The organism is Arthrobacter sp. P2b (assembly GCF_900168295.1).
Classification (GTDB): Bacteria; Actinomycetota; Actinomycetes; order Actinomycetales; family Micrococcaceae; genus Arthrobacter.
Genome location: NZ_FVZL01000017.1, coordinates 1 through 93,132 on the forward strand (window position 1 = coordinate 1; position 93,132 = coordinate 93,132).

Genomic DNA, 93,132 nt, shown 5'->3' on the forward strand with positions numbered 1-93,132 from the left:
CGGCCGCCGCCCGGCACCTGGCTGCTGCGGGATGGGCGGTCCGCCGCCGGCGACCACCAGCGCAAGCCGGCCACGACGGCGGACCGCCCGCGGGTGACCGGCCCCGAAAGACCGGCCACCATCGGCCCTATTCGCGGCGGTCGTGGAGCGGGACGGCGCCATAGTGTCCGGCCGCGCGGCGGAACCTGGCGTCACTGCTGAAGATAAACGTGCCGCCGAACATGTACCACGGGCCGGGTTCACCTTCCGGGGCGACCGGCTCGGCGTGGATCACGGTTCCCCGGTGGAAGTGCTCGTTTTTGACGAGCCGGACGGCGGGACGTTCCTCGGTGGCCTCGAACACCGGGTCGATGTCTTCGCCAATGACGGTTACTTCCATGACGCGGGCGGAGATGCCCCGGTTCGAGAAGTCCGTGCCCAGGGAGTCGCGGTAGATCAGGGCGGTGATGCCCTTGGGGGCGGTGGTGTCGTTGCTCATGTGCTGGCTCCTTTGAAGTCGTGGGTGCTGTACTGCCCGGCTCCGGCCGGGCAGTACAGCGGTTGTCAGTGCTGGTTAGGCCGCGTCCGTGAGGGTGCAGGGCATCCGGTAGCGGCTGGGTAGTTCGGCGGCGGATTCGGGCAGGTCTTCCGGTCCGTGGGCCTGTCCGTTCTTCCAGTGAAAGAACGCCTGCTCACTTATCGCGGTCCAGAACCTCGCCTTGGTCCGATAGAAGGTGACCGGGCATTATTCGCTTGATGCATCATCGAAGCGCCCAGCCTCACGGTCGTCACGCGTGCCTAGCTGGGGCGACGGGTCGTTTAGTCCGTCCAGCCTGTGTAGGGACGGCGGTCTCGGTCGGGTAGTCCGGTGGCGGTTTCGGGTAGGTTGGTCGGGCCGTGCGCAGTCCCGTTCTTCCACCAGTAGTGGGCGTGTTTGGTGATGGCTTCGTGCTGCTGAGACTTGCTGCGGTAGAAGGTGCAGGTCACGTCGCCTTCGCAGTACGTGGCGACACCGAATAAGTTGCCGATGCCATCGGCGGTCCGGATACCGGCGACCATGACGAGGGGCCACTGGCCCAGGTCCCAGCCCTCGCTCCCCCAGCTGGGAATCACTGCCCAGCCGTGTTCTTCGATGAGTTCCATCCAGTCGTAGCCTCCGTTCATGTGATAGTCCCGCAGGACGGTGACGCCTTCGATTTCCTCGCCGGTGTCGGCGGTGGTCACGGTGTCGGTAGCGATCGCGTTCATGTGGTTTGTCCTTTGCCGAGAGTTGGGTTGGAGGAGCGCTCGTGATGAGTGGCCAGCTTCCCCTCTCCCCCGTTGTTTTGGCTGCTGGCGAAGCTTGCGGAGCTGTGACCGATGGAAGCCTGTCTACCCTTGGGCAAGGGCCGGAAAATCCTGGGAGGATCCGAGCGTGCGAGGATCCTGAGTTCAGGAATTTCCGGCACGCAGGCCCCGACTTTGGAGGGGCTAGACAGGCTGGAACGGGCACGTACAATCCCTTGGGACAGCAGCCAAAACGTCGTAGACACACCAGGTTCAGGGGGTCCGGAGCTCTGCGACGGCACGCCCTGGACCCAACAGCCGGCCGCGCCAGCGGACGCCCATCACCTGGTTGAAGCGCAGCGGAAACCAGATTCGTTCCAGCGGAAAGCCTGTCCCTCCCGTTGGCAATGACGTCGGCGGCACAACTCAGCAAGCTTGCCAATGTGGCATGCTCGTAAACGTAAGCAGCAGGATGTTTGCAACGCAGAAGGTCCGCACTCTTCGGAATGCGGACCTTCTGTTCTCCCCTGCGGGATCCGGGATGTTGGTACCGTAGGAGCGTCCCGTCGGTTGCAGCGGAACTTGGGGAAGTTCTCTCCTGGCGGGACTCTAGTCAGAGGGGCAGGATGTATGGGACTGCGAAGCTTTTTCCAACGGAAGCCGGCAAGCACGGTCGAGACCGCGGCCGACTCCCCGCCACTAACCTCCCCGGCAGCGTCAGAGCCATCATTAACGCCCGCGCAACTCGCCGAGTTGCAGCAGGCATGGGCCGAACTCAATGAAGCGGCAAAGGCTTCAGGTGTAAAACGCTTGCACGCCTGTTCCCGGGGTGGAAAGCCCTGGCAGGAAGACGTGGCGACCGTGCGAGCCTTGGCCACCACCCTCCATGACCTACACATAGAGGACTCCGCCTCCGGCGCCCAGCCGGAGAGGTAGACCGGACCGTGCCCGCCGCGGGCGCAGGGCCATCGCCGGCTGAACATATCCGGCGCGACCGCCACCGGGCGCACCCTGCCTCCAGGGCGCAGCCAAGCAGTAGCAGCCCCGGCCCGGGCGATCGGCACCAGGACCCAGCAAAGCGCCCGCACAGCCTGCCGGTACGGCAGATCGTGCGGGCGCTTTTCCATGCTCAGGAATCATCTTGTCCCCCGCAAGCTGCCGGGCCTGGGGGTCAAGCCCGGCAGGTGCGGAGCGTTAGCGCCAGTGCCAGGGGTCGATCCAGGTGATAACCACCGTGTAGATCAGGCGCGCGACATTGACGATGAAGCTGAACATTGCCCATGGGGGCTGTTGTTTGGGCCGGGTCATTGCGGCATCCCTTCCTTCCGAGAAAAGGAGCCGTCAACTGTCAGGACTGGCTGCCAAGGGGCAGCAGGACATAACCTAGGTGTGTATCTCCCAATACAACGCCTAGTGTCAACGGCTCAAACCGGCTGACTCTGGACTTGCTGAAGCCCGTTGGCGCGGGCTTCACGCATTTAAAGTCAGCTGCCAAATCAGCTACACAACAAGCGTATCTGGGCGGCATGACGGCCTCCGGCATGTGGTGGCGTTAGTCACCAACACGCGACGTTGGTTAACCTCCGGTCCCGGCTGTTGTATATCCCTCGTTGGCTACCCTCCAATTCTGCCGTATGCGTTATCCACACCAATATTTTCCCGTTGTTGCTGTTGCCTCGTGGGGCTAATGTTGCCTCCCAGTCAGGCGCCTGTTCCCCTCGATCTGGGGGAGTTCGGGGCTGATATGGCCCAACATCTGGTGTTCGTAGGTGGGCTGTCGAAGATTGGTTCCAGCGGGTTCCGGGGAAGGTGGCCGCTGGCTAGCTAGGACCGTAAGACCGGATGGCACGGGGACACGTCCATGCCTGCCCACGCTCGGCGAGCGGGTCGACATGGCCGCCGTCCGGGGTGGGCCAGCTGCGCCACGGAACGCCGTAGAGCGGCCCCCGATTCGGTCCCCATTCGTCCCATATGGTCACTCGCTGGACGTTCTCGAGTACGAACCGGCGGGATGCTCACCCCAAAATTGTCTTATCCCCCTCGGCGGCTGCCCTGGGGGTCGAAGTACCACCCCCCCAGTGCCGGCCTAGTTGGCGTGTGCTTTTTCGCAGGCGTCCACGACGCTGGCGTCAGCCGACCCCGGGCGTTGACGGTCATTCCCTTGGGGCTGCATTTCTCGCCCCAATCTGGGCCGGACTCCCGAACCCTCCAGGTTGCAGGGCGTTGGTGATGGAAGGCGATGGGCAGCTCGCTGTCCACGGACACGGCCGCCGAGCTGGTCCTGTCCAGGCTGGGGGCAATTCGGGTTATCCACGGCTGGATCTTGGGAGCCATGGGGAAGCTCCCTTCAGCAGTCGTAGCGGTGGATAACCCTGATGAAATTGTCCCTGGCTGTGGGCAGCCACCACCTCCCCCGCTGCGCCCGACCGTCTTTTGTTGCCCTGTCGTAGGCGAGGGGTAGCATGGAGACTCAATCGAACGAATATTCGAATAAAGGCGAGTCGTGAGCGTGATTGTCGGTCCCCGTGTGATAGATGCGGGCGTTTCGTTGTTGTCGGTGCTGGTTTCTCCGGTGCCGGTAGCAGCGGGGTTTCCGTCGCCGGCACAGGACTACTTTGATGGCCGGATCGACCTGAACGCGCACCTGATAAAGGACGTCACCAGCACCTATGTGGTGCGGGTGTCCGGGGAGTCGATGGAAGGTGCCGGGATCAGCGACGGCGACGAGCTGATCGTGGACCGGTCCCTGGAGCCGCGCGACGGTTCCGTGGTCGTCGCGGTCCTGGACGGGGAGCTTACGATCAAGCGGCTGAGGATCACCCCGACAGGGGTGATCCTCCAGGCCGAGAACCCGGCCTACCCCGACATCGAAGTCCCGGCGCTGGCCAATCTGAGCATTTGGGGGACGGCCGTCCGGTGTTTACACCATGTCTAAGCCAGCATTGATGCGGCATATGCCGCAGATCGCTCACGTAGATGTGAACTGCTTCTACGCCTCCGCCGAGCGGGCGTTCAACCCTTCCCTGGAAGGCAAGCCCGTCATCGTGCTGTCCAATAACGACGGCTGCGCCGTCACCCGCTCCCCCGAAGCCAAAGCCCTGGGCATCGGCATGGGAGATCCCTGGTTCAAGCTCGCCCCGCGGGCGAAGGAATGGGGCCTGATCGCACTTTCCAGCAACTACGAGCTGTATGGCGATATCAGCTCCCGGGTTATGGAGCTGCTGGGCCGGTACTCGGCCTGGCTGGAGGTCTACAGCATCGATGAAGCCTTCCTCGGCGTCAAAGGCTCCCCGGCCGAGCTTTTGGCGGCGGGCCGGTCGATGAAAGCGGCCGTCCGCCGGAACGTCGGCGTGCCGGTCTGCGTCGGGATCGCCCCGACGAAGACGCTGGCAAAGCTGGCCAACAAGTGGGCGAAGAACAACAAGGCCTTTGCGGGGGTGTGCCACTGGGACTCCGTCCCCGCATCGGAGCGGGAGGCACTGCTGGGCCGGCTGTCGGTAGAGGAGGTGTGGGGCATCGCCGGGCGGCTGACCAGGCGGCTGAACGTGATGGGCATCTTCACCATTGCTGACCTGGTCCGGGCCGACCCGGTCGCGATCCGGGACAAGTTCAATGTCGTGATGATGCGCACCGTCCTAGAACTGCAGGGAACCCCCTGCATCCCCATGGAAGAGGAACGGATCGGACGGGACCAGCTGATCTTCTCCCGCTCGTTCGCCAAACCCATCACCACCGCCGCGGGAATCCGGCAGGTGATGAGTGTGTACGGGCAGCAGGCATCGGCGCGGCTGGCCAAACACGGGCTGCAGGCCAAGGTCCTGACCGCGTTCGCCGGAACCTCGCACTTTAACCCCAAAGACACCTCATACCCGTCCGTGTGCGTGCCGTTGCCGATGCCCACCGCCGACCCGGTGATCCTGACCAAAGCCGGCCACGCCCTACTGCCCCGGATCGTCGAGGGCGTCCGGTATGCCAGGGCCGGGATCATGGTCACTGACCTGCGCCCCAGCGGCAACCAGGCACCCCTGTCACTGTTCGAAAACCCGCACGAGGAACGGCACATTGGAACCCTGCTGGAGGACGTCACCCGCCGGTACGGCCGCGGATCCATCGGCCTTGGCCACGGCGGGATCCGCGGCGGGCCGGACTGGACCATGAAACGGGACATGCTCTCCCCCAGATACACCACCCACTGGGACGAACTCCCCCTCGTCAAAGCCGCCTAGACGGCTGCTCTCTGCACCACCCAGGAAGAAAACCAAGCACATGACCATCACTCCCGAAGCTCCCACCCTCAGCACTCCGGTCGACGTCCGGTTCACCGCAGCCGGCACTCCCCTGGCCGTCCGCTACGGCGGGCGAATTTGGGCCGTCGATCCAACCCTCGACACTGCCCACTGGTTCACCAGGGACTCCTGGTGGGAAACCCGCCGGAGCGTGCCCGTAGGAATCGGGAACGTCCTCGACATCGAATACTGGCGCGTCCAGGTCAGTCACACGTCGGACTCGCCGCTGCGGACCTTTGAACTTCGCCGCGAGCCCCTCTCCGAGCAGTGGCTGCTGACGTCCATCACTGACGACGGGGCGGCCGCCGCGTAGCGTAGGGCCATGGACCACGTAGCGGGATTACCGGCGGAACTTACCCCGCCGGTGAAAGTCGCACTTGCCCGCGCCGTCAAGACGATGCCCCGCAGTGGCGCAGTACACGGGGCCCTGCTGTTTGAACCTAAATGGGACGGGTACAGATGTGTTGCGGTCAGGGATGACCAGGGCGCCACGCTGTGGTCCCGGCAAGGGAAGGAACTGACTGGGTACTTCCCTGAACTCTATTCAGCGGTCGCTGCTGCTGTCCCTCCGGGATGTGTGATCGACGGCGAAGCCGTGATCTGGAGCCAGGGCCGGCTGAACTTCGACGCCCTGCAGCAGCGCCTGGGCGCAGGACCAAGAACCCTGCCGGGGCTGGTGGAAGCGGCGCCGGCCAATTACGTGGCCTTCGATGTGCTGGCCGTTGCCGGACATGACGCAAGGGACCTGCCGCTGAGCAACCGGCGGGCACTCTTGGAAGAACTCGCCACAGGCTGGGAACCACCGCTGTCCCTCTCCCCCGTCACTACTGACCGGGATGTGGCACAGCAATGGCTGGAAGACATGCCGCACATAGGGGTTGAAGGGCTGGTCATCAAAGCCACGAATCAGCCCTACACCCCGGGCGTCCGGTCCTGGTTGAAGCTCAAGCACAGGGAAACTCTGGAAATTATCTGTGGCGCAGTGATCGGGCCGATCACCCAGCCCTCAGAAGTCGTCGCCGGCCTGGTTCTGGACGGCAAGCTACGGATCGTCGGCCGGTCCACACCGTTAAAGACAAGTGACAGCACGGAACTGGCCCGGTGGCTTCACCCGCCGGCCGGCGAGCATCCGTGGCCGACGACCGTGAAGGGTACGGCCCTGGACAGGTTTAACCGGGACAGGGAACCCGTGGCCCTGACCCTCGTTGAACCCGTGGTTGTTGAGGTTTCCGCCGACACTGCCTGGTCAGGCAGGTCCTTCCGGCACCCCTTGCGGATCCTCAGGGCGCGGCCGGAGCTGACCCCTGCCGATGTCGTCCTGCCCGACCGGCTGCAGGGGGGTTAGCGATCCGTGCGGATCACGATGAGGTTTTGGCCCTCTTCCAGAAGCGCGTAGAGGTTTTCCCGTGCTTCTTCGTAGGTGTCGCCTTCGGCCTCGATGTGGTTGTAGCTGCCGTCCGGGTTAGTGATGGTGCCGGTGAGTATCACCGCATGAGCCTATGTGGCTGCAGGCTCGGCGGGCTCGATGAGCTCCGGCCCGTTGTTGCGGACACTGTTGACCCGGGGGCTGACAATCCGAGGTGTCAGGGTCGGTTCTGGCAGGGAGTCCAGCAGGTGCTGGATGTCGTTCTTGTCGGTCAGGTCCGGGTCGAGCCACTCCGCGAAACGGTCGCGCGGGATGATGACCGGGGAACGGTCATGGACGTGCCCCAAGGCGTCCTGCGTGGTGGTGGTCAGCACCGTGCAGCTGAGTAGCCACCGATTCGGATCGTCCTCGGGCAGCGACGGGTCAGCCCACCACTCGTACAGACCCGCGAAGCCCAGCAAGGGCTCTTTCTCGGAATAGAGGTAGTTGGGGATCTTCTTGCCGTCTTCGGTTTTCTGCCATTCGTAGTACCCGTCCGCGGGTAGCAATCCTCTGCGTTTGACGGCCGCCTTGCGGAACGACGGCTTCTCCAAAATGCTCTCGCTCCTAGCGTTGATCAGCTTGGAGCCGATTTTGACGTCCTTCGCCCATGACGGCACCAGACCCCAGTGCGCCACGAGCAGGTGACGCTCGATGCTGCCCTCGTCCAGCCGCTCCGCGATGATCGGCACAGCCTGAGTAGGCGCGACGTTCCAGCTTGGCGCCGGCGGGGTGCCCTCCACTTCTTTGGCTTCAAAGTGGCTGAGCAGGTCACCGGTGGCCTTGGACATCACGTATCTGCCGCACATGAGGCCATTCTGCCTGACATGGCCGCAATTTTTCCGCAGGGTTCCCGGGAACGGGCTGAATATCAGCAGCTGCGAATTTACGCTGGTTCCATGGCCGACTCTGGAATTGAATCACCCGAGCCCTACTGGCTGATGAGGATGCGTCAAGCCGCTAAACAGCGGCCCAGAACCCGGTTCGTTAAGATCCGGTGGATCGAGTTGCAATACCTGCTCCGCGAGCGGGATGCCCTCTGGCTCGCCGCCGGTCCAGCCATGCGCGAACGGCTTCTAAAGCTGCGCGAGACCGATGACTATACGTACCTCTCGCTTCCGGAGATAGCCGCCCCGCAGGCATCCCAAGGCGAGGAAAACGCCTCTAGCATTCCTCCGAATCCGCGTATAGATGCCGCGGTCCCAGCTGATTAGGCCCCACAGATGACCGCTCAGCCCTGCAGTTCCTCGTAGACCAGTTCGCTCAGCATCTTGAGCAAGGCATGCATCTTTGTCTTGTCCCCCAATGCCTGAAGGCTCAGGTTGTAGTGGCTGTCCATGGAGTTGGTGACGGCGTCGCTGACAGCCTTTTCGAGGTGCGGGCTGCTGCCGAAGTGGCTCCGAGAGTTGTTCTTGGCCTGTTTCTGCAGCGTCTCGTTTTTCACCAGCTCCCGCCGCACGCCTTCCACGAAGTGAGCCACGGCGTCCAGTTCCTCCCCTTCGAAGGGCAGGTTGGCCTGCTGGATGACTTCCTCCCAGGTGACCAGGACGGGATCCTTGGCCTGGCCAGTTCCCGGATCAGTTAGGGGCTTTAGTAGCTCACCTTCGCCGGAAAGCTGCAGTTGTGCCTCTCCTTTGTCCTTGAGCGCGTACTTCGCGAGCACGACGCCGGAGAGATCCAGCGCCACCTTGGCGTCGTTCACTCGCAGCACGGGCAGGAGGTGCTTGTAGTAGATTGCGCGCTTCTCCAGGTCGGTGTCGGCGTAGTCGTAGATCTGGGAGAGGAAGTCGTAGGCGCGGACGAAGGAGCCCAGATCCTTGCGGAACAGGTCCAGCTCGTCCTGGGCGGCCTTGTTAGCATCGGCCACCGCTTCGTTGTAGCGGGTGTTGAATCGGGATTTAGCCGGCGCTACCCAGCTGGACAAGGCGTTGTTGCCTTCTTCAAGCACATAGGACTTCACCAGGCCGTCCACCTCGGACTCGAGGTAGATCTGGGAGGCGTCAAGCTTGGCCTGCAGGTCGTGCACCACGTTCGGGTTGGCCACATCCTCCAGCGCGGCCTCCCGGAAGTACGGCTGGAACGAGGCAAGAATCTCGGCGGGTTCGTTGACGAAGTCCAGCACGAAAGTCTGGTCCTTGCCGACGGCGGTTCGATTCAGCCTGGAGAGTGTCTGAACTGCGGAGACGCCCGAGAGTTTCTTGTCCACATACATGGCAACGAGCAGCGGCTGGTCGAAGCCGGTCTGGAACTTGTTGGCCACGAGCATGATCTTGTACTCGTCAGTGGAGAACGCCTCGGGCAGCGTACGGCCTTTCAGGCCTGGGTTCATGTTCAGTTCGGTGAATGCCTCGGGGCCAGAATCGGCATCGGTTACTTCTCCGGAGAAGGCGACCATTGTGCCCAGTTCGGTGTACCCGGCGTCGCTGATGTACTTGTCGATCGCGAGCTTGTAACGCACGGCTTCCTTGCGGGAACCAGTGACGACCATAGCTTTGGCCTTACCGCCGAGGCGCCAGGCGACATTCTCGCGGAAGTGCTCCACAATCACCTGAACCTTCTGGCTGATGTTGTATGGATGCAGCTTCACCCACTTCATCAGAGACTTCAGGGCCTCGGATTTCTCCACCTGGGAGTCATCCGAGTCGTAGTCCCGGCCCTCGTGGGTCAGCCGGTACGCCACCTTGTAGCTGGTGTAGTTCTGCAGGACGTCCAGGATGAAGCGCTCCTCGATGGCTTGCTGCATGGAATACAGGTGGAACGGCTGCGGCAGCCCATCCGGGCCCTTGCGGCCGAACAGCTCAAGGGTTTTGGCCTTTGGCGTCGCGGTGAAAGCGAAGTAACTGATGTTCTTCGCATCTGCCCGCTCCGCCATTTCGGCAGCCAGGAAGGACTCGATGTCGAACTCGCCGCCGTCGCTGACGTCCGCCAGCTCCTCCGCGGAAAGCACCTTCTTGAGTTTGTTGGCTGTGGATCCGGTCTGTGACGAGTGCGCCTCGTCCGCGATTATGGCAAAGTTCCGGCCTTTCAGGGCCTGGGATTCAGCGATAGCCTTCAGCGCAAACGGGAAGGTTTGGATGGTGACGATGATGATCGGCGTCCGGGCAACCAGCGCTGCAGTGAGTTCGCCGGACTTGGAGCCGGCGTTGCCACGGATAGGGACCACGACGCCGGACTTGTGCTCGATCTGGTAGATCGCGTCCTGCAGCTGTGCGTCGAGCACTGTTCGGTCTGTCACTACGATTACAGAGTCGAATATTTTCTGGTCCTGGGCGTCGTGCAGCGCGCTGAGCTGGTGCGCAGTCCACGCGATGGAGTTGGTCTTACCGGACCCCGCCGAATGCTGCACAAGGTATCGGTTCCCTGGGCCCTCCGTGCGGGACGTCTCGATCAACTGATTAACTACGTCCCACTGGTGGTAGCGCGGAAAAAGCAAGGATTTGCGGACTTCGCGTTCCCCGGTGACCGGGTTGGTCTTGTCACTGATCTGCAGGTGCAGGAATTTGCCAATGATGTTCAGCCAAGAGTCGCGCTGCAGGACCCGTTCCCAGAGGTAGCTGGTGGCCGATCCTTTCGGGTTTGGCGGGTTGCCGGCACGTCCGCTGTCACCAACGTTGAAGGGCAGGAAATAGGTGTCCTTGCCCTTCAGCTCGGTTGTCATTTGGATCTCGTCGTTACTGACAGCGAAATGCACCAAAGCGCGGCGGCCGAAGGACAGCAATGGCTCGTCCTTGTTTTTGCCGTTGCGAGGCAGTCGGTCCTTGCGGTACTGCTCGACGGCGTCACTGATGTTCTGCGTGAAGTCCGTCTTCAGCTCGATAGTCGCGACCGGAAGTCCGTTGACGAACAGGACCAGGTCGATGCTCTTCTTAGTGTCGACGGTCGAATAGTGGACCTGCCGAATTACCCTGAGTCGAACCTTTCCGTAGCGTTCCAACGTCTCAGGGTTAAGACCCATGGCCGGCTTAAACTGGCACATCTCGAACTTCGCGGCAACGTCCTTAAACCCGGTGCGCAGAACTGAGAGCATGCCTGCTTCCTTGGCCGCGGGTTTATCCAAGACCTTGCACAGCCGGTCCAGCAGCAGCCGCCTGGCGGTTTCCTGATCGCCAGGTGAATCGGTCGGCTTTAGAACCTTGGCCAGCTGCTCCGGCTGGGTGTGGGCAAGCCAGGCGAAGACGTCTTCTGGCACGAGCGCGCGTGTGGCGTCGTACAAATCACCGCTCTTACGGTCCGGCTCGTAGATCCAACCTTCGGCCGCAAGGGCCTGGCAAATCTCATCTTCGAAGGATATTTCGTTGTGCTGAGCCATGCTGGTTCCCCCAGAAACTGTCGAAAAAATACGGACCGAGCTTCACGTTTACGGTCCGGAGATGCACGTAGGAAACGTCACGCTTCGAAGCCCCCTTCTTGAATGTCGATCTTGCCTGTCACCGCAGCGGAGATAAGGGCGGCGCGGCGTTGTCGCAACAGATCGAGGCTTAGCAGTACAGGCTTTTGCAATTTGTCCATCACTGCGAGTTTTTCCCTGATCCAAGCGTCGATGGCCTCCTGCTCCTGAATCGGCGGAACGGGAAGACGAAGTTGCGCGAAATTTGCAAAGCGTAGCGCTTGCCCATCTCGAACGAGATTGCTAGTCGACTGCAGGCCCGAAATGTATCGATCAGACTTGAACAACCATCGGAAGTACTCCACATCTATTCCTGGAGTGGGAACAAGCATTACGTAAGCGGAACTGATCTTGCCCTGGATGCGAGAAAGCTCGAGGCCCCCTTGGAAACTTCGCATGCTAATGACGAAATCGTTAGGCTCCACGTGCTTCAGAATTTCTTCACCCTTGATAACCGATGTAACGCGATTACCTGTCGTTGCCACGAATTCAGCCTGCGAAATGATTCCGTGGACCTGCGAGGCAGTCAGCTGTTCATCATCGGGACGTGCTCTTTCCCCTCGTTCGCGGAAGATGCGGCGGGACCCCACTACATCCCAGTGGGCCGGCACTTCGCCAAGCCATGGGGCGCCGGAGCGTTTGGTCGGAGCGTCAGGGTTGAGGCCTTTGGTGACGGCGTGGGTAATGATGGCTTGTCGCTTCTCGCCGAGCAGCTTGATAAGCAGCTCCTGCTTACCGATCAGCTCGTCAATCTGGGCCGTCTCACGGTCTAGGAATTTGGCTATCTGGGTCTGAACCTTTGTGGAGGACAAGGGGATTTTGACGGATGCCAACGCAGACGCAGAGAGCTCCAAGAATGTGGATCCTTGGCCCATGGATTGGAGCTGCGGTCCAACATGGGCAAGCGAGTATCTGAGGAAAGGGGCTGAGATGCCGTCACGGGGAATCAAAGCTTTACAGCCTTGGTTGAAGGCCATCGGTACATCATTGATTGCGGCGTAACCAATAGGAGCGCGTGTTGAGAGTAAGACGCTCCCCTTCGGCGCGATAGTTGATCCTGAGAGAGCACCCTTAGTTGTGAGGTTGCGCTCCGTTTCATTCAACGAGAAGCCGTTGGCCCGACCTAGGTCGACTGGCGTGGCCCATGGAACCTCACCGTTCCAATTGTCTGATTCAGGCGTTGGTGTCCCGCCGTTGGCTATCCGAACGAGGCGGCGAAGAGCAACCCACTGTGTCTTCACTTCTCTACCTCAGCCAGCAGTGTCGTGATCTCGGCGAACAGCTTATTAAGGTCTGCATCGATCTCGTCCAGCGACCGCGGCACTTCGTACTTGTGAAAGTGCCGTGTAAAGGGGATCTCGTAGCCAGTCTTTGTCTTGGCGTCGTCAATCCAAGCGTCCGGAACGTGCGGAAGCACCTCACGCTCGAAGTATTTCTGGATCACTTCGCCGAGTGGGACGCTTTCAGTGTCGCGGAGGTCCGGGTCTGCTTCGGGCAAGCCCTTTGGTCCTGTGCAGACATCGGCGGTCTCATCGCGTTCGGACAATCCGGTGAGGACGGCTTTCAGGGCAGGTGCGCCGAGCTTAAGGCCGGCGGCTGCAAGAGCGGGCTTGAGGTTCTTAACGAAGGCCTCCCGGTTCTTCCAGAGTTTCGTCTCGTCTTCGCCGAGCCGGATGATGGCCTTCTCGAGAAGCTGCCGTTCGTCATCGGTGAGCTTCTCCAGAGATTTTTGTGCCAGAACGGTCTCGATGCGCTCCCCCGTGCACGCGAAGTTGAGCTTCAGAGGACGTTCGACGGTGATGGTGGAGTAGCCGAAATCCTGGTTGTTGAAGACTTTGGAGGTTTCGCCGTTGTCTTGGAACGTACCGTAGAGCTGGACGATGTGCGCGACATCTTTGGGGCCGAGCTCCTTGCGTTTCGAGCCAAGGCTTTTGCGCATTTTTTGGAAGCATTCGACAGCGTTGATGAGCTGGATCTTTCCGACGCGCTCCGGGTGTTTCTGCTTCTTGCTGTTGGAGAGGATCCAGATGTAGGTGGCGATGCCGGTGTTGTAGAACATGTCTGTCGGCAGGGCGATAATGGCTTCGACGAGATCGTTCTCAATAAGGTACCTACGGATCTCGGACTCGCCGGAGCCGGCGCCGCCACTGAACAGCGGTGAGCCATTCAGGACGATGCCGATACGCGAACCCCCTTGGTGCGCGGGACGCATCTTCCGAATCAGGTGAAGCAGGAACAGCAGCGAGCCGTCGCTGACGCGAGGCAGACCAGGGCCGAAACGACCCTCGAAGCCGTGGAGTTCGTGCTCCTTTTGGATCTGCGGCTGGATTTTCTTCCACTCGACGCCAAAGGGCGGGTTGGAGAGCATGAAGTCGAACTGCTGGCCGATGTTTTGGTCGTTGGCGAGGGTATCGCCGACAGAGATCTTGGAAATGTCCTGGCCCTTGATCAGCAGGTCCGACTTGCAGATGGCGTAAGACTCGCCGTTGATCTCCTGCCCGTAGGCGACGAGGGAGGCGCTGGGGTTGAGTGCGTGCAGGTGTTCCTGGGCGACGGTGAGCATGCCGCCCGTTCCGGCGGTGGGATCGTAGATGGACCGGACGATGCCTTCTTTGGTGAGGACGTCATCGTCATAGTTCAGCAGTAGCTGGACCATGAGTTGGATGACTTCGCGCGGGGTGAAGTGCTCGCCGGCGGTCTCGTTGGATGCTTCGGCGAAGCGGCGGATGAGTTCCTCGAACATGAGGCCCATCTCGATGTTGCTGATGGTCTCCGGGTGGAGATCGATAGCGGCGAAGTCCTTGGTGACGTGGTACAGCAGGTCCGAGCTGTCCAGCTTCTCGAGTGTCTTATAGAACTCGAAACGCTCGAAGATGTCGCGGGTGTTTTCCGAGAAACCCTGGACGTAGTTGAGGATATTCGCCTTGATGTTGGTGGGGTCATCGAGGAGCCTGGCAAAGTTGAACTTCGAGGTATTGAAGAAGCTGTGGCCGGAAGCCTTCTGCAAGAAGGTGTCCAGCGGGATGTTCAGGTCCTTCTTCGCTGCTGCTTCGGCGAGGACAGCGTTCTTGGTCTTCTCAAGGACGCAGTCTAGGCGGCGGAGGATGGTGAAAGGGAGAATCACCGAGCCGTACTGGGCGGGTTTATAGGTGCCTCGCAAAATGTTCGCGATGCTCCACACCAGGTTGGCGTTGTTGTTGCCGGCCATTATTCCCACTTCCGAGCCGCGGCAGCGGAGGCGCGGAGCAGGCCCACGGTCCCCAATGCCGTGCAGCGTTCATTGTTTCTCGCACGTACTTGCATTGAATTGTATTGGGCGACCAAAAGTTCCTTGGCATGCTGGTCGACCTCGACTTGGTGCGCAACAGAGGCCGGGGGTCAAGCAAATGACCAGCCTGGACGGACCAGAGAACAGGACCCCTGCCAATCCCGGTCCATGCCAACGGGTGAAGGCCGTCTTAGGCTGCACAACAATCGGCGACACGGCGTGCCCGTAAGCCGGTCGCTTTCCTTCCTCTTGCCCGTCTGGTCTCCTCGTCGGCTAGGCGATCAACTCCGCGAGGTCGAATTTCTTACGCAGCTTCGCGATCGGCCCACCCCACGTCTTGGTCCGGAACGCCCACTGACCCGCGACCAGGCTGGGGGAAACACCAAGCACGTTAGCGAGGGAGACGATTCCATTTACCGTCGTAATTGCGGCAAGTTGCGCCCTGTGGGCTCGCGGAATGAGATGGTCCTCCGCGAAAGCATTGGCAGCTGTTTCTTGTGCATCCGCATCGTCGTCAGCCTTGAATTCATCAATGAACGTACTTCTTTTCGGGTGAAGAAGCACGTGAGCGATCTCGTGCAGAAGCGTGAACCACAAGCTATCGAGAGCCTTATATCTGCTTGTCACCGCAATCATTGGCGTGCCGTTAATCCAACGCGATACGCCGCTAATTCGAGTGTTAGGAATCTCTGGGACAAATACGAGAACGACACCCGCGTCGAGCAAAAGTTCCTGCGCTTTCGTGAATGCCTTTCCTACGTCGTCCTTGACAGTGAGCTTAGGAAGTAGGGTGGCCGCAGCCCGCAACTTCGCGGAATCGTACGTCGGCGCGTTGGCGATGAGGCCGGCAGCGTGAAGTTCCGATAGCCGCAGCCAGAGAGCCGTCAGGTTCGGATCAATGGAATGGATCTGACTTCTCTTATAGGACGCCTGTGGCTCAAGCCAGGTCTTACCGTAGGCGTTAGGAGAGGCCACCTCGAAGAAACCTAAGAGTTTTGCCGCAACGTCCGGACCAGAATCATTCTTGTCGATTACTTTGCGGTCGATAAGCAACTGTCGAGGGAAGGAATTCGCCCATTCGACGAATCCGGCGAGAGCATTGTGCCTCTCCTTCCGCGCCTCGTGTGCCTGATGTGCTGCCTCCAAGTGGAGCCAAGTCTCGGCGGAAACTCCGAGAATTTCTTCCAGCGTGACGGCGACGTCGGGGGAAAGCGCAGCTGTTCCCTTGATGACGAGGTTGATGTGCTTCGGGCTAAGCCCGGTACGGGCGGCGAGCTGCGCTTGGCTGATAGCACGAGCGTCGAGCTCGCGTTGCAGTATGCGGCCGGGCCGGGGTGCGAAGTCGAATTGCGTGTCTGTGGCGATGTAAGTGGTCATGAGTCTCGATTCAGATCGCAGGCCGGAGGATCGACCGGCCCCGAATGTGGAAGTCCTGGACGAGTAGCGCTTGCGATGTAGCGTGATCGGGCAATGCTGCCCGATTTGCGACAGCGCTGGGAACCCCGTCGGAACTTAGCGGACGTACATGCATCTCAACCTCCTCGATCGAGAGAGTCAGATTTCCCGCGTTGACGTCTATTCGGACGCTCTGAAACGTCACGAGATTTTCGAACCGTGGAGCGTAGGCGACGACGTGCAGGAGATCTTCAGCCGCCGCGAGCTGACCATTGGCGACAGCGCGAAGGTGCGCTCCCGAGACACAAGAGTCCTCAAGCTGAGGACTTATCCACGCGAGCTGCAAGCTTTACCTCTTTGGTAAACGGAACTTATGGTAGAGTCGGGTTTACCCGACAGGTATAGGCTACCTGCTTCCGGCCGGAAGTAGGAGCAACGCTACATAAGGAAGGAGGGCCAAATGGCCCCCAACATAACCACCTCTTTGCAGATCTCTATCGACGGCAAAGCTTTCACCACTCAGGATGGCGATCAGGAGGCGGCGGCGCTGCTGCGCCTCGCTGGACGCGACCCAAAGATCTCCGATCTTTTCCTTGTCAACAAGAACGGCGTCGAAGAGAAAATCCGCGACGGCCAAATCATCAACCTAAAGGACGGTAATCGGTTCGTCTCCCGCCAAAGGGTTCGCTTCACCATCGACGGCGAGCCGCAAAGCAGCTACGACGACGACCAGACTGCCGCCGCGCTGCTCCGCCTCGCCGGAGTCGACCCGGCCGGCTACGACCTCGCCCGCATCATGGCCGCAGGCGGCACGGAGACGTTCCGCGACGAGCAGATCGTAAAGATTACGAACGGCGACGAGTTCGTCACCGCCAAGCATGTCGGAGGGGTTGCGTGAGCGATGCGATCGGCCTGACGGGGCCGGCCCAACAGTTCATCAATGACATGACTGCCGTGGGTGCCCCTGCCCGGGCCGACGGACCGCGCATCCTGTACGACGTCGTCGCGGTAGGCGGCGCTCTGAGTGGCCAGACCGTGACGACCGGCGTCAGCGCATCCGAGGTGCAGAGCTGGCCTATGGTCCCTCCCCACTGGATCCACCTCCCGGACTCTGTCACGTTCCCTGCGACGAATATGGATGACACCGACTGCCAGCCTGGATGGAAACGGCATTCCCGCGATTTCAGCTACTCCGACATGTCGATGCCACCGGCTCTCGCTTGGCTCCGGCACGTACGGGGCTTCATCTCGATCGCAATCCCGAAGGCGGCATGACATGCGGTATTCCGTAGCGATGACCGGTGAAGTCGAAGCGGCCATGCGGGACCACCTCATCCGCGAGGACGGCCAGGAGGACGTGCTCGCCGCGACATATGTCCTTTCCACCGGCGTCGAGCGCACGACCGCTCTGATGAAGTCCGTTATTTTTCCTGGTGAAGGTGAGCGACATGTGCACGGGAACGCGTCGTTCACCAGCGGATACGTGCTTCGCGCCTCGAATGAGGCACGTGCCGCCGGCCATGGACTCGTACTGTTGCACTCTCATCCGGCCTCTCGCGGCTGGCAGCTTCTTAGCGACATGGACTGGGAGACGGAATCCGAGTATGAGCGCGTTGCCCGCGGGATTACGAAGATGCCACTCCTGGGGATGACACTCGGTGGTCGCGACACCTCATGGTCGGCCCGGTTCTGGTTCGACCGGAGCGCTCCGACCTGGGCGGAGTCGGTGCGTTCGGTGTTTCCGAAGCTGGCCGTCAGCTGGAACGACGAGATCCGTCGAATCCCCGGTATCACCCGTTCTCAGCAACGGACGGTCTCGTCGTGGGGCGAGCGAACACAAGGCTCGATCGCGCGCCTGCGTGTTCTCGTGGTCGGTGGCGGCAGCGTCGGCCTCGACGTCGCGCAGCGTCTCGCCGCTACGGGCCTCGCGACGGTCGGCGTGATGGACTATGACGCCGTTGAGACGGTGAACCTGGACCGCATGATCGGCGCGACCCGCCTCGACGCCGCACTCGGGCGGTCCAAGGTCGACGTCGCAGCGCGCTTGATGAAATCTGCCGCGACCGCAGAATCGTTCGAGGTCCATCACCACGAGGTCAGCATCACCGACCCAGTCGGCGTGAGCGCCGCGCTCGATTACGACGTCATCTTCTCCTGCGTCGACCGGCCCTGGCCGCGAGCGGTATTGAATGCACTCGCCTACACGGACCTCATCCCGGTCATAGATGGCGGAATAGCGCTCGACACCTTCCCGGATGGGCGCATGCGCAACGGCATCTGGCGCGCCCACACGCTCGTCCCCGGACGCCCGTGTATGGCCTGCCTCGGCCAGCTCGTCATCGGCGACATTCCATTGGACAAGCAGGGGCTACTGGATGACCCGGAGTACATCGCAGGAGCACATCGAGAAGCTCCCTCCCGCCAGAACGTTGCTGCGCTTTCCGCGAGCGTCAGCGCGGCACTTCTGGCACAGTTCGTCAGCCTAGCCGCCCACCCGGGCGGCCGCGGCGTCCCGGCACCGCTACGTCACGTCCTCTCCACGCACACCCTCGAGCACTCCCCCGCGACCTCCGGCCCCTACTGCCCTTACGAGAACGCTACGGCTGTAGGCGATACCCGCACCCCGATTGCTGAGTATCGCGAAGATTGGCGCGCCATCGTTCGCGAACGTGCGCTGAAGAAGAACTCCCTCCGCCTTCGCGCCCTCGCGGCAGCCGAGGATATCCTGCAGCGTGCGATCTCCCGACTCAGGTAGGGAGCACTGCCGCGGGGTCGATCAGTCATGGTCGGCCCCGCGGGGTCGTTCGCGGCAGGCCTATGGTGGTCGCTGCCAATGTCCCAATTCCTTCGCCTGGAGCCTCCCACTTCCTTAAAACCGGAACACCCCTCGGCGGGACACTGCCTCGGTGAGCGGATCTGTCATTTTCAGAAGTCGACTGCACTGGCGCCCACGGAATTCCGGGGTAGTGCAGACGAGTATGGACATTGAAATGTCAGAAGTGCTCTGCACGGAAAAGCACTCTGCTCAATAGTCCCCTGCACCAACAGCCATCTTTTTCAGAAGTCGCCTGCACCAACCAGCAGGCACTACTTCTTTGGAACCTCAGTCGCGCCTGCTGCCGGGACCCATCGGTAAAGGGTGGGCACGGAGACTCCTAGGGTGTCGGCGACCTCCCGGCGCGGTGTCCCCTGGTTGAGGAGCTTTCGGGCTGAGCGGACTTTTGCATCCGTCATGATGCGTTTGCGGCCGCCGACCCGTCCTTGTTCGCGTGCCGCCTGCAGTCCGGCCTGCGTACGTTCGACCATGAGCTCCCGTTCCATCTGGGCCAGGGAAGCCATGACGTTGAAAAAGAAGCGCCCGGAGACCGTCGTGGTATCGATCGCATCGGTGAGGCTGACGAACCCTACGCCGCGGTCGTTCAGTCCGCCGGCGAAATCCAGGAGGTCCTTCACGCTCCGGCCCAAGCGGTCCAGCTTCCACACCACCAAGGTGTCACCTTCGCGCAGGTTGTCCAGCGCCTGGTCGAGGCCCGGGCGCTGGGACTTGGTGCCGCTGATCGTGTCCTTGTAGATCTTGTCGCATCCCGCCTTCTGCAGGGCGTCGCGCTGCAGGTCCAGGTTCTGGTCCCGGGTGGAAACCCTGGCGTAGCCGATGCGGTGCGTGACCATGGGGTGCTCTCTTCTCAAAACTCGGTTCGGGGTCTTAGCTCGACTGTACCGATTCGAGAACTATTTGTGAGAACCGGGGTGGGCGTTGCCGCTTTTTCTTCGTCGCGCCAATTTTCCGCGGCAGGGACGTCGCGCCACTTCGATGAGTCATCGCTCCGCGATTCTCAATTCGATGCTTTCTCGTAATCCTTCGTTACCGAGAAGCGTCGGGGGTGCAAGGATTCCTCGGGCCAGGCATTCCTCCGCTCGACGACAAGCTGCCAAGTATTGAATCAGCGGTTGCCTTAGATGTCCTGTGGATCAGTCTGTGACTTTCAGCGATAAATGGCGGCTTTTTCGCAACCCTATTTGGCGCACAGTACAGCCCGCAAGGGGATCCCTCAGGAGACATAACGAAACGGAAAGGGGCCCTAAACGCTACACCTGCTCGTCCCACTTCCTTGGCTTCGGGACAAGGTTAATGATCTAGCGGTCGCCAGTCATCAATCGGCTAACCATGGCCCGCGCGTTCTCCGCACTGCCCCAAACCCACTCATTCGCGAAGCTGTAGACGCGAGCATCTTGCTGCGCCGCGACCCCCACGCCAAGCGCCGGCCGAGACTTGGCCATGCGGGCAACACTGGACTTACTCACTCCTGTTACCTGCGCGACCGCGCGTTGGGACATGCCCGAGTCGAGCAGAAGCGTGACGGCCTGGGCAATAGCCACCTCCGCAGCCAGGTTGGCTTGATGCGCAAGAAGCCGGGCTTGGGCAATAGCCGTAGTCGCGGTCTGTTCAATGTTCAGATCATCTGTCATGTTTCAAAGCGTACCGGATTCGCCCCAGCCTTGGGGCAGTCTGGGGGCGTAGCTGCTGTTCCATTTCCTTGGAACTGGGGCACACCCTGGTTGGACGTTCCGGATGTTGTCCTAAAACTTGCGCGCCACAATCAACCGTCACAGCTGCGACTTTCGTACGGCTACGAGTAGATGGGGAATCAGGGGAGCGGCTGCATCTGCCCCTATCGAGGGGGTATTCGAGAAGGACAAGGCATTACTGCGCGTAGTCGGCGTCGGGCTCGGAGTCATCCACAATCTCGCCAGAAGCGATGCGCTCCTCGGTGCGTCGGTATGCTCCGGCGATGTAGTCCTCGAGATCGTTGACCCCAATGCGCCACATGCCACGGCCTCCGATCTGAATCGCACGCAATTCCCCGGTCTTCAGCAGTGCCCGGATTTGATTCGAGCTCACGCTCAGCTCTTCGGCTGCCTGCTCGGTGGTCAAGAAGCGGCGTTTCTTCGGTTCCTCGGTCACCAGCTCATCCTATGTGCGGGATAGCCTGGCGCTGCCTGTGTAGCGGAGAGGCATTCCGGCGTCTCCTATCCCTAGGGTTTCGAGGCGCAGAGGTTTCGAGTAGACACTGAGCAGGCTGGAGAGGAGCCGGCCGTTTCAGAAGGAATGCCGAAAGGTTCGCGAGACAGCCGGGCCCGACAGAACCTGGTTAAGCCATTCATCCCAAGAGTGGTGCGCCCCGTTCGAACAGGCCACTAGATCCTGTCAGTTGTAGTTCATGAAAAGGCTGCGCGACCCTGTACGCGGGATGGAAGTCTGCGCCTTTGTCTCGAAACCCATCCTGCACCAAAGGTACCGGGTGCCCAATAAGTCAGCTTGCTGTGTTGCGCTTCGGGTTGGGCGCCCGCCGTTGCGGATGCTGACGGCTCCCAGCTACTTCGATGCTCTCAGTCTCATGTAAAGACTTGAGCATTTCCATATATTCCCTCGCGACCGGCGTTGTGTATGGTTCTTGCAGCGACTCTAAGGCTGTGAGACCCGTGATACGAAGCCGAGGGTAATGAGCGGCAAGAGAATAAATGGCGGCAACAGAAGCGTTTTGAGCTGCCGACCCAACCGGCAGGTCGAGAATTCCTAACTCACGCAAGGCTCGGTTCACTTCGTACAGTGCATCGAATTGGATAGTTACAAACCCATCTTTTATTTCGAGGAATTCTAACTTTTCAAACTTCTTGAGGAGGAAGTCCACAGCATTTTCGGAGAGCACATATCCACTCCTCCCATTGGCTGTCGTCATAAGATCACTAAAAAGTGAATGCAACCTCACTTCTGCCTCCAGCTCTGCGCTCTCCTGAGCCCTGGCTTCTGCCCTAAGTTTTATCCGGTAGTCCCGCAGGGAGAGCCATACACCAGTAGCGATGCTGATCATGGTTGCGGCACCACTTATAACCAGGATCCATTGCTGAACCATAGAAGTATCCAAGTCCGTACCCCTTCCCCTGGAGGTTACCGCGGGTTGTACTCGTGGCCCAGTCTAGAGGTGATGACACGATTGAACGTCTAGGCTGGAGGCCGCCGCACTGGGTTTCCGGTCCTACTCGCGCCAACCAACAAAATGTGAGGAGCCTGGCCCAATCTGTCTCTACAGCCGCGGGGCCGACAGCGGCTTCGCGTGGTTGGTGGACAGGTATAGCCGTTAGAGGCACAGCCGCTGTACAGGTTTGCACGGTTGCCCTTGGTAAGAACCAGAGGTGACCTTCCTCTAGCACCGCCAGCATTCGCAGAGCGTACGTATACTTCCCCCTGCCGCCTCTCAACCCTTGGGATACGAGGCGTCTCACCGATGTGGCTACACTCCCCTGCGCGGAGTCCGAGCCTGGGCTGTGACTTTCGGGGGTAAATGGCGGTCTTTTTGCGGCGCTATTTGGCGCGTTCCTAGCAGTCGGCACCGCGTCGGTCTTCAGATGGTGGGCCTTTGGAGCTCGCGGTACACCGTCGTCCGTGACACCCGGAACAGCTCGGCCAATTCAGCCTGCGTATGCTCGCCGGCGTCGTGCAGGGTCAGAAGATGCTTCCGCTGCGTCTTGGACAATTTGGGCTGCTTGCCTTTCAGCCGCCCCTTCGCTTTTGCGACCGCCATGCCCTCGCGGGTGCGCATCCGAATCAGGAACCGTAATGCCGCTTGGTAACCAGCAGCGGTAGTGGGCACCTCCACATCTGCCAGCCGTTGTCCTGCAGCGTCGATAACGGCGATGTGATGCGTGTCGGCATGCGTGTCGATTCCGCCGTAGACCTTAATTTGCTTCTCGTTCACCATGGAAACTGCGGCCTTCCTCGTTGTCGGCTGCGCAGCTCGGTGGGCGTCAGTCAGTTCACTATCGGGGACTCGCCAGACTCCTATCAGGACATGACGGCCTGCCGGGCTGCACTTCGAAAATGAGCCAGGTCGGCCGACAGGTCACGGGAAGGACAATCACCAGGGGGTGATGTCAGAAGAGCCGAGAGTCAGACCCGCCTCACCAGACCATCCTGCATCCAGCAAGCCGAGGCCGCCACGTCCATCAAGGAGCCAGACCAACCGGTCCACAACTCCATAGTGAAGGGCCGAACGAATCTTTCCTTTGCGTCCATCCCCGGCGCAGTAGGGCACTAATCCTTGGCGCTGTGGCCTTGGCGGCTGCTGTCCTAGGTGTTGTGAACTTAAGGGACCCCATTTTTCCCCGAGAATCTTGCGGACGTGGCCAAGAGAGAGTCGGTACATCTGGTCTCGCAGATGACTAAGCCGACTTCGCCTCGGGTGGGTTGAAGCAGGAGCTTTCTCTCACGCCAGCGGCTATGGCGGCAGGTGGCTTCGCTTATGAAACCCACGTGTTGCCTTGGGGCGGATCGAGAACTTGCGCCCAACTTCCCAAACGGTCGTTTTTGAACTACGCCTGAGCAGACCTATACGTAGGTCGGGGGCCGGACATGCGCGCCAGCCACCCCTCCGCCTGGAATATACAACAGAAACGGCCACGATAAGGGGGTCGCCAGAGAAGAAGTGTCTGACAGAGGAAGTAGATTGAGACGATGACTTGGCCTACACTCCGTCTACTCGCTAGCCTCAAGAACGGCTGGACCGACAAGTATCATGAAGCGCTCGTCGCCCGTAGCGCATGGAGCGAAATGCCAGCCTTCACGAAACTGGGGCATCCCGCAATTCAGGCATGCCAGGACTTCTCCGATAATCCCGCTAGCGACAAATATGAGGAGCACAAGGGATCAACCAGGACGGCAGGCTACAAGGTCATCGAGGCGAGAGACACAAGCAAAGGACCGGCGTGGCGGACTGCCATGATCAAGATGCATGGCACGACATGGGGTGTTTTCGCTGACACCCACGATAAGTTTCACGCCAGCGCTCCGAACGCCTTCAAGCGCAAGGAGTACCTAGAGCCTTCAGAAGATGACCTAGCCATCCGCGAAATCAAACTTACGGAAGACGAGACCTACGCTGCCATTGAAAATTGGCAACGTGACCTGGTTCGGACGATGCTAGATGTATTCCGTGAGGCTTACCTTTTGGAAGGCTCGGAAGGTGATGAAGTCACCAAACCCCTCCCCGAGCCGCCCGCTGATCTGCTTCCCGACGGCGTAGATGGATTGAACGCGAGTATCACTCTGACTGTCATGCGAGAGAGCGAGGAGGACAGCAGCTTTGATGAGGCCCATAAAGAGCAAGACGACGCAATCGAGCTGGGGGTTTCATTTGAGCCTTGGAAGGTTGACGAGGTCCTTAAGGATCTAATCCTGTCTGCAGTTCTGCCTGTTATAGACCCAGACGAGGAGAGATGGACCAAAGACGCCGGGTACTACAGCAAGAACGGTGACCTGTGTTTTTCATATTTCATATCCGTCGCGCGGGCGTCTCAGCTGATCTACTCAGCGGAGTCCGATGAGCAAACGGACGAAGCACCCAAGGAACCACAGGCAACCCAGTCTGCCCATTACGTCGTTCGCAACGAGGTAGTGGCCTCCGTGGTCGAGAAGCGCGCCATCCGGTCCGTATGCGGGTTTTGGTTTGTTAGTTCCAGAGTGCCCGAAGGTTTTCCCATCTGCGAGGAGTGTATAGATGCGCTCCCGGAAGCCTCCGCAGTTCACAGGTTCCTGAGACAAAGGACGTCCGGGAGCGCAGGGTAATTCAGTAGCCCAACGACTTTGCGCGATCCGGGTCAACGCCTGCACTTCGCGCAACCAAAGCGCGCTTCGACGAATCTCGACGGGCAAAGGATGCAGCAACGTCATGGGACGCGCGCTCCTTGCGCTTCAGAAACTCCGTGATCTCCGAAAGGGGAATACGGCGGTCACGTTGACCGACAATTTCTGCTGTAAGTTCACCACGCTTGATCAGCGCCATGACGTGAGGGCGACTGACCTGAAGTATCTCAGCTGCCTCTTTTGGCGTCAGCTTTCCGTCTTGGGAGATAACGTTGAGGTCAAAACCTCGACGTACTGAACGCAGGATATGTTGGAGCTGATGAGCCAACTCCGAGTTAGGCAGCGTCGCCAGCACTCGTTCGACTTCATTAATTTCTTCATGTTCAACGTCTTGCGCTCTGATGGTCTGCACCGTCTCTTGCGCTCTAATCGTCTGCATTATCTCTCCTCCCTGGGAGTCGCGAGGCCCTCCTCGCTTCTGTATGGCAGATAAGACAAATGTAATAGATGAAACGCTCAGCACGAAAGTATGTGACGAAGGACACACAGCGCCTGGTGCCGAGAGTCGACTCCGCTTCTGCTCTCCCGATTCAGAGACGCGCAGATAGAGGGCAGTCGGGCATGAGTCCATTTTAAACCCTGGCATGAATAATCGAGATATGAGAACTGGCCGAAGCCGGGATACGCTGGGCCTCAACGAGTTGCAGAAGAGGGCTCGTCAGCCCGCATCGGCCCAAGGCGGAGCTGTCAGGACAATCCGCCTGCCCCTAGATGCGCGGCTGCAGGGGTCACGATATGTGCAGTTTGGCCGACAAACTGAGCTAGCAGTAGCCAGATCGTCGAAAGCACTGCAGAGTGATTTGAGCTTCGAGCATCTCGAGAAGGTCGAAGACCTTTTGTGGGAACTGGCTGTAGACGCACGCATCACCCCCGACCATGATGTAGCCGCCACATTCTCAACGCGGAACTCTCGCCAAGTCATAGAAACTGTATGTTTCATTCCAGTGCACCGGCTGAGTTTTGAGGAGGAAATTCAGCTACAGGATGTGCTTTTTCTTCCCGCTACTGACGCGCGAGTCCCAACCGCGGACAGTTTCCGGGAACACGAAGGCCCCTTTAGATGCGTAGCCATGGTCAATGCTGCTGGCACCAACTACGAAAAGATGGCCGCACGCGCCCGCGAAAAGGCTGCGAGTGTTCTTCGGCTACTTCGCACCGATCTAATCGGACGAAGCATCCCTTCGATGCAGCTTCGCTTCAGACTCGGCACTTCGTATACCTTCCCTGGCGAACTCCGTGGGTGGAACAGCCGGCCGGACTCGTCCTATGACCTAGAGCTTTCCTCTGCCTCGCTCTCCGACATAGACATTGACCGATACAACGATCTCGATCCCGAGTCTAGGAATACTTTGCAGATCAAGGCAGATATTGCCGTCCGTTGGATGGAAAGGGCACGATTTACGGGCGAACCCGTGATCGAAGTTCTATACCTAACGTTTGCCCTCGAAGCCCTCTTGGGGGACACGCAGGCAGGGTTGAAGAGCGGCCTGATCGCGCGTCGACAACTCATGCTCAGCCACATTATGACCGGGATGATTCCGCACCCTGACCAAACGATCATGCTGTACGGGGAGGTAAGATCCAAAGCGGTCCACGGCGAGACTGCGCGTGAGATCAGCAGTCAGGAGGCCGCCGCCTTCCATCTTGCAGTGAAGAACGCATTTGATCAGTATCTAGACTTGGCTAGTCGAGAAAACATTCAGACGCAGTCCAAGCTCACGACGCTGCTGGACAAGCACGATGAACACGAGACGCTCGTGGAATGGCTTGCACTCAATGGTGGTCCCGAGTGGGCCAAGTATTTTAGATCCCAGAAACGGAATCACTAACCGGTCACTCGCCCCGCACCCGTGGTTCGCCGCTATTTGCGGCGGCCAGAAGGCCGCCGGCTTCCATAATCGGTCGTTTTTGACCGGCCATTTGGATGCACTCCAACACGCGTTTAGTACCGCAGGCCAACTATCTTGTGACTGCTATGAAGTTGCTATCAACTTGATAGCAACTCCACAGACCCGGGTGGCTTACTTACTCGTAACTGTCGCGGACCTGCTCGAGACCGATTCTAAGAGCGCGCAATGCCATCGGATGCTTCTTGCGGCCTTCCAGCTTCGCCACGTCCGCAAGTAAGTCCATGAGCTCACGGTCCTCGTCAAAACGAAGCAACATCGTTCTGGCAGTCCCCTTGTCCCTCGAATCACTAAGTCTGGGCGTGACACTGGGCCTGGCTGGAATTCCGCGCTCAGCGCTGACAGCCGGCGAGGTCAATAGTGGTTCAGCGGCATTGCCAAACGCCTCGATAGCCTCGTCCCTAGCCTTCTCGGACGCGGATCGTTTCTTGATTGCCACTACCCCATCAACTCCTCTACCAGCCCACGGATTTCCCTCGCAGCTTTAGGGTTCTTCCACTCAACAACTCCGAGCCCCTCCCCCACCACGTCTCGATAAGCCTTGCGCTCGTACAGAACGGTTCGCAGTGGTTCGATACTCGGATAGTCGGAAAGGTAATCCCTGGCGTCGCCACTTTCAGATTCGAACGCGTTGGTTGATACCCGCGTAAGAGCCCCCCTGACTCGAAGGGAGGGATTGAAGTCACGGGCAGTTTCGATCAACCTATCGACAGTCGCGAGTGTGTCGAGATCAAATTGGCTCGATTGCGTCAGGATCAACAACTGATGGGCCGCAGTCATGGCTGTGCGCATCTCCTTGCTGTCCTTCCCTGCCACATCGACAAGGACAACGTCATAGCTCGTATCCAGTTCACGCAGTGTCTCGTGCAGGCTGCCAAGTTTCTCCACTACAAAGATGCGAGGTTCATGCCCGGCCTCTTCGCGGTCTACGGCCCAACGAGCAGTGGACCGCTGTCGGTCACCGTCCACGACCGCTATGCGCATCCCCCGCTTCGCCAGCTCAACAGCAAGGTTAGTTACAACCGTGGACTTGCCTACGCCGCCCTTTTCGCTACCCACAACAATGATCATGCCTCCAACCTAACGCCGAGGCTGATAGCAAAAGGCTAGCGACACGCTACCTGTTTGATAGCACTATGAAAGCAGTATCAAATAGGTCGAATCGGGATCAGGTCCTCCGCAACAGTGATAGCAGTTTCAAACTGCTATTACTTCAATATCAAAATGATAGCCTCGACGAGCGACGAAGGCCCAAGGCCGCCGGCAAGCCCAAGCTCAAGCTCAGCCGTTACTCACCCCCCTGACTCGAGATCATGCGCATATCGAATACTGCTCCGCGCGCTACTAAATCGCTATTGAATCACTATCAATTTGCTAGTGACTGTGAAACGGGGGAGGGGCAAGCTGGCAACTTCGGAGAGAGAGTGATTTGCTAGCGAAACACTACTTATTCGATAGCACTTTGAAAGTAGTATCAGTATGCGAGCGGCGGACCAATGTGTACCCCGGGTCCTAGGAGCAGTTTCAAAGTGCTATCGAACCACTACACAACCGCGGCTGAGGATCAACCTCAAACTGCTGGACGAGCGTAAACTCGACCCAATCGTCACCCACGCGCAGTAGGGATGCCGGACCAACTTGAACGCTGTGCTAGCGCAAAGCTACTAAAGAACTATCGGATCGCTAGCATTCTGGTAGCTAGCAGCGAATCAACTGCACCAGAGACCTATGCCGGCTGAGCAATTCGCCACACTGCCGCATCATCCGGGGGTAGCCAATACTCATCCCTTTCAGGATCAAACAAGTCGACCTCAGCGATCCCAAGCTGCAGTGGCTTGAACCTATCAAGGTAGGCATGCCAGATCGCGCGTTCGTGACGGTTCCGGCGGATGTGGTCAAGGTAGTCGTCGAGCACTCCGAGCCTAGCGGCGAGCATGCGGAGGTTCACTGAAGTGGTTTGCCACGTTCCACCGTGGCGCTGGATCATGCCGAGTGTCTCCATCTCAGCCAATGCGGCCGAACAGGCGTTGCGGCTGACACCACTGTTGCGGGCTACTTCCGCGGTGGTGGGGGAGTGGCGCCCGCGTTCGATTGCCTCGTAAGCAAGGGCAGCCACGTCTCCCAGGGCCCGAAACACCGGGCGGATGGCGTGGATCTTTCCTTTCCGCCACGTTAGTTCCCGTGCAAGTTGTTGGTAGTGCTCGGGAAGTTGAATGAGGTAAACATCGGCCGCTTTCTGACGTGCGTCGGCGATCTTAGTGAGGATCCCATCAGAAGCTTGAACCAGGATGGGTAGCAGCCTGGCGATGGTGACGTGATGTTTGCCCATCGCGACAGCAAGAGTGCGGCAACCGACATCAAGGATGTCCGTTTCTTTAGCCCGCATGTATCCCAACAATCCGCGGATCAGTAGGCGGAGGCTGAGGCCTTCGCGACCGCGTTTTTGGAGTCTGTGGTCGAGGACTGCATAAAGAACATTTTCCAAGTCGTTCACGAGTTGATGTACAGCAGCACTGCTGGGTTTGCCTGCCCCCCCGGTGGTTAAAGTGGGGCTTGTGTTGTTAATAAGTGCACTCCTTTCCCTGCGATTACGGGGGAGCGGTTTTCGCGTGCTTGAAGCTGCGCCGGTGAAGGCCTGGGCTTTGGCCCACTCGTAAGGAAGGAGCCTTGCCTGGCGTTCTGCAGATCCGTAGAGGGCAGCTAGGCCCGGGAACTGGCCGACGAGTTCGTTTTCTACGTGCTGCAGGGACCAGCCACAGGCACTGAAGTGGTTCAGCACGGCCATTCGGGCCTCGGACGGGCCCTTGAACTTAGCCGTGTCGTACAGACCGGTTCGCGCGACCCGTCGCAGCGGGGTCTCACTACTGGATTTCAGTGAGAGCGCCGGTAGCCCGGCGGTCCGTTGAGCGGCCATGGTCTTCATTTCTCGGGCCTTGAGTGCGCGTTTGCGGGCCAGTTCCGGCGCCAACGCCGTACGCAGCTGCACTAAGCCCCGTGCTGGGTTGCGGCGGCGCAAGATGTCGTACGCCTGGGACAGGGGAGTGATGAGGGTTTGGTGGCCACCGGACTTGTGGATCGTTCCTGGGACACGGATGCACCCGTCTGTGATGTTCTGGTGGGGGCTCGGGTCAAGACTGGTGGCCATAAGGGCTAGCGCTTCAACCAGTTCCCGGGCCTCGGCTGCGTCCATCCGGTCGTGCAGCGGCACGTACAAGTGTCGTCCACCGCTGGGGGAGAAATCCTCCACGAACCTCATGTCGCACTCCGACAACAATCGGCCCACCCGGACCGCGTCCGAGTCCACCACGCCCTTCAGCGCCTTCGAGGTATCAAAGTCCAAGCACAGCGTGGAGACTCGGCCATCCGTGCCGTGCACCATTACAGCAGCAGGATGTCCCGGCAAAGAACGAGTGATCTTCGGCTCATTTTTCGGCCGAGGATATTGAAACCTCTGCCCAATCCACCGCCCCAACCGGTACGAAGGCGCGCCAGCAATCAGCGGAGCAAGACCCCATGCATCTTCCGGTCTGGGACGTGGAGCGACACTCACAAGGGCATGCGTTGACGTCAATACCGGTTCCGGTACCATAAGGACAGTAGTTCCTTTCGAGGTAACACAAATGGCACCCACAGCGTGGGTGTTGTAACAGCTCGGATCCGGATCTTGGCGGATGAGGGATCTGAGCGAAGGATTAGGAAGGTCCCTCCTTTTAGGAGGGGCCTTCTTCCGTTAGGAAGCCTTATCGATAGGCAGGGCTCCTTGTTCCTGGTAGTCGTCTATGTCAGGCCAAATAGGCAACCCGCGAGCATCCAGCCGGATGCTCATCAGGAGGCGTTCGGCTGCCTGTCCTTTGGAGAGCCCCATGTGGGTGGCAAGACGTTCCACCAGAGCCTTAGCATCGGCAGCAACGTCAACTTTGAGGACGACGTTGCCGGCCCCTGTACCCCGTACGCGTCTGTGGATGGCTGTACTCATAAGCCCGAGCCTATAGGTACCGGTACCGTTAACTGCGCGGCCCGTTCGGCGTGTCGTTTCCATTAGACGAGGTCAGAAGCCTTTGGCCACCGCGGCAGCCGCGGCGAGCCAGGCGCGTTGGGTGGCGGGTTGGAGGGCCTCGTAGCGGATGGGTCCGTTGACCAGGGCGGGGTCGTAGGGGATGCGGACGACCGCGCGCACGTGCGGGGTGAATCCTTCGGCAATCCTGCGAGCTTCGTCCTTGGCGCGTTTGAGCGCGTCGCCGCTCATGCTGCGCTTGGCATCGGTGGACTCTGACACGATCACGACGGCGTTCCGTGCCAGCTCGGCGTCGTGGCCGCCGCGGGATTCGAGCGTTTGGAGGGTCAGGCGCGCGGCTTCGGCGCGGTCTTCAATGGCGGTGACCGGGACCACGAGCTGATTGGTGTGGTGGATCATTCGCCGCCAATTCGCGGCGCGGGCCGTGTTTCCGGAGTCCATGACGACCAGACGGTAGTAGCGGGTGAGTACCTGGTGGGCGATGTCCACCTCCTCTGCGGTCACTTCGTGGTCGCCCTCCTCGTTCTCGTCTGAGCGCAGGACGTCGAACTTGTCCGAGGTCTGGTGGTGGACGAACTGGGCGATTTCTGCTGCTTGGGCGCTGGGGGAGAGCAGCGCCTTTGATGAGTCGATGAGATCCAGGACGCTGTTGTTGTGGCCGCCCTTTTCGGTGCGCCAGCCGAGCGTGCCCTGTGATTCGTTGTTGTCCCAGGCCACGGTCGCTGCGCCGCTGTAGCGGGCCAGGATCGCGCTGAGCATCACGACGGTGGGGGTCTTGTTCGCTCCGCCCTTGCGGTTGACGACAGCTACGGTGCGGGGGCCGGGCCAGTGCTGGCTCACTGTGCGGATATCTTCCCGTTCGGCCAGTTCCTCGGCTGATGGGTCCATGCGGAAGCCCAGGCGGCTGAGAACGCCCCGCCAGCCGCGCGTGGCCGGCTGGAGCACGGGCGCGCTAATGAGGAACGAAGTGTCTTTGAGGCTGCGCCGAGTGGCAGGCTCCACGGCGGCTGCTGTGGCAGCCGGTGCGGGCCCCTCGGCGGGAGCGGCTGTAACGGCTGCGCCGAATGTCACCGGCGCAGCGTCGGCAGCTTGTGCCGGCGCCTCCTCGGACGGAGAGGAAGCAGGGACCGAAACAGGCGTAGGTGCAGGCGCGGCCGTGGTCGTGGCCTTGGCCGTTTCGGGCGAAGGGGATGCCGTAACGGGCAGACGGTCCTGCTCCCGCTTCGGGGTGGGCTTGATCGGAGCGGCCTCGCTGACGACGCCCTCGGGGGAGACGATTATGAGGCCCTGCCCGTCCGGGTCGGTGGTGCTGACGCGGACGGGTCGGCCGAGCTGAGCAGCGGTTTCAGTGATCATCCGTAATGCATCGCTAAGGACGGCGGCTTCGTCGGCGGCCTCGATCGCGTGGGAGGTCCCGTTGATGGTGACTTCGCCGGTTCCGTTGGTCCGCAGAACGGCGTTGATCTTGGGGAAGTCGAGCGCTTGAGTTTCCATCATCTGTCCTTACTTTGTGCCGTTCGGGGGCGTGAAACGGTTGACCTGCCAGGGTTTGTCGGCTGCGCTGCGGAGCAGTTGCACGTCGTAGTCGCCGGCGTCGGTGGGAAAGACGATATGGCAGCCGAAACCGTTGTTCTCATCGATCCTGAGCTGGCCCGTTCCGGTGATCCTGGTGGCCGGGATGTTGGCCGGGTCAACGTATTGGTAATCAGCGGTTGCTTGGGCGGTCAGCAGCTGCCCGAGCTCCTGGATCCATTGTTTGTCCGGGACCGTGGGACGGGCGTAAAGCGTCATGGCCTTGGTCGCGGTTTCCAGCGCGGCTGTTTTGCTTGCCTCGTCCCAGGCGACGCCCAGGGTGGCCGGTGCTGTGCCGCCGGGAGCTTGCGGCTTGCCGCCTGCGCTGAGCGTGGCCGGGCTCGCGGCGGAAGCACTGGGCAATGGTTCCGCGGGTGTTGTGCTGGATACCGGCGCGCAGGCCGTGCACACAAGCAGGGCCGCGAGGGCTGTCAGGGCGCTTTTCATGGTTCCTCCGGTGAGTCGCTGCCGGGCAGGTAGAGAAAGGCGCTGGGAGTGCCGTTCTCTACGGTGCGGGTGTAGTAGGTGTGGTCATTCGGGGCGGGGTTGCCGTTGTAGCCCTCTTCCAGGAAGCTTCCGTCACCGTTGACGGCTTTGACGACGGCGACGTGCCCGTAGGTGCCGTCTGCGCCTCCGGTGCCGGGGGAGTACCAGACGACCGCGCCGACACGGGGTTTTCCACCGGTGGGCCAGCCCTTGGCGTCCCACCCGTCTTTCCAGGTAAGGGCCGAGCCGAGCACGGCACCGTCAGGCCGGAACGTGCCGTTCAGGACCTTGTAGGGGGCGGTGGTGCTGCCAAGCTGCTGGTTGACACGCCAGAGGGCGAAGTCGACGCATTCGCGGTTGTACATGCCCAGCGGGGATGGCTCGTATATCTTGGCCGTGCGCCACGGCAGATCATCGTCTTTGCCTGATTGGCCCGGGATCCCGCAGGAGCTTTCCCCGCCGACATCGGTGATCTGAACGTCGGCCAGGGCGGCGACGACCTCGACGGCGGCCGCCCAGTAGGACTGATAGTGGAACGGGTCGGCGTTGCGCTGGACCCGGTGCGCGGCCGTGGTGGGTTCGAGCTGTTCCCACCCGCCGACCTTCTGCAGGGCGGTGAAGAAGTTCGTGGCTGAAGTCGTTGGGTTCATGCGGTCCGGGTAGGTTCCCCATGCGCCGTTGTCGCGCTGCTGGAACAGCCCCCGGGAGTCAGGGCCTGGGCCGTCGCCGTAGTCCAGTACACGCAGCCCGGATTCACCCATGGCCGTCATGACACCGATCGTCTGCCCCCGGGCAGACAGGCCAAGGGCTTTGCCTGCGTTGATGACCAGGGCCGCGTTCTTCAGTTGATCGCCCTCGTACCCGGCGACAGCGACCTTGGGCAGCTGGCCTGCGTCAACGCTGACGCTGGACCCGGTCGGTGAGCAGAAGTCGGCAGCGGCCTGAGAGCCCCCGCCGAACAGGATCATGGACAGCACCAAGCCGACGGGTGCGAGGACGGCGCCGGCGACCAGCGCAGGCGCGCTCGTTCGTGATTGCATGTGTCCCCCTCACATCTGATCGTCAGCTGCTTCGCCCTAGGGCTGGTCCTCGTCGTTCACTTCTGGTGTCTGGCCCTTCCTCAGCGTGTTCCGGTTCTCCCAGACCCAGTCCTTGACTTGATCTCTGGCGATCAACCATGTCTTCTCGACTTGGTAAGCAGGAATCACTCCGGTTTGGAGCCAGCGGTAGACGGTGTTTCGGGACAACCCGAAGATCTCTTCGAGGTCCTGAGGCGTAAGACGCTCCGGGTACTTGGCGAAGAGTGCTTCCAGGTACTTGGGGTCCACGCTCAGTCCGTCCCACCGCATAGAGCCATCCTAGACCACAAATTGGTACTGTGATGTACTGGAAGTGACTGAAAGGTACTAAAGCTGTTGTTGGGGGTCACTTTTGGCCTTTCGTGTCGGATGGTACCGATACGATCTTTGCGGACATTAGTAGGGGATGTGAAATGCCGGTCTCAAAGAATCGCTGGGTGACGCTCGGCGCAGAAACTATCGACGAACCCGTTTCAGCTATCCCGGAAGAGCCGCCTTTCGTCCCTACGGGGGCGACCAGGCCACAGCTGAGTGTTCCGCAACCGGACCAAGCGGACCGGCTTCCCCGCAGGAACGTCGCGGGGAGGGAACCGGGTTTCTGGTGGCTTGGCGTGCACGGCGGCGCGGGTGAAACATCGCTTGCCCGGCTGGACAAGAACACACGGGCCGCCGAGCATCACTGGCCTTTGAGGGCCGCCGGATCCGTGATCGTCCTGGTTGCCCGGTCCAATATCCCGGGCCTTCGTGCGGCACGGCTGGCTGCAACTGAATGGGCTTCCGGTTCTCTTCCCGGGATCCATCTCGCCGGCCTGGTGGTGATGGCTGACGCTCCCGGACGGCTCCCCAAAGAGATCCGCGACTTCGCCCGCGTCGTCGGCGGGGGAGTGCCCCACATGTGGCACTTCCCCTGGGTGGACGCATGGCGTTACGGCCACGATGTCGCCGCCGAGGAACTTCCCAAAGAAGCCCGCACCACCCTTGAACAGGTGCACATCGCAATAACGGCCACCGCCGGACTCCCGGCCAAGTAGAAAGAAGAAGCAATGCACTTCGAAGTCCTGAACATCGCGACCGATGTTCTGACCCAGGTCACTCCGCCACCAGGCGGGGGGATTCCCAACCCGGGCACGGGCGAAGCACCTCCAGGATCTGAAGGCGTGCTGACGATCCTCAAGTGGCTCGCATGGACCGTCTTCGGCCTTGCCGTCGCGGGCATCCTGATCTGTGCCGGAACGATGATGGTCAACAACAAACGCGGCCAGGGTGGTGAACATGCCGGCGCTCTGGCGTGGGTCCTGGGCGGGTGCATCCTGGCAGCCTCCGCTGGCGGCGTCGTAGGCGCCCTGGTCTAAGGAGCCGAGCCATGACTGAACCGACAGTGAACGAAGACCAGAATCCGCTGACCCAACCTAAGTTCATCATCTCGGCCGTTGTCGTGGCGATCATTGTCGCGCTCGGGATCATCCTGGCCCTGGTTCCCCGAGGTGGCGGAACGTCGTCCCCTGAACCGAGCACCACCAGCACGAGCACCAGTAGCGGCCAACCTACCGCGACATCGGCGGCCAGCATATGCGGCCTGCCTTCTGGTGACCAGGACAAGCCAGCCACCGCACCCACCGACACCAAATGGGAGCTGATCGGCAAGATCGCCGCCCCAACATCGCCCGCGCAATTCGGCCCCGGCAAGACCGACGCCAACGGCCTCCGCTCCTGCTTCGCACACTCACCAACAGGGGCGCTCTACGCGGGGGCAAACATGATTGTCCTCGGGAGTTCTGGACGCCCCGACCTGTTGGCACAGCATCTCGTGGTCGAGGGGCCGGAACGAGACAAGATGCTGTCGGAGCCACCGACCAGCGCCCCAACGACGGCACCGTTTCAGATCGCGGGCTACAAGGTCGTGGACTACTCCGGCGATCGCGCCGTCATTGAATACGGCCTCACAGCAGCAAACGCCAGCGTAGGGTCAGTGCCCGTTGCAATGCAGTGGCAAGGGGGAGATTGGAAATGGGTTCTGCCAGCCACGGGCATGGCAGAAGCACGACAGCTTTCTGATTTGAATGGGTTTATTAGTTGGGCGGGTGCCTAACTTGTTTCCGGCCAACGAGAACGGTCAAGCCTGCAAACCGTGGGAAGTTGGATGCGTCGTTTCAGACTGGGCGAATGATCGTGCCAATGACGCGGTCAAGAACATGGCTCAGGCAGTCGCAGACGCTGTGGGAAACACGGTCAAGACGCTGGGGACGTTCTGGGTCGATGTGGGAACTCCCGCCCTAACCGCAGCCCCGGGAGGGTCTACCGCGAGTGATCCGGTGTTGTTTCTGCAGAACAGTCTCTACTTCTGGACAGCTTCGCTGGCTGTGATGTCCGTGCTGGTGGGTGCGGGGAAGATGATGATCGAACGCAGGGGTGCTCCCTTGCGGGATCTGGTGCGTTCGCTGGCGACTTTGATCGTGGTCTCCGGAGCTGGCGTGGTGGCCGTGGGATTGCTGACGGTCGCGGCCGACCAGTTCTCTGCCTGGATCATCACTAACTCAACGAACGGAACGTCGTTCAACGAAAACATCACGGCTCTTCTGGCGCTTTCGGCCACCAGCCCGATCGGGTCGATCATGATCATCCTCCTGGGGCTGATCGCGATCCTGGCCTCGGTAATCCAGATCGTCCTCATGATCATCCGTGGTGGCCTGCTCATCATCCTGACGGGGATCTTCCCTACGGCTGCAGCTTTCAGCAATACCGAGGCCGGCAAGGGCTGGTTTCAGAAGTGCACAGCTTGGCTGATCGCCTTCATTCTCTACAAGCCCGCGGCCGCCATCGTCTACGCGACGGCTTTCCAGCTCAGTGGCAGCGAGATCTTCGGGAACGTTAGTGACGGCAAGGACTTCGGCTCCGCGCTGCTGAGTACGGTCACCGGACTGGCTCTGATGGTCATTGCCCTGTTTGCCATGCCGGCCCTTATGCGGTTCGTCACCCCAATGGTTGGTGCTGTCGCTGGCGGCACTGGGGCCATGGCTGCAGGAGCAGTCGGCGCACTGGCTTCGGGTGCGATCAGCTTGGGTATGGCTGGGCGAGGCGGCGGGTCATCCACTAACTCGACGACAACCAGCGACACATCGAGCCAGAACCCTGGAGCGGAGGGCCCCTCGGGGACTGGGAGCCAGGGAACGGCAGGAACGTCCGGCACGGCAGGAAAGAACAGCGGCCACGGTGGAGCCACTGGCGCGGAAGCATCTAACGGTTCGGGGAGTGCTGCTTCAGGCAGTGGAGCGGCTGCCAGCGGTGCAGCTGCCGCCGCGGGTGCAGGCGGTGTCGCCGTACTGGCCGCACAGAAGGGCGTTGAAGCAGGCCAAGCCGCTTCAGGGGCCATCAACGACATAAGCGAAGAATCCACGGGGGGTGCCTGAGATGGCAGCTATCGAGAACACATATAGGGAACCGACCTACGGCAACTGGCGGCGTCCGCGCAAAGCGGGCATCGGCACCCTTGGTGGGCTGGCAACAGCGGGCCTGTTTGTTGGCCTCATCATCACGGTGATCTGCCTCTTTGTCGGCGGCTGGTTCCCCGGGCTCGTTGCCCTGCTCATCCTTGGGGTGGCGCTGGCCGTCGTCTCGGTGACCGACAAGCACAACAAGTCTGTAGGGGAGCGGATCTTCGCCCGGCTGGCGTTCCGCTCGGCACGGCGCAAGAAGGCCAACATCTACCGCTCCGGCCCGCTGGGACTGACGCCTTGGGGAGAGTTCCAGCTGCCTGGGATCTCCGCCGGGTCCAAGCTTTACGAGTTCACCGACTCCTATGGCCGCCCCTTCGCGCTGATCCACCTTCCCTCCACCGCGCATTACACCGTTGTCTTCGGCACCCAGCCCGACGGGGCGTCCCTGGTTGATCCCGAGCAGATTGATGCCTGGGTGGCTAACTGGGGCGGCTGGCTGGCCTCGTTGTCGAATGAACCTGCCGTGGTGGCTGCATCCGTCACGGTCGAAACCGCACCCGATTCCGGGGCACGGCTGCGCCGGGAAGTCGAATCGAACATCCATGACGACGCCCCTGACATCGCCAAGGCCATGCTCCGGGAGGCCTTGAAGACCTACCCGCAGGGATCGGCCACGATCCGTGCCTGGGTCGCGCTGACGTTCAGCGCCGCTGCCCGGGCAGGCGGCAAACGACGCACTGCAGAAGAGATCGCAAGGGATCTCGCTTCACGGCTTCCCAGTTTGACGGAGCGGTTGGAATCCACCGGCGCCGGGGCATGCGCGCCGTTGAACGCCCAGGACCTGTGTGAGGTCGTTCGGGTCGCGTACGATCCTGCAGCGGCCCGGCTCATTGACGAAGCCCACTATCAGGGCACACCCGTTGACCTGGACTGGGGCGACGTCGGACCGTCCGCCCATCAATCCAACTGGGACGGCTACCGCCACGATTCCGGGCACTCGGTGTCCTGGACGATGACGGGCGCCCCTCGCGGGCACATCCTGGCATCAGCGCTGGGTCGGCTGGTCGCACCGCATGGGGAGATCGACCGTAAGCGCGTTACCTTGCTGTACCGGCCGATCGAAGCCGGCCGCGCGGCCGCCATCGTGGAGTCGGACCAGACCAGCGCCCTGACCCGGGCCTCCTCGACCAACCGGCCCACTGCCCGCGCCCTGGTCGATGCCCGTGCGGCGCAGGCCACCGCTGCGGAGGAAGCCAAGGGTGCCGGGCTGGTCAACTTCGGCATGGTGGTCACGGCCACGGTGCTGTCCTCCCGGGACCTTGATGACGCAGTGGCCGTTGTGGAGGGCAATCTCGGCCCGTCGGCGCGTCTGTTGTTGCGGCGCGCTTACGGCTCTCAGGATTCTGCCTTTGCCGCGTCGCTGCCACTGGGGCTGGTTTTGCCCAAGCACTTGAGGGTTCCCGAAGAGATCCGCGAGGCCATGTGATGTTCGGCAGCAAGACCAAGCACCAGCGCACGCAGGCCCCCGCCACGAAGCTCGCGGCCGCGGTCGCCCGCCGCCCGGGCCTGCGGGGCTGGCGCGGCCGCGGACAGGGCGAAGCCGTCTACGTCACGGCAGCCGACGAATGGCGAGGAACCTCTGTCCAGGTCTGCGGTCTCTGGCCGTTCGTGGGCGGGTCCGGCACCCCGATCCTGGGAGTGCCGATCGGCGTTCACACCGACACCGGAGCGCCCTTCGGCGCCGATCCAATCAGCTGGTTCATGCACGGCATGATCAACAACCCCTCCATGTTCGTCCTCGGCCTGCCGCACTACGGCAAGTCCACCCTGGTCCGGCACATCGTCCTGGGCTTGGCAGGCCGGAGCATCAACCCGTTGATCCTCGGTGACCTGAAGCCTGACTACGTTGACCTGATCGAAGCCCTCGGCGGGCAGGTCATCAGCCTGGGTCCTGGACGCGGCCACTTGAACGTCCTGGACCCCGGTGAAGCCACCGGCGCGGCCGTCAGGCTGCTCGCCTCGGCCGAGGAACACCGGGCCAAGGCGAACTGGACCCTGAACGATCCAGATGGCGATCCGGCTGCGGCCGCGCAGCTTCACGCTGCAGCGGTGAAGGCGGAGAAGCTGGCCGAACAGCTGATGGCCGACTCGCACAACCGGCGGCTGAACATGATCACGGCGCTGATCACCATCGTGCGGAACGCTAAGCCCAGCGCGCACGAGGAGTCCCTGATTGACCGGGCGCTGCACATTCTGGACGAGCGCTTGGACCGCGTTCCCCTGATCGGGGACCTGATCGAGGTCATCAAAGACGCCCCCGACGAGCTGCGGGCGATCGCCCTGGACCGTGGTGACATGAGCCGCTACCTGGACGCGACCGACCAGCTGCGCCAGTCGCTGTACTCCCTCGACGGCTCGGGCCGCTTCTCGGACATGTTCTCCAAGCCCACCGACCAGCCGATGGACCTAACCAACCCCGTCGTCTTCGACCTGTCGGGAATCTCCGACACGCAGAGAGACATCCAAGCAGCCTGCCTGCTCGCCTGCTGGTCAACCGGGTTCGCCACCGTCCAGGTGGCCCACACACTGGCCGACGCCGGCCTCGAACCGCGCCGCAACTACTTCGTCGTCATGGACGAACTCTGGCGGGCCCTGCGCTCCGGCGAAGGTATGGTCGACCGGGTCGACTCGCTCACCCGCCTGAACCGTACCGAGGGCGTCGGGCAGGCCATGATCACGCACACCATGAGCGACCTCGAAGCCCTGCCCACAGAATCCGAACGGATGAAAGCCCGCGGATTCGTCGAACGCTCCGGCATGGTCGTCTGCGGCGCGCTCCCCGGAGCCGAAATGGAAAAACTCAACAAGGCCGTCACCCTCTCTCGGGCCGAACAAGCCCGCCTCATCTCGTGGGCTGACCCCGGGTCATGGACCGACGTCGGCGGATCCCGCAAACGGGTACGCCCGGGCCTGGGCAAATTCCTCTTCAAAGTCGGCGGCCGCCCCGGTATCCCGGTCGCGCTCAAGCTGACCAGCGTTGAGGAATCACTGCACGATACGAACAAGCGCTGGCACGACGAAAAGCAGCCATGAATCGGCGCCGCAGAAACCCTGTCATTAGGACGGGCAGGGTCTTTAGAAAGCGACCCAATGAAGTCCATCTAGCAGTTCACCCATGGCTCAGGATTACCACAAGCATATTGTTCTTCGTAGCTGCGTTTCTGGGTCTGTTCGGCTGGTTCTTCGGCATATCCGCTTCGCCTGATAAGGCGGAAACTGACCAGTCGATACTAATTTTTACTGATCGCCCCGGGGTCCCTCTGCATGCTCTCGTCAGTTTCGATGAGGTCCTCACAGATACTGGAGAGGTGAACTCAGTCTCTCTGAGTCTCATTGTAGATGGGGGTTATCAGGGTGATTCCGTAGGTGTCAGCATCGCCTTCCAAGGAGAAGGCTTTCGACGTCCTGACCAACAAATGGCTGAGCCGGTCGGGGACTGCAGCCTAGAGGTTGAGTTCTACGGCACCGATATCTCACCGGCATGCAGTGACGGGAAAAATTTGCCGGATGTGACCGGGTACTACGGGTTGAATAAGTCTCAGGTGCTTTCTGGAACCTTGACCCGCACAAACAACGCTATGCATACCAATTTGACGGTTTACTCCACTGACGATTGGTCGTCGTCCGGCACTTCCAGGACCGCTTTTTACTTACCCCGCGTCGGGAGTGGATACCGAGAACCGGACTGGCCTCCTACAGAAGAAGCATTTGGAACCAGTCGCTTATTTGATCCAGATCTGACCAACCTCACCGTTACTTACCGCTGGCTAGCCTCCGACGAAAAAATCGAAATTGTTTCGCCTGAACCCAGTGATCCCAGTCGCTTGCATTGGAACCAACAGGGCAACGGTTCCATTGTGGCGCACGGATCAACGGTCTTGTTGGGAAGCCAGGAACGGCAAAGCAACCAAACCTTCTTAATCGGCGTTCTGGCCGGTTTAGTCCCCCTGATTGGCAGCTGGATCTATAAGCAACTGGGGCAGCCAGCTCCTTTCCGACGTACAAACAAGAACTAAGGAGAAGCCTCGTGGGTTCACCCAACAACAGCAAGCATGCACAGCTCGACGGGGAGACAATTCTGCTTTGGATCTTCATCACTGCCGTGGTGGTGGGAGTTGGTTCGCTAGCCGGGGCGGTGCATCTGGGATCAGCCTTGACCGGCGACGGTCAAGAGCTCCCGGCCAACCCCTTCGAACTAGTTATTGGCCTATTCACATCCAAGGTCACGTGGCCGGCGGCCGCCACGTGGGTGCTGATCGGCTTCGGCATCGTGATTATGGTATTGGCTGTCCTGGTGGTGCGGGCCGTGCTCCGTCGCCGCTCCAAGCGTTCACGAGTCGATGCCGCCGCGCAGCACATGGCCAAGGGCCGTGACCTGCGCGCACTGAGCCTGCGCGGTGCAACGGCCACGGCCGAACGCCTTGGAGTGAAGGACGCACCTGGTGTCCCGGTGGGTAAGACCGTCCTCGGCGGGCAGATGGTCTATGGATCTTGGGAAGACATGCACATCGACATCTGGGGACCCAGGACGGGCAAGACGACTTCCCGGGCCATCCCGGCGATCCTCGCCGCCCCGGGAGCGGCGTTGGTGACATCGAACAAGCGGGACATCGTTGACGGCACGCGCGACGTCCGTGCCGCTGAGGGGCCGGTCTGGGTCTTCGACCCGCAGTCCGTCGCACTCGAGGAACCCACGTGGTGGTGGAACCCCCTGTCCTATGTCACGGACGAAGTAAAAGCAGCCCGCCTGGCCGATCACTTCGCCGCTGGCTCCCGCGGCCCGGACGCCAAAACGGACGCCTACTTCGATCCCGCCGGCCAGGATCTCCTCGCCGGCCTCCTGCTCGCCGCCGCCCTCGACGGCCGCCCGATCACCCAGGTCCACACTTGGCTGACCCGTCCCGCTGACGATGAAGCGGTGGACATCCTCAAAGCCCACGGCTTCACCCAGACCTCCAACGCCGTCGGCGGCGTCATCAACGCACCCGAGAAGCAGCGCGGCGGTGTGTACGGCACGGCGCTGCAGATGGCGTCCTGCTTGACTAACCGCCAAGTGGCGCGGTGGGTGACACCCCAGAGCGAAAAAGACGAGCGGCCTCAGTTTGATCCCGCAGCGTTCGTCCGTTCCAAAGGCACGCTGTACAGCCTGTCCAAGGAAGGCAAAGGCACCGCCGGGCCGCTGGTGACGGCGCTGACCGTGGCCACGGTCGAGGCCGCCGAAGAACTCGCCGTACATTCGCCCGGCGGCCGGCTGGGCACCCCCATGGTCGGCGTTCTGGATGAAGCGGCCAACGTCTGCCGCTGGCGTGAGCTGCCAAACCTCTACAGCCACTACGGCTCCCGGGGCATCGTCCTGATGACCATCCTCCAGTCCTGGTCCCAAGGCGTTGAAGTGTGGGGCCGCGACGGGATGCGCAAGCTGTGGAGCGCCTCCAACATCAAGGTCTACGGCGGCGGCGTCGCCGAAGCCGAGTTCCTGAACGAGCTCGCGCAACTCGTGGGCGAATACCGGTACTCCAACATGACCAGAAGCCGCTCCAAACAAGGCACGTCCTACAGCCACGACGACGACCGAAAAGAACGCACGCTGGACGTCTCGGACTTGGCCGCGTTTCCTCGCGGCCGCGCCATCATGTTCGCCTCCGGCGCCCCTGCGGCGTTGCTGGAGACTGTGCCTTGGATGAGCGGTCCGCAGGCTGACGCGGTACGGGCCTCCATCGCCGCACATGACCCGGCGAACAGGCCGGCGACCGCAGCCGGGAACCGGTGGGTCACCGCGGGTGCCTCTGATGACTGAGGGCCTGGGGGAGTGGGACGACGAGCTGGAGGACACCGCAGCCCCCACTGAGCCGGCCGAGGAGGACTCTGACGCGCCCGAGCTGTTCTACCAGAACGTCGCCGAATTCGTCAGCGACAAGCTGGCCACCAGCTACCGCCGGCAGCTCAACGTGCAGGGCGGGGTGACCTGGTGCCCGCAGTGGTGGAAGCACGCGGAAGCGATCAGCCGGCTCGAAGCCCTCTGGCGGGCCTGGGAATTTCTGCGCGTGGACGGCACCACAGGGATGAGCGTGTGGTGGCGTGACCACGCAGACCACCACATGTCCGTTCTGCTCTCAACTGATGGGCCGTTCAGGGGCTGCAGCCCGGACGACGGCCACCGCTCCAAACTCGTTCCTCTGCCCTGTGAGGAACCGCCCGCAGGGCTGTTCTAAATCGCGTGATGGTGGCCAGCGCTCCAAGGTGGCCACGCGCGCTGTCCATAGTTGGGGTCAATCCGGGTTATCCACGGCTGGAATCGGGAGCCATCAGGAAAGCTCCCTCAGCAGCAGTAGCGGTGGATAACCCATCAGGACTGTCCCCGGCTGTGGGCAGCGAACTCAATTGTCTAGAGGGGTGTCTGGACAACTGCACGTTTGCAGATTTTTTCGGCCAGACTCTAGTGGCGTCTGCTCGTACCTTTTACACCTTCCCTTTCAAGTAAACGGATCCGAGGGCTGAAGAGCCCCCCTGATTCATAATGTCCAGGGCGAGCCCGCGGACAATCTCCAAGGCGTCTGCTTCAGAACCGGCCGACTCAACCAAGGCTGTAACAGGTTGAAAGTCGTAGATCGGCGCCAAATCGTTTCTATCGTGAAGATGGCCGCCTTGGTCGAAAGTGCGGATAAAAATTGGGTGACCAGCGATGGGTGAGACCATGCTGATGCTGACTTGAAAATCTCCAACCACTGATAACCCATCTGCGGCTGCGCGGATAAGTTGAAGGAGGTAGGCAGGTAATGTTTGGGCGTCCATAACATGGACATCAGTTGCCGCATTCCACGTTTGATCCCGAGCCTCCACCGCCTTGACAGCTAAACTGACGCTTCCGTCATCGTGGACGTCTACGATCCCCCGAATCTCTCCCCTAGAAGGTTCTGTTGACCTCCATTTTCGGTATCCCGGACGAGGATTCAAGCCAACGTTTTCCATTCCCGTCCGGTCGACTAAGAACGGATTGCTTGACATGAGGGAAGCCAGAATGTTCTGGGCAATATCACGGGGGATCCGTCCGGCATAGCCCGGCCGTGGACGTGTTGGCTGAGCGGCTGCAACCAGCCAAACACTGCTCCGAGGGATACCGAGCACGGTCCGCTCCATCAATTGAGCTAGAGAAACATCCGCTGTCCGACGATCCTCGAAACGACGACGGTACGCCTGCTCAATATCGCGTTCGTTCATGTCGACAGTGTGAGAACCATACCGTCGCGGGGCACGGATAGAACCCCTCTGCATAACGAAGTGTGGCGTATCCGGGCTTGCCGGGATATTCAGAATCACCGCGCGGGACTGCCCGGCGTCCTCTCCTGCGACCAGCGTAAACTCCAGCCCGTGCACGGGAGGCTGGATCAGCGAGTAGGCCCAGCTGCGAAGCCGCTGTTCTATCGACTCATCCCATTCGGTCACTGATTCAATGTGGTCCGCCATGGATCCTGCCTCAGCCATCCCATAAATGATCATGCCGCCACCGTTATTGACCATAGCGGCAACGTCCTTAGCAAATTCCACGCTGGCAGCTGGGTTTTGCCGGTTAGGCAGTTCCTTCTTCCAGTCGAGGTCATCGCGTTCCTGAACCTGTTGTTCAATTGCCTTTAGTAGCAGTGAAAATTCAAGTGCGGAGGAAGAATGGCCCAGGGCGCGGTGGAGTGGCGTGATTGGCATAGGTGCATTCTCGCATCTAGGTTCCGAGCATCTTGAAGCTGATCAGGTCAGCCCGAGGTAATCACGTCTCAACCAGTGCGGCATGTCTACCCGCTGACTCCAAAGCCGCGCCATTTTATCGCTGCGATTCAAAAGCTACAGTCCACAAATCGACCTGCACGTTCTAAAACGTCAGTCCCCCTGTAGTCAGGCTGAGGTCTAAGACCCGCAGCCTCGGGCGCCATGAAAAGCTTATTGGGGCCTTAATCTGACGCTCTCTTACCCTCCGCCGGACGTCAGGTTGGGGTGTACGGCAACCTGACAGTGGTTGAAGTGCTATCCATTCGAGCTTCGAGACGGGTACTGCTAGGTCCACTGCTTCAAGTGAGGTGTGGCCGCTCCGGAAGCCCTCCGAGCTACCCCAGCACCTCCAACTCCTGAAGCTTTCCAAGCGCCACGCCGGCCATAAATTGTGCCTGATCAACGAGGATACTGTCGTCAAACACTGCCTTGGGCGAATGCATGGGAGCCCACTCCATGGGGTCGATATCTGGAGACCCAGCTCCGAGGTGCCCGTACGCTCCGGGGACCTCCACGAGGACTCGGGAGAAATCGTCAGAGCCGGTCCTGGGGGACGGGCTGGGCACGAACCGGTGCTCTCCGAAGAATGTCCGTGCTGTCCTGCCCCAGAGTTCGGCGTCACTGTCGTGATTGACGGTGGCCGGCATAACTGGAGTGAACGTTGCGTCGGCTGTCAGTTGATGAGCGGACGCCAGTTGCCGGATAAGATCCGGCAACTCCTGTGCGAGCCGTGCTTCGACACCGGGGCTGAAAGATCTGACGCTGGCCCTGAATTCCGCCGAATCAGGTATGACATTAGAGGCGGAACCGCCATGGAACTGGCCCACGGAAAGAACCACGGGATCAAAAACGTTGAATCGCCGGGTGATGTACGTCTGTAGCGCTCCAAGCATTTCAGCAGCTACCTGTATGGGATCCAGAGCCTGGAAGGGGCGGGAACCGTGCCCACCACGCCCGATAACCTTGACGGACAGATCTCCGAAGGCTGCCATGTAGGAGCCGGCCCGGGTCGTGAACACGCCTGACGGCATGTCTGAAACGACATGCAGGGCGTAGGCAGCATCCGGTCGCCTGCCGGCTGCATTAAGAACGCCTTCCTCCAGCATGATGCGGGCCCCGTCATGTCCTTCCTCCCCCGGTTGGAACATGAAGATGACGTCGCCGGTCAGGCTGTGACGTACGGACGAGAGCAAGCGGGCGGCACCAATCAGGCCCGCTGTATGCAGGTCATGACCGCAGGCATGCATTGCGCCATTGGTCGAGGCAAAGGGTATACCCGTTTTTTCTGCCACAGGAAGGGCGTCCATGTCCCCTCTAAGCAGTACAGTACGACGGCTCCCAACGGGGGACTGGGTGGCCCCGCCCCGGAGTACCGCAACCACGGACGAGGCCGCTTTTCCCAGGCTTATTTCGAGGTCGAGTCCCTTGAGTGCCTCAAGGACCCGGGCCTGGCTGCGGGGCAGATACAGGCCGACTTCAGGATCGGTGTGCATTTCCCTACGGAAATCGACCAGGTCGCTTCCAAAGGCCGGGATCGCCGCCGTGGCGCCCTCAAGGAAACTCAGCGGTGAAAACCGCACCGTATCTGTCGTTGAAGTATCTGTCATTGAAGGGCTTTCTCGTCTCATGTTGCCAGGCCCTGGCCTGCTGCTTGCCCGAGAGGGCGCGGAGCCTCCGCCTTAGCCAGGCGTCACGTTTCTGGAATGTCTGTCGCAGGCCTCGCAGGGCCTCGCTTACGCTTTGGTGGGGTCGGATATGGCGCCTAGAGCGGGAAATCCGTCCTGTCCACGCCAACCACGCGGTCGCCGGTAAAGAAGCGTACGCCGTACTGGGGACCGTGGCCTCCAATACCGCTGGTACCCCAGAAACTCTGGCGCGAATTGCCGGCCAGGTCGCTCATGAACGTGCCGTTGATGCGGACTTCACCGGCACGAATACGGGATGCCACGTCGATGGCCCGTGTTTCGTCACTGCCGAATACGTAGGCATCAAGACCGGTTGCCGGTCCGTTTGCATGGCTAAGCGCCTCTTCAACGGAATGCACGGAATGTACCGTGACCAGTGGCCCGAAGAGTTCTTCCGCGGCGGCTCCGGCCGGACATCCGACGATCATCCCCGGTGCCAGGAACCAGCCGTTAAGATCTGGTAGATCGCCGGCAGTGACCAGCGTTCCCCCCAGTTCGACGAGTCGATTCACTGCGGCTACCAAACCATCACGCTGCCGCTCAAACGCAAGGGGACCCACTTCCGTTGTCTCATCCAAGGCATTTCCGACCCGAAGCTTACTGAGTTCGAACTTCATAGCTTCAACGAAACGGTCGTGAACCGACCCGTCAACCAGTACCTTGCCGGGCGCCTCGCACCACTGGCCATTGAGACGGGTCATGCCCTGCACAATGGACTGTGCCGCTGAGCTGACATCGGCATCATCCAGAATGATCACGGGATTGTTGGATCCGAGCTCCATCTGCATGACAGCCAGATTGGACGCCGCAGCCTTCGCGACCGTTCGGCCTGCCGAATCGCCGCCTGTAAACGAAAGAGCCTCGATGCGGGGATCCGAGGTCAGCAGTGATCCTGTCTCCGAATTCCCATGAACCAGTTGAAACGCGGCGCTCGGGTAATCGAGTTCGGTCATGGCGGCGACGATCGATTCAGCGAAGAGCTGGCAACCTCCGGGGGCGTTCTCGGAGGGCTTGAGGATGACCGGGCAACCAGCCGCCATTGCTGCCGCCACCTTGCCTACCACGGTGAAGGTTGGAGCATTCCAGGGGCCAACGATGAGGGCCGGGCCGAGCGCCTTGCGCAGGATGACCACAGACCGGTCACCGCCGTCAAGGGTCTCCGACTCGCCAAGCTGCTCCGCTTCAGCGATAGTTCCCCGGACTCTGTCCCCGAGTGCACCGGCAATCAGGCGAGTGGTCCGGATAGGGACTCCCGTGTTGATGCTGTCCTGCAGCGCGATTTCTTCGCTCTGAGCATCGAGAGATGCGGCTACCTTCGTCAGGAGCTTAAGACGGTCCCGGAGTTTGATGTCTTCAAGTTTCCCGGACTCGTGCAGTGTCGCCGCTGCGGCGAGTGCGCACTCGACGTCAGCCTTTCCGGTCTTTCGCATCGGCTGCCGGGGTTCGCCCGTATTTGGGTTGGAAAGGTAGCGGCCGTTTTCGTCAAGCTGAAGCCATACGCCATCGACAAAGGAGCGTTGCTCGACAAGGTCGGGGGTGTTAGCGGTCAGTTGTGCTAGTCCTTCAGCAGTCATTCAAGGTGCTCCTCTGGTTTTCGTTGTTGTCTTTGTCGTCCAGGACCAGCGACGGCAGGGGCTGGGCATTGACGTTTGACCGTTTATGTTCGGGAGGATTTGCAGCGCCACGTTGCGCAGCTTTCGTTGCCGCGCTGGCCGTGGCGCAAATCAGACCGTGATCGGCTTAACAGTGAGCTGCCAAACGGTCTTCAAAGTTGTCCGGATCACAGTTGCCTGTCGGTCATGTTCAGCACAACTCGGATCGTCGAGGCTTCCGCCATCGCTTCGAATCCCTCGTCGATACGTTCGAAGGGCAGTTCCTTGGTGACCATTGCGTCGAGATCCAGTCGGTTGTTCAGGTAGTGGTCCGTGAACATGTCGACGTCGCTGAGGAACCTGTTCGCGCCCATGTAGGCGCCTTGCAGGTGTCGGTCGCCGTATACGAGTGCATCTGCGGGGATACGCAGTTCGGACCCTGTGGGCATGAGACCGAGGATGGTGGCGGTTCCGTTCGGGCGCAGGAGCGAAAAGGCGAGTTCCGCTGTCTGGCTGCGGCCCACCGCCTCGATTGCATGGCTGACACCTTGGGGAAGAAGTGATCGGACCTGGATGAGTGTTTCTGTCGGGTCGGATGATGAGACAACAGTGTCCGTGGCACCGAAGTTGCGGGCGAGCTCCAGCTTCGCCGGCACTGCGTCAATGGCAATGATTCGTCGTGCCCCAGCCAACCTGGCACCTTGAATGGCCGCTATTCCGACACCGCCGCAACCGATTACGGCAACAGTATCCTCTGGCCCTACCTTTGCGCCGTGAATAACCGCGCCGACTCCTGTACTAATGCAGCAACCGAGAAGACACGCCACCTGGGGAGGCAGATCCGAGCCGACCACTGCAACGGATGCCTCCTTCACGAGGAAGGCCTCTGCAAATGCGCCGATACCGCCGAGCGACTCAACGCTTGATCCATCAGGTGAGAGCAGCCTGGGTCGCTGCCGCTCACGCATCGAGTCGACTCGTTCGCACTGGGTCGGGCGCCCGCTTATGCAGTTGCGGCATGCCCCGCAGGAGGGGGTGACCGTTGCCACGACCCTTTCACCAGTCTTAATTCTTGTGACTGCAGAACCGACGCGCTCGACAATGCCTGCGACTTCATGCCCGAGGACCACCGGCAGGGAGATATCCAGCGACCCCTTCAGATAGTGCAGATCGCTATGGCAAAGGCCCACTCGCTCGGTCCGGATGAGAACCTCATTGTCCTCCGGATCATCAAGCAGCAGTTCGCGGATCTGAAGAGGGGCTCCGGGCTTTTCCAGCACGGCGGCAAGAATCGGTGTAGTCACTTGGCTTCCTTGGTGGTTGAGGAGCTGGCAGATGGGTCGCTTCGACCATCTTCAGCCCTGCTCGAGTTTCAAAAGTGTGTGGACGGAACAGCCTTTACGAGCACTATGTGCAACCTGACCAGCGCGGACGTTGGAACGGCCGGGATCAGTGTCAGCTTCCGGTTCCAACTCGGGATCCATGCCGGTTCTCACCTACAGCGGCCCAGCGCTTAACGTGACGTTCCATGGCGCGGAGGGCTTTTTCCAGCTTCGCCAGCAGTTCCCGTGTCTCCTCTTCGGTGATCACCAAGGGCGGGGACAGAATCACGGCATTGTTCAGCGGGGCGATCCCGGCCGGGTAGACAAGGAGCCCTTGGTCCAGGCATTCATCGACGAATAGGCCAGCCGCTCCCAGCGCAGGATCGGGTGCCTGCTTGCTTTCCTGGTCCATAACGAACTCGAAGCCCCAGAGCAGGCCCCGCCCACGGACGTCGGCGATGCAGCGGTACCTTGTTGCCAGGGAGAGCAGACCCTCTTCAAGCTGCTTCCCCCGTTGCCGGACGTTCGCGAGGATATCCTCGCGTTCCATGAAGTCCAGGACCGCCAGGCAGGTCGCTGCCCCCAGTGGGTTCCCCGAGAAGGTGTGCCCGAACGGAGCGACGCCGCTGCCCTCTCTGAGCGCCTCGACGATGTGGCTCCGCAGCAGGACGCCCGCAACAGGGGAGTATCCGGCACTCATTCCTTTGCCGATAAGAAGAAGGTCCGGCACGACGTCCTCGTAGGAACTCGCGAACCAGTCGCCCGTGCGCCCCATTCCCGTGATGACCTCATCGATGATCAGCAGCACGTCCAGCCGATCACAAATGTCGCGAAGGCGGGCGAAGTAGCCGGCCGGCGGCGTCAGGACCCCGCCGGCGGCTCCTACGATTGGTTCGACGATGACTGCCGCGACTGTGCCGGGGTCCTCGTTCTGAATGGCGTCTTCGAAGGCTTTCGCAGCCCGCGCAGCGTACACTTCCTCGCTCTCGCCTAGCAGGGCGAAGCGGTAGGCGTAGGCCGGCGGGGCGAAGGAGAACGCATGGAGCAAGGATCCGTAGTCGGGGCGGCGTGCTGCATGCCCGGACATCGACAGGGCGCCCATTGTCATGCCGTGATAGCTGATGGTCCTGCCAAGGATTTTGACTTTGCCTGGGAGCTCCCTTTCGCGCCAGTAGCTCACTGCGGTGCGGATGGCGTATTCGGATGCTTCGGACCCGCTATTGACGAAAAACGCCATATCGAGGTCCCCGGGAGCGATGTCGGTGAGCCGGCGGGCGAGTTCTTCAGCGGGCTGGTTGGTGAACTGGGTTCTATACGTAAAAGCTACGCGGCGGCACTGTTCTTTCACCGCCTCCGCAATTTCGTCCACGCCGTGACCAATGCTGGCGGTCATGGCGCCGCTTGAACCATCCAGGTACTGGCGCCCTTCCGTGTCATACAGGAAGATGCCTTCGCCGTAGGCAACTGTCGGGTACTTCTTGTCGATGATTTGCTTCAACAGTGCGCTGTCGGAAATGGGAAGCTCCTAAATATCGGCAGCTGCTCTCGCAGCTCACTATCTGCAGTGACGGGTGGGGAAATCTCTGGAAGATCTTTTGTCCATGGGCGCGAGTGGCCGGCCGCGCCTTGCGCAGCCGGCCACCATTACCGTCGTTCCCAAGAAGGCTCGTGCGACGGCGGCTACGGAGATGAGTCTTTGTTCCTAAATCCCTGCGGAACTTTCTTCGCTGCTGGAACCTGCCGGGATCAGTGCGGCATACGTCGCCGGCCGCTTGGATCGCATAACCAGCGCGGTAGTCACGCCGCCCAGGAAGAGTGCAGCCATGAGCGTCAACAGTATTCCCGCCGCCAAGTCGCCGCCGACGAGAAGCCCGAAGTTCTGAAGGACCAGAAAGACAATTCCCCCGAGTCCGAGAAGGGCAAGCGCGGGGGCCAGCAACGTGCCCCAGACCTTCTTGTTGTGTGCATTCCTCCGGAAGAACACGATCACCGCGAGTGACGTGAGAGCCATCAGAACAACGATGCCCAATGTGGCCGAGCCTGAGAACCAGGTGTAGGCCTGCGTTACCGGGTCGAGCCCGATGATCGCCTCGACACCAAGCAGTGCTATCGCAACTACCGAGACGATCAAGGCTGCCCTGGATGGAGCGTGGTGACGTGGGTGGATTGCACCAAGTCCAGACGGAAGAACACCTTGCGTACCAAGGGTAAAGAGGTACCGGGTCAGTACGTTCTGGAAGGTGAGGATGCAGGCGAAAAGGCTGGTGATGAGGAAAACCTGGAGCAGAGTGGCAAGGAGCGGGGACACGTACTGTCCCGCGAGCCCTACAACAATGCTGGTGGGGTCGTTCGTCGCGACTTCGACTATCTGGCTGCTTCCGACTCCCGCCTGGAGTGCCCAGGCAGTGAAAGTGTAGAAGATGCCGACGCCGATAACGGCGATATAGGTTGCCCGCGGGATAGTGCGGTCGGGGTCACGTGCTTCGTTCCGGAAGACGGCGGTGGCCTCAAAGCCGATGAATGAGAAGAAGGCAAACATGACGCCCAGAGGCGGGACACCTTCACCCAAACGCGCGGGGGACAGCGAGTCAGCACTCAACCCTTCCGCGCCGCCGTGGACAATCACCCCGATGTTTACTGCCAGCAGAACGACTGTTTCGATGACCAGGACCACGCCCAGCACCTTGGCGGAGAGCTCGACGTCCCGGTATGCAAGAGCACCGCAGGTTGCCATCAGCACCAGACTGCACAGCCACCAGGGAAGTTCCGGGCCGCCCAGATCGTGAACCGTGGTCTGGGCCGCTGACCCCAGGTATGAACACAGCGCAAGAAACAGCAGCAAGTATGTTCCGAGCGCAAAAGTGGCAGCCCCCATGCCAACACCTCGGCCCAGCCCCGTTTGGATGTAGGAATAGAATGCTCCAGCATTTTTTACAAAGGGCGTCATCCTCGTAAAACCAACGGCAAACAGAAACAGAATAGCGGTCGCGATAAGGAAGAACAGCGGACCGCCCGTGCTTCCCGATGCAGAAACGACAACAGGCCAGCCAGCCACGACAGCTGTCATGGGCGCAGCTCCCGCCACAACCATGAACACAATCGACCGGACTCCCAGGCCCCTGCTGAGCAAGCGGTCTGGGCTCAAGATTCCGTTGGGTCCCGCATCCACCGGCTCAAATTTAACATCTTTAGTTGCCATTCGTCCCTCCTGGACGTAGAAGCTGAGTGTCATCGCGATGCCTTCGACAAGGCGGAATTGAGCGGCATCGCGGAACCCACAATCGGGCCGGCCCCCTTGCCGAACGTCACTGTGAGTTGGATTACAGCGTAGGAGTTGCCCCAGAGTTTGCGGTGTTGAGCCTGCACATACATCCGTCCTGCGCATGGTCTTGATGCACAGCTATTCGCTGGCAAAAGAATGGACGCGGTCCTATGAACGAGGAGTTTATGGAATGTGCACCGCGCACATACAGCTACTTATCGTGGTGCTCCCAGCACTCGCTGGCCGCAGTTTCCTCAGGCATTGTCGGAACTAACGGAGCTTCCCAGAGTCCATACGGGACTAGGAAATTTTCGACAAACCCCACTTCTCCTGAAGGAGCACCCGATTATGAGCAGCGTTATTTCGGTCTACAACCCCGCTACAGAAGAACAGATAGGCGAGGTGCCCGCCTACGACCTGCCGGACGTAAATGCAGCGGTCGAACGCGCAGGGGCCGCCCAGCGCGCCTGGGTCCGCAAGCCACTGGCTGAACGCCGTGATGCCCTCTGGGCTATTGCCGATGCTGTCATCGCTCACAGCGACGAACTGGCCTTGCTCGAATCCACCGACGTTGGTAAGCCATTGGCGGCGGCCCGACAGGAAGTTCTTGGTGTCGCCGAGTGCTTCAAGTACTACGCCGGAACGGTGGACAAGATCCTCGGGGACACCATTCCGGTCGATGGCGGCGTCAGCATGACTTTCCGCGAGCCGCTGGGTGTTGTGGCCGTAATTGCCCCGTGGAACTTCCCTCTGCCTATCGCATCCTGGAGTATCGCCCCGGCTCTGGCCAGCGGTAATTCGGTAATTGTGAAACCCGCGGCCCTTACCCCCCTGTCAACTGTCCGATTTGGTGAGATCGTGAAGGAACTGGGCGTCGTCGGGGACGCGCTTCAGGTTCTCACTGGTTCGGGCGCCCGGATCGGCAATGCCCTCGCTGAACACCCGGATGTTAGCAAGATAAGTTTTACTGGTTCCACCGAGGTCGGCCGGTCCATCGTCCAGGCGGCTTCAACGACGATGAAAAGGGTTTCTCTTGAGCTCGGCGGGAAGTCCGCCAGTATCGTCTACAACGACGTTGACCTCGCCAAGTGTCTGCAGGCAGCCCCGATGTCGGTCTTCGACAACACGGGCCAGGACTGCTGTGCACGCAGCCGCTTTCTCGTGCAGCGGGGAATCTTCGACGAGTTCGTTGAGGGATTCATCGAGACTACGCGTGCACTGAAAATCGGTAACCCGCTGGACGGCAAGACCAATCTGGGACCTCTGGTATCGGCTGCCCACCGCGACACCGTTTCCAGCTTCCTCGAAAACGGTCTCAACGTCGTCACCGCCGGTGAAGCACCGGATGGCCCCGGCTTCTGGATGGCGCCCAGAATCGTCATCGCCCCGGACCCCAAGAGCCGGGTGGCAACCGATGAAATTTTCGGCCCCATCGCCTCGGTGATTCCCTTCGACACCGAAGAGGAAGCCATCGCGCTGGCCAACAACTCAATTTACGGCCTGAGCGGCTCCATCTGGACCAACGATGTCGGACAGGCCCTGCGGACGGCGCGGGCACTTGAGTCCGGGACTCTGTCGGTCAACTCAAACTCATCCATTCGAATCCAGACACCTTATGGCGGCTTCAAACAGTCAGGCATCGGCCGCGGACTGGGCCAGGCTGCCATCGAGGCATACACCGAACTCAAGACCGTATTTGTAAGGACAGAACCGTGACAACTGACACAGGGGAGCTGGTTCGGACCAACCAAGGCACCTCATCCGAAGTATCCAGTGAGACAGGTACCGCCGTGCAGACCCTCAGCGTCCTCTACGGCAGCCAGACCGGGAACGCTGAGTTCCTTGCGTCCAAGATCGTGGACAAGGCAAACGGCCAGGGTTACGCAGCCGAGCTTATGAGCCTGGACATGCTGACCCCGCAAGATGCGGCACGCAAGGATCGCCTGTTGATAGTTACCGCCACACACGACAACGGCCACATGCCGGACAATGCGCAACCGTTTTGGGACCAGCTTCAAAGCGCCGGTTCAGACCTCTTCAAGGACGTTCCCTTCGCAGTCCTTGCCATTGGCGACTCCATGTACGAAGACTTCTGCAAAGCCGGCAGCGATCTTGACGAGCGCCTTGGCGAACTCGGCGGCAAGAGAATCCTTGACCGCCTCGACTGCGATGTCGACTATGACCTGACGTCAGGCAAGTGGATCAGGGGCATGCTTGAGACCTTCAAGACAGTTGTTCCCAAGAAGCGAGACAACAACCCGGAAGACTCCACTGTTCCAGGAGCAAACCCCGCCGAGCAGCCCAAAGGCACACGCCGGGAACCTAACACTGCCACCGTCGTCGAGGCCCGCCTCCTCAGCGCTCCAGAGTCCGAAAAAGAGGTCTGGCACTATGAGCTTGAGGTCAGCGGCGACAGCCGCAACTACCGGCCAGGTGACTCACTTGCCGTAATCCCCACCAACTCCATCGAACTCGTGGAAGACCTCCTCGGATTCCTTGGCCTCGCGGGCAGCGAGGTATTCGGTGAAGACGGCAAGACCGTACGCGAGACGCTTCAAAACGACTATGAGCTTCGGCTGCCCCATCTGGGCATCGTGGCCTGGCTCGTCGAAAATCTCGCCCCGGATCATCCCGTGCGGAACCTGGTCGAGTCCGGTGACCGCAATGCGCTGGAGGACTGGCTGTGGGGACGGGACATGCTGGACGTGCTGCAGGAAACCCGGACAACGGATGTCGATCCCGGCGAGTTCCTCTCAATGCTGAGGCCCCTGCAGCACCGGTCGTACTCCATTGCCTCCAGTCCCCTCGCTGACGGCGACCGCGTCCACTTGACGGTCTCCACTGTGCAATACGAGACCGCCGGCCGCCGGCACTCGGGTGCATGCAGCGGATTCCTCCAGTCCGCCGCGCAGACCAAGACAACCATAAAAGTCTTCCCGTTGCCGGCGCACGAGTTCCACCTGCCCCACGACAACTCAGCTGACGTGATCATGGTCGGTCCGGGCGTCGGAGTTGCCCCGTTCCGTGGCTTCCTCCGTGACCGCGAAGTCTCACAAGCCCGGGGACGAAACTGGCTGTTCTTCGGGGACCGCCATGAAAAGCCTTCCTGGCTTTATCAGGAGGAGATGGAAGAACTGCAAAGCAACGGCGCGCTGAACCGCCTCAGCGTGGCTTTCTCCCGGGATCAACAGGGCAAGGTCTATGTCCAGGACCGGATCCGCGAAGAAGGAGAAGACATCTTTGCCTGGCTATCGGGTGGAGCCTCGGTCTATGTGTGCGGCGGCAAACAAATAGCACCTGACATCGACGAAGCCCTGCTGGCGGTGCTCAGAAGCCACGGCGCAATGACCCCCGAAAAGGCGCACGATTACCTGCAGTCCCTGAAGAGCGAAGGACGTTACGTCAAGGACGTCTACTAGGCCCCGCTCGACCTGCCCAGCACCATGGCTTTCGTGTCCTGGGTACTGGGCAGAACACGGAAAAGCCTTGGCCTGCCTACCGCACAGGAATGTGACCTGGCTTACCGAATGCATGTAGCCGGCAATCATGATGTGCACCTTGCACATACGCCAAAAGGACCCCGCTCTTAGTGTTTTTAGTAACCAATATCAATGAGGATAAGAGGTACATAGTGAATCCCATCACACAGGTCCCGGAGGACCTCCACGAACTCGAGGCCATCGACATGCAGGATCAATCCTCAGCCGCGTCAGCGCATGACGAACTGCAAAAGTTCGTCTCCGACAACGACATCAAAACGTTCAAAGTGGGCGTCGTGGACCTGGACGGCGTATGGCGCGGCAAGCGCATCCCTGCCAGGTACTTCCTGGAAAGCGTCGCTGAGCGCGGAACGAATATCTGCAACATCATCTTCGGCTGGGACATTCAGGACGAAATCATTTCTGATCTCAGCTACACGGGGTGGGACACGGGTTACCCTGACGTGACGCTCCTCCCCGATCTCAGTACCCTGAAGGTCGTTCCGGGGGAACCCGGCGTGGCTTCCGTCATTTGCGACGCCTACGAGATGTCGGGCGAGCCTGCGGCAATCTGTCCCCGAAGCATTCTCAAGCGAGTCGTGCAGAAAGCCGAAGACCTTGGATACTCGCCAGTCTGCGCCTACGAGTTCGAGTTCTACCTGCTCAAAGGCACCCCGACGGACCTTGCCGCCAAGGACTGGCGCGACCTGACCCCCATCACGGCGGGCAGTCACACCTACAGCCTCGTCAGGGACACAGGCACCGAGTTCCTCATCGGTGAGATCCGGCGCCGCCTGTCTGAGCAGGGCATTTTCATCGAGGCCAGCAACAGTGAAAACGGTCCGGGCCAGTTCGAGATGAACATCCACTATTCGGATGCTCTCGCAGCCGCGGACAACGCCCTCCGGCTAAAGGCAACCGTCAAGGAGGTTGCAGCTGAGGCCGGCTACACGGCATCATTCATGGCCAAGATCAACCCGGAGTGGGCCGGCTCCTCCGGGCACATGCACCAGAGCCTTTGGGATCCGCAGTCGGGCAAGTCCGCCTTCGCCAATGCCGAGGAGCCCGGCGAACTGAGCGCCATCGGATACAACTACCTGGCCGGCGTCGTCGAGACGGCACCGGAGCTCACGGCCCTCTACCTGCCCACCATCAACTCTTACAAGCGGACCGAAGGCGGGCAGTGGGCCGGATCCAGCGCCACCTGGGGCCTGGACAACCGAACGGTCGCCATCAGGTCCATCCCGTCAAAGAGCAGCGCCGCACGCATTGAAAACCGGGTACCGGGCGCTGACGCCAATCCTTACCTGGTCATCGCCGCTAACATCGCTGCCGGCCTGCACGGCGTGGAGCAGGAACTGACCGCCCCGAAGCGGGTGGAAGGAAACGCCTACGCCCTGGAGGAAGGACACCAGGTAAAGCAGCTGCCCGGAACACTCGACCAGGCCATCGAACAGTTCGAAAAAAGCGAGGTCGCCAAGGCGTACTTCGGCGAAACCTTCGTGACCCACTACGTCCAGACGAGGCGCTGGGAGCTCCGCAAGCTTCAGACCAGCGTCACCGACTTCGAGATCGCACGTTACCTGGAACGCATCTAGCGCAGAGTGCAGCGCTAAGAGCTCCATTTCCATTTTTTAAATACTCAGAAAGAAGCACCCAATGACCACTCACCCCGGAAAGATCGCTGCAGTCACCGGAGCCGCGTCCGGAAACGGCCTTGCCATCGCAGAAAAGCTCCTCAAGGAGGGCGCCACCGTCGTAGCCCTGGACCGTGACGAGGCCGCGCTCGAACGTCTGATCGGCCAGCACCCGGAAATGGTGCCTGTTGTTATGGACGTCGCCGACGAAGCCTCGGTCCGCAGCGGCATGGCCGAGATCGACGCAAAATTCGGCCGGCTCGACACCCTCGTCAACAACGCAGGAATCGTCAAGGGCAGCAACTTCGACGACGTGAGCGTAGCGGAATGGGACCAGGTCTTCGCCGTGAACTCCACCGGACCGTTCCTGGTCAGCCAGGCCGCACGGCCGCTGCTGGAGAAGGGCGCTGCCGCCCGGGGCGACGACTCAACCAGTGCCATCGTCAACATCACCTCTGTCGAGGCCCACATCGTCATCGCCAGCAGCGGCCACCCCCAGGTCCACTACAACGCATCCAAGGGTGCACTTCTTATGTTCACGAAGGCTTTGGCCATCGAAACCGCAGCTTCCAAAATCCGCGTCAACGCTGTCGCCCCCGGCTTCATCGAGACCCCATTCACCAAGTCCGTGCTGGAGAACCAGGACGCCGTGAAGTTCCTGCTCGACCGCACGCCCCTCGGACGAATCGGACGGCCCTCCGACGTTGCCAACGCAGTCGCGTTCCTGGCCAGCGACGAGGCCAGCTGGGTGACCGGTACCACCATCCACGTCGACGGCGGTTGGCTGGTTTACTGACATGCGGGCGCCCCTTATTGCCATTTCCGCGGCCCGGCAGACCGTCGATACCGCCTTTGGCCCGATGCCTTCAACGGTCCAGAACATGGCCTACGCCAACGGCGTGCTTGCCGCAGGCGGCCGTCCCGCCATTCTTCCGTCCACGGCAACGATCCCCGATGCGGCGCTTGAAGGATTCGACGGGCTGATCCTCACCGGCGGCGGTGACATCAGCCCCCGGCTGTATGGGGAGGACCCGGCCGACACGGTCTATGACGTGTGCGACATCAGGGACGACTTCGAAATCGAGCTTTACAACGAGGCCATGCTCCGCGGCCTGCCCATCCTGGCCACTTGCCGGGGGATGCAGCTAGTCAACGTTATTCGAGGCGGAAACCTCGTCCAGGAAGTGAGCCCGGACAGGGGGCACTGGCAGGACCATCCCTCTCATGAACCATGGCACCAGGTACAACTGGAGCCCGGTTCCGAACTTGCCCGGATCGCCAAAGACCTGACCATTCCCGTGAACAGCTACCACCACCAGGGCTTGGGAAAGCTCGGAACAGGCCTTCGTGTCGTGGGACGGGAAGGCGATGTTATCGAAGCAATTGAAGCCGACGATGCCCGCCTCATCGGAGTCCAATGGCATCCCGAGCACATGGTCGACTACCACGAAGCCCAGAAGGCCCTCTTCGTCGATCTCGTGGAGAAGGCCGCAGCGTACGCACAGTCACAGAAACCACTTCAGGAGCAATTCTCATGAGCACAGAAACTGAGCGGGGACTCAGCCACAACAAGTCAGACTTTGACTTCCACGGACGGTCGCTCGACAACATTTTCGACGAATACCAGGACATCCTAGCCAACGGACCTGTCGGGCACAGTAACAAGTATGGAGGCTTTTGGTACATCACCAAGAGCGAAGATATCTTCAACGCCGAGCAGGACCCCGACACGTTCGCGGTCGGACCCTCAATGCTCCTCCCGGCGTTCGGCACTGACGTCCCCCTGATTCCGATCGACATCGATCCGCCGACCCACGCTGACTTCCGCAAAATCCTGCTGCCGATGTTCACCCCCATGAACATCTCAAAGCTGACACCCGGAATGCGGGAGACCGCTCAGCAGCTGTGCCGGGAAGTCCTCACAGCCGGAGACGTCGTTGATGTCTCGGCAAAGCTTGCCCGCCCGATGCCGACCATTATCTTCAGCCGCCTGGCCGGATATCCGGAACAGGACTGGCCAATCTTCGACCGGTGGATCGACGAAATCATCTATGAGCGGACCGCGCATCCGGAAACCGCATATGCGGCCGGACGCGAACTCAACGACTACTTCGACCGCCTTCTGGACGAACGGGAAAAGGCCGGACCGGAAGCGGACGCCAGCAATGACCTGATCACCCAGCTCCTGAAAGCGGAAGTGAAAGGCCGGAAGCTCACGCGGGAAGAGCTGCTGTCGTACTGCTACCTGCTCTTCCTCGCCGGGCTCGACACGACCGCCTGGGCGATCCGTTCCGCCCTCTGGTACCTGGCCGGCAACCCGCAGGCCCAGCAGCAGTTGCGGGAAGACCCGGACCTGATCCCCACCGCAGCCGAAGAATTCCTGCGGACGCTCTCCCCGGTCCAGGCCATGGCCCGCACCGCGAAGAAGGACACAGTTGTCCGGGGCCAGGAAATCAAGGCTGGCGAACGCGTTGTGCTCGTCTTCGGCGCGGGCAACCGTGACCCGGAGGTCTACGAAGAACCCAACGACATCAAGATTGACCGTGAAGACAACCGCCACCTGGCCTTCGGCGGAGGGATCCACCGGTGCCTCGGCTCGAACCTTGGCCGCGCCGAAATGGTTATCGCCATGGAGGAATTCCTGAAGGCTGTCCCTCACTTCGAACGGGCGAATGACGACGAACCGTGGCACGGCGTCGGCCCGCTTACCCTCAAGATTGGAGCTTGATCACCATGGGAGAACTTTGGGTCGACGGAGGGCGTTGTCAAGGCCACGCCCGGTGCTGGGCTCTGGCACCCGAAACCTTTGAGATCGACGAGGAAGGCTACGCGCACGTCATTCCTGGCCGCGAAAACAGCGGCGATGAACCCAACGTCCGCAAGGCCATCCGGAACTGCCCCGAACGGGCAATCCTGGAACGGGAAACGAACGAGGCCAGCGAGAAAGCATCAGAGGTTTCGGCATCGTGACACATCTGCCAGACCGGGTTGCGGTCATTGGTGCTTCGGTTGCGTCGGCGATGCTGATTGAACGCAGCCGCGAGCTGGGCTTTGCAGGCGAATTTATAGTCGTTGATTCAGACCCGAACGCGCCCTACGACCGGCCCCCGCTGTCCAAGCAATTCCTTCTTGGCACCGGCCCCGTCGAACCGGCCGAGTGGTGGCCGGAGGCTACGCCGATCCTCAATGCAAAGGCCATCGGGCTGCTCACTGACAAGCGGACTGTCCTGACGGACAAGCTCGGAGAAGTAGCCGCTGACGCCGTCGTCATCTCCACAGGAGCCGGCTCAATCCGGCTGCCGAACGAGCCAGCGGGCGTTCTCAGCCTCAGAACCGCGCAGGACGCCCTTGCCCTGCGCAGCGCCGTGGATGCAGGAGCTGCCAGTGCAATCATCATCGGCGCGGGAACCATTGGTGCGGAACTGGCATCTACACTCGCCCAGCGTGGGCTTGCCGTCACGGTAGTGGATTTGGCTCCGCAACCAATGCAGCGCTTCTTTTCAGGACATCTGGGAGAGGAAGCGAAGGCATGGATGCATCAGGCCGGTGTCGTAACTCATTTTGGGGTTGCTGTGGAATCCATTCAGAAAACGGATGCGCAGTGGAAGGTCCGGGTCAGCGGCCTGGACCTGCACGCCGACCTGGTGATCAGCGCTGTCGGCGCACGCCCCCACACCGAATGGCTGACCTACAGCGAGCTCGACATTTCCAACGGAGTCCGTTGCACTGCGGACGGGAAAGCCCTCCTGACCAGTGGTGAAATCGCCGACGGGATCTTCGCTATCGGAGACGTTTCGGCCCGGCAGGCCGAGGACGGAACCTTTCGGCGGTTCGAGAGTTGGACCCAGGCCCAACGTCATGGCGCAGCCCTGGCAGAATACTTCGCAGGCTTCGACTCCAGCGAACTGGAACAGGCTCCGTACGGGTGGACGGAGCAGTTCGGCCGAAAGGTACAGGTGCACGGAATGCTTCCGACGGCAGGCGAACTTGTACAGGTATACGCTGCGGAGGAACGCAACGCCGCCCTGTACCGGGTTGGATCTGCGGAGGAGGACGTGGCTTGGATCGGCGTCAACGCGCCAAGGCAGTTCAGCCGGGCCTCCCTGGGCATGAGCCTTCTAAGCTGAAACGATGAAACCCCCTGCTGAGCCTGCGGCCCCGCAACCGAATGAGGTCCTGCCCGCAGGTTATCGCCACAAACTCCAAATAGCAGAGCTTCGCGCAGACACCCTGTCCGAGCTCACGCAGCTCATGATGGAAGGACCCGATCCACTCGCGCTTGCCCAAAGAGCAGTGGACTTGGTAGCCAGGGCAACAAACTCAGCAGGGGTTTTCGTCTACCTGTGGGATGAACAGGAACAAGTCCTTGTCATGCGCGCAGGCACCCCTGGAGTGCAAAGCCAGCAAGTGGGACGAATCACCCTTCGCCTCGGCGAAGGTGTAACTGGCTGGGCAGGGCTCACCAGACAGTCGGTTGTCCTAAACAAGAACATTCAGCAGGACCCGAGGTTCGCCAGCATCAGCGAACTGCAGGAAGAAGATTTCAATTCGATGCTGGTTGTCCCGATCGTGGCACCGACCGGGACCCTCCTTGGCGTGTTCAGCCTCTGGTCATATGAGGAGGAAACCTTCACCTGGGAGTCAAAGCTGATTGCTGACGAGGTGGGAGTGCTGCTTGCCAGCGGCCTGCTGCAGGCTGAGACGGTTGATGACTTGCGGCGCCAATCCGCAGCTGCGCACTTCCTTGTCGATTTCCCGATCAACTCCGCCACTTCCGTCCTGCAATGCGCCCAAGTGGCCACGCAGGCGATTCTTAAGCACATGAGCTCCGACGGCTGCGTCATTGAATATTTCGGCCGGGGTGCAGCCACATCGCCGCCCACCGCCATCGCAATGGATAAGGGCGAGCGAAGCGGAATCGTAGTTCGAACCACTCACTCACGAACAGCAACGTCCGAATTCATTGAATCCAACTTCGCCGGACACGAGCGGATATCTGTCTCCTTTGGCCTGACGAGCACCCGGGGCATCGTCACGTGCTATCGTCCACGCCGTTATTCCACCAGAGAGCTCGATCGGCTCAGCGCCATTTGCTCTCAGCTGGCCGCCCTCTTTGAAGCAGTAGAACTGGAGTCCGTCGGCTCATCCCATGCTTCACGCCTGCTCCGAAGCGTCGGCACGAGCACATTCGCCCGCATTCTCGAGGAGTCAGGATGGTCCAAGGGCCGCACTCTGCCGGTCCTGGTGCGGGTGAAACGGCTGAAATTCGACTCTGACGCGGTGTCCAGACGCATCGCCCCCTACCTTCAGGAGCTGGCCGGCCCCCGATCCCTGGTCTTCACGGAAGGCCCCCTCAGCCTGCTCTTTATCGATACCCCTTCCGGCTCCGGAGAAGATATCAAGGCGAAGCTGGAGACGACTCTTTCTGACCTCGACGAACACCGTGGCGTCTCAGCTTTCGCCGGCGTAGGTCCCCTGGCGCGGGACGTCGCCTCTCTGCAGCCAGCGCTCTCAGACGCTGAAACCGCACTGGCCTGGACAGAACTGGTCGGCAGGACATCCGGGAGACGGGTCACCTCTTTCAGCGACATAGAACACCTGCAGGAGCTGCCCCTTCTTGGGGAGGGGATGTCTGCGGAGATCAGGGACGTGCTCGCGGAACTCAGGTCCCTCATGCGCTACGACGCGGAAAATGGAACCCAGCTGGCCGAAACAGTCGCCATGCTCCTGTCCAATAAAGGGTCCAGTGCCGACACGGTCTCCAAACTGCACATCCACCGCAACACACTCCGGCAACGGCTCCAGCGCGTAGAGCAGCTCATCGGTCATTCATTCGAAGAAGCCGGCGACTGGCTGCCCACGGGCATTGCTGCGCGACTGGCGATGCGTGAAGGCCACCGTGCTGTTCCTCAATGACTCTTCAATGGCGGCAGCAGCGGCCGGGGTCCGCTGAGGAATATTCGGGTGAGCCCAGGAGCACCATGCTGTCTAAGGCACACACATTCGGATCCTAATGTGCAACCGGCACTGCAACCCCGGCCGTGCTGTTCGCTACGTTGAAGTTGTCCGCCTGGGTCCGGGGACTAAAGGCCAGGGGCCTCGGTGTCCGGGTTAACCGCCCAGGAATGCCAACGTCCCTCACAACCCGGGGTTTCGCAGGCTGAAACCCCGACCGCCCGATAAGGAATTTGAGAATGACCAATGAGCCAAACCTGCCCCGAGGTACCGGTACCCTGCAGGCACTCGTCATACAGCCAGATTTTCACTGCCCGCTGGACCGTCTCGGTGTTTGGCTGCAGGATGAGGGGATAACCACCAGAATTATCCAGCCTTTCAGTGGTGACGTGATCCCGGACGTGATTCAGGAGGACGCTCTGGTGGTTCTTGGCGGTGACATGAGCTCATTGGACGACCGTGACTATCACTGGCTTACCGACATCCGGCGCCTTATGGCGGTCGCCGCCAGCCAGAGGAAACCGACACTAGGGATCTGCCTTGGAGCTCAGTTGATGGCACAGACGTTCGGCGGGACCGTGGCCAGAGGAGACCAAGGCCTCGAGGCGGGGGTCGTCGAGGTGGCATTACGGCCCGATGCTGCCGAGGATCCCTTGATGGCCGGATTGCCAAATCCCTTCTTCGGAGGCGCCATGCATGGGGACATGATCGACCAACTCCCGCCGTCAGCAGTATGGCTCGGGATGACGGCCCAGTATCCGCATCAGGCTTTTCGGGTAGGCGAGATGTCATGGGGAGTTCAGTTTCACCCGGAGATCTCGCCGGTGGTCTACCGCCAGTGGTTGTCCCTAGTCAATGAGAATGACACGGTTGCCGTGGAGCGTGCCGGCCGCGGAATGAAAGCATTCGAGAATCAAGACCAGATCGTGAGGGAGCATACCGAGGCGATGGCGCGACGCTTCGCCCACCTGGTCCGAACCACGGCAACGGTGGCTACTCAGTAACCAACAGTGCGTGGTGGCGCTGCGGCCGCGGGTGGATGTTAGACACTAGTCGATGCAGCAATTCCTGCCCCTGGACTCATTGAGTCTGCGGGCAGGAACAGGCCCTTGCCAGTACCTCGTGCCCGGATCCACCAGTATGGAGCGGGGCAAAGCACGGCGTCTTCATGTCTGGCCCAGGACCTTGTCCCAGCTGGTACCGCCAGTTCACCCCAGAACGGGGTCAGGATACTTCCACAAAGGATGGTGCCCTCATGGTCAGCGGAGCCAGCGTTTCTCCGGCTGAATAGCTATCTGCGAAAACAGCCGCTCCTGCGCTGGTCAGAGCTACTGAGACATTTGCCCACATATTGATGCCGTCTTCCACAGACACCGCCGGCAAGTCGAGATGGGCGAGGTGCACGATCTCGTTTCCTTGTTCAATGGACAGGCATGCCCCGTCGGGCCCGACTATTATTTTTGGGTTGCAAATCGAGACCGACATAAGCCCGTGATGGGCGAGGAAGCGGGCCTCTCCACCGAACTGGAGCACAAAGTTGTCTCCGTCAGAATGATCCAGGCTCCTGAACGGGAAATAGAACTGCCGGGTATTTGTCACGGCAGCACCCTCGCGCAGGAGTATGCGTCCATCGCGCATAGACTGCACGTACTGTACAAAGCTCTCTTTCACCGCCCAGGCCATGCCGAGATCTGCTCTTTCCACAGTAGGTTCGGACATCAGGGTTCCTTCGCGTTGCCAGGTTGCACACGGCCGGCGGGGCCCCGCTCCCGACACCAGGAATGGGAGGGGCTTACCGACTGTTCATATTCACCATTTTCGCGCCGGCACAGATGATCGACATGTACCGCGGGCACAGCGTTCGCACCGGCTGTGTGCCTGGCGCCCATCCGTGTGGGACGATGGACACCGCGGTCGGCTCGTCATTGAGGTTGACAGCCTGCTGGGGGCGCCGCCGGCGCGCCAACGTTGGGGGAGGGGCGCTGATGGGCTCGATCAGTCAGACGGGTCCTGAATCAGTCTTAGAAGTTCAGTTGTTCAGGGGCGACGCACTCGTAGACGAGTCCAGGAGGAATCTGGTGGCTGAGCTCAAGGGTGTAGGACCAGGGGCCGTGCCAGGTGACAAGAACGCCTGACGCTTCATCCTGGACTGTTTCAGAGCGCAGCCGAGTAATCGCTCCTGCTAACTCATTATCGTCATGCAGCTGTTCCAGAAGCTGTACGCGTCCAGGCGCAGCGGAGTGTTCGCACCTCATGGTGCAGCAGCATGCTGGAAGCCAGGGCAGAGGCTGGACCTGCCGGTTTCCCATCTATAGTCGACCCACACCTTGAAACCGTCTGCCCGGTGAAAGAGACGGCGGGGCTCAGCGCCGTCACTGTCGAGCCACAAGATTTGATCATCATCGGTTACTGCATCGACAACTCCGCGGCGGATCTCCTCATCCAGAAGTTTCACGATGACCAGTTGGCCAACCAGCGGCTGCCATTTGGGTTGCAGGTGAAATGCCATCTAATACCGAGCCCCTTCCTATGGAGCGGGCTGCGCCTGCCTTCTCTCGGGCAGGCACAGCCGATGTCCTAAACCGTTACGAGGTCCTGCCAGTCGGCGAGGTCATGTCCATGGGCATCGCTGACAGACTTGTGGGTGACCTTTCCCACCGCCACGTTCAGACCGCCCGCCAGAGCGGGGAGCCGGTCGAAAGCACCCTTGACGCCGTAGTTGGCCAAAGCAACCGCGTAGCGGAGCGTGACGTTGGTCAGCGCGTAGGTGGAGGTGTTCGGGACAGCGCCGGGCATGTTGGCCACGCAGTAGAAGATCGTCTCGTGAACCTTGTACGTGGGTTCCTGATGTGTGGTGGGGTGCGTGTCCTCGAAGCAGCCGCCCTGGTCCACCGCGATGTCCACCAGGACCGAGCCGGGCTTCATCCGGGCAACGAGGTCGTTGGTGACGAGCTTGGGGGCCTTCGCTCCCGGAATCAGAACGGAGCCGATGACGAGATCTGCATCGATAACTGACTTTTCGATCTCGTACGAGTTCGACGCCACGGTTTTGAGCCGGCCCTGGTACTGGGCGTCGAGTTCGCGCAGCCGGTTGATGTTGATGTCCAGAATGGTGACGTCGGCACCAAGGCCGAGGGCCATGGCGGCGGCGTTGGTGCCTGCGACACCTGCACCGAGGACCACCACTTTCGCGGGGCGGACGCCGGGTACGCCGCCGAGCAGCACGCCTTTGCCGCCGGCGGGCGCCATGAGGGAGGTCGCGCCGACCTGAACGGAGAGCCGGCCGGCTACTTCGGACATGGGTGCGAGCAGCGGCAGCGCCCGGCCTTCCTGCACCGTCTCATAAGCGATGGCCGTGACGCCTGAGTCGACAAGCGCCTGAGTCAGTGCCGGCTCCGCGGCAAGGTGAAGGTAGGTGAAAAGGAGCAGTCCCTCGCGGAAGTGGCGGTATTCGGACGCCACGGGTTCCTTAACCTTCATCACCATGTCGGCTCGGGCCCAGACCTCTTCTGCAGTCTGAACGATCTCAGCTCCGGCGAGTGCGTACTCCTGATCGCTAATGCCGGAACCGGCGCCGGCACCGGTTTCCACGAGCACGTCGTGGCCGTTGGCTTTGAATTCATGCACGCCGGCAGCCGTGATGGCCACGCGGAACTCGTTGTTCTTGATTTCCTTGGGGACGGAGATGATCATGCTCACGCTTTCTGAGGGGATTGATGTTTGTGAGCAAAAGAATGACAGAAACTGCGACATTTCCAACTTTGCCTGCAGAATCTGCGGCAAGATATGAGTTACTGGCCACTTCCTGCGTTGTGAGGAGCGTTACATGGTGTCCGACCCGCAGAAACTGCAGCAGGTGACTCTGGACGAAGTCGACCAGAGGCTTCTGGGTCTGTTGTCCAAGAATTCAAGGCGTACCAACCAGTCGTTGTCGGAAGCCCTGGGGCTTGCGCCGTCAACCTGTCTTGCGCGCCTTAAGGCGCTCAAGGAGTCGGGGGTGATCAAGCGGTTCACCGTCGAAGTCGCACCCGAAGCGATGGGTTTGCCTCTCCAGGCCCTGGTTAGCGTGCGGCTTAGACCTGGTGCCCGTCACCTCATGAACGCCTTCGGTAACGAGTTACGGGACCTTCCCGAAATTAAGCAGTTCTTCGTACTGGGCGGTTCCGACGATTTCTTGATCCACATCACGGCCAAAAACACTGAGCACATTCGTCAATTCGTGCTGGACCATTTGTCTTCGAATCCTGCCGTCGCAGGCACCCAGACCAACCTCGTGTTCGAACACGGTCACGGAACCGCCTTCGGGCTCTAGTTGGCCTGGGACACCTCGCCGTAGGTGGCCCAGGTTGACGGTCATCCGCGGTTTCGTGGTCGAGGCAACTGAACGTTCCGGTCCATGTCTTGCACTAGTTAGGGGCGCGTACAGCTGCTCCAATGGCATTACGAGACGCGAAAATGTCGCTTATCAGGAAAGGAACCGAAAGTGTCATCCTCAGATGCAGGTAGCCCCGACTTCCAGAGAATCTTCGAAAGTCTGCCGAACCAATACATCATCGTCGCGCCTGACAGGACGATTGTCGCCGCCACTGACTCGTTCCTTGCATCTACGGGAAAGAGCCGTGAGGGAATCGTCGGCAGGGATATCCTTGACGCTTTTCCGGATAACCCGGACAACCCTGATGCGAAGGGAACAGAGATTCTGAGAAGCTCCATCGAGCGTGTTGTCGTGACCGGAGAAATCGACATTCTTCCGCCTGTTCGCTATGACATTGAGAACTCGGACGGAATTTTCGAGCCCCGCTGGTTCCAGCCCCTGAACGCCCCGGCGTTCGATGATGAGGGCAAGCTCGTCTACGTCCTGCACGGGGCGGAAGACATCACGGCTCAGATGATGAGCAAAAGCTGAACTTCCCGTAATCAGGCGCACCGAACCGATAGGACTGAAATTATGGACGACGTCAAAGTAACCCTCGTTGGAGGACCGACCCTGCTCCTCGAGATCGCCGGCTACCGGATGATCACTGACCCGACCTTTGATTCTCCCCAGGTCTACCACCACCCAATTGCCGGGCCCGTTACTAAGAAGCTCGGCCCGAGCGCCACCCCCGAGGAGCTTGGTCAAGTTGACCTGGCTCTCGCTTCCCACGAGCACATCGACAATCTGGACGTGGCCGGTCGGGGTTTTCTCACGATGGTGCCGCTTGCCCTCACCACGACGGAGGCCGCGGAGAGCTTTGGCCCCAATGTCCTGGGGATCAGCGACTACGACGTTCATACCGTGGCGCTTCCCGATGGCAGGCAGATGAAGATCACGGCAGTGCCGGCGCATCATGGCCCGGAGGGCGTGTGGGACGCGCTTGGTCCGGTGATCGGCTTTGTTCTCGAAGCGGAGGGTATGCCGACGGTGTACATCAGCGGTGACAACTCCGAGCTCGATATCGTGCGCGAAATCGCGGACCGCTTTCCAACCATTGATATCGCTGTGCTCTTCGTCGGCGGCGCTAAATTCGATGTGATTGCTGACGGGGCGTATATAACTCTCAGCAATGACCGCGCCCTCGAAGCGGCCAAGATCATGGGTGCTAAAAAGGTCGTTCCAGTGCACGAGGATTCGTGGGCACATTTCAGCCAAAATGCGGATCAGATCAGCAAACTCTTTGCGGACGCTGGGCTGAGCGATCTGCTCATCGCCCTAAAGCCGGGGGAGTCTGCCGACATCCGGCTCTAGCAAGAGGACTGGAATCGGAGGTTGGGCGGTTAGCAGCCCAACCTTCGATTCTTCTTTCAAAGACAGAATGGGAGAAGGTCCACCACGGACAGCATGGCGTGAACTTATGTGCGCGGCGCACATACAGCTGCCTGACCGGTCGGGAAGAATGGCGGCAGCACTACTCACAGACCGCTTGGAGCTCAGGGACGATGACGACCATTGCAGAGCAACTCCCCCGAGAACACGACGACCTGGCGGATGCTGCCGGGCGCCTGAATGCCGATTATTGGTCCGTATCGCAAGGGCTGCGGCTGCTGGGCGACCGCTGGTCCCTGTTGATCGTGCGTGAACTGCTCGGCGGTGAGATGGGGTTCAATGATATGTCCCGCGCGCTGCCTGATCTCTCACGGACGCTGCTCTCCCAGCGGCTTAAGCGGCTGGTCCAGCTGGAGCTTGTCGTTCGCAACGATGAAACCGGCCCCCGCGGCTCGCGCCGCTACAGATTGACGCCGATCGGCTACGGGTTGCGGGAGACCTTGGAGTCGCTCGGTCTCTGGGCAAGTCGATGGCAAGAGCCCTTTGAGAATGATCTGCGGGCAGGTCTTGGCACACTGCTCGAACACATGGGCCGCAGCCTCGTGACAGATTCCCTGCCTCGGAAGTCGCTTGTCCTGGCATTCGAGTTCGACAACGTCAGGGGAGCACCCTTCCAGGGTTGGATCTGCAGGGAAAACAGCAAGACAACCGCGAGCATCGGCCGCTCAGAACGTACCCCGGATCTTCAGATCCATGTCGCCCCGCGGGTCCTCTACGATCTGTGGTGGGGTCTTCGCCGCTGTGAGGATGCACGGCAGTTGGGCTCTATCGGATTTGTTGGTCCCCACGAGTGGGCAGCGGAGTTCTCCGGTTGGTTCACTCCTCGAGCAGCAGCCTTCTAGCGTTTAGTGCCCCGATTCCAGATGCCTCTGAGGATTGTAGGCTCGCCACCTTTCCCTGCTTTTTTCGCCGTTTGATCCGCTGGTCCAGTTCCTTGTCTGGAAGCAACGCAGGATATGGAACAGGGTCTACATCCCTTTACCAGGGGAGAGTAGGGTCAAGTAAACAAGCCGTCGCACAGCGTGCCTAAGACCACATGGTGCCGGCGCTGCTTTCTTGGAGGAACCAGGATGGCTGGATGGAATGCTGACACGGCGGCCGGGCCAGTAGGGGCAGGGACCGTCACCCTGGTCGAGGAAACCTCGTTCTGCATTTCCTTGCCCAATGGCGACATCCATCCTGAGCACCCGCATGGCCTGTTCGTCCAGGACACCCGCTTCCTGTCCCGCTGGAACTTGACAGTCAACAGTCACCCGCTTGAGTCCCTGGCTGCCGAGACCCGGGAGCCTTTCCGTGCCCTGTTTGCAGGTCGGGTTCCCCGCTCCGACGGATACGCGGACAGTCCGCTGATTGTAGAGCGGCTGCGGGAAGTCGGGGCCGGTCTCCGAGAACAACTTACGGTTCGCAATTTCTCAACAAAGCCCGTCCAGTGCGTGATTTCCCTGGAGGTTGAAGCGGATTTCGCGGACCTTTTCGAAGTGAAGGAAGCCCGGATTCAGCGAACGTGGGATGCAAGCCGCCATGTCGACCGGGACCAGTTGACCATTGACGGGGCTTGGCAAGGCATGCGAAAGCGGGTAGTCATTCAGGCGCCAGGAGCCGACGTGAAGCCGGAAGCGGCCACCTATCGGGTATCGGTCCCGCCACACGGTCACTGGAGCGCGATTGTCAGTGCTACGGCTGAGGTCGAAGGCTCCGCGCGGAGCGCTGCACTTGTCCACCCTGATGGGGAAGTGTTGTCCCCAAGTGACCGGCGCCGCAAGGAATGGGTTGCCAAGATTCCGGTCGTACACATGAGTAATCGATCCATAGAGCGGACCTTACGGCGGAGCTACGATGACTTGGGTGCCCTCCGGATTGAAGACCCGAACCATCCAGAGCGTGTTGTGGTGGCTGCAGGTGCCCCGTGGTTCATGACGCTCTTTGGCCGTGATTCCTTGTGGGCCTCAGAAATGGCGTTACCGGTGGATCCATCACTGGCCCTAGGGACGCTGCAGACGCTGGCGGACCGGCAAGGAAGCGTCGTGGACCCGCTGACGGAGGAAGAGCCCGGCAAGATCCTGCACGAAGTAAGGTTTAGCGTCAACGCTGGTTTGGCCCTTGGAGGCAAATCGGCCTACTACGGGAGCGTCGACGCGACGCCACTGTTTGTGGATGTGCTTGGAGCCGTCAGCCGGTGGGGATTTGGTGCTGATATTATCGCTGATTTACTGCCTCACGCGGACCGCGCCTTGGATTGGATCCGGCATTACGGGGACAAAGATGGCGACGGTTTCGTCGAATATGAACGTCTCAACGACCAAGGGCTGATCAACCAGGGCTGGAAGGACTCCTGGGACGGGATCAATTTTGCCGATGGAACACTCGCGGAGCCCCCGATCGCGCTCTGTGAAGTTCAGGCCTACGTCTATGCCGCGTACACTTCCCGCGCCTGGATGGCATACGACGCTGGGGACACCGCACGGGGAGATGAACTCTCCGATCGGGCAGCAGAGCTCAAACGAAGGTTTAACGAGCAGTTCTGGATTCCGGATCGCGGGTACTTTGCAATAGCCCTCGACGGCAGGAAACGCCAGGTGGACGCCTGTGCCTCCAACATGGGCCACTGTCTCGTGTACGGCCTCGTTGACGAGGACAAGGCTTCCCAGGTTGTCGAGCGGCTTATGTCTCCGGAAATGTTCAGCGGGTGGGGTATACGGACCCTGGCCAGCGACATGGGTGCATACAACCCGGCCAGCTATCACAACGGTTCAGTATGGCCCCACGACAATGCCATCATCGCGGCCGGTCTGCTGCGATACGGCTTCGTGGAGGAAGCTCAGCGTATTTCTACTGCGATGCTGGAAGCCGCGGAATGGTCAGGTGGGCGCTTGCCCGAGCTCTTCTGCGGCTTCAGCCGCGACCAGTTCGCCGAACCCGTACCTTATCCAACCGCGTGCTCGCCCCAGGCTTGGGCAGCAACCGCCCCAATCCTCCTCGTGACAAACCTGATGCAGTACGACGTTCATGTCTCTCGTCGGGAACTATGGATGGATCCTGTACTGCCCGAAACCTACGGGGATCTGCACATCACCAACGCACCGGTTGGTGGCGGTCGAATCACTATCGACATCGACAAGTCTGGCCCGTCCATTCAGGGCCTGCCGGAGTGGATGGAATTTCGACGCGGACATCGGCCATGGATTACGGAACTGGTAGAACAGGCAGACCGCCGGCGAAAGAAGTAGGCAGCTTGGCTGCCGTCCAACCCGACGGCGTCATACTGTGCAGACTATGAATAGGATGCCGGACAGGGATAGTCCGCTAAAAACTTCTGGCCGCCGTAAGGGCAAGAGTCCAGGCCAGACGGATGTGAGTTCGTTGTCTCCCGCGTAACAGGCCTCCCGTTAGGCACTACTACTTGCCTAACGGGAGGCCATGCCCTTGATGAGCGCAATCTCTCGCGCTCACCGTGCAAGGACATCACATCGTGCAGGCTGACCCGTCTCAGTGCTCCGGCCAGTAATCGTAGACGTCACTGGTCCCGCGCATGAATTCGATAAAGACGCAATCCTCGTCCCCGACGGTCCATGCTTCATGCTCCGGGGGCAACATCATAAGGTCTCCGGCAGAGAATTCCTCCTCAGATCCGCTACGCTGTCGAACCCCCAGACTGCCTTGAAGTATGTAGGCGACATGCGGCATTGGACACATATCCGTGTCGAGAATTCCGGTCTTTACCGCGTCTTCCGTCACCGAGGCCCCCACAGGGAAACGGACGAGAAGAGCGCTGGCCCCCTCAAGGGTCACCATCCTCTTCGTAATCCGCCCGATAGTAATGAGTTCGTATTCGTCCTCGTCAACAAAATTGGCCTTCTGCATGCGCGCGAGGTTTGCAGTCATATTCTTCCTCTACTCCTTCGTCGTGTAAGACGTCGGCGCTGACGCCTTACTTCAATTCAGCGACTTGGTCTGTGGACCAGACAAGTACGAAAGCTGTACTGCCCCCCCGATACTGGGCACACTGGAACCCCGCTCAGGCCATGTGTCATCGAGGACTGGAACCGCCGAACCACTTATTTCCCATCGAGGATTTGGAGGGCCACGGGACGAAACCATGCGTCCGCGTTTGCGTCCTATACCCACCTCAGACTGTCCGCTTCACTTGACGCAGATACCCCTAGGGGGTATAAATTTGGATAGAACCGATACCCCTAGGGGGTACCGGTACGAAGTGACAAGTGGATAAGTTCCCACCGGAACGTAGGAGACGAATTGACACCCAAAACAGGACGGCAAAGCGGTTTGATACCCCTGCTGGTCATCGCAACCACGCAGCTAATGCTGGTGCTGGATGACTCGATCGTGAACATTGCACTACCCAGCATCCAGCGGGACCTGGGCGTGGGAGCCCTTCACCTGCCATGGGTTGTCAACGCCTATATCCTGGCGTTTGGCGCATTGCTCCTGCTGGGTGGCCGCATCGGCGACCTGTGGGGGCGGCGTCGCACCTTGCAGCTCGGCATCGCAATCTTCGTACTCGCCTCCTTGGCCGGAGGACTCGGGCAGAGCACAGAAGTGCTCGTCATCGCCAGGGCCGCCCAGGGTTTGGGTGCAGCCATGGCAGCCCCTAACGCACTGGCGCTGATTTCGACTACGTTCCAGGACCGTAAGATGCGCGACAGGGCCTTGTCCCTCTATGGGGGGATGTCCGCCCTCGGCATCGTCATAGGCCTGCTTCTTGGAGGCGTTCTGACAGACACTCTGGGCTGGCGCTGGGTGTTTTTCATTAACATCCCCATCGGCCTGTTCGTTCTCCTGGGCAGCCGGGCCCTCCCGACCAAGGGTGGCCATCAGGGACAGCTCGGCATCCTCGGTGCCGTTCTGGGCACCAGTGGAATGGTTGCGCTCGTGTACGCGATTACACGTTTCGGTGAGGCCGGCTTCACTGACCCGGCTGCACTGGTCCTCTTCGGCGCTTCCGCGCTCCTGCTCCTGGTATTCACGCTCACCCAGGCGCGCAGCAAAAACCCTCTGGTGCCCCTAAGCCTCTTCAGAGACCGCAACCGTACCGGCGCCTACGCCACCATGCTCCTGCTCGCCATTGGCCCGATGGGCACTTTCTATGTCATCACCCTCTACCTCCAGCAGGTCCAGCAATTCAGCCCGCTCCAGACCGGTGCCGCCTGGCTGCCGTTCGCTGCCGGACTCATACTGGGCGCCGGTAGTGCCCCGAAGCTTCTGCTGAAGATAGCACCGCGTGTCGTCGCTGCAACGGGGGCACTCCTCAGCGCCGTCGCTGCGCTCTGGTTTTCCACCATCGCCGAGGACGCCAGCTACTGGCTCCACCTGGCACCGGCCATGTTCGTACTCGCCCTCGGATTCGGCCTGGGCGTCATAGCGCTCACACAGGCCGCCGTTTACCACGTCGACCAGGACAAGGCAGGGATCGCCTCGGCGCTGCTCAACTCAGCCCAGCAGATCGGCGTCGCTCTCGGTCTAGCCGTGCTGGCCGCTGTCGCGGCCACCATCTCAGCGCCGCACGAACGCGCGGGCGTCAGCCCCGGGGCAGCTCTCACGGCGGGATACAGTACAGCGTTGCTAGTCGCCGCCGCTATTCTCGTCATCGCTGGCGTACTGGCCCTAACAACGCTCAGTGGACACCCAACACCCGAAGCCCAAAACTCCGACACAAGCACTGACGAACTAACGGTCTGAGTGCCGCTTTCTCTACATAACAGCCTTTAGCAGGCGCTGGCGTTTTCGAACGCCAGCGCCTGCTCGCTTGTCTGGGCACCTCTGCCACCGAGCATCAAACGCCGATAATAAAGATTATGTCAAGTTGTCAGTTTGACAGGACATAGACCATCGGTTAATTCAGAATATCAAATCACGCTAAATAAGCGGTAGACGCAGACAATGGTCTACTCCGGCGTCAAGTCCCCATGCCGGCTCTCTGCCGCAATGGGTTACCGCGTCAACCCTCGGGGGCTGTCGTGGCGAGGCGATAGCCGGTAGCGGACTCCCACGCTGGACGGTTTGCAACCCAGGTGGCGTGCCGGGAGATTTTCACCTCTATGCCCGCAGCAGGGTCATCAGTCGACGGTGGGGTCGTCTTCGAGCTCCCGAACATGCGGGGGTTTGGAAAGGGTGAGCCCTTGACTCTGTTCTTGGCCGTCCTCGTTGCGCCAACTCAGTTTCAGTACAGGTTGTCCTCCCCAGCGTCGGACACTACGGGGTAGGACTTCGGAACTGCGCGACTCACCCGGACCAACTTCTTCCCAATAAGTTTCGCCTTGGGGAGCGCCTATGTTGTTGCCTGCGTCCAGCAAGACGTGGAAGGCGGCGCCAGGTCCAATATTGGTCAGGACAATATTGCTTGGGTTGAGGCCGCTGCCCCCGGCCCAATGCACTTTACAGGTCCAACGCGCGGGGAGTTTAGGCTTGTGCGATCGGCTCGCTTCGTACCCGTTGGCCTCACACCACGCTTTGAATTCTTCTTCGCCCAGATCGTCCAATGTCCTTGTCGTCGATCGGAACGAGCGGAACTTGGACTTCACATCGTCCAACTGCTGCACCGCGACCTCCCTGGCCTTCTGGTGCGCGGTCGCCTCTTCCTCGGCTGCTTGTAGCCGCTGTTCAAGGTCCGGGATGGTATCTACCGGTGTTTTGAGCCTGTTCCACCTGTCCGTGACGAACGAACCAAGGCGCTTGAAGACTGTCCCGATCTTCGCCCGCTTGATGACAGCAACAAAACCCAGGATCAGAGTGACCGACAGCGTCGCTGCAATTGCCGTGACGTAGTCCTTGGCGTCGAACAAACTGGGCACGCTGCTGTTGAAAGAAGGGTGAGGTGTGGGCGTCGCCTGAGTCAGCCGGTGGATCATGTGCACGAAGCTAAAGCCTACCGGTGGCCCGAGCTTCGCTCCGCGTAGTCGCGCCGTCAACCAGGGAGCTGCCCGGCCTTTCCATCGGAAAGTACGTTGATAGTCCAGACGATAGGCGCAACCTGTTTTTATGTTGCTTTTCAGTTGCTTTAGGCTTGCAGTGCGGGGATAATGGAGACATGGAAGCAACGACCCGTCATGACATTCATTTGGGTACGACGCGGATGAATATCCACGACCTTGTGCGCGAGCTCAATGAAAATCTGGGCACGACGGTCGTCCAGACCATGGCCGGGGTGAAGGACCGCACGTCCCCGTTCCGCTGGGCGAAGCCTGACGGTCCGGAGCCCCGCCCCGAGGTCGAATCCCGCCTGCGCCTCGGCCATCGCGTCTGGAAAACGCTTGAACTTGCCGAAGGCAAGCATGTGGCGTTGGCTTGGCTGATGGGCGCCAACCCGCGCCTCGACGAGGAACTTCCCGTCCTTTACATCCAGCAGCAGCGTTCCCGCGAGGTTTTAGGAGCTGCCGAAGCGTTCGTGAATGACACTTTCGCCGCATGAGCACGACCGCCAAGGTGCGCCAGTGCGACTTGACGGGGCTGACCCTTCTTGGGGCCGCAGGCGAGATTTCGTTCAGGGTGGCGAAGGACCGCTACGGCGCGTTGTCGGTCAGGAAGAATTCCATCGTTGGCCCGATGCCGATTGGTACAGCCGCAGGCAGCGATTCCCGGGGCCGATACGACAGCATAGGCTCGACGGTCTATCTCGCTGACTCCCGTCAGTGCGCCTATGCCGAGGTGTTGCTCGGCTTCCGGCAGCAGCGCGCGTCCGTGGCCAAGGCCGCGGAATCCATCGGGTGGATGGTCGAGGACTACATCACCAGTGTCCGTGCCCAGGCCGAGGAGAACGGGATTGACGTCCCATGGGCCATATCCGTGGACTGGCAAATGGACCGTTCGATTTACGAAATTCGCCTCCCTGGTCAGGGGTGGTGGGTTCAGATAGATGACGCTGTCACCCTCCGCGCCCTTGAAGCCCTCACACCAACCACGGCGGGGCTGATCGAACGCCTGCAGCTCCTCACGGCCGGCACCCTCACCGGAGACGACCGTGATCTTACGACACTCCTTGCCCACGTCATCCGTGGCACGGTGTTGGACGATGGCTCAGAACCGCTGGGTATCAGCTACCCATCAAAAACACTGACTGGAAGGTGCTGGGCCTACTGGGACCGGCGGGCTGACGAGGGCCTCTCCCCCAGCCGTAACGGACTGCTGCAGCTGACCTCCGAAAATGTCGGACCGGACCCTGAATTCCACCGTGTAGCCGAACTGTACGGTCTACCGGTCCTAGGAGCTCGCCGGTGAAATCAAGGAAATCTTCCGAGCGGCCGCCCGACAGGCGCCCACCGTCCTCTGGCGGCTGCACGACTGCCGGCCGTTGGCAAAGGGCCCCGACTAGAGGATCAGGCATCAGGTTCTTCGGCACTTTGAGTCTGCTCGGGGGTGATGCGCTGTAGCAGCGCGTCATGGGCTTCCTGGAGCGCGTCTGCTCGGGCCTGCGCGGCGGCCGCCCGAGTCGCTGCTGCCGCAGCTTCGGCCATTGCTTCCTGGCCTGCTATGCGGGCCTGCTCTAACTGCTCGGCAATGGTGGTTAGCTGGCGTTCCAGCTCCTCAATTTTGGCCACCAGCCCGGAGACAGCGGACTCCTTTTCGGCCGTCACTTTGTCGAGGTCGGCAACAAGCTCCGCGACCTCTTCATTCAACTCCTTTTTCTCCCGGGCCCAGAGCTCGCCGGCGGCGGCGTGGCGCTCGTTCGCAAGGGCGGACGCTTCCGCCCAGACAGCCCCGGCCAGACGCGCCGCCTGCTCGAGGATGGCCGGCGGGGTCGCCGCGACCTGACCTCCTGCGGACTGCTTCTCCTCGGCCCATTCCTTCAGATAGCGGGTGGCGTCGGCGTTACTAACGCCCGCAGCAGATCGAACAGTGGACACGGTGGGGCGCCGCTCGGCGCTGATCTGCTCGGCAGCAGCAAAAACCCGGTCTCGAGCAGTCGAGCTCATTCGAAATTCCCCAAAAAGTAGTAGTAGTAGTAACCAAACTACTCCTACTACTACTGGCCGGCAATACCACGCCGTCCCCGGCTCGCGGCGCCCGGCCTGTGTCGAGGGGCCAGGGCTGGGGACGGCGTTGCGGGATCCCCCCGGAACCACTGCTGCCACCCCCAACATTCAGGACGTGGAGGGGCGAGGATCTGCAGCACCATAGGCCCCCGGCGCTGCTCCGCTTTCGGCCTCCTCGGCCCTCCCATGCCACAACGGCCTGAGTAACGGCTCAGTAACGGTGTCGTCCCTACTTTTGTTGATCAGAAGATTGTCCTCCCGCGCGCCGGCGTTGGCTCGTCACACTGCCTGGTCCGTAGTGGACCTATACCCCGGACTGGTACCGGCCTGACCATGTCCGCGACATGAGGAAGGTGGCCAGAACGCTATGACTCCGGAGATAGGGACGTCCATGCAGGTGACCCCGGAACGATCGGCGCGTAGCCAGATTTCGCTGTTCTTCGTGGGCGTCATCCTCTGCATCCTCAGCGTGTACACACTGTCCGTGCTGGGCACGCCCGATCCGATCATCGGCGTGATTGCCGGTGCCGTGCTGCCTGTGCCCCTCACAATTGGTGACGCCCTGCGGCCCCGCAAAAAAGACGATGAGCTGTATGAGGCGGGAGCGGCGGGCGGTTACGTGCGTCCCACAGTCCTCGTCGTGACCGTCGCGGCGGGTGCGCTCTTCGCGTTCCGTTCGGCCCTGGACACCATCGTCAGCGGATTGGCATTCGGCTTTTACATCGCCGGCGGCGATTTCGGCCTGGATCAGGTTTCCGTGCAGCTCGGATATTTCTGGTTCTCGGTGATCCCACTCTGCTTCGGCACCTACTTCCTGCTCCGGTGGACCGCGCGCCACCTGCGTTCCCGAGAGCACCTGTGGGCCCTGGGGATCATCCTGTTGTGTGATGCAATATCGGCAGTCTGGTTGGTATCCAGCGGCACCTTCGCGATGCGTCAGCTTCTGGTAATCCAATTCGTCGCATTGATCTGTCAGCTCAGTGTGGGTATGTGGGCGGCAGAGGCGGGCCGACGAAGCCGATTGTCCTTCGCCGCGGCCGCCCAGGTGCGTCGCCTTTCCGCTATACAACAGGAGGCGATCGTTGACCTGCTGGTGGACGACGTGCGTAGCGGGAATCGGGGCGCACCCTTGGGCCGGAGACACGTGCCGGCGCGCCAGGCGCCTACACCGTTCGGGAAATCCCTGGGTGGCATCGGACTTGGAGTCCTACTGGCCGTCGCCACCAGTCTGATCCTTCTCGGGTCCGGCGTACCCGAGCCGCTCGCCACCGCGATGGGTGGTACCGCCGGACTCATCCCGTCAGCCTTCGCCCTGGCACTGGCCGGATCCGGCAACGCACGCGACGCTGAAATCCGTGCCATCGCTGATGACCGTCCCACCCGTCCGGTGCTTCTAACAGTGTTCGTGACGATGCTGGCACTCATCACCGTCAAGAACGCCATCCTCGTCGTATCTTTCTATGCCACTGTTGGTTGGGTCCTTCACCTGAACATCAGTGAAGAGAGCAGCATACTAATCCTGCAATTACGGTACTTCCTGCTGGCGGTGCCGCTCTTTTTGGCGGTGGGCTACGTCATCATCCGTTCCGCAGCCCACCGCCTCGGCCATGGCGCTCTCCGCTGGTCACTGGTCGCCGTTCTATCGGCGGCGGCCATCCACTTCGCCGGGCGACGCGGGACTGGGGAGATGACTTTCTGGACGGCCCTCGAACTCGTCGAGTTCGTGATCCTCGCGGTCCTCGCGGTTCGGGCAGTTCATGGTGCGCGCCGGACAGGGGTTCCCTTCGCCGTTCGCCACCTTGTCCGCCGGCTTTCTCCCCAGGATTCGGCGGCCGTCAACGTCCTCATCAAGGAGCACGTGCGGCAATCCCGGTAGCGGTGCCGGACACCGGTCCTAATGAATTAGAGCCCCTCCGCTAATGCGGGGGCTCCAATCCAGACGAGAATCCCGAAGCCCTTTCAGGGTCGTTGAATCTGCGGGTCCTCGGAGAGCGCTGGTGATACGTCCTCACCGCCGCCGACCGTTGTCAGATCGGCCCCGAGGATCGGACGAAGTTCCCGGCACGAACGCTTACAAGCATCGCGCTCGGGTCAGGTAGCGAAGACGAAATTTATCGGCTCATGCCTTTCTGTAGAGGCTTGGTCTGGCCGTTAACTCCGCGCGTTTTGCGGGCCTTTGCAGGCCTTGATCCCTTGCCTACGGCTGCGCTGGGCGGTGTGGCCTGGTCTTGATCGGCATTGAGCCGTGCTTCTACAGCCTCGTGGTCAGCAACCCCTTCGAGGCTGGCCACCAGTGCCTGGCGGCGTTCGGCGGAGTCGTATTTGCCTGCGGCTTCATTTTGCAGGTGCTCGGCGCGGGGGTTGTCGCGGGCGGCCGTCCAGTCTCTGACCAGGCCCCTTTCCATGTCCTTTTCGACGGCGACGCTGTCCGAGAAGTTGTGCCGCTGCTCCCAGTTATGTGCCTCGATGGGTTGTGTCTCTTTGAGCCAGGCCAGGGCTTCGTTCAGGTCCTCCTTTGAGGGTGCCTCAAGGGTCGCCGCCCTGTTCCTGTCTTCTCGGTCGGCTTGCGCCAGCAGCTGTGCAGCCTGGGCATTCTCGTCCCGGCCGGTAGTGCGTTCCGATTGGGCTTGGTCGCGGTCCTGTTCGGCCTTCGCTATGGCGGCAGCAACCGCTGTTTCGTCGGCGCCCAGGTTGTCTATGTCGAGGCCGTAGCGGCGTTGCACCTGGTCGCGGATTGTCTCGGCCGCGTCGCGCGCTGCAGGGTCGTGGTCCTTCCACGCGGTGGCGGCCTCGTGCACTCTTTCGACGTCGCGGCCGTTGGCTGTGTCCCACCAGCGGTTGTCCATGACCGGGGCGAGCTGGGCGCGGGCAGCAGCACGCTCGGCGTCGAACCGTGTCTGCAGTTCCCGGGCCTGTTGCTCCTCGACCGCCTGGGCCCGGCGCAGCTCCTGCTCGCGTGTCCTGGCCAGCTGCTCACCGAGCCGTCCGGCGACTGTCAATCCGACGCGGGACATTCCCTCGATGGCTTCCTCGATGCCGTCAGATTCACTCATGGTTGCCCCTCCTGGTGTTATCTTTCAATGTCCGGGCGGGTGGTCCCGCCTCGGGTGGTCGCGTGGGTGCGTGCCTGCTCGTACGTCGGTGGCAGCACCGAACCGGGTGAGCGTCCTTGGGCCTGGCCCGCAGTGCTCGTGCGGACAGCTTCGGCCGCTTCGCGGTCCACTGCCGGCGCCGGCGCGGGAGTGCTCGGCAGGGCGGCAGCAACCTGGCTCAATTGGTGCCTCACCATGTGGCTGATCTGGCGTGCTCTGCGCAGATCATTTGATGCCTTGTGCATGTCGTGGACGGCCTTGGCGACGTTGAGCAGCTGGCGCAGCATGATTGCCTGGGAGGCAGTTCCACTGCCACCCATGGTGGCCGTCATGAGCATCAGCGAGGCTCCCCGCGCGGATGGGCCAACGCTGCGGATCGGGCGGTTCGGGTAGCGGCGGAGTTGCGCCGTCTTGGACAGTTCATCTGCTGCGGCCGCCAGGGGTCCTGGCGTTGCCTCGGTCGCCGTGGACCAGGCAGCAAACGCGCCCGCCGTTTCGCGAGCTACGTGCGCCCATGTGGCATGGTCATCCAGCGGAACGGAGCGCAGCGTTTCGCGCAGTCGAGCGACTTCGTTGCTGTAGTGCTCCCACATTTGCGGGTCCGGTTCGTGGGCTTCGCGGCCAATCGTGACCGGGCGTCCTCCGCGTGCAGCTGCCTGCCATTCCGCGACCGCAGCGGCGGCACCTTGTGGGCTGTCAGGCCACTCGGCACGGAGCTTGGGCAGCGCAAGGTCCTTAGCGAGGTGACCGCCGCCAAACCAGACCGGCCGGCCACCCTTGGGGGGACGTTCGGCCACGCTGTAGCCGACCACGACATCGTCACATCCGGACGCGTACCGCGGCCGAACCAGGGCCCCGGTACGGCGGAGGCGTCGAATGAATTCGGCCTCATCCTGGGCCGAAGTGGCGCAGGCGCGGACCTTGCGTTCCAGGGACCGGCGTTCCGGTTCGGGTGCGCCGCGCCGTGCGGAGGCTTCGCGCTCACCCGGCCGCAGGCCACGGGTGGAATGGGTGGGTGAGAGTTCTTCCAGGCCGTACTTTTTCTCAAGCCCGCGGGCGGCTTGTTGTGCACGGGGGAAGTCCCGCCAGCTGCTCCACTTCGTGCCGTCCTCGCGGACCATGGAGGCAGCGATGTGGATGTGGTCGTTCCCGGCTTTGCTGTGGCCGTGACGGATGGCTACCCATTGTGCCGGCGCGCGGCCGCTGGCTTCGGTGAAACCCATCTCGTCCATGAAGTCCTGCGCAATATCAGCCCACTTCTGGTCGGTGAGGTCGCCTTCCTCGGCACGCAGCGACAGTGAGCAGTGCCAGACGTGTCCGCCGGGAATCTCGACACCCAAGACACTTCGGGCGCGGTCAAGTTCCTTGGCAATGGCCTGGGCGGCGTCAGCGCTGAGTTCATCATCGTTGTGCCAAGCCATGATCGACGGTGAGCCCGCAACCAGGTGCGGATCGGTGTGCTCGTTCGCCCTCCCGGGACCGGCAAGGTATGCAATGAGACCGCGCATGCGGGTGCCCTTGGTGATGTTGGGAATCATCAGCGCACCATCGAATCCAGCATTGTATTGATACGGTCTGCGACAGCCCGGACACGGGTCAATACGGTGCGGGCAGCTTCCGGGAACTCGTCGGTGGCGTTCGCGTGCCGGGCCAGCTGGTTGACGTTGTTCGACAGGGCTGCAAGGTAGCGGCGGGCGGCAATGAATTCCACTGCCATCGCCCGGCGTTCAGCCAGCGACTCTGAGTTTTCCGCGTACAGGGCTGCGCTGACCAGAATCTCCGACGGGCTGCGTCCGGTCCGTTCTTCCAGGACCTTCAGCTGTGCGCGTTCGAACTCCGACATCGAGACGCGAACGTACTGGGTGGCACCGTCGATGTTGGCGCGGCGTCGACGGGAGAACCGGCGGGGAGACTTCGGCTCATCGCTCATCCCCGCTCCCCTCCCCCACATGCCCAGCGCAGCGCCCCGGAATCTCCGGGTCGACACCTCAGTGTCGCCGATCGTCGTCCGCAGGCCGTGGATCGACACGCGGGTTATGGCACACAACCGTCTAGCTTGCTCCGAAAAATCACCTGCACCTGCTTTTGGCACTTTGGTGGTTTCTGTGCACTACCCTGCAGGACGCTGCGCGTCTGACTTGTTCAAAACGACTGCGTCGTTCCGTTTCGGCTGGTTGAGGCTACTGCCCGGTCCTTCCTTGGCAAGTCTCCGCAGCCGGCTTTCGCGGCATATCCTCGCTCCGCTCCGGTATTCCACGGTCCGGCCGCTCCAACTGGCCAATTCCTTCACCGGCCAAGTTTCGGCAAGCGTGCCGAAAGGAACGCGGCATAGGGCAAGCGAAAGGTACAGTTTTGGCTCTCATCTCACCTACCAAAGTGGCCAGGCAATACGGCGTCTCGTCGACGCAGCTGAGACAGTGGCGGCGGCGGGGTATCGGCCCCGAATACTTCCAGTTCACGGCACGGACGGTCAGCTACTCTGACGACTATCTGCGGGATTGGTTCAGCGATCCCAGTAACGCCGGCATTCTGGCCGACGATCTTCCAGGCTCGTCGGAAATACCATACGCCGAGGGGCGCGTCAGGCACCGGACAGCATCGGCGTAATCGTTAGTCTGGATCCATGGCTACCCTCGACATTGAACAGACACGCAACCAAGCCCGCGCACTGCTGGACTCCCGCATCGAATCCGTCACCGCCTTGGTGAAAAGCCGCCAGCGCATCAACGATCTGCGTGACCAGCTTGTTGCGGCCGAACGCGACGACAAGCGCGCCTACGTCCAAGCCACACGCGACGGATGGAGCTCCGACGAACTCAAGAAACTCGGCCTCGAACCATCCGCCGTAAAGCGCCGGCGGACAACAAGGCGCTCCACAGGATCAGAGCAGGAAAGCGACCAGGACGCCGGCACATCCTCCAGCGAACAGTGACACCAGTACCCACGCCCCGGGCGAGACAACAGCGGCAGCGTGACACCTGAAAAGCCGTTGGACACAAAAAAGGACCGGAACATTCCGGTCCTTTTTTGTCCTTCGGCAAAAGGAAATCTTTGATCCACTCTAACTCACCCATGAAATGTATGCCTGACTACCAATCGCCGCGTAGTTTCTCCGGCACAAAGATGCTGCCAGCAGCACGTTGACTTCGACCCCTGGTACGCGCGGCACCTAGTGAGGAGGTGCCCGGGTGCGCGGATTGGCGGTCCGCCGCAGGTGAGTGGCTCCTGTGATTCGCCCCTGGCGGCGGACCGCCCGACTTTTGGGAGGTTCCGTGCCCGCTCGCGGTGATCGGCAGCTGCCTTGCCGGGCGGTGGGTTCCGCCCGGCAAGGGGTTCTTATGCCGCTTCGGTTTCTCCCTCGGCGAGTGCGCCGCTGTCGATGATCAGCTGTTCAACAGTGGATGCCTTGTACCCCCAAAGGACCAGTTGGTTTAGGTAGTCCCTGTGGGTCTGGGAGGGGGAACGCCAAGAGTCCTTCGCGATGGTCTTTTCGTACCCTGCGCAGATCAGCGCGATCAGGGAAAACTCTGGCCGGGCCGTGGATTTTGCCACGTGCGTCCGGAGCGGGTTCCAGCCCCAAGTCTTGGCCTCGTCAACCTTTGCCCCGACCATGCCAGCGGCCACCTCGCCGTCGTAGCCGCTGGCCGTTTCGGGGTGGTGTGTGATCGCGTGGACGGTGAAGTACTGCCAGCCCTTGGGTGCCTGCTTCCTGGCCAACAGGCCGGTCACGAATCCACGGCGGACCACCTGCGCCGACAGCATCGCCTTGTTGTTCTCAATCAGGGTTTTGCGCTCGGCCTTTTGCTCCTCGGTCATGGGGCCTTTCTGCGCTGTGCGGCCGCCGTCGTAGCGTTCGTACTTCGGGGCGAAGCCCGTCTCCTTCCACCCAGCGATCACGGAGTGGGTCCGGTGCTGGCCCCGGTAGTCCGTGGTGATCAGGACGGCGTTGGCGTCATCCTCGGTGGCCGGTTCCCCGTTCTCCCGTTTGGCAGCGGTGACGTAGAGGTTGTCGTCGTCGGCGTAGTGTCCGGCGTCCTCCACCATGGTCTTGCCCTGGGCTTCCAGCTCGGCGATCAGCGCGGCGAGGGCGGCGGCGCTTTCGCGCCGGTCGCGCAGCCTCTGCGCGACGTGCAGGAGCTGGTCGGGTTCGTCCATGATGACCGACTCGAGCTCCTCCGTGGCCTCTTCATCTGACTCAAACTCAGCCATGATCAGTGCCTCCTCGATGCTCCATCCTTTGTCCAGGGCGCCGGCTCCCGCGTCTGAGGACTTGGCCTTCAATGCGGACTCCACTGTCGTCTTGGTGCGCCCGGTCTTCTTCGCGATCGCGGCCGCCGAGACACCGATCAGGGACAGCTGGTGGTAGGCGTCCGCTTCGTCCGCTTCGGTCAGTTCGGCGCGCTGGATGTTCTCCACCACCTGCGTCACAATGCGCTCTGCCTCTTCCGGGGAATCGATGATCATCACCGGGATCAGCGGCCGTTCGGCCTGCACGGCCGCGCGTGTGCGGCGCTGGCCCATCAGCACGTGCACGGTGCCGTCGTCCTTCCGGTGTGCGATCACCGGTTCCATCACGCCATGTTCCTTGATGCTGGCGATGAAATCAGCAGTCAGGGCTGCGTCCTTGCGGACGTTGACATCGACGGTCAGCGTGGCCGGGTCGAGCATCTCAAGCGTGGGTACTGCGTTCATGTGGTGTTGCTCCTTTTTTGCCGAAAGGGTTGGTGGGTGGGGCGGCTCAGGTGACCGGCCAGCGTCCCCTCTCCCCCGTTGATTTTTGGCTGCTGGCGAAGCTTGCGGAGCTGTGGCCGACGGAGGCCTGTCTACCCGTGAGGGCAAGGGGCGGGAAATTCCCGGAGGAAATCAGCGACGAAGGAGCGCCGCAGGGACATTTCCCGCACCGCAGGCCCCGGAGGAACGGAGGGGCTAGACCGGCCGGAGCGGACACGTACAATCCGTCAGGACAGCAGCCAAAAAGCGTCGCAGACAACACAGGACCAGGGACGGCGGAGCCCTGCGGAGCCGGCACTGGACCCCACAGCCGGCCGCGCCAGCGGACGCCCTTCAACTGGTTGGAGCGCAGCGGAAACCAGGGCGAGCCCTACGAGCCTGCCTTCCACCCCCGGCCACGGACAACCAACGACACCACCAGCCCCTGGCTTGCCGCCGTCGGCCGCCGCCCGGCACCTGGCTGCTGCGGGATGGGCGGTCCGCCGCCGGCGACCACCAGCGCAAGCCGGCCACGACGGCGGACCGCCCGCGGGTAACCGGCCCCGAAAGACCGGCCACCAGTGGGTTTAGCTGGCGAGCAGTTCGCTCAATTCAGCCGCGTCAGTCACCAGTGCCGCGCCGCCGTCTTTCAGGAGACGGTGGCAACCTGCGGAGTTGGCGCTGTGGACGCTGCCAGGGACTGCGGCGACGTGACGGGCGATGGTTTCGGCGTGGTGGGCGGTGTTCAGGGCACCGGAGCGCCAACGTGCTTCCACGACGCAGGTGACACCGGCAAGGGCTGCAATGATGCGGTTTCTGTACAAAAACCTTGCCCGGGTAGGGGCGGCTCCCGGGGGCAGCTCGGACAGCGTCAGCCCACTGCCTCGGATTGCGGCCGCGAGATCCGCGTTACCGGACGGGTAGTCGCGGTCCAGGCCGCCAGCCAGGACGGCGATGGTGGCCGGGCCGTTGCCGGTGCTTCCGGCCAGTGCCGCGCGGTGGGCGTGGGCGTCGATGCCGTAGGCGAGTCCGGCAATGACGCAGATTCCGCGCTGGGCCAGGCTGTAGGCGATGTCGCCGGTCACGGCCGCGCCGTAGCTCGTGCAGTCCCGTGAGCCGGCCAGTGCCGCACAGTTGGACGGGTCAGGGATCCCGTTCCCGATGTTGCCCCGGTACCACAGGCCCAGCGGCGCGTCCGGGAGGTCGTCCAGGCCGGTCGGCCAGTGCTCATCACCGGGAATCAGGAAACCGCCGCCCAGGCGCTCGATGGTGGCCAGGTCCTTCTCCGGGTCCAGCTCCGGTACGCGGGGCGCCCAGCGCTTCGACGCCTCTGCCAATTCCTCGGCCGTCACGTCTGGCAGGGTGTGGGCAGGTTGGGCGCCGGTGGCGAGCCGCAGCGCGGCGTACGCGCCGAGCCTGCCCACGAGGGTCCGCCCAACCGCGTCCTTTGGCTCGAACAGGCGGGTCAGGGCTGCGCGTGCAATGCGGTCGTTCATGGTGTTGCTCCTTTTTTGCCGAAAGGGTGGTGGGTGGGCCGCTCAGGTGACCGACCAGCGTCCCCTCTCCCCCCGTTGTTTTTGGCTGCTGGCGAAGCTTGCGGAGCTGTGCCCGTGCAGGCCCGTCTACCCGTAAGGGCAAGACCCGGAAAATCTTCGGAGGAAATAAGCGACGAAGGAGCGCCGGAGAAGACTTTTCCGGGGCGCAGGCCCCGACGAAGGAGGGGCTAGAGGGGCCGGAACGGGCATGTACAATCCGTCAGGACAGCAGCCAAAAACGTCGTAGACACACCAGGTTCAGGGGGTCCGGAGCTCTGCGACGGCATGCCCTGGACCCAGCAGCCGGCCGCGCCAGCGGACGCCCATCAACTGGTTGAAGCGCAGCGGAAACGGTAATACTGGAAACGGACTTGAACCGGTGTGCCTCAAGCGGAAACCGACGTGCCTGCGAGTATGTCCTTCTCTGGATTCGTCCACCGGTTCAAGGTTCGCCGGGATGTTGCCGGGCCTTGAAATCGTGAGAGAGGCCCCGGCCTCGGTAGGCGGCTTGTCCGGTATCGCGGTCGATGGGTCCGTCCGACGCTGTGGCCACCAGTGACTTCGCACGGCCAGCCCTAAATCCGGCTTGAATCTAGTTATCGTCGGAGTCGCGGGGCTTAGACGTCGTTCTGGAAGGTCTTCTTAGCGCGCATCTCAACGAGGAGGTTAGCCAGGTGGGAAGAGGGAATTTGCAAGGTTAGGGTCCGCCGGTTTCGGCGCCCTCGGGTTTTTTGGGGCTTCTGGTTTTTTGGTCCCATCCTGGGTCTTGGGCGGAAATTCCAGGTCCCGGATCCACTGCATCATCAATTTCGCTGTTTCGGTCTTGTCTACGGAGTTCGGAAGGTGGTCCAACATGCGCTCAACTGCCAGTATCCGGCCGGTCAGTGAGGGTTCAAGGTAGTAGTGGTTGAGCTGGTTGGCTGCGTGATCATGTCCCCGGAAGAAGACGGCGCCAAGGAACGCGCTGAGCAGAGAGCCCAACGCGGTAAGCCCGCCGGCGATGAACCTCTCTTCCGGGTTGTCAGCGAACTGAAGGGCGACGGCGGATCCAATAATCAGGATGAGGAAAGCGGCGACGGCCGCGCTCCACGTCAGGATGAACGCTGTTCGCTGCTGGCTCTTGGTAATCTCCTGATATTCATCGAGCTGTTTCCTGTTCAGCTCGAACATCCGCGCAAGCTGGGTCCTGGTGCTTTGACCGGCCTGCATTGCCATGCGCAACTCGTCAAGGGCTGCATCAACGCTGTATCGCGCTGCAGCTCGTCTGCGTGCACTGAACGCGCGGCGTGCGGCCCAATATGGGACGGTGCACCATCCCAGAACAACCGCTCCCGCCCCCGCCAACGCCCATCCCCAGGCATTCGCGTTCGGCCACCATCCGACGTCAACGAAGGATGCAATCAACGCGCCGGCTACGATGAGGGCCAGCCCCACACCCACCCAGGAGTAAATGCCGAACTTCTTTTTGCTCCCGAGCGGCTTTCGAAAGAAGCGCCGACCTATGTACCAGGAACGCTCGGGGCTCGAAGCCCATTGGTCGATCAGGCCTGGGGTCAGCCCTGCCTGCTGAAGCAGGTAATTCAGCTGCCCTGCCGACCATGGCTCGTTCTCCATCGACGGCCACTTGGCGGCTTCTTCGGCCCGGCGCTGCCGCATCATCTGCGCCAAAGCCGCCGCCCGGCTTCGGTTAAAAGCCGCTCTGCTCTCGGCTCTGCTTCGGGCTACAGCCAGTTCAGCCTGGCGCAGGAATTCATCCTGCCGCCGCACCTGACGCCGGCGCTGACGTAACAACCACGCCGACGCCGCTCTGCTTTGGGCTGCAGTTGCCTGGACTCCAGGATCAGCAGCCGGACGAGAACCCCTGCTAGCGCTTGAGCCGCTCACCGGATCATCCCCTTTTTCGAGCCATTGAATTCCCGAAGCAAAACTCTTGTCAAGACCGGCCGGAGCGGACACGAAGATTCCGTGGGACAGCAACAAAAAACGCTTGTAAAGAACCAGGTGATGACGGGCAGGAGCTCTGCGACGGACCGGCAACGCCCTACAGCCGGCCGCGCCAGCGGACGCCCATCAACTGGTTGAAGCGCAGCGCAAACGAGGCTTTGCGGGCGTAAAGTGAGAGTGTCCTCCGTCACCGGCCGTTCCCCCCAGTTGGCCGGTGACGGTAGGGCCTGAAGCTCCCACGTAGGCCACTCCATGTGGCCGTCCCAGCACACTGGATGGCGTCCTTTCCAGCCGGAATGGGACTTGCTGATGCCTTTGTCATATCGGGCGGGGCTTACGCTCCTTGGGGCAAGGTGTACGTCGTCAGCGCAATGTCATTGGCGGCACTGCTCGCTATCGGCATCCGTGGGAACCGCGCCCCCAACGCCTCACCGGCCTGACTCACGCTTGGCGGAAGTTGATCAATTGCTTACGGAAATACCATCGGGCTTGCTAGAGCCATACCCATATAGATGCCCTTATGTGAAGCGATAACGGCTTCCTGCTCAGCTGTACGGTAAAACTCGACACGTATTCGCGTCACGCCCGTAACGTCCAATTTGATGGGCACTGCGTTCGCTGGGGACGTTGTATATGACAGCGGTTCGCGCTGGTCGAGTCGGATCTGGAACCTGTGTGGTCCGTTGTATTCGTCAAGGACTGCAGCCGTTGCCGTGAAAGTCTTGAAGTTCCGCCCCAGCGTAACTTCGTACACCTGTGGAGAAGTCCCGTTGCACCAAATATTGCAGTCGAAAACGAGCGCCTCGTCATGGGGGGTGCCATCGATCGATATGGGGCCTCTGAATTCAATATCACTCGTACTGTCCGTGCTTTCCCTCGCCCACGTGAGCTTCAGTAGCGACGTTGGTGGGACCGGCGGGGTAGTGGTGGGAGGTGGGCTGCTCGGGGGTGGGCTGGGCGTAGGGGTGCTGGGTGAGGGGGTGGAGGGCTGTGGCGTTTCAGTGTTTGCCGGTGGGGTGGCGGCCTGGCCCCCGGCGGGGCTTGTAGGGGTGCCGGTTACCTCTAAAAGCCACATCAAAAAGGCTGCGCCCGCGATCAGCCCAACAGCGACAGGGATGGAAATATGCTTCTTTGCCATTTCAAAAATCGCGTTGGTTGCAATCCCGGCGAGGACGGTTGCCATGACCGTCAGAATCACAACCCAAATGATGCTCATGCCTAATTATCGAGGCAATCCCGGGATACTCGCGGATTTCGGGATGGTTAGAGATCGGGACTGACGCCGTGAAGCGCAGCGGCTTCAAGCCAGGCGGCGCGGACCTCTGCCCCGGCGTCCTTCAATTCGCCCCCTCTCGAAACGCTCCCGCTCTGGCGTGAAAACACGCGGCCGCTGACTCCAGCAGGCGTCGAGCGCGGTCCTTGCGCACCCTCGCACTCCTTGGAGGATCCGGAGGGCCGCTAAACACGCGCTCAAGGGGTTGAACCTGGTGCAATACCGTGCTCAACCCCTCGCAGCTTAGGCTTATTTAGCCAGTCCAGCTTTCGGGGACCAGTTCAAGACAGCCGGCCCTTCTCCCTTCCCCGGCAAAAAGGAAACTCGTGGTGCAGCGTCAGTGCTGCTTTGGCTTATAGCTCGAAGTGTCGGTGGTCTTTCCTGGGCCGGTCTACCGGGCCGGTGGCTGGGCCTGCGGTGAGCAGGCTCAGTTCCAGGATGTCTTCAAGGGGGCTCGCGTCCGGGGCAACGGTATCGTCTTCGGTCATGCGGAATTGATCTGCCACGCTCGGGACTCCTTGGTTGTGTGGGGACTACGGTGTCCTTTCACAGTATCGGCAGTTCCTGCGCGCGGGCTGGAAGTCGCGGTGCCCGCGCAGCGTTTACGCGGCCGGAGGAGCCCTGGCGGGGGAGGCCGCCGCGCACTTGGGGAAGGTCCAAGAGGAGGGCCGGACCCCTCTTGTCGTGGAGTCCGGCCCTATTCGAAGCTAGCGCTTCAGGCGGCGGTCATAGGCCTTTTTCGGGTCGCGGCTGCAGTCTGCCAGCAGGCCGCGGTTGACCAGTTCGCCCAGCAGTTCCGCCAGCCGGTATCCGGCGGTGTCCTCCAGTGCGAGCTTGAAGTACCGGGCAGCGAAACTGGATTGTCCTTTGAGCCATTCCAGCCAGCCGATCAGGCACAGCATGGGGGCGCGCTGCCCTTCGGGGGTGGCTTTCATCAGCTCGAACGCGACTTCCTGCGCCGTGTCCACGCGGGCCCAGTCCGGGCGGGTCAGGAACACACCAAGCATGACGGAGGTGAACTGCTCCGGGGCGTGGGTGATGATGTCGCCCATCATGTAGTCCCGGGTGATCGGGTGCTGCAACGCTCCTGCCAACCGGTGCGCGGTCTGGGTCGTCAGGCTCTTGGGGTCCTTCAGCACGCTGGCCCAGGCAGCACGGCTGGCTTCGAGGTCTTCGGGCCAGCCGTCTGGCGTGTGCTCGGTGATAGCCTCGCGGGCCGCTTCGTCTCCGGTGAAGGGTGCCGGTGCGATGAAGCCGGTCACGGCGCTCCCCCGGTAGATCAGGGCGGCGTTGCCGTTGCTGGTGGTGATCGCATCCAGCGGCTGGTCGGGGCAGCAACTAGTATCCGTGCACAGGTAGTTCCGCCACAGTTCCGAGGTCACCAGCCATGCGTCCTGCAATGGCATTCCGGCGGTTTCCAGTTCGGTGCGCAGTGCCTGCACGTGCCCGGCGTAGGCGCGGCTGCCGTCGATCGTGCTCTCATCGGTGTAGATGACCAGCAGGCTGCCGGTGGCGGCCTCGTCAGCGGTCAGGTAGCTGACGATGGTCTGGGCGTAGCCGACGAGATCCTGCCCGAACGGGACATCAACGCGCAGGGTCGCGCCGATCTTGTTGCCCTGCATGGTCAGTGCGACAAAGGACTCCGTGGGGGCCTGTCCCAGCGTGTGCGGAATGAAGGCCAGGACGTCGGCCGGGCCGGTGAATTTGATGAAGTCGTTCATGGTGTTGCTCCTTTTTTGCCGAAAGGGTTGGTGGGTGGGGCGGCTCAGGTGACCGACCAGCGTCCCCTCTCCCCCCGTTGTTTTTGGCTGCTGGCGAAGCTTGCGGAGCTGTGCCCGTGCAGGCCCGTCTACCCGTA

Annotated in this window: 83 protein-coding genes and 2 pseudogenes; 41 read left to right on the plus strand and 44 right to left on the minus strand. The window is 61.2% G+C overall.

What is annotated here, in order from left to right:
- Positions 1-127 precede the first annotated feature (127 nt).
- The 3 genes and pseudogenes from B5520_RS18390 to B5520_RS23280 all read right to left on the minus strand — a co-directional run.
- Positions 128-478 carry a hypothetical protein gene (locus B5520_RS18390; RefSeq protein ID WP_079598520.1) on the minus strand — a complete coding sequence of 117 codons (351 nt, stop codon included), beginning with the start codon at positions 476-478 and terminating at the stop codon, positions 128-130.
- 320 nt (positions 479-798) lie between these two features.
- Positions 799-1,227, minus strand: coding sequence for a hypothetical protein (locus B5520_RS18395; protein ID WP_079598521.1), 429 nt, complete (start codon positions 1,225-1,227; stop codon positions 799-801).
- 1,892 nt (positions 1,228-3,119) lie between these two features.
- Positions 3,120-3,251, minus strand: a pseudogene (locus B5520_RS23280) (thymidylate synthase); the annotation flags it as partial.
- Positions 3,252-3,748: 497 nt separating this feature from the next.
- On the opposite strand from B5520_RS23280, the gene B5520_RS18405 reads away from it, so the two are divergent.
- The 4 genes from B5520_RS18405 to B5520_RS18420 are packed head-to-tail and all read left to right on the plus strand — an operon-like array spanning position 3,749 to position 6,876.
- The gene (locus tag B5520_RS18405; protein WP_079598523.1) at positions 3,749-4,180 is read left to right on the plus strand and encodes a LexA family protein; all 432 of its coding nucleotides are present in this window, start codon (positions 3,749-3,751) and stop codon (positions 4,178-4,180) included.
- A 10-nt stretch (positions 4,181-4,190) separates the two neighbouring features.
- Positions 4,191-5,471, plus strand: a complete 1,281-nt coding sequence (locus B5520_RS18410; RefSeq protein WP_254865641.1) for a Y-family DNA polymerase — start codon at positions 4,191-4,193, stop codon at positions 5,469-5,471.
- 40 nt (positions 5,472-5,511) lie between these two features.
- A complete protein-coding gene (locus B5520_RS18415) occupies positions 5,512-5,844 on the plus strand; it encodes a hypothetical protein (protein ID WP_079598525.1) in 333 nt (110 codons plus the stop codon).
- A 9-nt stretch (positions 5,845-5,853) separates the two neighbouring features.
- Complete coding sequence (locus tag B5520_RS18420; protein ID WP_079598526.1) at positions 5,854-6,876, plus strand: ATP-dependent DNA ligase; 1,023 nt, start codon at positions 5,854-5,856, stop codon at positions 6,874-6,876.
- On the opposite strand, the gene B5520_RS22815 is transcribed toward B5520_RS18420, so the two are convergent.
- Positions 6,873-7,019, minus strand: coding sequence for a hypothetical protein (locus tag B5520_RS22815; protein ID WP_156400164.1), 147 nt, complete (start codon positions 7,017-7,019; stop codon positions 6,873-6,875). The genes B5520_RS18420 and B5520_RS22815 overlap by 4 nt on opposite strands.
- Before the next feature lie 9 nt (positions 7,020-7,028).
- Complete coding sequence (locus tag B5520_RS18425) at positions 7,029-7,745, minus strand: SOS response-associated peptidase (RefSeq protein WP_079598527.1); 717 nt, start codon at positions 7,743-7,745, stop codon at positions 7,029-7,031.
- Positions 7,746-7,835: 90 nt separating this feature from the next.
- On the opposite strand from B5520_RS18425, the gene B5520_RS18430 reads away from it, so the two are divergent.
- Positions 7,836-8,150 carry a hypothetical protein gene (locus B5520_RS18430; RefSeq protein WP_139386259.1) on the plus strand — a complete coding sequence of 105 codons (315 nt, stop codon included), beginning with the start codon at positions 7,836-7,838 and terminating at the stop codon, positions 8,148-8,150.
- 17 nt (positions 8,151-8,167) lie between these two features.
- Here B5520_RS18430 and B5520_RS18435 read toward each other — a convergent pair whose 3' ends face one another.
- The 4 genes from B5520_RS18435 to B5520_RS18450 all read right to left on the minus strand — a co-directional run bounded on the left by B5520_RS18435 (position 8,168) and on the right by B5520_RS18450 (position 15,968).
- Positions 8,168-11,245 carry a type I restriction endonuclease subunit R gene (locus B5520_RS18435; protein WP_079598529.1) on the minus strand — a complete coding sequence of 1,026 codons (3,078 nt, stop codon included), beginning with the start codon at positions 11,243-11,245 and terminating at the stop codon, positions 8,168-8,170.
- A gap of 77 nt (positions 11,246-11,322) precedes the next feature.
- Positions 11,323-12,564: a restriction endonuclease subunit S gene (locus B5520_RS18440; protein ID WP_079598530.1), complete on the minus strand. Its 1,242-nt coding sequence runs from the start codon at positions 12,562-12,564 to the stop codon at positions 11,323-11,325.
- Positions 12,561-14,531 carry a type I restriction-modification system subunit M gene (locus B5520_RS18445; RefSeq protein ID WP_079598531.1) on the minus strand — a complete coding sequence of 657 codons (1,971 nt, stop codon included), beginning with the start codon at positions 14,529-14,531 and terminating at the stop codon, positions 12,561-12,563. Before B5520_RS18445 ends, B5520_RS18440 begins: the two co-directional genes overlap by 4 nt.
- Before the next feature lie 333 nt (positions 14,532-14,864).
- The gene (locus tag B5520_RS18450) at positions 14,865-15,968 is read right to left on the minus strand and encodes an ImmA/IrrE family metallo-endopeptidase (RefSeq protein ID WP_079598532.1); all 1,104 of its coding nucleotides are present in this window, start codon (positions 15,966-15,968) and stop codon (positions 14,865-14,867) included.
- A gap of 148 nt (positions 15,969-16,116) precedes the next feature.
- Between B5520_RS18450 and B5520_RS18455 the strand changes: the two genes are divergently transcribed.
- From B5520_RS18455 to B5520_RS18465, 4 genes are all read left to right on the plus strand, one after another.
- Positions 16,117-16,350 carry a hypothetical protein gene (locus B5520_RS18455; RefSeq protein ID WP_079598533.1) on the plus strand — a complete coding sequence of 78 codons (234 nt, stop codon included), beginning with the start codon at positions 16,117-16,119 and terminating at the stop codon, positions 16,348-16,350.
- A 96-nt stretch (positions 16,351-16,446) separates the two neighbouring features.
- On the plus strand, positions 16,447-16,884 hold the full coding sequence (locus B5520_RS18460) for a multiubiquitin domain-containing protein (protein ID WP_079598534.1): 438 nt from the start codon (positions 16,447-16,449) through the stop codon (positions 16,882-16,884).
- Complete coding sequence (locus B5520_RS22820; RefSeq protein WP_176156917.1) at positions 16,881-17,261, plus strand: hypothetical protein; 381 nt, start codon at positions 16,881-16,883, stop codon at positions 17,259-17,261. Before B5520_RS18460 ends, B5520_RS22820 begins: the two co-directional genes overlap by 4 nt.
- Position 17,262: 1 nt before the next feature.
- Positions 17,263-18,741 carry a ThiF family adenylyltransferase gene (locus tag B5520_RS18465; RefSeq protein WP_176156918.1) on the plus strand — a complete coding sequence of 493 codons (1,479 nt, stop codon included), beginning with the start codon at positions 17,263-17,265 and terminating at the stop codon, positions 18,739-18,741.
- Between the two features lie 332 nt (positions 18,742-19,073).
- Here B5520_RS18465 and B5520_RS18470 read toward each other — a convergent pair whose 3' ends face one another.
- The 5 genes and pseudogenes from B5520_RS18470 to B5520_RS22515 all read right to left on the minus strand — a co-directional run.
- Complete coding sequence (locus B5520_RS18470; protein ID WP_079598536.1) at positions 19,074-19,655, minus strand: recombinase family protein; 582 nt, start codon at positions 19,653-19,655, stop codon at positions 19,074-19,076.
- A 465-nt stretch (positions 19,656-20,120) separates the two neighbouring features.
- Positions 20,121-20,453, minus strand: a complete 333-nt coding sequence (locus B5520_RS18475; RefSeq protein WP_079598537.1) for a hypothetical protein — start codon at positions 20,451-20,453, stop codon at positions 20,121-20,123.
- Positions 20,454-20,688: 235 nt separating this feature from the next.
- Entirely contained in the window at positions 20,689-20,949 is a 261-nt protein-coding gene (locus B5520_RS18480) for a helix-turn-helix domain-containing protein (RefSeq protein WP_079598538.1), read from the minus strand.
- A 349-nt stretch (positions 20,950-21,298) separates the two neighbouring features.
- On the minus strand, positions 21,299-21,910 hold the full coding sequence (locus B5520_RS18485) for a hypothetical protein (protein ID WP_139386260.1): 612 nt from the start codon (positions 21,908-21,910) through the stop codon (positions 21,299-21,301).
- 477 nt (positions 21,911-22,387) lie between these two features.
- Positions 22,388-22,594, minus strand: a pseudogene (locus B5520_RS22515) (helix-turn-helix domain-containing protein); the annotation flags it as partial.
- Between the two features lie 902 nt (positions 22,595-23,496).
- Here B5520_RS22515 and B5520_RS18495 point away from each other — a divergent pair.
- A complete protein-coding gene (locus B5520_RS18495; protein WP_079598541.1) occupies positions 23,497-24,606 on the plus strand; it encodes a DUF3039 domain-containing protein in 1,110 nt (369 codons plus the stop codon).
- Position 24,607: 1 nt separating this feature from the next.
- Here the strand turns inward: B5520_RS18495 and B5520_RS18500 are convergent, their stop codons facing one another.
- A complete protein-coding gene (locus tag B5520_RS18500; protein ID WP_176156919.1) occupies positions 24,608-25,063 on the minus strand; it encodes a helix-turn-helix domain-containing protein in 456 nt (151 codons plus the stop codon).
- A gap of 220 nt (positions 25,064-25,283) precedes the next feature.
- On the opposite strand from B5520_RS18500, the gene B5520_RS18505 reads away from it, so the two are divergent.
- Positions 25,284-26,513, plus strand: a complete 1,230-nt coding sequence (locus tag B5520_RS18505) for a hypothetical protein (protein WP_079598543.1) — start codon at positions 25,284-25,286, stop codon at positions 26,511-26,513.
- A 196-nt stretch (positions 26,514-26,709) separates the two neighbouring features.
- Here the strand turns inward: B5520_RS18505 and B5520_RS18510 are convergent, their stop codons facing one another.
- From B5520_RS18510 to B5520_RS18545, 8 genes are all read right to left on the minus strand, one after another.
- Positions 26,710-27,030, minus strand: coding sequence for a hypothetical protein (locus B5520_RS18510; protein ID WP_079598544.1), 321 nt, complete (start codon positions 27,028-27,030; stop codon positions 26,710-26,712).
- Positions 27,030-27,662, minus strand: a complete 633-nt coding sequence (locus B5520_RS18515) for an AAA family ATPase (protein ID WP_015062035.1) — start codon at positions 27,660-27,662, stop codon at positions 27,030-27,032. The genes B5520_RS18510 and B5520_RS18515 overlap by 1 nt, the downstream gene beginning before the upstream one ends.
- A 655-nt stretch (positions 27,663-28,317) precedes the next feature.
- Complete coding sequence (locus B5520_RS18520) at positions 28,318-29,931, minus strand: hypothetical protein (protein ID WP_254865631.1); 1,614 nt, start codon at positions 29,929-29,931, stop codon at positions 28,318-28,320.
- 390 nt (positions 29,932-30,321) lie between these two features.
- A complete protein-coding gene (locus tag B5520_RS18525) occupies positions 30,322-30,567 on the minus strand; it encodes a hypothetical protein (RefSeq protein WP_015062033.1) in 246 nt (81 codons plus the stop codon).
- A 72-nt stretch (positions 30,568-30,639) separates the two neighbouring features.
- Complete coding sequence (locus B5520_RS18530) at positions 30,640-32,103, minus strand: MinD/ParA family ATP-binding protein (RefSeq protein WP_079598546.1); 1,464 nt, start codon at positions 32,101-32,103, stop codon at positions 30,640-30,642.
- A 6-nt stretch (positions 32,104-32,109) separates the two neighbouring features.
- Entirely contained in the window at positions 32,110-32,625 is a 516-nt protein-coding gene (locus B5520_RS18535) for a hypothetical protein (protein WP_079598547.1), read from the minus strand.
- Positions 32,622-33,704, minus strand: a complete 1,083-nt coding sequence (locus B5520_RS18540; RefSeq protein WP_079598548.1) for a CHAP domain-containing protein — start codon at positions 33,702-33,704, stop codon at positions 32,622-32,624. The genes B5520_RS18535 and B5520_RS18540 overlap by 4 nt, the downstream gene beginning before the upstream one ends.
- A 36-nt stretch (positions 33,705-33,740) precedes the next feature.
- A complete protein-coding gene (locus tag B5520_RS18545) occupies positions 33,741-34,013 on the minus strand; it encodes a helix-turn-helix domain-containing protein (RefSeq protein ID WP_011689726.1) in 273 nt (90 codons plus the stop codon).
- A 167-nt stretch (positions 34,014-34,180) separates the two neighbouring features.
- Between B5520_RS18545 and B5520_RS18550 the strand changes: the two genes are divergently transcribed.
- The 9 genes from B5520_RS18550 to B5520_RS18585 all read left to right on the plus strand — a co-directional run bounded on the left by B5520_RS18550 (position 34,181) and on the right by B5520_RS18585 (position 43,449).
- Positions 34,181-34,774, plus strand: a complete 594-nt coding sequence (locus B5520_RS18550) for a DUF6668 family protein (protein ID WP_254865632.1) — start codon at positions 34,181-34,183, stop codon at positions 34,772-34,774.
- Positions 34,775-34,786: 12 nt separating this feature from the next.
- On the plus strand, positions 34,787-35,095 hold the full coding sequence (locus B5520_RS18555; protein WP_079598550.1) for a hypothetical protein: 309 nt from the start codon (positions 34,787-34,789) through the stop codon (positions 35,093-35,095).
- A gap of 11 nt (positions 35,096-35,106) precedes the next feature.
- Positions 35,107-35,832, plus strand: coding sequence for a hypothetical protein (locus B5520_RS18560; protein WP_079598551.1), 726 nt, complete (start codon positions 35,107-35,109; stop codon positions 35,830-35,832).
- A 103-nt stretch (positions 35,833-35,935) separates the two neighbouring features.
- Entirely contained in the window at positions 35,936-37,150 is a 1,215-nt protein-coding gene (locus tag B5520_RS18565; RefSeq protein ID WP_254865633.1) for a hypothetical protein, read from the plus strand.
- Between the two features lies 1 nt (position 37,151).
- Positions 37,152-38,663: an SCO6880 family protein gene (locus B5520_RS18570; RefSeq protein WP_079598553.1), complete on the plus strand. Its 1,512-nt coding sequence runs from the start codon at positions 37,152-37,154 to the stop codon at positions 38,661-38,663.
- Complete coding sequence (locus tag B5520_RS18575) at positions 38,663-40,270, plus strand: ATP/GTP-binding protein (protein ID WP_079598554.1); 1,608 nt, start codon at positions 38,663-38,665, stop codon at positions 40,268-40,270. Before B5520_RS18570 ends, B5520_RS18575 begins: the two co-directional genes overlap by 1 nt.
- 107 nt (positions 40,271-40,377) lie before the next feature.
- Positions 40,378-41,253 carry a hypothetical protein gene (locus B5520_RS22520; protein ID WP_139386261.1) on the plus strand — a complete coding sequence of 292 codons (876 nt, stop codon included), beginning with the start codon at positions 40,378-40,380 and terminating at the stop codon, positions 41,251-41,253.
- An 11-nt stretch (positions 41,254-41,264) separates the two neighbouring features.
- Positions 41,265-43,034: a type IV secretory system conjugative DNA transfer family protein gene (locus tag B5520_RS18580; RefSeq protein ID WP_079598555.1), complete on the plus strand. Its 1,770-nt coding sequence runs from the start codon at positions 41,265-41,267 to the stop codon at positions 43,032-43,034.
- On the plus strand, positions 43,027-43,449 hold the full coding sequence (locus B5520_RS18585; protein WP_079598556.1) for a DUF4913 domain-containing protein: 423 nt from the start codon (positions 43,027-43,029) through the stop codon (positions 43,447-43,449). The genes B5520_RS18580 and B5520_RS18585 overlap by 8 nt, the downstream gene beginning before the upstream one ends.
- Before the next feature lie 247 nt (positions 43,450-43,696).
- Here B5520_RS18585 and B5520_RS18590 read toward each other — a convergent pair whose 3' ends face one another.
- From B5520_RS18590 to B5520_RS18615, 6 genes are all read right to left on the minus strand, one after another.
- Positions 43,697-44,935: an AlbA family DNA-binding domain-containing protein gene (locus tag B5520_RS18590; protein WP_139386262.1), complete on the minus strand. Its 1,239-nt coding sequence runs from the start codon at positions 44,933-44,935 to the stop codon at positions 43,697-43,699.
- 395 nt (positions 44,936-45,330) lie between these two features.
- A complete protein-coding gene (locus tag B5520_RS18595; protein ID WP_254865634.1) occupies positions 45,331-46,623 on the minus strand; it encodes a M20 metallopeptidase family protein in 1,293 nt (430 codons plus the stop codon).
- A gap of 134 nt (positions 46,624-46,757) precedes the next feature.
- Positions 46,758-48,254, minus strand: coding sequence for an aldehyde dehydrogenase family protein (locus B5520_RS18600; RefSeq protein WP_079598559.1), 1,497 nt, complete (start codon positions 48,252-48,254; stop codon positions 46,758-46,760).
- A gap of 206 nt (positions 48,255-48,460) precedes the next feature.
- Entirely contained in the window at positions 48,461-49,576 is a 1,116-nt protein-coding gene (locus B5520_RS18605; protein WP_254865635.1) for a Zn-dependent alcohol dehydrogenase, read from the minus strand.
- 151 nt (positions 49,577-49,727) lie between these two features.
- Positions 49,728-51,092: an aminotransferase family protein gene (locus B5520_RS18610; RefSeq protein WP_254865636.1), complete on the minus strand. Its 1,365-nt coding sequence runs from the start codon at positions 51,090-51,092 to the stop codon at positions 49,728-49,730.
- A 204-nt stretch (positions 51,093-51,296) separates the two neighbouring features.
- Entirely contained in the window at positions 51,297-52,793 is a 1,497-nt protein-coding gene (locus tag B5520_RS18615) for an APC family permease (protein WP_056332060.1), read from the minus strand.
- 411 nt (positions 52,794-53,204) lie between these two features.
- Here B5520_RS18615 and B5520_RS18620 point away from each other — a divergent pair, with 411 nt between their 5' ends.
- From B5520_RS18620 to B5520_RS18665, 10 genes are all read left to right on the plus strand, one after another.
- Positions 53,205-54,572: an aldehyde dehydrogenase family protein gene (locus B5520_RS18620; protein WP_079598560.1), complete on the plus strand. Its 1,368-nt coding sequence runs from the start codon at positions 53,205-53,207 to the stop codon at positions 54,570-54,572.
- Entirely contained in the window at positions 54,569-56,275 is a 1,707-nt protein-coding gene (locus B5520_RS18625) for a diflavin oxidoreductase (RefSeq protein ID WP_079598561.1), read from the plus strand. The genes B5520_RS18620 and B5520_RS18625 overlap by 4 nt, the downstream gene beginning before the upstream one ends.
- Positions 56,276-56,487: 212 nt before the next feature.
- On the plus strand, positions 56,488-57,933 hold the full coding sequence (locus B5520_RS18630; protein WP_235008782.1) for a glutamine synthetase family protein: 1,446 nt from the start codon (positions 56,488-56,490) through the stop codon (positions 57,931-57,933).
- 61 nt (positions 57,934-57,994) lie between these two features.
- Positions 57,995-58,768 (plus strand): SDR family NAD(P)-dependent oxidoreductase, encoded by a 774-nt coding sequence (locus B5520_RS18635; protein WP_011777266.1) that lies wholly within the window; start codon positions 57,995-57,997, stop codon positions 58,766-58,768.
- A gap of 1 nt (position 58,769) precedes the next feature.
- Positions 58,770-59,510, plus strand: a complete 741-nt coding sequence (locus B5520_RS18640) for a gamma-glutamyl-gamma-aminobutyrate hydrolase family protein (protein ID WP_056331967.1) — start codon at positions 58,770-58,772, stop codon at positions 59,508-59,510.
- Positions 59,507-60,700, plus strand: coding sequence for a cytochrome P450 (locus tag B5520_RS18645; protein ID WP_079598562.1), 1,194 nt, complete (start codon positions 59,507-59,509; stop codon positions 60,698-60,700). Before B5520_RS18640 ends, B5520_RS18645 begins: the two co-directional genes overlap by 4 nt.
- Before the next feature lie 5 nt (positions 60,701-60,705).
- Positions 60,706-60,942 (plus strand): ferredoxin, encoded by a 237-nt coding sequence (locus B5520_RS18650; protein ID WP_056332056.1) that lies wholly within the window; start codon positions 60,706-60,708, stop codon positions 60,940-60,942.
- Positions 60,939-62,099: an NAD(P)/FAD-dependent oxidoreductase gene (locus B5520_RS18655; RefSeq protein WP_254865637.1), complete on the plus strand. Its 1,161-nt coding sequence runs from the start codon at positions 60,939-60,941 to the stop codon at positions 62,097-62,099. The genes B5520_RS18650 and B5520_RS18655 overlap by 4 nt, the downstream gene beginning before the upstream one ends.
- Positions 62,100-62,103: 4 nt before the next feature.
- Positions 62,104-63,888 carry a helix-turn-helix domain-containing protein gene (locus B5520_RS18660; protein WP_079598563.1) on the plus strand — a complete coding sequence of 595 codons (1,785 nt, stop codon included), beginning with the start codon at positions 62,104-62,106 and terminating at the stop codon, positions 63,886-63,888.
- Positions 63,889-64,166: 278 nt separating this feature from the next.
- On the plus strand, positions 64,167-64,931 hold the full coding sequence (locus tag B5520_RS18665; RefSeq protein ID WP_079598564.1) for a type 1 glutamine amidotransferase: 765 nt from the start codon (positions 64,167-64,169) through the stop codon (positions 64,929-64,931).
- A 220-nt stretch (positions 64,932-65,151) separates the two neighbouring features.
- On the opposite strand, the gene B5520_RS18670 is transcribed toward B5520_RS18665, so the two are convergent.
- The 3 genes from B5520_RS18670 to ald all read right to left on the minus strand — a co-directional run bounded on the left by B5520_RS18670 (position 65,152) and on the right by ald (position 67,620).
- A complete protein-coding gene (locus B5520_RS18670; protein ID WP_254865638.1) occupies positions 65,152-65,646 on the minus strand; it encodes an HtaA domain-containing protein in 495 nt (164 codons plus the stop codon).
- A gap of 532 nt (positions 65,647-66,178) precedes the next feature.
- Positions 66,179-66,436, minus strand: coding sequence for a hypothetical protein (locus B5520_RS22525; protein WP_139386263.1), 258 nt, complete (start codon positions 66,434-66,436; stop codon positions 66,179-66,181).
- A gap of 68 nt (positions 66,437-66,504) precedes the next feature.
- Positions 66,505-67,620, minus strand: a complete 1,116-nt coding sequence (gene ald / locus B5520_RS18685; RefSeq protein ID WP_079598567.1) for an alanine dehydrogenase — start codon at positions 67,618-67,620, stop codon at positions 66,505-66,507.
- A gap of 133 nt (positions 67,621-67,753) precedes the next feature.
- On the opposite strand from ald, the gene B5520_RS18690 reads away from it, so the two are divergent.
- The 5 genes from B5520_RS18690 to B5520_RS18710 all read left to right on the plus strand — a co-directional run bounded on the left by B5520_RS18690 (position 67,754) and on the right by B5520_RS18710 (position 72,960).
- Positions 67,754-68,239, plus strand: a complete 486-nt coding sequence (locus tag B5520_RS18690) for an Lrp/AsnC family transcriptional regulator (protein ID WP_079598568.1) — start codon at positions 67,754-67,756, stop codon at positions 68,237-68,239.
- Positions 68,240-68,410: 171 nt separating this feature from the next.
- On the plus strand, positions 68,411-68,833 hold the full coding sequence (locus B5520_RS18695; protein WP_079598569.1) for a PAS domain S-box protein: 423 nt from the start codon (positions 68,411-68,413) through the stop codon (positions 68,831-68,833).
- A 42-nt stretch (positions 68,834-68,875) separates the two neighbouring features.
- On the plus strand, positions 68,876-69,655 hold the full coding sequence (locus tag B5520_RS18700; RefSeq protein WP_079598570.1) for an MBL fold metallo-hydrolase: 780 nt from the start codon (positions 68,876-68,878) through the stop codon (positions 69,653-69,655).
- 191 nt (positions 69,656-69,846) lie between these two features.
- The gene (locus tag B5520_RS18705; RefSeq protein ID WP_079598571.1) at positions 69,847-70,575 is read left to right on the plus strand and encodes a winged helix-turn-helix transcriptional regulator; all 729 of its coding nucleotides are present in this window, start codon (positions 69,847-69,849) and stop codon (positions 70,573-70,575) included.
- A 228-nt stretch (positions 70,576-70,803) separates the two neighbouring features.
- Entirely contained in the window at positions 70,804-72,960 is a 2,157-nt protein-coding gene (locus tag B5520_RS18710; RefSeq protein ID WP_079598572.1) for an amylo-alpha-1,6-glucosidase, read from the plus strand.
- A 259-nt stretch (positions 72,961-73,219) separates the two neighbouring features.
- On the opposite strand, the gene B5520_RS18715 is transcribed toward B5520_RS18710, so the two are convergent.
- The gene (locus B5520_RS18715; RefSeq protein WP_056331939.1) at positions 73,220-73,615 is read right to left on the minus strand and encodes a hypothetical protein; all 396 of its coding nucleotides are present in this window, start codon (positions 73,613-73,615) and stop codon (positions 73,220-73,222) included.
- Positions 73,616-73,987: 372 nt separating this feature from the next.
- Here B5520_RS18715 and B5520_RS18720 point away from each other — a divergent pair, with 372 nt between their 5' ends.
- Entirely contained in the window at positions 73,988-75,430 is a 1,443-nt protein-coding gene (locus B5520_RS18720) for an MFS transporter (RefSeq protein ID WP_254865639.1), read from the plus strand.
- A gap of 377 nt (positions 75,431-75,807) precedes the next feature.
- On the opposite strand, the gene B5520_RS18725 is transcribed toward B5520_RS18720, so the two are convergent.
- Positions 75,808-76,599: a hypothetical protein gene (locus B5520_RS18725; protein WP_139386265.1), complete on the minus strand. Its 792-nt coding sequence runs from the start codon at positions 76,597-76,599 to the stop codon at positions 75,808-75,810.
- Between the two features lie 179 nt (positions 76,600-76,778).
- On the opposite strand from B5520_RS18725, the gene B5520_RS18730 reads away from it, so the two are divergent.
- Entirely contained in the window at positions 76,779-77,159 is a 381-nt protein-coding gene (locus B5520_RS18730; protein WP_139386266.1) for a hypothetical protein, read from the plus strand.
- Positions 77,156-77,965, plus strand: a complete 810-nt coding sequence (locus B5520_RS18735) for a hypothetical protein (protein ID WP_079598575.1) — start codon at positions 77,156-77,158, stop codon at positions 77,963-77,965. Before B5520_RS18730 ends, B5520_RS18735 begins: the two co-directional genes overlap by 4 nt.
- Positions 77,966-78,063: 98 nt before the next feature.
- On the opposite strand, the gene B5520_RS18740 is transcribed toward B5520_RS18735, so the two are convergent.
- A complete protein-coding gene (locus B5520_RS18740; RefSeq protein WP_079598576.1) occupies positions 78,064-78,660 on the minus strand; it encodes a DNA-binding protein in 597 nt (198 codons plus the stop codon).
- 451 nt (positions 78,661-79,111) lie between these two features.
- Here B5520_RS18740 and B5520_RS18745 point away from each other — a divergent pair, with 451 nt between their 5' ends.
- Positions 79,112-80,596, plus strand: a complete 1,485-nt coding sequence (locus tag B5520_RS18745; RefSeq protein WP_139386267.1) for a hypothetical protein — start codon at positions 79,112-79,114, stop codon at positions 80,594-80,596.
- Positions 80,597-80,831: 235 nt separating this feature from the next.
- On the opposite strand, the gene B5520_RS18750 is transcribed toward B5520_RS18745, so the two are convergent.
- Genes B5520_RS18750 through mobC form a run of 3 tightly spaced genes read right to left on the minus strand, consistent with a single transcriptional unit; the run spans position 80,832 to position 83,742 of the window.
- Positions 80,832-81,773 carry a hypothetical protein gene (locus B5520_RS18750; RefSeq protein WP_079598578.1) on the minus strand — a complete coding sequence of 314 codons (942 nt, stop codon included), beginning with the start codon at positions 81,771-81,773 and terminating at the stop codon, positions 80,832-80,834.
- A 17-nt stretch (positions 81,774-81,790) separates the two neighbouring features.
- The gene (locus B5520_RS18755; RefSeq protein ID WP_079598579.1) at positions 81,791-83,350 is read right to left on the minus strand and encodes a relaxase/mobilization nuclease domain-containing protein; all 1,560 of its coding nucleotides are present in this window, start codon (positions 83,348-83,350) and stop codon (positions 81,791-81,793) included.
- Positions 83,350-83,742 (minus strand): plasmid mobilization relaxosome protein MobC, encoded by a 393-nt coding sequence (gene mobC / locus B5520_RS18760; RefSeq protein WP_079598580.1) that lies wholly within the window; start codon positions 83,740-83,742, stop codon positions 83,350-83,352. Before mobC ends, B5520_RS18755 begins: the two co-directional genes overlap by 1 nt.
- Positions 83,743-84,435: 693 nt before the next feature.
- Here mobC and B5520_RS18770 point away from each other — a divergent pair.
- A complete protein-coding gene (locus B5520_RS18770) occupies positions 84,436-84,744 on the plus strand; it encodes a hypothetical protein (RefSeq protein WP_079598581.1) in 309 nt (102 codons plus the stop codon).
- Positions 84,745-85,148: 404 nt separating this feature from the next.
- Here B5520_RS18770 and B5520_RS18775 read toward each other — a convergent pair whose 3' ends face one another.
- The 4 genes from B5520_RS18775 to B5520_RS23285 all read right to left on the minus strand — a co-directional run bounded on the left by B5520_RS18775 (position 85,149) and on the right by B5520_RS23285 (position 90,896).
- Positions 85,149-86,504, minus strand: a complete 1,356-nt coding sequence (locus tag B5520_RS18775; protein WP_079598582.1) for a ParB/RepB/Spo0J family partition protein — start codon at positions 86,502-86,504, stop codon at positions 85,149-85,151.
- A gap of 605 nt (positions 86,505-87,109) precedes the next feature.
- Complete coding sequence (dprA, locus tag B5520_RS18780; protein WP_079598583.1) at positions 87,110-88,018, minus strand: DNA-processing protein DprA; 909 nt, start codon at positions 88,016-88,018, stop codon at positions 87,110-87,112.
- A gap of 705 nt (positions 88,019-88,723) precedes the next feature.
- Entirely contained in the window at positions 88,724-90,034 is a 1,311-nt protein-coding gene (locus tag B5520_RS18785; RefSeq protein ID WP_139386268.1) for a TRADD-N-associated membrane domain-containing protein, read from the minus strand.
- Positions 90,035-90,470: 436 nt separating this feature from the next.
- Entirely contained in the window at positions 90,471-90,896 is a 426-nt protein-coding gene (locus tag B5520_RS23285) for an NPCBM/NEW2 domain-containing protein (RefSeq protein WP_368483729.1), read from the minus strand.
- On the opposite strand from B5520_RS23285, the gene B5520_RS23095 reads away from it, so the two are divergent.
- Complete coding sequence (locus B5520_RS23095) at positions 90,886-91,281, plus strand: hypothetical protein (protein WP_254865640.1); 396 nt, start codon at positions 90,886-90,888, stop codon at positions 91,279-91,281. The genes B5520_RS23285 and B5520_RS23095 overlap by 11 nt on opposite strands.
- Before the next feature lie 346 nt (positions 91,282-91,627).
- Here B5520_RS23095 and B5520_RS22830 read toward each other — a convergent pair whose 3' ends face one another.
- Complete coding sequence (locus B5520_RS22830; RefSeq protein WP_176156920.1) at positions 91,628-91,780, minus strand: hypothetical protein; 153 nt, start codon at positions 91,778-91,780, stop codon at positions 91,628-91,630.
- A gap of 201 nt (positions 91,781-91,981) precedes the next feature.
- Entirely contained in the window at positions 91,982-92,995 is a 1,014-nt protein-coding gene (locus tag B5520_RS18795) for a DUF4192 domain-containing protein (RefSeq protein ID WP_079598586.1), read from the minus strand.
- Between the last annotated feature and the right edge of the window lie 137 nt (positions 92,996-93,132).

Coding starts and splice junctions, on each gene's coding strand:
- B5520_RS18390 (WP_079598520.1), bottom strand. CDS start 478: ATGAGCAACGACACCACCGCCCCCAAGGGCATCACCGCCCTGATCTAC.
- B5520_RS18395 (WP_079598521.1), bottom strand. CDS start 1,227: ATGAACGCGATCGCTACCGACACCGTGACCACCGCCGACACCGGCGAG.
- B5520_RS18410 (WP_254865641.1), top strand. CDS start 4,191: ATGCGGCATATGCCGCAGATCGCTCACGTAGATGTGAACTGCTTCTAC.
- B5520_RS18415 (WP_079598525.1), top strand. CDS start 5,512: ATGACCATCACTCCCGAAGCTCCCACCCTCAGCACTCCGGTCGACGTC.
- B5520_RS18420 (WP_079598526.1), top strand. CDS start 5,854: ATGGACCACGTAGCGGGATTACCGGCGGAACTTACCCCGCCGGTGAAA.
- B5520_RS18425 (WP_079598527.1), bottom strand. CDS start 7,745: ATGTGCGGCAGATACGTGATGTCCAAGGCCACCGGTGACCTGCTCAGC.
- B5520_RS18430 (WP_139386259.1), top strand. CDS start 7,836: ATGGCCGACTCTGGAATTGAATCACCCGAGCCCTACTGGCTGATGAGG.
- B5520_RS18435 (WP_079598529.1), bottom strand. CDS start 11,245: ATGGCTCAGCACAACGAAATATCCTTCGAAGATGAGATTTGCCAGGCC.
- B5520_RS18445 (WP_079598531.1), bottom strand. CDS start 14,531: ATGGCCGGCAACAACAACGCCAACCTGGTGTGGAGCATCGCGAACATT.
- B5520_RS18450 (WP_079598532.1), bottom strand. CDS start 15,968: ATGACCACTTACATCGCCACAGACACGCAATTCGACTTCGCACCCCGG.
- B5520_RS18455 (WP_079598533.1), top strand. CDS start 16,117: ATGCATCTCAACCTCCTCGATCGAGAGAGTCAGATTTCCCGCGTTGAC.
- B5520_RS18460 (WP_079598534.1), top strand. CDS start 16,447: ATGGCCCCCAACATAACCACCTCTTTGCAGATCTCTATCGACGGCAAA.
- B5520_RS18465 (WP_176156918.1), top strand. CDS start 17,263: ATGCGGTATTCCGTAGCGATGACCGGTGAAGTCGAAGCGGCCATGCGG.
- B5520_RS18470 (WP_079598536.1), bottom strand. CDS start 19,655: ATGGTCACGCACCGCATCGGCTACGCCAGGGTTTCCACCCGGGACCAG.
- B5520_RS18475 (WP_079598537.1), bottom strand. CDS start 20,453: ATGACAGATGATCTGAACATTGAACAGACCGCGACTACGGCTATTGCC.
- B5520_RS18495 (WP_079598541.1), top strand. CDS start 23,497: ATGACTTGGCCTACACTCCGTCTACTCGCTAGCCTCAAGAACGGCTGG.
- B5520_RS18500 (WP_176156919.1), bottom strand. CDS start 25,063: ATGCAGACGATTAGAGCGCAAGAGACGGTGCAGACCATCAGAGCGCAA.
- B5520_RS18505 (WP_079598543.1), top strand. CDS start 25,284: ATGAGAACTGGCCGAAGCCGGGATACGCTGGGCCTCAACGAGTTGCAG.
- B5520_RS18515 (WP_015062035.1), bottom strand. CDS start 27,662: ATGATCATTGTTGTGGGTAGCGAAAAGGGCGGCGTAGGCAAGTCCACG.
- B5520_RS18525 (WP_015062033.1), bottom strand. CDS start 30,567: ATGAGTACAGCCATCCACAGACGCGTACGGGGTACAGGGGCCGGCAAC.
- B5520_RS18530 (WP_079598546.1), bottom strand. CDS start 32,103: ATGATGGAAACTCAAGCGCTCGACTTCCCCAAGATCAACGCCGTTCTG.
- B5520_RS18535 (WP_079598547.1), bottom strand. CDS start 32,625: ATGAAAAGCGCCCTGACAGCCCTCGCGGCCCTGCTTGTGTGCACGGCC.
- B5520_RS18540 (WP_079598548.1), bottom strand. CDS start 33,704: ATGCAATCACGAACGAGCGCGCCTGCGCTGGTCGCCGGCGCCGTCCTC.
- B5520_RS18545 (WP_011689726.1), bottom strand. CDS start 34,013: ATGCGGTGGGACGGACTGAGCGTGGACCCCAAGTACCTGGAAGCACTC.
- B5520_RS18555 (WP_079598550.1), top strand. CDS start 34,787: ATGCACTTCGAAGTCCTGAACATCGCGACCGATGTTCTGACCCAGGTC.
- B5520_RS18560 (WP_079598551.1), top strand. CDS start 35,107: ATGACTGAACCGACAGTGAACGAAGACCAGAATCCGCTGACCCAACCT.
- B5520_RS18565 (WP_254865633.1), top strand. CDS start 35,936: ATGGCTCAGGCAGTCGCAGACGCTGTGGGAAACACGGTCAAGACGCTG.
- B5520_RS18570 (WP_079598553.1), top strand. CDS start 37,152: ATGGCAGCTATCGAGAACACATATAGGGAACCGACCTACGGCAACTGG.
- B5520_RS18575 (WP_079598554.1), top strand. CDS start 38,663: ATGTTCGGCAGCAAGACCAAGCACCAGCGCACGCAGGCCCCCGCCACG.
- B5520_RS18585 (WP_079598556.1), top strand. CDS start 43,027: ATGACTGAGGGCCTGGGGGAGTGGGACGACGAGCTGGAGGACACCGCA.
- B5520_RS18590 (WP_139386262.1), bottom strand. CDS start 44,935: ATGCCAATCACGCCACTCCACCGCGCCCTGGGCCATTCTTCCTCCGCA.
- B5520_RS18595 (WP_254865634.1), bottom strand. CDS start 46,623: ATGAGACGAGAAAGCCCTTCAATGACAGATACTTCAACGACAGATACG.
- B5520_RS18600 (WP_079598559.1), bottom strand. CDS start 48,254: ATGACTGCTGAAGGACTAGCACAACTGACCGCTAACACCCCCGACCTT.
- B5520_RS18615 (WP_056332060.1), bottom strand. CDS start 52,793: ATGGCAACTAAAGATGTTAAATTTGAGCCGGTGGATGCGGGACCCAAC.
- B5520_RS18620 (WP_079598560.1), top strand. CDS start 53,205: ATGAGCAGCGTTATTTCGGTCTACAACCCCGCTACAGAAGAACAGATA.
- B5520_RS18635 (WP_011777266.1), top strand. CDS start 57,995: ATGACCACTCACCCCGGAAAGATCGCTGCAGTCACCGGAGCCGCGTCC.
- B5520_RS18640 (WP_056331967.1), top strand. CDS start 58,770: ATGCGGGCGCCCCTTATTGCCATTTCCGCGGCCCGGCAGACCGTCGAT.
- B5520_RS18645 (WP_079598562.1), top strand. CDS start 59,507: ATGAGCACAGAAACTGAGCGGGGACTCAGCCACAACAAGTCAGACTTT.
- B5520_RS18650 (WP_056332056.1), top strand. CDS start 60,706: ATGGGAGAACTTTGGGTCGACGGAGGGCGTTGTCAAGGCCACGCCCGG.
- B5520_RS18660 (WP_079598563.1), top strand. CDS start 62,104: ATGAAACCCCCTGCTGAGCCTGCGGCCCCGCAACCGAATGAGGTCCTG.
- B5520_RS18665 (WP_079598564.1), top strand. CDS start 64,167: ATGACCAATGAGCCAAACCTGCCCCGAGGTACCGGTACCCTGCAGGCA.
- B5520_RS18670 (WP_254865638.1), bottom strand. CDS start 65,646: ATGTCCGAACCTACTGTGGAAAGAGCAGATCTCGGCATGGCCTGGGCG.
- B5520_RS22525 (WP_139386263.1), bottom strand. CDS start 66,436: ATGGCATTTCACCTGCAACCCAAATGGCAGCCGCTGGTTGGCCAACTG.
- ald (WP_079598567.1), bottom strand. CDS start 67,620: ATGATCATCTCCGTCCCCAAGGAAATCAAGAACAACGAGTTCCGCGTG.
- B5520_RS18690 (WP_079598568.1), top strand. CDS start 67,754: ATGGTGTCCGACCCGCAGAAACTGCAGCAGGTGACTCTGGACGAAGTC.
- B5520_RS18700 (WP_079598570.1), top strand. CDS start 68,876: ATGGACGACGTCAAAGTAACCCTCGTTGGAGGACCGACCCTGCTCCTC.
- B5520_RS18705 (WP_079598571.1), top strand. CDS start 69,847: ATGACGACCATTGCAGAGCAACTCCCCCGAGAACACGACGACCTGGCG.
- B5520_RS18710 (WP_079598572.1), top strand. CDS start 70,804: ATGGCTGGATGGAATGCTGACACGGCGGCCGGGCCAGTAGGGGCAGGG.
- B5520_RS18715 (WP_056331939.1), bottom strand. CDS start 73,615: ATGACTGCAAACCTCGCGCGCATGCAGAAGGCCAATTTTGTTGACGAG.
- B5520_RS18725 (WP_139386265.1), bottom strand. CDS start 76,599: ATGATCCACCGGCTGACTCAGGCGACGCCCACACCTCACCCTTCTTTC.
- B5520_RS18730 (WP_139386266.1), top strand. CDS start 76,779: ATGGAAGCAACGACCCGTCATGACATTCATTTGGGTACGACGCGGATG.
- B5520_RS18735 (WP_079598575.1), top strand. CDS start 77,156: ATGAGCACGACCGCCAAGGTGCGCCAGTGCGACTTGACGGGGCTGACC.
- B5520_RS18740 (WP_079598576.1), bottom strand. CDS start 78,660: ATGAGCTCGACTGCTCGAGACCGGGTTTTTGCTGCTGCCGAGCAGATC.
- B5520_RS18745 (WP_139386267.1), top strand. CDS start 79,112: ATGCAGGTGACCCCGGAACGATCGGCGCGTAGCCAGATTTCGCTGTTC.
- B5520_RS18750 (WP_079598578.1), bottom strand. CDS start 81,773: ATGAGTGAATCTGACGGCATCGAGGAAGCCATCGAGGGAATGTCCCGC.
- B5520_RS18755 (WP_079598579.1), bottom strand. CDS start 83,350: ATGATTCCCAACATCACCAAGGGCACCCGCATGCGCGGTCTCATTGCA.
- mobC (WP_079598580.1), bottom strand. CDS start 83,742: ATGAGCGATGAGCCGAAGTCTCCCCGCCGGTTCTCCCGTCGACGCCGC.
- B5520_RS18770 (WP_079598581.1), top strand. CDS start 84,436: ATGGCTACCCTCGACATTGAACAGACACGCAACCAAGCCCGCGCACTG.
- B5520_RS18775 (WP_079598582.1), bottom strand. CDS start 86,504: ATGAACGCAGTACCCACGCTTGAGATGCTCGACCCGGCCACGCTGACC.
- dprA (WP_079598583.1), bottom strand. CDS start 88,018: ATGAACGACCGCATTGCACGCGCAGCCCTGACCCGCCTGTTCGAGCCA.
- B5520_RS18795 (WP_079598586.1), bottom strand. CDS start 92,995: ATGAACGACTTCATCAAATTCACCGGCCCGGCCGACGTCCTGGCCTTC.